Source organism: Bacillus sp. ok061, from assembly GCF_900108285.1.
In the GTDB taxonomy this organism is placed as follows: Bacteria; Bacillota; Bacilli; order Bacillales; family Bacillaceae_G; genus Bacillus_A; species Bacillus_A thuringiensis_S.
Genome location: NZ_FNUW01000003.1, coordinates 173,015 through 288,357 on the forward strand (window position 1 = coordinate 173,015; position 115,343 = coordinate 288,357).

Consider the following 115,343-nt stretch of genomic DNA (forward strand, 5'->3'; position numbering starts at 1 on the left):
CCCAATCTTTTATTTGAATCTTACTAAACTCTTTCCGTTTTTTCCAAACGATAGGCAGCATAATAAGCACGATAATCCATAATCGATACATACTTAATATTGAAGATGGTGCTGAGGACATCTTTACAAAAACTGCTGCGAATGAAATGGCTATAATGGAAATTGCTAATGGTAGTGCGATTGATCTTTCTTGTTTCAAATTCAGTCTCCCCTCTCACCTGTCAAAAATCCCACTTCATTATATCCGTTTTCTTTCACAACTTAAATACTAATTTTTTAGATTCTTCGTACCATTATGGTAAAATAGAAACGAAAGCACCTATTAGTGAATATTTCTTTCTTTTTCACTACAAGCGTCGCTCTTACAATCATTACAGTAAATTTTTATTTAGGGGGATCCACATGAATCAAACAATAGGGAGAATTGAAGAAATTTCATTTTATAGCGCATCACTTCAAGAAGATGTTACACTTCTCGTTTACTTACCGGTAAATTACACACCACTGCACAAACATACAGTTGTAATTGCACAAGATGGTAGAGATTATTTTCAGCTTGGTAAAGCGCACCGTGTACTTGAGCGCCTTCGTGAAACTGAAGAAATTGACCGTACAATTATTGTCGGTATTCCATATAAAAATGTACACGATCGTAAAGAAAAATATTTCCCAAATGAAGTGAAAAACGCTGCTTATATTCGTTTCCTTGCTCATGAACTTGCACCATATATCGATGAAAATTATCCAACTTACCAAATGGGAAAAGGTCGTGTGTTAATTGGTGATTCTCTTGGCGGAACAGTTTCCTTTATGACTGCACTTATGTATCCGCATACATTCGGTAAAGTCGTTATGCAATCACCATTTGTGGATGAGACAGTAATGAACTTAGCAAAAGACTTCAAAGATCCACAAGCATTAGAACTGTATCACGTCATCGGTACAGAAGAAACGGCTGTAAAGCGTACTGATGGACAAGTATCTGATTTCGTAGAACCGAACCGTGAGTTAAATACACTTCTTACAGATAGAAATTTCATTACGCATTACGAGGAGTTTGAAGGTAACCATACTTGGAAATATTGGCAAACTGATTTACCAAAAGCCTTCTCTCATATTCTATCAATGAAATAATAGAGAGCAGTATTCAGAATAATTTGATATAATAGATAAAGAGATTTATTTATCTCAAAATCTAACTAGACTTACAAAGGGAGGAATTGGAACATGAAATTAGGCATTGTAATTTTTCCATCTAAAATGATTCAAGATAAAGCGAACGGATTGCGTAAACGTTATGACCCGCACTACGCATTAGTTCCGCCACATATTACATTGAAAACACCCTTTGAGACGCAAGATGAACAATTAGAATCGATTGTAAACGAGCTACATACAATCGCAGGTAAAACGAACCCTTTCACCCTTCATGTTGGGAAAGTCGGTTCATTCGCACCTGTTAATAACGTCCTTTATTTTAAAGTAGAAAAAACACCTGAACTTACTTTTTTAAATGAAGAAATGCATGGCGGGTTATTCACGCAAGAACGCGAATATGCTTTCGTACCTCACTTAACAATCGGACAAGGCTTATCAGATGCAGAGCATGCTGATGTATTGGGTCGATTACGTATGAAAGATTTCTATTATGAACAACCAATCGATCGTTTCCATCTTCTATATCAATTAGAAAATGGAACATGGACTGTACACGAAACATTTCACCTTGGAAAGGGGAACAACTAATTTGCACGCACAGATTGTACAAACGGACGAACAACTAAGAGATGCATTCTCTGTACGTAAACAAGTGTTTGTAAATGAACAACGTGTCTCTGCTGAAGAAGAGTACGATGAGTTTGAAGAAACTTCAACACACGTTGTTATATATGACAATGATGTTCCAGTTGGTGCTGGACGTTTTCGCATCCTTGATGGTATAGGAAAAATGGAACGCATTTGCGTGCTAGGTTCCCATCGTAAAAAAGGCATCGGAAAAATTGTTATGGATGCGCTTGAAGCGTATGCAAAAGAAAATTCGCTACCAAAATTGAAACTTCATGCTCAAACACATGCTGAAGATTTCTATAAAAAACTTGGATATGTAACGAGTTCTGATGTATTTATGGAAGCAAATATCCCGCACGTCGTAATGATAAAAGAATTGTAATTTGAAAGCAGGAGGTGCCCCCTCCTGTTTTTTACATTGCTATTTTCTTTTTCTTCCGCTAAAGTTAAATGTTGATGCTATAGTTTTGAAGGTGAACATATGACACAAGAAAAATTTTCACAAAAATCGTTAACACACGCTGATATTCCGCGTGCGACATATCATATTCCGAAAACATCTACCCATTTAATTATGGAAGAAGATGTAGATGCGGCTTATTTCCGCGCTCTCGAACAACAAAATGTTTTTTTAAACGAAAAACAATTAGAAGCCGTGCGCACAACAGAAGGTCCGGTTCTTACACTAGCTGGTGCTGGAAGCGGGAAAACATCTGTTTTAACAACTCGCGTTGGTTATTTAGTAAATGTAAAACAAGTTCATCCACGAAATATTTTATTACTTACATTTACACAAAAAGCAGCTGAAGAAATCCGAAGTCGTGTTGCGAAGTTACCAGGTATGAATCATGCAGCAAGTAGCTACGTTGTTGCTGGTACATTCCACTCTGTTTTCTTAAAATTGCTTCGTAGTCAAGGGTATAATCAGCAAATTTTAGCAAATGAAAAACATAAACAAATTATGATAAAGAAAATCTTAAAAGAATTGCGTTTAAAAGACGATTATGATGCGGAAACGATCCTCGCGATGATTTCACTTGAGAAAAACAAATTAAATCGTCCGAAAGATGTAAAGGCGAAAACGCCAGTCGAACAAGAATTTAAAGAAGTATATGAACGTTTTGAAGAGGTAAAACAACGATACAATTATATTGATTTCGATGACATCTTATTGGAAACATATTATATGTTAGAAAATAATGCTCCTTTACTAACTCAATTACAACAACGTTTTCACTACATTGAAGTAGATGAGTTTCAAGATACATCCTATGCACAATATGAAATTGTAAAATTGTTAGCCACGCCAAGAAATAATTTGTTCATCGCAGGTGATGATGATCAAGCAATTTATGGCTGGCGAGGAGCAAGTCACCAAATTATTTTATCTTTTCCAAAAGAATTTGATAACACAACAATCATCGCACTAAATACGAATTATCGATCCAATCCATTTATCGTCGGGCTTGGAAATGAAGTTATAAAATTAAATCAAGAACGTTTTGATAAAGAGCTATACTCCGTTCGTGAGGAAGGTGTACAACCTTTTTATGCAAGACCTGCTACGACTCTTGATGAAGCAAATCAAATTTTACAGCTCATTCAAGAAAAAGTAGATAGCGGTGAACAAAACTATAAAGATTTTTGTTTACTGTATCGCACACATTCTGTAAGTCGTTCGTTACTTGATCAGCTTACCATTCATAAAATCCCGTTTATTAAACACGGGGCAAGCCAATCATTTTATGAGCATTCTTTAATTAAGCCTGTATTAGATCATTTAAGACTCGTGATTGAGCCGTTTCGACTAGAATCACTTTCAAACATATTGCCGACGATGTATATCGGACGTGATGATTGTATTTCATTTATTGAACGTGAACAATGGAAATATGGTGAGGGGCGCTTCCCTTCTCTTCTTCATTTCTTACTATTAAATCCAAGCTTAAAACCTTTTCAAGTAAAAAAGGTAAATGAGCGTATTGATTTTATTAAATTTATAAAAGAATTAGAACCCAAAAAAGCATTAAAAGAAATCATTCATGGTAAAGGAAAATATTTAGAGTACTTACAAAGTAACGATCGTTCTTCCTTTACGATGCATAAAGACATACAAGAAGAAATGTTAGAAGAATTAATGGAGTCTGCAACTCGTTTCACCGATATTCCGGCTTATTTACAATTTATTGACGCGGCGATTCAAGGTCAAAAAGAAATGGAAGCATTAAAAACAATGCCGCAAAAAGATGCCGTTTCACTTATGTCAATTCATAACGCAAAAGGCCTTGAATTTCCATGTGTCTTTTTACTTGGAGCGAGCGATGGGATCCTGCCCCATACTTCCTCTTTAAAAGATGCAAATGATCGCGTTACGGAAACTTCTGAAGCATTAGAAGAAGAACGCCGATTACTTTATGTCGCCATTACACGTGCGAAAGAAGAACTTTACATTTCTTCTCCGCAATTTTTCAGAGGAAAGAAATTAGATATATCTCGCTTTCTATATACTGTCCGAAAAGATTTACCTGAAAAGACATCCACTAAATAAGGATGTCTTTTTTTATAATGCATTATGTACATCCCTCCTATATAAATTCCTTGTTCTTATCATAAGAATTAACGTAATATCAACCATATCCCACTCATATTGTAATAGTGTATGTCAGAACTCACGAGAAGGAGTGAACATAATGAGCTGCAATTGTAATGAAGATCATCAACATGAGTGTGATTTCAACTGTGTATCGAATGTTGTTCGTTTTATACATGAACTACAAGAATGTGCAACGACAACATGTGGATCTGGTTGCGAAGTTCCATTTTTAGGTGCACATAACAATGCATCAGTAGCTAATACACGTCCTTTTATTTTATACACAAAAACTGGAGAACCTTTTGAAGCATTCGCACCATCTTCAAGCCTTACTAGCTGCCGATCTCCAATTTTCCGCGTAGAAAGTATAGATGATGATGACTGTGCTGTATTACGTGTATTAACTGTAGTTTTAGGTGATGGTACCGCTGTACCACCTGGTGACGACCCAATCTGTACGTTTTTAGCTGTACCAAATGCAAGACTAATATCAACCTCGACTTGTATTACTGTTGATTTAAGTTGCTTCTGCGCTATTCAATGCTTACGCGATGTTTCTATATAAAACTAAATACTGATTTAAGCATGGATTGGGTGGCAGAATTATCTGCCACCCAATCCATGCTTAAAGAGTATTATTATGTAAATTTCTTAAAATTGGGAACTTGTCTAGAACATAGAACCTGTCCTTTTCATTAACTGAAAGTAGAAACAGATAAAGGAGTGAAAAACATGTTCTCTTCTGATTGCGAATTTACTAAAATCGATTGCGAGGCAAAGCCAGCTAGTACACTACCTGCCTTTGGTTTTGCTTTCAATGCTTCTGCACCTCAGTTCGCTTCACTATTTACACCACTACTATTACCTAGCGTAAGTCCAAATCCAAATATTACTGTTCCTGTAATCAACGATACAGTAAGTGTCGGAGATGGTATTCGAATTTTACGAGCTGGTATTTATCAAATTAGTTATACATTAACAATTAGTCTTGATAACGTACCTACTGCACCAGAAGCTGGTCGTTTCTTCTTATCATTAAACACGCCAGCTAACATTATTCCTGGATCAGGTACAGCAGTTCGTTCTAACGTTATTGGTACTGGTGAAGTAGACGTATCTAGCGGTGTTATTCTTATTAACTTAAATCCTGGTGACTTAATTCAAATTGTACCAGTTGAGTTGATTGGAACTGTAGATATCCGTGCAGCAGCATTAACAGTTGCTCAAATTAGCTAGTAAAAAGCGGTATTTCTAATACAGAAATACCGCTTTTTATATGTATAATAAAAAACACTCACAGTAGCATGAGTGTTTCATTCTTCATAGTGTTTTATTTTGTTCTTCTTTTTCCCACAATTACATCCCTTTTTCTTCACAAATCCTTGTTGTTGTAATTGTTCTTGATATGCCTGTTGTTGTGCATGGTGCTGTTGCTGTATTTGATACCACTGCTGCAGGTCATATGAATTTTGCCTTAGATTACTGCTCACAGCAAACATCTCCTCTACTGTCAATTCTGTCTATTTACTATATGACCAACTCTTTATTTCCGTTCCCTCATTCTTTTAAACTCCGCTTTTCCTCTTATTATGAAAATATATTATTCTCCCATAAAATATCCTGTAATCGTTTCAATGATTGCTGCTGCACCTGCAATAGCTAATAATGCAAGTAACGGCTCCGCAACGATAGGAATACAATTATATAAAACTAATAAAAAAGCACTAACCCATACACCTGTACACCAATAACAGCTTAATAATTCGCCAATCCACTTTCTTAATCCTTTACCTTTTACTTTTGTAAACGTTGATACACTTCCATCCGGCTCGGTAATCTCTAATTCATCAATAAATGGTCTTCGCAAAAAGGCTGTAATTTTATCATAAACAATTAAACGAGTGAGCCTAAAAGCAGCTAACGCAAAAATAAAAAATAAAAGCCAGCTTGTAAACAGCATAATTCCACCTTCCCTTATCCTCTTTCGCCTATTTAAAAAAAAAGGTCTTGAGATTGTGACCAAATCTCCTCGACTCCAATATCTTATTAATGTAAATACAAACAAGAAGATAAGGAGTGACATTAATGAGTTGTAACGAAAATAAACACCATGGCTCTTCTCATTGTGTAGTTGACGTTGTAAAATTCATCAATGAATTACAAGATTGTTCTACAACAACGTGTGGATCTGGTTGTGAAATCCCATTCTTAGGTGCACACAATACTGCATCAGTAGCAAATACACGCCCTTTTATTTTATACACAAAAACTGGAGAACCTTTTGAAGCATTCGCACCATCTTCAAGCCTTACTAGCTGCCGATCTCCAATTTTCCGTGTGGAAAGTGTAGATGATGATAGCTGTGCTGTACTACGTGTATTAACTGTAGTTTTAGGTGACGGTTCTCCGGTACCACCTGGTGACGATCCAATTTGTACGTTTTTAGCTGTACCAAATGCAAGATTAATATCGACAACTACTTGCATTACTGTTGATTTAAGTTGTTTCTGTGCGATTCAATGCTTACGCGACGTTTCTATCGTTAAGTAAACTAAAAAACTATTGGGGTGGTAGAAGCTTTCTACCACCTTTACATATTTAAAAGCCGGCCATACTAATCGATTGGATATCATCTATAGACAACCTAATATCTCTCATACTATTTTGCGGCATAATAGATACAATGCCATTACGATACGATATGATCGATCCCACATAAGAAACTGTAGCTGTTTTTATTCTGCACCTTACTTTTGGAATGTAATGAGGGCGGTTTAATAAAAAATGAATTTTTTCTTCATTATTCATATCCTTAAATGATTTATTATACGGGACAGTTCTTACTGGCTCTTGCTGTTCTTTCTCTTCTTGTTCTGCGTGTTCTTCTTTTTCCTCTTCTTCTATTTTTTCTTCCACTTGCTGCTCTTCTTGTTGTTCTTGTTCTATTACCTCTTCCACAGCACTGCTTACAATATTTTCTTGTCTATTACTTTGCTCTTTTTGATCTTCATTTTCAAAGTTTGTCAGGATAATCCTTTTTATTTTCGGTGCAGCAAGTTCTAAACTTACTTGAGCAATATATAACAACGGTTTTCCAACTGTTGAACTTTTATTTTTATTCTTCACACTCGTCCCTCCCACTTCCATACGTAGCTGAATAAATTGTGTACTATTATAGTTATATTCATCATGTGGTAAGAACTTTCGTTAAAAATCGTGCTTTCTAAGAACAAATAAAAAGGACAATCTCAGCATTTAGAGATTGTCCTTTAAAAATTAATATTATATTTATCCTAGGATATGATACCCTGAATCAACGTGAATGTTTTCTCCTGTTACACCACGTGCTAAATCACTGAATAGGAATACTGCTGTATCGCCAACTTCTTCTGGAGTTGTTGTACGACGAAGTGGTGCGCGCTCCTCAATTTCTCTTAAGATTGAGTTGAAATCGCCTACACCTTTTGCAGATAACGTACGAATTGGTCCTGCAGAAATAGCGTTGACGCGAATACCATGTTGACCTAAATCGTTCGCTAAATATTTCACGCTCGCTTCTAATGAAGCTTTCGCAACACCCATAACGTTATAATTTTTCACAACGCGCTCGCCGCCAAGGTATGTTAACGTTAAAATATTTCCGCCTTCTGTCATTACTTTCTTCGCTTCTCTTGCTACAGCTGTTAAAGAGAATGCACTAATATTTTGTGCAAGTAAAAATCCATCGCGAGAAGTATCTACAAATTCACCTTTTAAGTCATCGCGATTTGCAAAAGCAATACAATGTGCTACACCGTGAATAGTACCTACTTCTTGTTTAATTGTTTCAAAGCAAGCTGTAAGTTCCTCATCATTTGTTACATCACAAGGTAATACAAGTGATTCTTGTCCTTCTAATGTATCCGCTAATTCACGAACGTTTCTTTCTAAACGTTCTCCTGCATATGTGAAGATTAATTTTGCACCTGCATTATGCAAAGAGCGAGCAATTCCCCACGCAATACTTCTTTGGTTCGCAACGCCCATAACAACAAATGTTTTCCCTTGTAATAGTTCCATGATATATCCTCCCAGAAATACTTATACTTGTTATTAGTACCTGATACTATAATTATAGTACCATAAAACCGCTTAAAGGCAAACAAAAAAGTCATTAACAGAAATTTGTTAATGACTTTTGGTTTCTATAAAAAAGCGCTCTAACCCTTCTTCCCAAGACGGCATTTGTAAAAAACCATTTAATCGTAGCATGTTATGTTGAAAGATAGAATATTTGGGCCTCGCAGCCGCAGCCCCGAATTCTTCCGTTGAAACAGGTAATACATTCACTTTCATATTTGTATACGAAAATATCTTTTGTGCAAATTCAAACCAAGAGCATGAGCCTCTGTTTGATACGTGGTATGTACCGTATAAAGAAGTATGAATGAGCTTATTAATAACTATATTTAAATCCGCCACATACGTAGGAGAGCCAACTTGATCCGCTACAACAGATATTTCATCTCTTTCTTTTCCTAATCGCATCATCGTTTTCACAAAATTATTTCCATATTTACCATATAGCCACGATGTGCGAACGATAAAATATTTATTATGTAACTCTTTGACGAACTGCTCCCCCGCATACTTAGAGGCTCCATATATATTTATCGGCGCTGGACTATGAAATTCATCGTATCCCTCTGGTCTGGCGCCTTGAAATACATAATCAGTACTAATATAAACTAGTTTCGCTCCTACTAATTGTGAAGCGACCGCTACATTTCGAGCTCCGATTGCATTTATTCTATATGCAAGATCCTGTTCTTTCTCCGCATGATCTACTTTCGTATAGGCAGCACAATGAATAATTATATGTGGTTTTATTTCTTGTACCACTTGTTGTATTCGGGATATATTTGTCACATCTAATAGCTTTTTATCAAATGGATATATATCATATTCTTCAGAGTTTAACTCTTCAAATAGTTGCTTTCCTAATTGGCCGTTTGCTCCTGTTATGATAACCCTCTCTTTCATTTAACATGCCCCTTACTGGTCTTTTAGTAGTTTCCACCATTCCTTATTCTTTTCATACCATTTCACCGTCTCTTGTAATCCTTGTTCAAACGTATATTTCGGTTCCCAATCAAATTCATTCTTCATTTTCTCCGCATCAATCGCATAACGACGATCGTGCCCTAAACGATCTGTAACATATTCGATGTCTTTTTTTGTTTTTCCTAAAAGAGTAATAATTTGTTCCACAACTTCTACATTTGTTTTTTCATTATTTCCACCTATATTATATACTTCTCCCACACGTCCCTTATGCAGAACAACGTCAATCGCACTACAATGATCCGTTACATGTAACCAATCTCTTACATTTAAACCATCACCATATAACGGTAGTTTTTTTCCTTCCAGTGCATTCGTAACCATTAACGGAATTAATTTCTCGGGATACTGGTAAGGCCCATAATTGTTAGAACAACGCGTTACTATAACCGGTAATTGATATGTTTTATAGTAAGATAGAGCTATCAGGTCCGCGCTCGCCTTACTTGAAGAATATGGACTATTTGGAGCTAACGGCGTTTTCTCTGTGAATTTCCCTGTTTTCCCTAAAGAGCCATACACTTCATCCGTTGATACTTGCACAAGTTTTATATGCGAATATTTTTTAACTAGTTCTAATAAAGTGACCGTCCCAATTACATTTGTATCATAAAAAGGAATCGGATTTTCAATACTACGGTCCACATGTGATTCAGCTGCAAAATTTACAATCACTTGTACGTCTCGCTCTTTTATAACGTGTTCTAATAGCTCTCCATTTTGAATTTCCCCTTTTACAAAAGAGTAATTCGGGTGATTCTGAAGAGATTTTACGTTATTTAAATTCCCGCTATATGTTAATGCATCGTAATTAATAATTTTATATGTTTCATAACTTTGTAGCATGTAATGAACGAAATTACTTCCAATAAATCCAGCCCCACCTGTTACTAATATATTCATAAACAACGCTCCTACTTAAAAACTATCTTCATATTCCTCTAGTAATGGTAATATCTGATCCTTATCGGACAATATAGGATCGGTTACTGGCCAAGGAATTGCTAAATCTTTATCTTCCCAAAGTAATCCTGAGTCATGCTCTGCGCTATAATATTCATCTACTTTATACATAACGATAGTATGCGGAACAAGCGTGCAAAATCCATGCGCAAACCCTTTTGGCACTAGTAATTGCCGATGGTTATCTGCACTTAAAATATATCCTTTCCATTGTTTAAATGTTGGTGATTTTTTTCGTAAATCAACGATAACATCATAAATTGCCCCTTGCATAACTTGAATGAGTTTCGTTTGTGCTTTCGGTTTTTTTTGAAAGTGTAGTCCCCGAATCGTTCCTGCCTTAGCCGAATAAGATACGTTATCCTGTACAAATGTATACGTTATCCCTAATGTTTCTAGCACCTGCTTATTATAGCTCTCTGAAAAAAAGCCACGCTCGTCTCCAAACAACCTCGGTTCTAACAATTTTGCATCGGTAAAATTTGTTTCTACAACTTTCATATTCTCACCTATTCTCCGTTAAACTGTTTCCCAAAATTAATATCCCGTGCTAACGTATTCGCCTTTTGAAGCGAAGCGTGAGTTCCCGCATCAGTCCACCAGCCGCTCATTTCATTATAAGTAAGTACCCCTCGTTTTAAATACCAATTATTTATATCTGTAATTTCAAGTTCTCCCCGTGCAGAAGGTTTTAATTCTTTAATATAAGAAAAGACTTTCGAATCATACAAATAAATTCCCGTAACAGCATAAGAGCTTTTCGGCTCTTTCGGCTTTTCTTCAATTTCAACTATTTTTCGGTTTTGAATATGTGCTACGCCAAATCTTTCGGGATCTTCTACAGATTGCAATAGTACTTTCGCACCTTCTTTTTGATTTGTAAACTCTTCAACATACGGAAGAATATCATCTGAAAAAATATTATCCCCTAATATAACTACCATACGATCATTCCCGACGAAATCTTCACAAAGCCCTAACGCCTGTGCGATCCCGCCCGCTTTATCTTGTACTCGATACGTAAAGGACACGCCAAATTCATGACCACTCCCTAAAAAGCTAACAACATTCCCCATATGCTCTTTACCTGTAATAATCATAATATCTGTAATATCGCATTGTTTTAGCTTATATACCGCATGATAAATCATCGGATACCGACCAACAGGAAGTAAATGTTTATTCGTTACTTTCGTTATTGGATATAATCTCGATCCAGTACCACCTGCTAAAATAATTCCTTTCACCCTGCATCTCTCCTTTATGATGGAGATAATATATCTTTGTAATGTTCTATAAACACTTTCCGGTACTTCTCATATGTATCCGCATCAAACTCATCCCCGTTGTAATGAATACACCATAAATTTGCTTGATTTGGGATACCGATTAAATAACCAGCCCTTTGAAACTCTAAAGACTGTGACACATCATAAAAGTGAAACCCTTGAAACAAATCTTCTCGCCACGGAATATCATACTGCGTTGCCATGAATAAACCATCAATTGCCTGAACTGATAAAAATGGTTGATTACCATAAAAAACCTGATCTAAATTTAATAATTGATAATTCTGTCTTCTGTATTCAATCACTTTCCCTACTAAATTTTTTCCTTCCCACCATATCCCGTTATTCGGTAAAAACTGAGCCCCAGCGACTCCTATTAAACCAAGCTTTTCATTTTCTTTAAAAAGAGATATAAGTGTAGAAAACATGTCTCGATTAATAAGATATGTATCTTGATGTATATACACTTTGTATTTCGCTGGATATGAAAGGGCTCGGTTGTATGCACTTGCCATACTTTGTGCATCTCGTATCGGAAAAATTTGTACGACATAGCCAGGGGGAACAAAAATGTTTCTTATTTGACTCTCACATTGTTTGAAAAGCTCTTCATTATTTACACAAACAACAACTAATATTGTATGATCTTTCATTTTTGTCCCCCCTTTTATTCTTCCTTATTTACCTCTGACATATAGTGTTCCACAAATATTTCCCGATACTTTTCATAGTTCGTCATATTCACATCAAAATGATAATGGATACACCAAGCATCGCGCTGTACAGGTACACCGACTGTATATCCTGCTTTTTTAAATTCAAATGATTGAGATACATCATAAAAGTCAAATCCGTCAAATAAGTCTTCTCGCCACGGAACATCATATTGTGTCGCCATTAATAAACCGTCAATACATTCTACAGGAATAAATGTTTTTGATTCATGATACGGTTGTTCTAAACTTGCCATATAAAACAAATCATTCATATAACCAATGACCTTTCCTACAATTCCACGCCCTTCGTTCCATACACCAGTCGGAGGAACATATTGCGCTCCAACCATCCCAATCATCCCAAGGTGTTCATGTTCCTCAAATAATTGAAGTAATCCGTATAAAAAAGCCCTATTTATAATAAAAACATCTTGATGTAAATAAACTTTATACTTCGCTGGATGCGAAATGGCTTGATTGTATCCACTCGTCATACTTTTCGCATTTCGAATCGGCATAAATTGGACAATATACCCTGGCGGTACTAACAATTGCAATATATGTCGCACGCAGTTTGCATACAATTTCCGATCATTTATACATGTAACAAATAATATTGTTTTGTCTGCAGCACTCATAATTGTGATTTTTCAGCTTCAATAATATACTGAAATACAACTGTCTCAGCCATGAAGCCACTTCCAAGACGATATTTTTTACAAATTCCATATAACTCCTCAATAAGTGGCTCATACATTTTATGATCAACATATACACGATCTACTTTACTAATAACATATCCTGCTTTTAAAAACATTCTTAGCATTTCATTAAATGTAAAGAAACGAATATGTGTTTTATCTAATAAACCATATTCTGTATACGTCCAATTTCCGGCAAGTAAGGGAGCTAATACTGAAATATGAGCAACGTTTGGTATACTTGCTAAAATCACACCATTTTGCTTTATATATGGCTTAACCTTTTCAATCACAGCCCACGGATCAAATAAATGCTCTAATACATCTCCAAATAGGATGCAATCAAATTGCCCCTCCTCATAAGGAAGATCTATTTTTTCTATATCCCCTAAAATAACATGATCTAGTCTTTCTTTCGCTTTTTCTGCAGCCTCTGGAAATGCCTCGATTCCTGATACACGTGTACCATTTTCTTTAATAGCTGCTCCCAATGCACCGCTCGAGCAACCAATATCAAGAACTTCTTTCCATTCCTTTTTTATATGCTTTAATAAATTCGGATTCGCTGCATTATAATAATGCTCGGATTTTTCTTCATATAAAGAACTTTTTTCGCGATTCATTTCACACACTCCTTATGCAAATTGAATTAGAAATATAAATCTCATATGAATTCTATAAAGTGCAGATTTTGTTCATCCCCCACTGATTATTAGCCCGCAAATAGCTTTATAAAATTTTTTATCTATATTGGTTACGTTACTGATACTCTAATATATAACCAATCTATTAGAGTTAGAATAACGATAAATCATTTCTAAAAAACGAAACCTATTACGCTTTATATGGTTTATCAAAAACTCCCCGAAAATATTTACGGTTATATTCAATTGCAGCATTATTCGGAACATAAGAAGCTGCTAATTCATTGTAATAATACGCTTTATCCTGCTCCCCTAACCTGCTATAACAAATACACATTTGTAAATAGGGTAGCCATGTGTAGCTAGCTGGACTATGAAAAGGACTTTCCGTTGCCATTGGTACTTCCGTTGCAAGTTTAAACCAAAATATCGCTTCATTATATTTTTCTTGTTCCATATATATATATCCTATTCTTGTACAATTCTCTCCTCTAGGGACGTCATACCGAAACGACTTCACACAAGATTCGATTGCCTTCTCCCACATTCCGAGCTTCGCATAGCAATCTCCTAACTTACCACATGCATAAATTTTCTCTTCATACCATCCTTCGTCTTGATTAAGAAATGTTTCATAAAGAAGAACTGCATCATCATATTTTTGGTTATCCATAGATTCATTTGCGTAATAAAACAAATCCCTCGAACTCAATTCTTCCCCTGCAGCTACAGTATTTTGAAAAATTTTCAAATTACGATTTGTTACTTTTTTTTCTTTTTTATGTGTAATAGCAACTTTACTACTAAAAGTCTCACCGGCAATAGCTAAATACTCATGAACCTTTCCAAACCATTGAAATTGTTTTTCACGCTTTACAAGTCGATTTCTTTTTGTACAATATAAAGGTTTCCCATTAGAATCCATCGCAAGATGATAAGGCATCGAAACAGCATCAAATTTAGGATCTAATTCTATTTTTAAGAGTTTCAATGCTTCTTGAGCATCTTCTAATAATACGTCATCTGCATCTAGCCACAATATATACTCTTGCGTCGCTTTTGAAAAAGAAAAATTTCTTGCTGCCGCAAAATCATCAATCCACTGGAAATCATATATGTTAGAAGTGTATTTCTCTACGATTTCTTTCGTTCGATCGACGGAACCTGTATCAACTACTATAATTTCATCCACAATTTTCTCAACTGTCTCTAAACAACGGGCTATTGTCTCCTCCTCATCTCGAACAATCATACATAAACTAATTGTAATTCCTTGCTTGTTCAACATAATCACCCTCTTCCAAATCAATCATATGTTATACATATACTAAACTTTCCATTTTTTTAAATTGTTCAAGTAGTTTAAGATTTCTTTTCAATAATTCAAATGTCCGTGTCATTTTCTTTCGGTTTTGCATCTACTATATAATGAACGCTTTATGGAGGTGAATTTATGTCAAATAATAATTATTCAAATGGATTAAATCCCGATGAATCTTTATCAGCTAGTGCATTTGACCCTAATCTTGTAGGACCAACATTACCACCGATACCACCGTTTACCCTTCCGACTGGACCTACCGGGCCTACGGGGCCGACCGGACCTACTGGGCCGACTGTACCTACGGGGCCTACTGGACCTACTGGACCTACTGGCGGAGGAACTGGAATAACTGGGCCTACTGGGCCTACTGGTGACACGGGGGCTACTGGACCGACTGGGCCGACTGGTGACACTGGAGCTACTGGACCGACTGGGCCGACTGGTGACACGGGGGCTACTGGACCGACTGGGCCGACTGGTAACACGGGGGCTACTGGACTTACGGGGCCTACTGGTGACACTGGGGCTACTGGGGCTACTGGACCGACTGGGCCGACTGGTGACACTGGAGCTACTGGACCGACTGGGCCGACTGGTGACACGGGGGCTACTGGACCGACTGGGCCGACTGGTGACACGGGGGCTACCGGACCGACTGGAGCTACTGGACCTACGGGGGCTACTGGACCGACTGGACCATCCGGATTAGGACTTCCAGCAGGATTATATGCATTTAACTCTGGCGGGATTTCTTTAGATCTAGGAATTAATGATCCAGTACCATTTAATACTGTTGGATCTCAGTTTGGTACAGCAATTTCTCAATTAGATGCTGATACTTTCGTAATTAGTGAAACTGGATTCTATAAAATTACTGTTATCGTATACACTGCAGCAGTAAGTCTATTAGGTGGCCTTACAATTCAAGTGAACGGAGTACCTGTACCAGGTACTGGAACGAGTTTAATTTCAATTGGAGCACCTATCGTTATTCAAGCAATTACGCAAATTACGACAACTCCATCATTGGTTGAAGTAATTGTTACAGGGCTTGGGCTATCATTAGCTCTTGGTACGAGTGCATCCATTATTATTGAAAAAGTTGCTTAATTTTTTACTTAGCAGTAAAACTGATATCAGTTTTACTGCTTTTTCAATTTCAAATTCAATCATGAAACATTCGCTATCTACATAATCATATTGTTGTATGACATTTTGCAGGAGGCACAAATATGGAAAGTAAATCTGCTGTTCAGCTTTATCTCGAATTGCTAAAGAAGACCATTTTATTTGAAATATGGTTAGAATATGAGGCATACTTACCCGCATCTCTACATATTTCAAAAGAACTAGAATTCGAGCCAGTTACAGTCCCCCTCCCTTTATTCATTAAGCAATATGCTGAAAACCATAACTTAAAAATTGTAAAACCAAATGTTTCAAAAAGTGAACGCCATGATGGAATGGATTGGCCAAGAGCAGCACATAGCATGATCGGTCGAGAACGTATGAACCAATTACAAGAGGCAATGGAAACCGTTGTTCGTGAAAATATAGAGGGAGATTTTATTGAAACAGGTGTATGGCGCGGAGGATCGTGCATTTTTATGAATGGTTTTTTACAAGCAAACAACATTACGAATCGTAATGTGTGGGTCGCTGATTCATTTGAAGGTTTGCCAGCACCGAATCTAGAACAATATCCAAAAGATTACGGTGATTATTTGCACACATTCGATTACTTACGCGTCTCTTTAGAACAAGTACAAGAGAATTTCAAAAAATATGATTTACTAAATGATCAAGTGAAATTTTTAAAAGGCTGGTTTAAAGATACTTTACCAACAGCACCAATTGAAAAAATAGCAATTGCACGGCTTGATGGTGATATGTACGAATCCACAATGGATGGTCTCGTGAACTTATATGATAAAGTTTCTAAAGGTGGCTATATAATTATCGATGACTACGGGCTACCGCCATGCGCTGAGGCTGTGACAGACTTTAGAAACCAACGAAATTTAAAAGCCCCTATTACTAAAATTGATGTATTTGGCGTTTATTGGAGAAAAGAATAAAAAAGATTTAATCTATAGGAGATTTCATTTTCACTCATCCTTCTCTCACTTCTAATCCAATTAAGTATTCTTTTTCGGAATCTCCTTACATATAACAATTGTTTTCCTTTGTTCTCTCACTACAAATTGAAAATTTTATTAATAGATTTACTGCATCTTCTCATACAAGAAAGGGGTATACTCATGAGTGAACTTAACAAAGAAATGACTTTACTCCCCCCTCCTGAACTCGTCCAATATGTAGGTGGCGACTTCAAAAAAGTTGGAAAAGAGTTCCTAAAGCATTTTATTCAAATTGGCGCTTTAAAACCAAATGAAAAAGTATTAGATGTAGGCTGCGGCGTCGGTCGAATGGCTGTACCATTATTGAATTACTTAAATGATGATGGAGCGTATTATGGATTTGATTTGTTTAAAGATGGAATTACTTGGTGTCAAAATAACATTTCAACTATGCGTAATAATTTTCACTTTGAACATGTTGACATATACAATCAATTCTATAATCCAGAAGGAAAAGAAGATGCCTCTCAATATCGTTTCCCCTATGAAGACGGGACATTCGATTTTATCTTTTTAACTTCTGTATTTACGCATCTTCTCCCAAAAGAATTAGAACATTACGTATCTGAAATTGTACGTGTATTAAAAAAAGACGGGAGATGTTTCATTACATTCTTTCTTATAAATCCTGAATCGTCCTATTATTTAAATGCAGGACAAAGTACATTAGGTTTTTATCATCGAATCGAAAATTGCTACGTTGTAAATAAAGATATTCCGAATTTCGCAGTTGCTTATCCTGAGACAGATATTTGCAATCTATTGAATAAGTACGGCCTAGAAATAATCAATAAGCCGCATTACGGTTTATGGTGCGGCAGACATGAATATACAAGTTACCAAGATATTGTTCTTACAAAAAAAAGCTTCTGAAAGGAAGTTATGTATGGCGAGTGAAAAGAATCTACCTCTCGTTTCTATCCTTATTCCCACTTATAATCGACCCCATTATTTCAAAATCGCTCTAGAAAGTGCATTGGCACAAACTTATTCAAATATTGAAATCATCATTGGAGATGATAGTACAAATGATGAAACAGCAACTCTAATACATGAACAATACTTACCAAATTATAAAAATATAACATACATTCGAAATATCTCTACTCTAGGACAATTTCAGAATGACCTTATGCTCATAGAAAAATCAAATGGTGAGTATATAAATTTTTTAATGGACGATGACGTGTTTTATAAGCATAAAATACAAAAAATGATGGCCTATTTTGAGCAAGATTCCAATAAAGATCTTGCTCTTGTTACTTCTTATCGAGTACGTATTGATGATTATGGAAATCTAATCGGCGATGCCCATCCAACACAAAAGTTATATAGCGAAGATACCCCATTAAACGGAATATTTTTAGGCGACTGGATGCTAAAGGCCGGCCACAACATTATCGGCGAACCTACAACTACTTTGTTTCGAAAGAACTTGCTCACTGAACCTTTTGGCACCCTTAAAGAGCGACAATATTCTTGTAGTGTTGATATGGCCTCATGGATTTCTTTACTTTCTAAAGGAAATGCAATATACATTTCTGAGCCTTTAAGTCAATTTCGCTACCATGCTGGACAACAAATACACAATAAACTACTTCAAGGTTGCGAAGATTTCACACACCTCGTTATAACAGCAAAAGAATATGGATTTTTACAAAATACTACAGACTATAGAACAGCTCTACTTAGTGCTTACAAATGGTGTAAAAGTTCCTTAAAATACTACCTTCATCAACTAGATATTTTTCCTGACGCACATGTACGTCTTGCCCATTGTTTGGATATAATTATTAAAGAGTTAAACAATTAAACTACTCTGCAAAATCAAAAGTGTATGGACTATATGTGAATCATTCGTATAGTTCATACATTCTTTCTCATACTATAAAGTGAAACTTTAATCAGTGGGGGTTTTCTTCATCCCCCACTGATTATTAGTTGAACCAATCGGGCTTTTACGGGCAGTTGATCCCCCTCCTAACTTCTTCGCTTTCGCTGAATTTTGAGGTGGGGGTCTTACTGCCCATTAATGCGGGATAAAATCCATTACTATAAAGAGCAGTAGAAAGGAATACCTACATTGAAAGATTCAAATTCTCAATATCAAATAGACTACGTATTACTATTTATTTTATTTGCCATTGGGATTGTTAGTTGTTGTGCTATTGCAAGTGCGCAAGCCTCCTTACCGCCATTTTTACAAAACGTCAATTTTGTACTCAAGCAAATCCAATGGTACTTCATTGGATTTATAGCCATTGGTGTTATTATGATTATCGATTTCGATCGTTATCAAAAAATTGCTTGGTATTTGTATAGCTTTGCAATGGTACTACTTATTGGACTAGAACTTCAAGTACCAGGTGCCGTTACAATTAAAGGCGCTACCGCTTGGTACAGGCTCCCAGGCATCGGAAATTTTCAGCCTTCTGAAATTATGAAATTGTTTTTAATTATCGTCATTGGACGAATTATAGCAAATCATAATGAGAAATATTTTTCCCGAACAATGCGTGACGATTTTTTATTACTTGGAAAAATATTTGCGACAAGCTTGCCACCACTACTACTTATTGCAAAAGAACCAGATTTAGGAAACACAATGGTCATTTCAGCGATGCTTGCAGCAATGATACTAGTTTCTGGCATACGATGGCGTTTTATTTTCGGATTAGTTTCAGGTACTTTCGTGGCTGGATCTACATTAATATATATTTTTTTTACTCACACAGATTTCTTTAAAGCACACATTTTAAAAGAATATCAATTAAATCGCTTCTACGGATGGTTGGCACCTTACAAATATGATGCGCAAGGCTATCAATTAAGACAAGCATTCTTAGCGACTGGATCCGGAGAAATGCAAGGAAAGGGGTGGGAAAATGGACAAGTATATTTTCCAGAACCACATACAGATTTTATTTTCACTAATGTCGCTGAACAATTTGGATTTCTAGGCGCAAGTGTCATTATTTCACTTTTTTTCTTACTCATTTTTCGAATGATTCATATCGCTTTAGAAAGTAATGACCCTTTCGGTAGTTACATTTGCGCTGGTACAATCGGAATGTTTACTTTCCAAGTATTCCAAAATATCGGGATGACAATCGGATTACTTCCCATTACAGGGATAACATTACCTCTTATGAGCTACGGAGGAAGTTCACTGCTTACATACATGATTGCGATTGGATTCATTTTAAATATTCGCTCAAGAACGAAAAGCTTTATGTTTAAATGAACAACACAAAAACGCTATATTTTTATCTCTATCCTTTTTTAGATATACTAATGAAAAATACGATGGAGGTTTAAATATGAAATATGACATTATAGGAGATATTCATGGATGCTTCCAAGAGTTTCAAAATTTAACAGAGAAGCTAGGATATAACTGGAGTAGCGGTCTACCGATCCACCCTGAACAACGTAAACTTGCATTCGTTGGTGATATTACAGACCGTGGTCCTCATTCATTACGTATGATCGAAATTGTATGGGAACTTGTCATACATAAAAAAGAAGCTTATTACGCTCCTGGAAATCACTGTAATAAACTATATCGATTTTTCCTTGGACGTAATGTAACAATCGCTCACGGACTTGAAACAACTGTCGCTGAATATGAGGCACTTCCCTCTCATAAGCAAAACATTATAAAAGAAAAGTTTATCACTCTTTATGAACAATCACCACTCTACCACATACTAGATGAAAAAAAAGTAATCGTATGTCACGCTGGGATTCGGCAAGATTACATAGGAAGACGAGATAAAAAAGTACAAACCTTTGTATTATATGGCGATATTACAGGAGAAAAGCATGCCGATGGCTCACCTGTCCGTCGCGATTGGGCGCAAGAATACAAGGGGCAAGCTTGGATTGTATATGGACATACACCAGTAAAAGAACCTCGATTCGTCAATCAGACAGTCAATATTGATACTGGTGCTGTATTTGGTGGCAAATTAACCGGATTACGTTATCCTGAAATGGAGACTATCTCTGTCCCGTCTTCTTTACCTTTTGTCGCTGAGAAGTTCCGTCCAATTTCATAACTACCTTACTTAGCGAGAGATTACCGTATTATTTAGGCAGATCTCATATAAAACTAGGTAAAGTAATTAAAAAAAGATGCAATAAAGTGCATCTTTTTTTAATTACTTTACATATAATGTCGCAGGAGGTGACAGAATGAAGAAAAAATCTTCTAAACAAAAAAGAAAATTTCCCCCTTTATATCTGCCCATGTACGGAATTAACAACTGGTGTAGTATTCGGGCTGCAGCCATAGAAGAACTAGAAGAACAAGAGTCATCAAAAAAAAGCAAAGTAAAACCAACATATGTCTCTTTAGAAAATGCTGTGATGAACCACATAATCGATCGCAGAAAAATAAAGATGCAACAAAAAAATAAACAGCTCTCAAATCAAGATGAACAGGTACTACGTTCTAACCAAACAGAAGAAAAGGCGGAAGAAAATAATTCTGTAGCAATAAATAAAAAAGTGGAACCAGAAATTCCAGCTGCTATTATAAACAAAGTAAAAAAAATAAAAGAAGCATTAGCTTCATCGAATGATATACAAACTGAAAAACCACTCATAATTGAGACACCTACACCTGAAAATACAAAAGTTAAAAGGGGCGGCCGATATGCATATGCGGAGGGGCTTCACTCTCATGCGGAGGGCATGGCAGCACATGCGGAAGGCTTATTAACACACGCAAAAGGTTCTTTCTCTCATGCAGAAGGATCCAACTCAAAAGCAACTGGACATAGTTCGCATAGTGAGGGAAGTGAAACGACAGCAGGCGGTGCTTATTCTCATGCGGAGGGTAAACAGACGACTGCTTTAGGCGAAGCAGCACACGCAGAAGGAACCGCAACTATCGCTAACGGCTCCTCTTCTCATGCGGAAGGTCATCATACATCAACAGCTCATTTTGCAGGTAGCCATATTATGGGGCGCTTCGGCACTGCAGAAGAAGCTTATTCCTGGTTTATTGCAAATGGTGCAAACGACACCGACCATAATATCGGTGCTAAATGGCTTGCCCATAATGGAGAAATGTATATTGAGGGCGCGTCTTACAATGCAAGCGGAACGGATTTTGCACAAATGTTTGAAACAGAAGGTCATAAACCTATTGATGTCGGTTATTTCGTTACATTTAGTAGCGAAGAAAAAATTCGGATAGCTACTTCACACGATTCGTTCATTTTAGGAATATCTAGTGCAACCCCTGCACTTATAGGAAATAGCGGGGCTTTAAGTTGGCAAAAACGCTATAAAACAGACAACTTTGGAAAACGCCAATATGTATGGACGGAATCAGAAGAAATACAACCTCTTTTAAATACAGAATGGGATCCAGCTTGCAAATATGTAGCAAGAAAAGATCGCGCCGAGTGGCTTCCTGTCGGATTAATTGGGCAAATGTTAGTACGTGATGACGGCACTTGCGAAACGCATGGATATTGTCGTCCAAATGACAATGGCATTGCTACAAAAGCCGAAAATGGATTTTTCGTTATAAAGCGTACGGGTGAAAACCAAATTTTAATATTATTCCGCTAAGAAAAAAGGGAACAAAATTCTTTATAATATAAGAATTTTGTTCCCTTTTTAAGCATTCCTAAGTAACGCTTGCATATCGCTTGGAATCTTTATAGTGAAAGACATTTCTTTCTCTAAAATAGGATGATAAAACGTCAAAGATTTACTATGAAGTGCTTGCCGTTTCATTTCATCCCTTCTTCCTCCATATAAGTTATCACCAAGTAATGGATGTCCTATATGAGCCATATGCACACGAATTTGATGCGTTCTTCCTGTCTCAAGCTCCAGCGCTACATGTGTCTTATGATATGTACTACCAATTACTTTAAAATGAGTAACTGCCCTTTGTCCATCCTCACAAACTGTTCGCTCAATAATGCTATCAGATTTCCGACCAATTGGTGCATCAATCATTCCTTCTCGTTCTACCATCTCACCGTGAACAATTGCTTCATACGTTCGTTTCACAGCTTTTTGTTGATGCTGCTTCGATAAAAGATGATGCACGAAACGATTTTTTGCAATAAGCATAAGCCCTGAAGTATCACGATCTAACCGTGTTACAATGTGCACTGTACTTGCAAGATACTGCTTATCATAATGAGATAAAAGCGCATTGGCAACACTCCCTGTCGGATGTTCTCTAGACGGAATCGTTGACATGTTCGCCTCTTTATCAATGATAAGAACCGCATCATCTTCATATACAATACATAAAGGGATATCTTCTGCAATCATCCCTTCACTTCTTTCCTCCACTGGAAAAAAAATACGTAATTCTTCACTAGCGCGCAACCGATGACGAACACTCGCATGTTGACCATTTACTTCAATTGCCCCGCCGTGAAACTTTATATCCGTTAAAGCGGCTTTAGAAATACCTTTCGTTTTCAAGAATTCCCTAACTAAAATCCCCTCTTCAGCCAGCCCTATATCCCATTTCAATGTAAATCTGTTCAAATATATAACCCTTTCTATTTATCTGCAACAAACGAGTCACGAACTCGTTTCCAGAACGGGAACGGGCGGAAACGAACAAATCGTACTTTCTCGTTTGCGACACGATACTGGATTGATTTCACATCTTGATGGACCATCGTTAAATGATCCACTGTAATTTGTAAGTTCATTCCTGCAGCTGGCTTTAACACACATGTATGGTGCTTCGGCAATACGAGTGGCGATCCCACAGTACGAAACACACGATTGTTAATGGACGCCATTTCTGCAATTTGAATCGCTTCAATAGAAGGGTGAATAATTGCTCCGCCAAGCGCTTTATTATACGCAGTACTTCCTGAAGGAGTAGAAATACAAAGACCGTCCCCTCGGAATGTTTCAAAATATTCTCCGCGTATTTCTACTTCTGTTACTAATGTACCTTCTGCACTTTTTACAGTCGCCTCATTCATCGCCAAATACTGTGACTCTTTACTTCCATTCACATAGCGAATAATCACTTCTAAAAGCGGATATTCCACCACTTGGAATGGTGTTTTCGCAATCGCAATTACTAATTTCTCTACTTCTGTCGGTAACCAATCTGCATAGAAACCTAAATGTCCTGTATGTACACCAACAAATGCTGTTTCATCCAATCGATTATAATAACGATGAAACGCATATAAAAGCGTTCCATCTCCCCCAACAGAAATTACAATATCGGGTTCCTTTTCATCCATTGTAAATCCAAAATCTAACAAGTACTCTTTCATCGTGCTTGCCAGTGTATCTGATGATTGATCTCCCTTTGACATAATCGTAAATTTCATCGCCCAACACCCTTTAGTTTATGATTCGGAATCTTTCGTTTCTTGCTTTCTTGAAAAAGCCTTCTGCGCTTCTTGAATCTCAAGACGAATAGAAGACATCTCTTCATCTAATAAAAACGCCGCTTCCGCTGCACGTTGCAAGCGTATTTTAATATCTTCAGGAAAACGTCCACTATATTTATAATTTAAAGAATGCTCAATTGTTGCCCAAAAGTTCATTGCTAGCGTGCGTATTTGGATTTCTACCAATACTTTTTTTTCCCCCTGAATCGTTTGAACAGGGTAACTAATGACAACGTGATAAGAGCGGTAGCCGCTATCTTTCTTTTGCGTGACATAATCACGTTCTTCCACGATTTCAAAGTCATTTCGTTTTCGAAGATACTCTACAACAGGCTTAATCTCATCAACAAATTGACACATCATTCGAAGGCCCGCAATGTCTTGCATATCTTCTCTAAGCCGGTCTAGCGGTACATTTCTCTTCTCCGCTTTATCAATAATACTCGCAACTGATTTCACTCGTCCAGTTACAAACTCAATTGGGGAATGCTCCGTCAACATTGCAAACTGCGTACGCATTCCTTTTAATTTCACTTTCAGCTCTGCCACCGCTTGGTGGTAAGGTGCTAAAAATTCTTCCCAATTTCGATTCATTTCAACCACCACCAAAATCAATCCATTTGCTTATAGAAATACTTTTTCTACAGCAGTTACTAGTTCTTCTCCGTAATTTGCATTACCTTCAATATTTTCAACTAAATATTCTACTTCTTCTTTTAATCCTTCTAATTCCATTTCAATGTCATTCACGCGAATGAACATTACCATATCTTTATTCATCGCTTCATGCATTGCTTCCCAGCATGTGTGCGGAATACTTACATAAATGAAAGATGATTCGTTTTCTAAAATATATAAAAATGATAAATTGTCTGAGTCTACAAGTACGTGATTACGCGCACTTAGCTCCTTTACCTCTATTTCACTATTTTCCGCACAAAAAATAAGCGCATTCTCTCTCGTTTCTACGCTCTTAACTTGAATTTTATTTTGCATGCTCGAACTCCTCCATCTCAACTTCCTGTCTTACTTAACAGTATTATTGTATCATAACATGGACGCAAACAAATAAAACATTGAACCAAATTTATGAAAAAGCGATAATGTGTAAAGAATTATTTTTCAAAAGGAGATTATACAATGACACAAGAAATTGAAATTGAATTCAAAAATATCGTTACAAAAGAAGAATTCGATATATTATGTAAATCGTTTTCCATTGAAGCATTTACGAAACAAGTGAATCACTACTTTGAAACACCTGACTTCTCGTTAAAAGAAACTGGCTCTGCACTTCGTATTCGTCATAAAGGAGAAACTTATACGTTAACGCTGAAACAACCTGCAGAAATCGGCTTATTAGAAACGCATCAAGTCGTAACAGAAGACGAAGCAAAAATGATGATGGAAACAAACACAATCATTCAAGGAGCAGTAGTAAATCAACTACACAAATTACAAATTCCTGTTTCCGCTTTAACATATATGGGTAGTTTAACAACAGAAAGAGCCGAAGCATTATTTAAAGGCGGAACGCTTGTCTTTGATCATAGTTTCTATTACAATCACGATGATTATGAAATTGAATTTGAAGTGCAAGATGAAGAAACAGGAAAAGCTGCATTTATTCATTTATTAACGCAACATAACATACCTGTTCGTCATACAAATAACAAAGTAAAACGCTTTTTCCTTGCCAAACAAAACAAAGCACGCTAAAGTGAAAATTCCACTAGTGAATATGTTTCACTAGTGGATACATCTTACTAAAAAAGTTTACACCCGTAGAATAAGCAAAGAATGTTTGAGAAGGCTGTTTATTTGCCCTCTCGAACATTCCATTGCTACAATAGATATACATTTCATGGAAAAAGGAGTTTATAAAGGATGAGCAAGCAACCGATGACACCATTTGAAGCAATTGGCGGTGAACAATGCATTGCAATATTAGTAGATACATTTTATTCCTATGTCAGTAAACACCCTGACTTATCTCCCATCTTCCCGGAAGATTTAACAGAAACTGCTAGGAAGCAGAAGCAATTTTTAACACAATATTTAGGTGGTCCTAATTTGTACACTGAAGAACATGGTCATCCTATGTTAAGAGCACGCCATCTTCCGTTTGAGATTACTCCAAAACGAGCAGAGGCTTGGCTATCATGTATGGAGCAAGCAATGGATGATACTGGAGTGCATGGTCATATAAGAGAGTTTGTTTTTGAACGTTTAGCATTAACCGCTCAGCATATGGTTAATACTCCAAACGAAACAGGTGAAGTGTAATGGATAAGCAGGAAGCAAAGCATATAAATATGCCATCTCCTTCCGCATGCGAGCATAAGTCTGTAGAAGCATATTTATTTATTGATCCACTTTGTAAAGATTGCTGGGAAATTGAGCCTTTTATTATTAAACTATGGCTTGAATACGGGAAATACTTCTCTATTCGTCATATCGTAACAGGAAAAGTGGATGGAACGAACGCTTCCTCACACAAATGGAATAAACCTGCTAATATTCGATTTGTGTGGGAAAAGACAACAAGTTTACAAGGTTTTTCATGTGATGGAAAGGTACATATGCAAGAAGCATCGTCAACACCATATTTAGTTTCGATGGCAATTAAGGCGGCGGAGTTGCAAGGCCGAAAAGCAGGTTCGAAGTTTTTGCGAAAACTCCAAGAATACATTTTCCTTGAAAATGTATCAAACCCTGACTGCGAACTATTACTTGCATGTGCGAAAGACAGCAATATTGATGTAGAAGAATTTAAAAAAGATCTACATTCTGCTAGTGCAAAAAAAGCTTTCCAATGTGACTTGAAATTCACGAATGAGATGCATATTACAGAAATACCCTCCCTCGTCTTTTTTCATGCGAACTCAGATGAAGAAGGTATTAAAATCTCTGGAAATTATTCCTACGATGTATACGTACAATTATTGAAAGAACTTGTAAAATGTGAAATTGAGCCGGAACCATTACCACCTTTAGAAGCATTACTAGAAGCAACACAATTTATATCTTCAAAAGAAGTAGCATTTATTTATGACTGTCCGCAGCAAGAAATTGAGCGCGAACTTAAAAAATTACAACTGAAACGAAAAGTACAAATGATTGAAGTAAAATGCGAACGTTATTGGAAATGGATAGTAAAAGAAAAAGACCTGGTGTAAACACCAGGTCTTTTTCTTTACGGCTTATAAAAATATTAAAGGGGATGGGAGAAATTTTCACGTTCAAACAAAGGGGTATATGTTTGTATGTGAATTCGTTCACGCTTATTATATTACAAGATTCGACGCCAAATGACAACCCTTTTTGTCGAAATTCACACTTTTGTCACATTCTAAACGTTTTCATTTTTGAATAAGCTATAAAAAAGGGCATTTAGGGGGGTTATTTATGAAAAAATCTTATATTGCTCTTCTCTTTCTAGCTGTCATCGTTTCCTTTTTCTTGTACATACTCTCTCTACTACAAGCTTTTCCTAAAATTATTGCCTTACCTCTTTTATTCGGAATCATCGTTATCACTCTCTCTTATTTCAATCATAAAAAAAGATTCAAAGGGTTTTAATTTCAAAAATCAGCTGTAAAACTATCCTTTCAGTTAGAAAAAACAAAGAAATTCACCTTATTTTTTCGACAAATATCGACATTGAATTTATTCAACAAAAAAGACGAGGATACAATCCCTCGTCTTTTTTCATTACTTTTCTTCAAATAATAATGCTTCTAATTCATTTAATTTCTCTTCAAATACTTGTAGTGCCTCTTTTACTGGTTCAGGAGATGCCATATCTACTCCTGCTTTTTTCAGCACTTCAATTGGATAATCAGAGCTTCCTGCTTTTAAGAACTCGTTAATATAACGTTCTACTGCTGGTTGTCCTTCTTCTAAAATCTGTTTAGATAGAGCTGTCGCTGCACTAAATCCTGTTGCGTATTGATATACGTAATAGTTGTAGTAGAAGTGCGGAATACGAGACCATTCTAAACCAATCTCTTCGTCGATTACTAAAGCGTCACCGAAATATTTCTTATTTAAATCGTAGTAGATTTCCGTTAGCATGTCTGGCGTAACAGCATGTCCTTCTTGTACTTTCTTATGAATAATATGTTCAAACTCTGCAAACATCGTTTGACGGAATACAGTACCACGGAATCCTTCTAAATAATGATTTAATAAATATAGACGCTCTTTCTTATCTTCTGTCGTTTTTAATAAATAATCATTTAGAAGCGCTTCATTACAAGTTGATGCCACTTCTGCTACGAAGATGGAATAATCACCATATACGTGCGGTTGTGTTTTTCTTGTATAGTAACTATGCACCGAATGACCAAACTCATGAGCAAGTGTAAATAAATTATTTACATTATCATGCCAGTTCATTAAAATATACGGATTTGTTCCATATGCACCAGATGAATATGCCCCGCTTCGTTTTCCTTTATTCTCATACACATCTACCCAGCGATTTTCATATGCTTCTTTCAAAATATCAACATATTCATCACCAAGTACGTTTAAAGATTTTAATAAAAGGTCTTGCGCTTCTTCGTATTTCACATTCATTTTCACTTCTGGTACAAGTGGTGTATATAAATCATACATATGAAGCTCATCAAGTCCTAATGCCCGCTTACGAATATCGATGTAACGGTGTAATAAATGTAAGTTGTCATTTACCGTTTCAACAAGTTGATCGTATACTGCTTCCGGAATATTATTATTGCTTAGTGCAGCTTGGCGAGCAGAATCATATTTACGAACACGCGCATTGAAATTATTACGTTTTACTGCTCCGCTTAACGTACTTGCGAATGTATTTTTAAATTTCCCGTACGTTTCATATACAGCTTTAAATGCATCTTCGCGAACACGGCCATCATCACTTTCTAAAAACTGAATGTAACGACCATGTGTAATTTCTATTTCTTCTCCGTCTTCACCTTTAATAGATGGGAATTTTAAATCCGCGTTATTCAACATACCAAATGTATTGCTTGATGAACTCATTACTTCAGATGCTTCCGCTAATAAAGCCTCCTCAGCTTCTGATAATACGTGCGGGCGTTGACGTGTAATTTCTTCTAATGCATGTTCATATACACTTAAGTCTCTATTTTCCTTCAAGAATGTTTGCAGTGTATCTTCTGAAACCGACAAAATTTCAGGTACAATATACGCTGTGCTACTAGATACTTGTGAATATAAATTTGTTGCGCGATCATTTAATGCTTGATATACAGAGTTTGTTGTATCTTGATCGTAACGCATATGAGCATATGTATATAGCTTACCTAATCGCATTGAAATTTCATCTTCATATTGCAATGCCTCAAGTAAATTGTCCGCAGAGTCACCAAGTTTCCCTTTAAATTCAATTAACTTCGGTAATAGCTCTTTAATAGCTTGGAATTCTTTTTCCCATTCTGCATCTGTTTGGAAAATATCTTCTAATCGCCACGTACTTGCTTCTTCAATCTCATTGCGATCTGGTAATGTTTTCGCTTTGTTTTGTTCAGACATTCTTTAAGCCCTCCTTTAATTATCTCTACTTAAGTACAATTCGTTTTTTTCTTATGTAATTCCTTCACAATCAGTCTTTATTATATCCCCTTTTCCTTCTCTCATGTTGTACTTTGCCTCAAATAAAGATAAGGCATACGCTAAACAAGTTTCATCATATTTCATAACTTCCTCCTCTGTTTTTAACATAACGATCCCCCTTATTTTCCGGTACTTATAAGTCTCCACTTTACGTAATACACCTGTATAACATAAGAATGTCATATATTCAGTAACTGCTACTTTCCATATATGCTTTGAAAAGTACGGGAGCATACGCCTTTTCGTATACTTTTTTACATAACTACACACATATTGAAGAGAAATACACTCTCCTACTGCAAGCTCCCCTATACACTTCATATATAGAAAAGCTTGCCATATAAATGGGTTTGTTTGAAAAGCAAATCCAGAAGGGAGTGGAACACCAACCTCAGAAGGAAAACTCGCTGGGGTACATTTAAATTGATATAAGAGGCGTAATAGTGACTTATAATTATAATTCCAAATAGGCAAAGCATTTTTTCGAAAATAGTCCTTTCGTTGCTTCCATTCTCGGTCTAATATTTCTTTTTGGAAAGGAACAGGGGAAAAGAGTAGTTCAAAAGTAGTAGTTTCAGTTGGTAAATATATAGTATGTGAGAAAGAGACGCTTGTAGAAAATGAAGTGAGAAACGCGCATTTCATAAATGATTTTTGTTTGGAACAGAAGAAAATAAGAAATGGTTGAGGATAAGATTGTAAGGAGAAAGCCATAAGTGAGGAGAATTTCATCCAATATGCAGATTGCTTTTTCAATTGATTTCCACCAATGATCCAAATGACCTGTATACCCGCTCGCCAATACAAATAGGTTCGTTTGTACAGCTGCTCTATAGAAAGGTTTGCGCATTGGTATTCAATCGCAATTTTTCTCCCTGCTCTCTCTATAAAAATATCTGGTCGTTGCTGAATCTGGGGCAGATAATGCTCTATATCTACATGAAAGTTTTGACGTTTGAACCATCTATATAACAATTCTTTACCGTGCCTATGATACATAGATTCCGCTTCATAAAAGGCAAGACATGAATCCACTTTTTTATGAGCAAAATGCCAACTTTTTTGTTTCCCTAATTTCATTTGTACTTCCTTTCCACAAGCTACACAAAAGAATCGTTCCTGTTGACGCATACGGCGCAAAAGCTCTTCATTACAATTGTAGAGTAAATGAATTTTTTCTCCGTTTTCTCTTTTAGCTATAAATATCGTAATCACACCCTTTCAGCTCTTTATATTCTACAATTTTCAACAAATTCCTTTTAAAAAAGAGATGTCCCAATTTCGGACATCTCTTTTTATAATAAAGGCGATAATAACCGGTATGTCGATTCAACAATTCGTCTATGAAGACGCCTTTTATGAAAATGATCGACGTGAATTTCACTGGATTCTTCTAAATCGTCTTTAAAATCTTGAACAAGCTTTCGAATGCTATCTGTATCATATAAAAAGGCATTTACTTCAAAATTCAAATGGAAACTTCTCATATCCATATTAGCTGTCCCAATTGAAGCTAAATCAGAATCGACAATGACAACTTTACTATGGAGAAAACCTTTTTCATACTCATATATCTTTACCCCTGCATCTAAAAGCTCTGGGAAGTACGATCTCGATGCGTAAAAGACAGTACGCTTATCAGGCTTACTCGGCATTAACAAACGAACATCAATACCAGCAAGCGCAGCTACCTTTAATGCGGATAAAATATCATCATCCGGAATGAAATACGGCGTTGCAATCCAAATAGATTTCCGAGCAGAAGCGATCATTGCGAAATATAAATGCTTAATCGTTTCCCACTTATTATCGGGGCCGCCTGCAACGAGCTGCACGCCTCCCCAATGATCACCCTCAACTGCTTTTGCTTGTAAATATTCAGGAGCTAGCACAGCCTCTCCAGTCATATAAAACCAATCTTGAAGGAAAATAAGCTGTAAACTTTGAACCGCTTCACCACGTAAATACAAATGCGTGTCTCGCCAAAAGCCAAAATATTTACTTTTCCCTAAATACTCATCACCGATATTTAATCCGCCTACAAACCCTTCGTTCCCATCAATCACAACAATTTTCCTATGATTTCGATAATTAATCTTATCGTTTAAAATCGGAAAGCGCACAGGAAAGAACGGAATCATTTCGACACCTGCATCGTTTAATTCTTCAATATACGATTTTGATAACTTAAAACTTCCAACCGCATCATATAAAAAACGAACAACAACGCCTTCTTTTGATTTTTGTATTAAAATATCTTTAATTTCTGTTCCTAATTTATCATCACGCACAATGTAATATTCCATATGAATATGATGTTTCGCTCGTTTTAATCCATCTAAAATGGCCTGAAACGTTTCATCTCCATTTGTTAATGTCCTCGTTTCAGTTTGAAATGAAATATTTAAAGCGCCTAAGCGATCCGCTAAACGAAATAACAGCTCTTGATGCTTATGATTGCGTAAAATTCTTTCTTCGTAATCATCATGCCCTTTATATTGTAAAAACGCCTGTTCATCAAGTAACGCCTTCTTTTGAAACATTCTTTTTCTCCGAAAATTTTGTCCAAATAATAAATAAGCAAAGAAGCCAAATACCGGAAAAATTCCTAACACAATTAACCATGTAAGTGTTTTAGATGGATGGCGATTTTCTAAGAAAATAACGCAACCAATTAAAAACGCAGATACTGTAAATAAAATACTAATAATACCTAAAATCGAAACATCTTTTATCCCAATCACATCTGAATAAAATGCTACATCAATAAACATACGTAACGAAACAAATAATGCGAACAATAGCAGGATAAAGAAAATCAGCTTTAACGTATTTTTCATCTCTTACCTCCTAACTAAGAAAGCTTTCCTATTCTTCATATAAAAAGCCGATTTCATACTACAGAAATCGGCCTACGTTTTAGCAGGAAAATTATTGCGAATCGTTTCAAGCGCATGCTCTTTCACAATTTGTTTTCCATACTCACTTACACGATGAATTGTTAAAGTTGATTCTTCCCCATATTCTAAAATAATACTTAAAATACGATCGATTTCTTCTTCATCATGTAGCACTTCATCGAATTCCACATATACATAATAGCGGTTCTCAAATGAATACAGCTCATCTTTTATATCTTCAAAGATAAGACGATGACTTAATGAAATGACATCTTCAAAATCATTAAATTTAATTAAAAAGCCAAACGTACCATCTTCATTAAAGTTTGTTCCTGTTTGTTCTTCTACCTCTTCGACTAACTCTTGTTGGAATAATGATTCGATGCCTTCATCTAGAGGAATATCTATAATTTTGTCTACTCCTATCGGTAGTTCTAGCTTTTGTCCGTCCTTTGAAAGCTCTGCTTTCGTGACAAGTACTTCAATCCCTTTATCGACTGCTTGCACTTGAATCCATAACGGCCCATCAATAAAGAAGTCGTCATGATCACGAGCTTCGTCCATCATCTCCCAAAAGAGCTCTTCACTTCGTTCGCGATCATACCAAATTTCTTCACGATTAAATCCTCTATCCTCTATATCAATGTACGTAATAAAAAATTTCATCGTATGATCATTAATTCTTTCAATATCCAAAATACAACTCTCCCTTCCTGCTTAGAATTGTTATGAAGGGATTCCCCACTCATATGACAAATCAATAGATTCTTGTACTCTCATTTTATGATAAGATTCTCCAGAATGGAAATAAAATCGATTTATTTTACAAAAATAGTTATATGCCTATCTTTACTCGATCAACTACATAAATATATTATTATAGCGATTTCTTACTTACAAAAAATTTGGACATACATTTCCACATTCCCCCGTACACTTTAATAAAGTGAAACTTCTATTGGAAGAGATTATTTAACAACAACTTTCTTCATCACATACATACAGTTCGCTTATTAAAACATTATAAATGGAGGCAGACGAATGGACTTAGAGTTTTTAACATCCGTACTAATGATTGTCGGTATCGATGTTGTATTAGGTGGTGACAATGCAATCGTCATCGCACTAGCTAGCCGAAATTTACCTGAATCGAAACGAAATAAAGCTATTTTGATTGGTACTCTTTTAGCAATCGTACTAAGAATTGCCCTTACTATATTAGCTGTCTATTTACTCGACATTCCATTTCTACAACTGATTGGCGGGGTTTTACTTACATTAATTGCAGTCAATTTATTAACTGATAATAACAACGATCTTTCTGCTATTCAAGGAAAAACAACTTTATTCCAAGCTGTGCGGACAATTGTTTTCGCGGATCTCGTTATGGGGTTTGATAATGTTATTGCCATTGCAGGTGCAGCTCACGGGAGATTTTTACTCGTCATAATTGGCTTACTCATTTCTATCCCTATTATTATTTGGGGTAGCAAACTTATTTTAATACTTATGGAACGATTTCCATTCCTCATTTATTGCGGTGCAGCGATTCTTGCTTATACTGCAGGAAAAATGGTTACACATGAAGACAGACTTGCAACCTTTTTTCATAACAACCCAAGTTTCACTGCAAGCATTCCTTATTTGTTCATTTTCACTATTTTATGCATTGGCTTTATTGTACAACAAGTTCGATTACGCAATGTGAAACATTAAAAAAAACCTTCTACTATATAATAGGTAGAAGGTTTTCATATTATTATAATTAATTTACAAGACGTTGTGCTTCACGTAATTGGAACGTTCTTACTGTACGTGGTAAGAAACGGCGAATTTCGTCTTCGTTGTAACCAACTTGAAGGCGTTTCTCGTCAATCATAATTGGACGACGTAAAATCCCTGGATAGTCACGAATCATCTTATATAAATCTTGAAGTGGTAAAGATTCTAAGTTTACATTCAATTCTTGGAAAACTTTCGAACGAGTAGAAATAATCTCATCCGTTCCGCTTTCTGTCATACGTAAAATCTCTTTAATTTCCTCAATTGTTAATGGATCTGAGAAAATATTACGTTCTGTATAGGGAATATGATTTTCCTCTAGCCATAATTTCGCCTTTCTACAAGACGTACAGCTTGGAGAACTATATAATGTTACCATACAAAGCTCACTCTCCTTAAAGAGTACAAATTCTGTACTAAATACAGTTTTAATTTCTAACTTCAGCAATTTTTCGCGATAACTTGTCTTATTGAAAAGTACAAAAATCGCATTTCATGTAAGCAACAACTTATAATAAACAACAATTACTTTTAATAAGTAACTTCTATAATCATTATACAATAGATTTTGCAAGAAATATACAGTAAATTTCCTGCTAGTTGAGAAAACTCTTCCGTGTATTCCACTGCTATGTAACATGATTACACTCAATTTAGCTGTACTTGAACAATAACTTTCAACCCTTTCAATACTCACTTCCTCTAGATTTTTCATATAATATATAGTTATTTATCTATAATCTTCCCTATGAAAAAGAGAACGTTTTCTTACTTTTTCCTGATAAATCAATTAAGAAATGTAAGACTATACAAATGAGAATGGAAAGGAACGTTTGTTCTTATTTTAACAAACATTCTCCCTCCTGTCCACACGATTTCTAAAGTAAATTAATTTTTTTCTGACATTTCTTTCTTTTTTATTTTTTATCTCATACAATAAACATACAGACAGGCAAAGGGGGAGTTTGCAAATGATTGCTTTTTTTATTGATTTTATTACGGTTGCTGCCCTCATCATCGGAATAACAGCATTGATTGGTGTCATTACAAATAGCATCGGGGAAAAGCTCTTTGGCGGAAAAGAAAAAATGAAGTTTGTTAACAAAAGTTTGGATGTACAATCCGGCTGGAATCAAGTTGGCGGAAAAGGCATTTATAAGAAACGCACGTATTAAAAAAAAGCAGGTGGTTAGCCTGCTTTTTTTATTTCCCTACGGATGCCCATTTAAAGCTTAATTCACCGCCATATTTGTGGATATACACATCTTTAATCGTTTCTCTTTCTAATATAGATCTGCCACGTTGGAATACCGGCGCAATTGCTGCATCCTCAAATAAAATTTTCTCTGCTTTTAACAGTTCATCCCAACGTCCTTTTACATCTGAGCCTTCTTGCTTTGCCTTTTTAATAATGTCATCATACTGAGCATTAGAATAAGCCATTTTATTTTGTGAACCATCTGTTATAAACATATCAAGGAATGTGATTGCATCAGGGAAATCAGGTCCCCATCCAGTAAATGAAATATCAAACTGTCCACTATCTTCAAGTTTTAATTTTTGTGCAAATGGTTGCATCTTAATTGTTACTGTTAGACCTGGTAAATTCTTTTCTAATTCTCCCTTTACATACTCACCAATTTTCTTAGATTCTTCATTATCAAAGTTTAAAAATTCTAGTTCTATTTTATCCTTACCTAATTCTTTCTTGCCTGCTTCCCAGAATTTTTTCGCTTCTTTCACATCGACTTTCGAAAGCTTTCCATTTTCTTTTCTGAAATCTTGCTTATCTGGCCCTTTAACAAAATCAGATGGTACTAAACCATAAGCTCCCTTAGAACCGTTGTTTAAAATAACCTCTCCAATACCATCTCGATCGTATGCACTAGAAATAGCCTTACGAATATTTTTGTTAGCTAAAGCCGGATTTTTTTGATTAAAACGCAAGAAGAATACAGTTGGATCATTAATTGTTTTAAAGTCTTTTTGTCCTTTATACTTATCAACTAATTCCGCTGATAAACCAACTCTGTCAATCGCATTCGTATTATACAAATTAACAGCTGCTCCTGTATCTTTTACAACATTAAAGTTAACTTCTTCTAATTTCACTTCTTTTTGATCCCAATAATTTGGATTTTTCTTTAATTGGAAACTTTGTTCATGTTTCCATTCATTTAATACAAATGGACCGTTATACAAAGTTGTATTTGCTTCCAAACCAAATTTTTCTCCCTGTTCTTTCATATACTTCTCATTTAATGGGAAAAATAGTGGATATACCGTTAAATTGAGAAAATATGGAACTGGATTATCCAATTCAACTTCTAATGTATAATCATCTATCGCTTTTACACCTAATTGATCCGGTGATAGCTCTCTTTTATTAATTTTCTCTGCATTTTTCACATCTAGCATAATATATCCTGATTTTGCTGCCGTATCAGGGTTAACAGCTCTTTGCCATGCATATACAAAATCTTTTGCTGTTACAGAATCACCATTCGACCATTTAGCGTCTTCACGCAATTTAAATGTATATTTTTTGCCATCTTCAGATTTCGTATGGGATTTCGCTACCCCTGGAACTAACTTATCTCCTTTCCCAAGTCGATATAGCCCTTCCATTGTATTATTCATAACTTTTGAAGAAGCAGCATCCGAGGCAAGTGTTGTATCCATTGTCGGAATTTCAGACACTTCTGTTAGATTAATAACTTGCTTCGCACCGCTTTTCCCGCTATCCCCTTTTGCGTTTGCTTGCGGTTCATCTTTTTGGTAGCTACATGCCCCTAACATCATGCTCATCGCTACTGTTGATGCTACAAAAACTGGTATCTTTTTTTTCATACTTCCACCCTCCAAAAAAATGTTAGCCCTTTTATTTTCAAACAGAAAGAAATGTATATATGTTCTAATAATTCATATTATACACACAAATATTTTTTTTGTATATTTATATTTCTATTTCATTAAAATTTTCTGTTAAAAAATATATCTTTGTAAACGTTTTATATTGTCTATTTTCCTTACTAAAGTGCCAAAAAAAATTATTTTTTTATTTTTCTAAATTATCAGATAAAAATAAATTTTATATTTTATAATACTTTATGTATAATTATCCCACTCTTTTCAACATAAAATAGCAGGCCCTTCATATTAAAAATATGTAGGCTAAAATGAGTGCAAAGGATAAGAAAGTATGTTACGATACATTTTGCTAAAAATAGATATCGGTAAAGAGGGGACGGACATGACAGCAATTCAAGCAAAAAATGGGCCGACAGAGAAATTAAGTTTATTCTTATTAACATGGCCTATTTTTCTAGAAGTTTTTCTTTTTATGTTGATGGGGATCGCTGATACTTTCATGTTAAGTGCATTATCAGACGATGCTGTATCTGGGGTTGGTGCAGCGAATCAATATCTTCATATTGCGATTTTAGTATTAGAAGTCATCGGGAACGGCGCTGCTATCGTTGTATCTCAATACCTCGGTTCCAAACGCTTTATGGAAGCATCTAAAATATCAGCATTAGCCGTCACATTAAATTTAATAGTTGGGCTCGTTATAAGCGCTGGTTTTCTTTTATTTTCGAAACATATGATGCTCGCAATGAACTTACAAGGCGATGTACTAACGTATGCACAAAACTACTTATCTATCGTCGGAGGGGCTATCTTCCTGCAAGCTATTATTAACTCATTAGCCGCAATTATCCGTGTACACGGTTTTACAAAGCAAGCAATGTTTATTTCACTCGGAATGAATATTATTCATATCGCTGGAAACTACGTACTCATTTTCGGGAAATTTGGTTTTCCTGAGCTCGGTGTACAAGGGGCTGCAATTTCTTCCGCTATCAGTCGATTGATCGCACTTATTGTTTTCTTCTGGTTACTATACCGCGTTATGGAATATCGTGTGAAATTACAATATTACTTCACTTTATCCAAAGAATACATTGGAAAAATTTTAAAAATCGGCATTCCATCTGCATTTGAACAAGTGATGTATCAAGCTTGTCAAATCGTCTTCCTTTATTACGCAACGTACTTAGGAACGGAATCATTAGCTGCTAGACAATACGCTACTAACATTTCCATGTTCACTTATTTATTTGCAATTGCGATTGGTATGGGAACAGCCATTATTATTGGCCGCCTTGTTGGTGGCGGCGAAAAGGATGAAGCATACGAACGTTTGTGGAAAAGTGTAAAATGGGCGATTGGTGTAACTTTATGTATGGTCGCTCTCGTTATTACATTCCGTACACAATTAATGGGACTGTTTACAGATAATCCACACATTATCGGGTTAGGCGCAAGTGTTCTTTTACTAAGTGTACTACTTGAAACGGGACGTACGATGAATATCGTCATCATTAATTCGCTTCGTGCAGCTGGTGATGCAAAATATCCTGTTTTAATCGGTGCATTCTCTATGGTCTTAATGAGTTTACCACTAGGCTACTTTTTCGCCTTTCATTTAGATATGGGGCTCGTTGGTATTTGGCTAGCGATTGCCATCGACGAATGGACGCGTGCGATTATTATGTTCTTCCGCTGGAAAAGTAGGGCGTGGGAACGTTACGCACTAGTTAAACCTGAAGAACAAGAAGAGAGTATTTCTGTTCAAGTTCAGTAATTTTATATAGTAGAAAAAGAGCCCTCCTTCCGCAATGGAAGAATGGCTCTTTTTTTATTGATAGATTTCTTTATATTTCTTATACTCTGCTTCAGAACATAGTACGAAATGTCCTGGACGAATTTCACGCATTGTTGGCACTTCGCTACCGTAATCATGCTGCGATGGATCGTATACGATACGTTTACGATTACGCTCATAATCTGGATCTGGTAGCGGAATTGCTGATAATAGTGATTTCGTATATGGATGAACTGGATTCGCATATAACTCTTCACTTGTTGTCAGTTCTACAATTTGACCACGGTACATTACGCCGATGCGGTCACTAATGTATTTTACCATCGATAAATCATGGGCAATGAATAAGTATGTTAAGCCTTTTTCTTTTTGTAACTTTTTCAGTAAGTTTACAACTTGCGCCTGAATCGATACGTCAAGTGCTGAGATCGGCTCATCGGCAATGATAAATTCTGGTTCTACAGCAAGCGCTCGAGCGATACCGATACGCTGACGTTGTCCACCTGAGAATTCGTGTGGGAAACGGTTTGCGTGCTCTTTATTTAAACCAACTGTGTTTAATAGTTCATGAACACGGTCCATGCGCTCTTTTTTACTTTTCGCTAATCCGTGAATATCAATACCTTCTGCGATAATATCCCCTACTGTCATACGAGGATTTAATGATGCGTATGGATCTTGGAAAATCATTTGCATTTTACGGTTGAATTTCTTCAATTCTGTGCGTGATTTCTTACCATGTACGTTTTCACCATCGAACAATACTTCACCAGCAGTTGCATCATATAAACGAATAATCGTTCTTCCAGTTGTTGATTTACCACAACCTGATTCTCCTACAAGACCAAATGTTTCTCCGCGGTAAATATCAAATGAAATATCATTAACCGCTTTGACAACACCACCACTCACGTCGAAGTGCTGCTTTACATTTTTTACTTCAATTAATTTCTCACGTTGTTTAGTCATGTTGTTCACCTGCTTTCATTTGAAGAATACGTTTTTCAACAACTGCCGGCGGTTTTACTTCTGGAGCTTGCTCGTGAAGTAACCAAGTTGCCGCATAGTGTGTATCACTTACTTTAAATAAAGGTGGGTCCATTTCAAAATCAATTTTCAGTGCCTGTGGGTTACGTGGTGCAAAAGCATCCCCCTTTGGCGGCTTCAATAAATCCGGAGGCGTTCCAGGAATTGCGTATAACTCTTCCTCTGAACCATCTAAACTTGGCATAGATGCGATTAAGCCCCAAGTATATGGATGTTTCGGATTATAGAAAATTTCATCTACAGTTCCAATTTCAACAACTTTACCAGCGTACATAACTGCCACTCGGTCAGCAACGTTTGCTACTACACCTAAGTCATGCGTAATGAAAATAATTGCCGCTTCTGTTTTTTGCTGAATGTCTTTCATAAGTTCTAAAATTTGTGCCTGAATCGTAACGTCTAGCGCTGTTGTCGGCTCATCGGCAATTAATAATTTCGGGTTACAAGCTAACGCCATCGCAATAACTACACGCTGTCTCATACCACCTGAGAATTGGTGAGGATATTGTTTTAAACGAGCTTCTGGATTTGGAATACCTACAAGGTCGATTAATTCTAAAGCAACTTTACGTGCGTCTGCTTTACTCATTCCTTGGTGTTTAATAAGGCCTTCCATAATTTGATTCCCAATTGTCATCGTTGGGTTTAATGATGTCATTGGGTCTTGGAAAATCATTGCGATATCTTTACCACGTACTTGTTGCATTTCTTTTTCTGTTAATTTCGTTAAGTCACGACCTTCAAATACGATTTCACCATTTTTAATGCGTCCAGGAGGATTCGGAATTAATCCCATTAACGCTTTAGAAGTAACTGATTTCCCTGAACCAGATTCTCCTACAATCGCCAATGTTTCTCCTTTTTTCAAATCAAAAGTAACGCCGCGTACAGCTTGTACTTCACCTGCATGTGTATCAAAGGAGACTTGTAAATCTTTTACCTCTAACAATGTTTTCATCTTTGCCTCTCCCCTCTTTTACTTACGCATTTTTGGATCTAACGCATCGCGTAATCCGTCTGCCATTAAGTTAAACGCTAAAATTAATATACTGATGACAACCGCAGGGATGAACATCATATGCGGATACGTTTGAATAGATTTATAACCGTCATTAACAAGAGAACCAAGTGATGCGAATGGTGGCTGAATACCTAAACCGATAAAGCTTAAGAACGCCTCACCAAACACCGCTGTTGGGATTGTAAACATTGTCATTACGATAATTGGTCCCATTACGTTCGGGATTAAGTGTTTTACAATTAATTGTGTATTCGTTGCACCTAATGTACGAGATGCTAATACGTATTCTTGGTTTTTCAATTTCAAGATTTGTCCACGAACGATACGGGACATCCCTATCCAACCTGTAATCGCCATTGCTAATGTAATTGACCATATACCAGATCCCATAATGATTACCATTAAGATAACAATGATTAAGTATGGAATACCATTAATAATCTCCATAATACGTTGCATAATATTATCTACTCTGCCGCCATAAAATGCTGAAATCCCTCCGTATGCAACCCCAATTACTAAGTCAATTGCTGCTGCTAAAAGAGCGATATATAAGGATACACGTGTACCTTCCCATGTTCTTGTCCATAAATCACGACCAAGATCATCTGTACCAAACCAGAAATACTCTTTAATATCACGTTTTTCATATTGATCAACACCATATTGATCTGTACCGTCAAATGGTAACCAATGAACATTTTCAATAACAGGAATTTTCGGCGGCATTTTCGCACGGCCTAAATCTTGCTCTTTATATGAGTGTTTACTTACCATCGGTCCAAAAATTGCTAGTAATATAATAAGGCTTAATAATACGAAACCAAACATCGCACCTTTATGTTGGAACAAACGTCTTCTTACATCTTGCCAAAACGTTAAGCTTGGACGGGCAATGACTTCATTATCCACATTATTTTGATTGGCTTGTTGAAATAAATCTGGAGATAATTTTTGTACATCTTTCATCATTTTTTCCCTCCCGCTAAACGAATTCGAGGATCAATAATTCCATATAAAATATCGACAATGAAAATAACTAAAATGAAGATTGCACTATAGAAAATCGTAGTTCCCATAATAACTGTATAGTCATTCACTGTAATAGATTTAACGAACTGTTCCCCTAGTCCTGGTACAGCATAAATTTGCTCAATAACTAGTGTACCTGTGATTAAACCTGCAACCATTGGTCCTAAAATTGTTACTACTGGAATTAACGCGTTACGAAGTGCGTGTTTGATAATGATAACGCCTTGGCTAATCCCTTTCGCTTTCGCTGTTAAAATGTAATCGGCTTGCATAACTTCAATTAACTCTGCACGAGCGAAACGTGCGATTGTCGCGATAACTGCCATCGATAAAGCAATTGTAGGCATTACTGTAAACTCTGGTCCTTTCCAGAACGCTACTGGGAACCAACCAAGTTTTACCCCTACGAAATATTGTAGTAAAGCGGCGAATACGAATGATGGTACCGACATCCCGAGTACGGAAATAATTGTCGCTCCATAATCGACCCACGTATTGTTACGGAGTGCCGCAACGATTCCTAAAATTAAACCGATAAATGTTCCTAATATAATCGCTTGTAAACCAAGTTGTGCTGATGGTCCAATGCGATCCACAATCATATCTGTTACTGGACGGTTATCATATTGGAATGATACCCCTAAATCACCTTTTGCTAAGTTACCTAAGTAACGTGCATATTGAACTGGTACTGGATCATTTAAACCATATTTTTCAAGAATGATTTCTTTCTGTGCCGGTGATAACTTCTCCTGATTTTTAAGCGGAGAACCCGGAAGTAATTTCATCAAAAAGAAAGTCAGCGTAGTAATTAAAAATAATGTCAAAGCCATGTACACGAAACGTTTTAATACATAACGTCCCATAGTCAAGCACCTCCCCGTTTTTCTCAAAAGCAATAAGATAGTTTAAAATATTCTTACTTTTATTTTTTTAAAATAAGAGCATATGCCCATCATAGGCATATACCCTTGTAAACGATGGAAAAAAAGATTATTTTTGTTCAACAGATGCCCATTTGTAAGTTAATCTACCACCATAGTTGATTGGTATAATATCTTTTACAGCATCTTTTACTATATATGCTGAACCTTTTTGGAAGATTGGAGTGATAACTGCATCCTCTTTAATTAACATCTTCTCTACTTCTAAAAGGTTGTTCCAGCGTGCTTGTAAATCTTTTGTATCTGTTTTAGCTTTTAGAATTAACTCATCATATTTCTGATTAGAATACCCTGTTTTATTTTGAGAACCATTTGTAACAAACATATCTAAATATGAGATTGGATCTGGGAAATCTGGGCCCCAAATACCAAACGCAATATCATATTGCTGAGAATCTTCTAATTTATTTTTTTGTGCAAATGGCTGCTGTTTAATTTTAATTGATAAACCAGGTAAGTTTTTTTCTATCTCACCTTTTAAGAATTCACCAACCTTTTTTGCATCTTCATTATCAAAGTTTAAGAATTCTAGTTCGATTTTATCAGTGCCAAGCTCTTTCTTCGCTGTTTCCCAAAGCTTTTTCGCTTCTTTTGGATTCGTTTCAACTAGCTTTCCATTTTCAGCTCGGAAATCTTTTTTATTCGGACCTTCAACGAAATCTTTTCCAACAAATCCATAAGCTCCAATCGCACCATTATTTAAAATAACTTTCGCAATGTTATCACGATCAAAGGACATTGAAATTGCTTTTCTTAAGTTTTTATTACTTAAGTATTGATTACTTTGATTAAATCGTAGGTAAGCAACCCCTGCTTCTTTTCTTGTGTGGAATTCTGAGCTTTGTCTAAACTTATCAACAAATTCTGAAGTTAGAGCCGCACGATCAATCGAGTTTGTCTCATATAAATTTACATCAGTTGACGTATTTTTTACAATATTAAAGTTAATTTCTTCGATTTTAACCGTTTTATTATCCCAATATGATGGGTTCTTCTTAAACTGGAAGCTTTGCTCATGTTTCCAATCACTCATAACAAATGGCCCATTATATAATGTTGTATTTGCCTCTAACCCAAACTTATCACCTTGTGCTTTTACAAAGTTTTCATTTAGTGGGTAAAATACCGGATAAACTGTTAAATCAACAAAGTAAGGAACGGGATTGTCTAATTCCACTTCTAATGTATAATCATCAATTGCTTTTACACCTAATTGGTCAGCAGGTAATTCTTTTTTATGAATTTTCTCTGCATTTTTAATATCAAACATAATGTACGAATACGTCGCTTTTGTATCTGGATTTACTGCTCTTTTCCATGAATACACAAAGTCTTTTGCTGTTACAGGCTCCCCATTCGACCATTTCGCATCTTTTCTTAATTTAAATATGTATTTCTTCCCATCATCTAACTTTTGAAAATCTTCAGCAACTCCTGGCATTCTCTTTTGATCTTTGCCGGTACGATATAAACCTTCCATCGTATTATTTAATGCTGTAGAAGATGCAGAATCAGATGCTAATGATGCATCCATTGACGGAATTTCAGATAACTCTGTTAAATTAAGAATCTGCTTTCCATTACTACTACTCGTAGCATCTTCTTTCCCTTTTGCTTTTGCGTCATCTTTTTGGTAGCTACACGCGCCAAGCAACATACTTGCAGTTAAAGTCGATGCAAGTAATAACGGTATCTTTTTCTTCATGTTGTGTTGCCCCCCCTAATTGCACTTCCTGTACCCTCACCTGTTAAAAAGTAGAATTGAAAGAATAATCTCCAAGTTTCTACAATTTTCATTATACATATAATATAACAATTGTGAATATAGTTTTTTGTTTTTTTGTTAAAATTTTTAATAAAATGTTTATATTTTTATTTTTTTGTAAAGGGATACGTTAACATTGCTACCATCATCTTGAAATCAGACCTTTAATTGCGTATAATTTTCAAAAAATTAATTCTGGTACATATTATAGCTTTTATAGTATAATAATTCTAGTAATATTTTGACGGAGGGGAACATTTTGAATAAAGTTTTTTTTCATACTTGTATACTAATTTTCATAGCGATCATCGCTTCTAGTATTAGCGCATTCCTCATTTCATCGCAATTTTTGTTGAATTTTGTCAACATCTTGTTTTATATTGCACTGTTTTTTATTCTTACCGGCGGTTTTTTATACATATTTCAAAATGGTTTTTTCAATGTAACCATTTACGCATTCCAAAGAGTATTTGGTACGAACAAAAAGATTGACTCTTTAATTGAAGAAGTCGAGGAACCTACAGATAAGAAAGAACGTATTTATAAAACATATTCATTCAAATGGACATATCCAATTTGTATTACAGGTATCGTTCTTGGGTTGTTCTCGACCCTCATTAGCTTTACTATTTTGATGTAGTTTGCAAACACTATCCCATATGATATAATAATCAGCAAAACATTTTGTTATAAAACTTTAGTTCTTTCATATTAAAAGAGCTCAAGTAACAATAAATAAATTTATATGTATGCGATGATAAAGAAGAGTACATATTGAGGCAATTTCAGAGAGCTTGTGGTCGGTGTGAACAAGTAATTGTACAGTATGGAATGGGCTTTTGAGCACCAAACCGAACCGAAAGTAGTAGGCTTTGGCGTTATATCCAAACGTTATTATGGATTAGAGAGATTTCACAGTAGTGAAATAATTAGGGTGGTACCGCGGTCCATTCGTCCCTATAGTTTTTGGGATGAATGGGCTTTTTTGTTTGCCTTCTCTTCCCCCATCACGCATTCAATTTTAGGAGGAATTACTTATGTCAGTTATCTTTTCTGGTATTCAGCCAAGTGGAACGATTACACTTGGAAACTATTTAGGAGCAATGAAGCAGTTTACAGAGCTTCAAAATGAACACGACTGTTATTTCTGTATTGTAAACCAACATGCGATTACAGTACCTCAAGATCCCGTACAACTTCGTAAAAACATCCGCAGTCTTGCTGCACTTTATGTGGCATGTGGCATTGACCCTGAAAAAGCTACTTTATTTGTACAATCAGAAGTACCAGCACACGCTCAACTAGGTTGGATCATGCAATCTGTTGCTTACGTTGGAGAATTAGAGCGTATGACGCAATATAAAGATAAAGCTTCTGGTAGAGATTCAGTTCCAGCTGGATTACTTACATATCCACCACTAATGGCTGCTGACATTTTACTTTACAACACTGAAATCGTACCGGTTGGTGATGACCAAAAGCAACATATGGAATTAACACGCGACCTAGCAGAGCGTTTCAACAAACGCTTCCGTGAAGTGTTCACAATTCCTGAAATTCGTATTCCAAAAGTAGGAGCTCGCGTTATGTCACTAACAGAACCTACGAAAAAAATGAGTAAATCTGATCCAAATCCAAAATCAATGATCAGTATGCTTGATGAACCAAAAACAATTGAAAAGAAAATTAAGAGTGCCGTAACTGATTCTGAAGGTATCGTGAAATTTGATAAAGAAAACAAACCTGGAATCTCTAACTTATTAACAATCTACTCTTCATTCTCTAGAAAAACAGTTGAAGAAATTGAAGCAATGTACGAAGGAAAAGGATACGGAGACTTCAAAGGCGACCTGGCTCAAGTAGTCGTAGAAGCAATTCGTCCAATCCAAGACAAATATAACGAACTAATCAACTCACCAGAACTAGACGAAATTCTAGACAAAGGTGCAGAAAAAGCAAACCGCGTTGCATTCAAACAACTACGCAAAGTAGAAAACGCAATGGGACTAAGCAGAAAACGTAGGTAACATAAAAAGCGGAGGCGACTGCTTAGCCCTGACGGCTAAAGTTCTTTCCCACAGAAGGTGCTTTTTACCTTCTCGTGGGGAAGGTTCTTAGACGCGAAGGGCTAGGAGCCGGAGCTAGATTACATATAAAGCGGAAGCGGCTCGTTTAGAATGTGAGGGGGATGGAGCTCCTTCCTACGAGGCGTTTTTTGCCTCGTAGGAAGGCGCGAAGCCACCGAACATTCTTGCCGCTGGAGCTGGATTTCTACAAAATTAAAAAACCGCCAATTGGCGGTTTTTTAATTTACCTTTTGCTCATTTTCCATTTCCCATAACTTTTCAAAAAATGGCTGTCCTTTTACGAGACGCTCGCATAATTGTTCATGTTTCTCAGACCAGCCAGCTTTCGCTTCATCATACAGTCTAGCCCAAATATCCTCGAACTCCATATGTTGAACCGTTCCATATGCTGATGGATCCCACTCTGTGTACCAATAGCGAATCTCTGCTGTATTTTTCGTTGTATGTAATTGATCTAACGCCATAAATAATAATTGTTTTAGCTGTCTTTCTTTACGAGTCAAGCCATTCATAATGAAAGGCGATGGTGATAAAATGTGGTGTTCTTTTTCTGTTTCTTCTACTTGGAACTCATATTTTTCTGCTTGTACGTTTTCTACCATCTCATATACCATCTGCTCTTGGCGTGGTATAAGTCTGCTTTTACGAATAGGTACATTGTAACCAATTGTATCAATCGCAATAATTCCTTTTCCATCTGTAACAACAAAGCAATACTCTTGCTGCAAACGTTCATGATTTTTACGAATATAAGCCTTATGATGTACGTCTTCCAACAATTTTTGCGGAAGCTCTAACAATTCGTCCTCGATGTAATGATATAATGTGGCATCTACTTTTAATAATGGCACTTGATCTAATAGCTCAATCGTATCATCTTTCCGCCATTCGTAAAAATGACAAACGTTATACCCATTCTCTTCACCTTCAAACCAATTTACCCATACATCATGTAGATATAACATTCACTACCCCTCACTTCACTACTGTTTGTATCAATCATTATGTTCAATTTTTCTTAACTTTATTCCACCTAAGGAAATATATTCTAATTATTATTTTTCTTCTATTAATACTAAAAAAAAACAGGAAATAGAGCTCCTGTTTTTTATATATGAAATGTATTTGCTTTATTCAATATTTCTTTTGCATCTATAGATAATAAAGAAAGTGTATCTTCTCCTTCCAATGTTACACAATCTTTGACAATATGAAATCCAAGCGCATAGCCAAGCATCTTTGGATAAGAGTGAAATCCATTTAATAAGATGTCGTGCTCCCTTGTTCCTCGTTTTATACTTATTCTTTCATGTACAACATTTTTCCAATAATAAATAGCCTCTTCTTTTGAAAGATACATCGTCCACGGTGCATTGTTTTTTTCTGAATATCTTTCCGTTACCGCTTGCTCAGCTAACCCTTCCATAATCATCGTATCAAGTAATGTATATTCTGTTTCTTTCGTCTCAATTTGATGTAACCTGCATATGTGATGATATTCATGCGCCAATAACACCTTTAATTCTTCCACCGAATTCCGTCCACATACGAATAAGAAAATAACATGACGCATAGATAATCCAGCCCTACCGTTATACTCTTCTTGTACAGTTCGATTATAGGAATCTGATAATAAAATAAAGACAGGGACATCCGGACCTTTCAACCAATTTTTCAATTTATCATACTCCAAGCTCAACTCTTTCCAAATTTCCTTTTCCTCTAATTCTTTAATTTCCTTTTCCCCATGCATGACCGGACGATACATCCCTTTTGAAATTAAAAAGCGATACAACCTTTCTTTTGGCAACGGAATATACTTCGTAAATTTCTCACAAAGTTTTTCTGGCCGTCCATAATATAAATGTAGCCATTCAGCTGTTTCAATAACCCCCATCTTTATCCCTCCTTTTTTCTTATGTATATGCTACAGGAGAAAAAGACGTAAAAATAAATAAGGAGTTTTTTCGTAATATGCTACGAAAAAACTCCTTATTTCATCTATTATTTATACGATTTAAATACTAATACTGCGTTATGACCACCGAATCCTAGTGAGTTACTTAATACTGCATTTACTTCTTGTTGTCTCGCTTGATTCGGTACGTAATCTAAGTCACATTCTGGATCTGGTGTTTCATAGTTAATTGTTGGAGGGATTACTCCGTCTGTAATTGATTTAATTGAGAAGATTGCTTCAACAGCACCAGCTGCTCCTAATAAGTGACCTGTCATTGATTTCGTTGAGCTAATTGCTACTTTGTACGCGTGCTCACCGAACGTTTCTTTAATTGCCATCGTTTCATACTTTTCATTCGCATCCGTACTTGTACCGTGCGCATTAATGTAATCAATATCTTCTGGCTGTAGACCTGCATCTGCTAAAGCTTGACGCATTGCACGCACGCCGCCTTCACCACCAGGAGCCGGCATTGTAATATGGAATGCATCACCAGTTGCACCGTAACCAGCGATTTCCGCATAAATGTGAGCACCACGAGCTAATGCGTGCTCTAATTCTTCAAGAATTAAAATACCTGAACCTTCACCCATTACGAAACCGCTACGGTTTTTATCAAATGGACGGCAAGCCGTTGCTGGGTCTTCATTAAATGTTAATGCTTTCGCTGAGCTAAATCCTGCGAATGCCATACTTGTTAACGGCGCTTCAGCTCCGCCTGTTATCATTGCATCAGCATCACCACGCTGAATTGCTTTAAATGCATCACCAATTGAGTTTGCACCAGATGCACAAGCCGTTACAGAACAAGTGTTAATTCCTTTCGCTCCTGTTGCGATTGATACTTGACCTGCTGCCATATCTGGAATCATCATCGGCACGAAGAATGGACTCACACGGCGCGGACCTTTCTCAGTAAAAATCTTAAATTGTTCTTCGTATGTCTCCATACCGCCAATACCAGATCCAATCCATACACCAATTCGAGGTCCGTTTTCTTCTGTAATTTCAAGCTTTGCATCTGCAACTGCCATTTTCGCTGCTGCTACTGCATATTGTGTAAAGCGATCCATACGGCGCGCTTCTTTTTTATCAATATATTTCTCGACTTCAAAGTCGTTAATTTCTGCTGCTACTTTTGCTGGAAATAGTTCCGGATCAATTCTTGTAAGTCGTCCGATTCCAGATACACCTTTTTTAATGTTTTCCCACGCTGTTTCAACATCTGTACCGATCGGTGTAACAGCTCCTAGTCCTGTAATTACGACCCTCTTTTTTTCCATACAAAATACACTCCTTTTTTTCTCTCAGTCCTTATTTACCCCAACGAAGAGCAACTGCTCCCCATGTTAATCCGCCGCCAAAACCAACAAGTATAATTAAATCACCATCTTGAATACGTCCATTTTGCAATTCCTCTACCATTGCAATTGGAATTGAAGAAGCTGATGTATTACCAAACTTTTCAATTGTCATACTCATTTTTTCTTGTGGTAAATTTAATCTCTCTCTTGCAGATTCCATAATACGAATGTTCGCTTGATGCGGTACTAAGAAATCCACATCCTCTTTCGTAAGACCAGCTTTATCCAGCACGCGAAGACAAGATTCACCAAGTTGACGAACGGCAAATTTAAACACTTCTCTGCCATTCATCATAACATACTCGTCTTGATAAAGATGCTTACCGCCACTTCCGTCTGCTCCTAATTCGAAAGATAGAACGCCTCTTCCTTCTGAAACAGCTCCCATTACGATAGCACCGGCTCCGTCTCCAAATAGTACCGCTGTATTTCGATCATTCCAGTCTACAATTTTAGATAGTTTATCACTACCAACTACTAATACATTTTTATAAGTTCCCGTTTGAATAAATTGCTGCGCTGTAATCATTCCGTACATAAAACCAGCACATGCTGCACCTAAATCCATTGCAGCTGCATGTTTCGCTCCAATCGCTTCTTGAATGACACAAGCTACTGCTGGAAACGCACGATCTGGTGTTACTGTCGCCACCAAAATAAGATCGATATCTTCTCCGCTAACCCCTGCATCTTCAAGTGCTTTTTTAGCAGCCTCTACGGCCATATACGAAGTATCTATTGTATCATCGGCAATGCGTCTTTCGGCAATTCCCGTTCTCGTACGAATCCATTCATCGGATGTATCCATTATCTTCTCTAAATCGTGATTTGTGACTACTTTTTCCGGCACATATCTTCCGATCCCTAAAATGCCCACGTTCACATCGCAGCCCTCCGTTTTATATCAATTATTATGACTTGGTACTAATTTTAAAACATAAATGTATTTTTGTCTAGAATATATTTCAGCTAAAACATAAAGCTAGGCATTATTCACTTTATTGTTTATTAAAAGAAACAGAAACATACCTTTCCTGTTTCTTTTGAAATATAAAAAGGCTCGAACCGCTTCTCTCGACGGTTCGAGCCTCTTTCTCCTCAAAAAGAAAGGGTTTTATTGTTGATCTGCTTTCCCAAGCTCATATGCTTCGTTCATAACTTTCATCAATAACTCTAATACTGGTTGTGCTTTCTCCATATCAAGCGCAATTCCATTATCATCTAAAATGGCCTTTGCTTCTGGTAAATGCTTCATTGCGATTTGTAAAAACTGCATGCTTTTTTCGTTCATATTATACTCTTCCTCTCCATTAAAACTTTCACATACAATAGTGTAACACGCGTGCTATCCTTCGTATAACTCTTTATATTTTTTCATGTGTGCCAGTTGCTTATTTAAACCGTATTCTAACGGAGTATTTCTTTTTATCGAAATTACCTCGATAGCCTCATCTCTTACTTCGTTATTATTTTTATTTACTTTATCATCCGCGCGTAAAAGGTTCATACCTTTTTTCCATAATGATTTTTTACCACTAAGCAAATTGTATATACCGAGATGCTGCTCGTTCATTCCATTTTCCCATAAGTATTCACATACATCTTCCACGTACAGTAGATCACTTCCGTTTTCCTCACTCGCATAATAGCACTCTTTCTCATCCAGTTCTGATAAAATGAGCTGATGATACATCATAAAAGACGGTTGCCACGGTCCATATAATGTAGGAACTCGAAATACACTATATTGTAAATCCCCTTTTTTCAATCCTTCTTCTACTTTCAAAAATATGCGCTTATTTTCCGATTCATCTGTACTACCTACTTCAATAGAAGAAATTAAATTTAACTTCAATTTTTGTTCTTCACACATTCTTATAATTCGCTTTAAATATTGTAATATGACTCTTTCATTCCGAAACCCACATTGCTGATTTGGCTCATATAAGCAAAAGTAAACAGTATCGAATCTCTCTTCCTCTACTAATCTCCATCCATCTTCATCTCTTATCGAATAATACGTAAATAACGCATTTCGCCCAATTAACAATAACTTCTCTTCATTAATTTTGGTCATACTATTGAATTCATCAAAATCAAGACCATACACTTCTACTTCTTCTACGATCATTTTATTCACAAGGTGATAACCTACAAACGTAAGTGCACCTATTATCAGCACGCGTTCCATACCACCAACCCTTTCTCCTTGAAACAAATAGCTCCTCATTTATGTATATGGGAGCTTCACAATTCTTCTTCATATTTTTTAAAGAAATCAGTCGTTTGCCTAACCATTTTATATTTCACATCTTGCAGATGGAACAAGACAGAAGTATCGCATTGATTTAATTGCCTCATTTTCTCATATTTACGCAACTGTTGTTTTCTTCCTCTTTTTTCTTGTGTTGATACGAAAACTTTGACAGGTACACAAGATGGAAGAAGCGTAAATGATTTCTTATTTATTTTTAAATCTAACTCTTCCTCTTTGGCATCATACGCCAAACTTAATTCCTTCACTAATCTTTTGTAAAAAAACTTATGCTCTTTCTCAAATTCCACATATTCTGGTAAATCTAAACACGGATTCAACATAATGACAGAACGAATACATTCAGGGTATTTGTTCATCATTTCAAGTGCTACAAGCGCACCCATACCATCTGCCATTATGTGCATTTTCGCATTTAACGTCTCTTTTCTCAAAACAACATCATATAAACGTTTTGCTAGACGAACAGATTGGTCGTTTCCCCAGTGCCTTCCGTATAAATTAGAAGAAAAGACCGTGTAGCCTTCCTCAATAAGGCCATGTAAAAAATAAGATCTTCCCGCATGCTGTGTCCATAAACTTGTACCATTCTCAATAAAGTAGTTGTAATCACCGAGGAGCATAACCGAAAATCCATTTGGCTTCTCCGGTAAATAAATGACACATGGTTCTTTTTCTAAGTAAAAAAAACGTTCCGTAATACTCATTTTTCCCCCGCCTTATTTTCTAAACATATAAAACCACTCTTTTATAATGTATGAACGGAATGCAAATTTGCGTTGAAAAATCTACAAATATTTTTCTATATTCTTTTTTCAATTGTGTTACAATAAGGACAGATTGAACGAATAGAGGTGTAAAATATGCGTTTCATTTGGGCATTAATTTGGTCGTTCTTACTTGTACATATGATGAGCTATGTAATCGGCTCTATGACTGGCGGTACATACGACTTTAACCAAGCGTCTATTTTCTCAGTTGTTCTTGCTGTATTAGTACTAGCGATTTCAGCTGCAATTCCAAACGAGCCAGTAGAACAACACTAAAAAAAGAGTCCGGATTTTATCCGAACTCTTTTTTATTTTTATTTCACATGAACAACTAATTCGTTATTTTCTACATCGACAACTACGTGACTATTGTCAGTAATTGTTCCTGCAATTAATTCTCGCGCTAATTTCGTTTCCACTTGACGTTGTACGTATCGTTTTAATGGACGAGCTCCATACATCGGATCAAAGCCAGCTTCTACAACGAATTCTTTTGCTGCGTCTGTTAATTCTACTGTAATGTGACGGTCAGCTAAACGCCCTTGTAATTCTTTTACAATTTTATCAACAATACCTTTAATTTCATTCGTTGTAAGAGGTTTAAATAAAATAATTTCATCAACACGGTTTAAAAATTCAGGGCGGAAATGTCCTCTTAATTGCCCCATTACAAGGTCTCTTGATTCCTCTTTAATCGAGCCATCTTCTTCTAATCCATCTAGTAAATGAGCAGATCCAATATTTGAAGTCATAATAATAACTGTGTTTTTAAAGTCCACTGTACGTCCTTGCGAATCTGTAATGCGTCCATCATCTAACATTTGTAATAAAATGTTGAATACTTCTGGATGTGCTTTTTCAATTTCATCTAATAAAATAACGGAATATGGTTTACGTCTTACCGCTTCTGTTAATTGACCGCCTTCTTCATATCCTACATATCCAGGAGGTGCACCAATTAAGCGTGACACTGCGTGTTTCTCCATATACTCAGACATATCAATACGAATCATTTGCTCTTCACTATCGAATAAAGACTGCGCTAACGTTTTTGCAAGTTCTGTTTTACCAACACCCGTAGGGCCTAAGAAAATAAAGGAACCAATCGGGCGGTTCGGATCTTTAATACCAGCGCGAGCACGAAGAACCGCGTCTGATACTAAGCTTACTGCTTCCTCTTGTCCGATGACACGCTCTGATAAGATTTGCTCTAAGCGTAGTAATTTCTCGCGTTCACCTTCAACGAGTTTAGCAACAGGAATACCAGTCCAGCGTGAAACAATATCTGCAATTTCTTCTTCACTTACTTCCTCACGTAATAAACGATTTTCTTGTTTATTATGCGCGCCCATTTCTTCCGCTTCTTTTAACTCTTTTTCAATTGCTGGAATTTTCCCGTGACGAAGTTCGGCCGCTTTATTTAAATCGTAATTACCTTCTGCTTCTTCTAATTCACGGCGCAGACGTTCTAAATGTTCACGTAAGTCACGAACTTTGTGAATGTCTTCTTTTTCTTTCTCCCATTTCGCTCTCATACCACTTGCAACTTCTTTTAAATCTGATAGTTCACGTTGCAACGTTTTAAGACGTTCTTGGCTACCACGATCTGTTTCTTTTCCAAGAGCTGCTTCCTCAATTTCTAACTGCATAATACGACGCGTTACTTCATCTAATTCTGTTGGCATAGAATCAATTTCTGTACGAATTGTTGCGCACGCCTCATCAACAAGGTCAATTGCTTTATCTGGTAAGAATCGATCTGAAATATATCGATCTGATAAAACTGACGCTGCAACAATCGCACGGTCATGAATATTTACACCGTGATAAATTTCAAAACGCTCTTTTAATCCACGTAATATGGAAATCGTATCTTCAACAGTTGGTTCTTCTGCTAATACTTGTTGGAAACGTCTTTCTAGCGCTGGATCTTTCTCAATATATTTACGATATTCATCTAATGTCGTCGCCCCGATACAATGCAGTTCACCACGCGCAAGCATTGGTTTTAGCATATTCCCTGCATCCATCGCACCTTCTGTTTTACCGGCGCCAACGATTGTATGAAGTTCATCAATAAATAATAAAATACGCCCTTCACTCTTTTTAATTTCATTTAATACAGCTTGCAGACGCTCTTCGAACTCACCACGGAATTTCGCACCAGCTACGAGCGCACTCATATCTAACGCGAAAATCGTTCTATCTTTTAGCCCTTCAGGTACATCTTTTTTCACAATACGCTGCGCTAACCCTTCAACGATTGCTGTTTTACCAACACCTGGCTCACCAATTAAAACAGGGTTGTTTTTCGTTTTACGTGAAAGAATGCGAATGACACGTCGAATTTCACTATCCCGGCCAATAACAGGATCAATTTTCCCTGCTCTCACTTCTGCCACTAAATCACGGCCATATTTTTCTAACGCTTCATAAGTTGCTTCTGGATTTTGACTAGTCACTCTTTGATTCCCCCGAACTGTCATTAAAGACTGTAATAAGTTATCTTTCGTAATATGAAATCTTGTAAATAATTGATTGATATCGCCTTTTTCTTCAGAAAAAGCAAGCAATACATGTTCCACTGAAATGTAGTCATCTTGCAATTTCTCTGCTTCTTTTCCTGCTCTTACAAATAGTTGTTGCAGAGCACCTGTTATATATAATTTGCCTACTTCTGCACCGCTTCCCGTTACAGAAGGCTTTTTCTTAATTAAACTTTCGGCGCCTTGCTTTAACGCTTCTATATCGACATTCATTTTTTGAAAAATACGCACTGCTAACCCATCTTGCTCTTCTAATAATGTAAACAAGAGATGAACAGTATCTACTTCTTGATGATGATGAGATACCGCTAAAGATTGGGCACTCATAATCGCCTCTTGTGTTTTTGTTGTCATTTGATTTAAGTCCATCTTTACAGCCCTCCAAACGTTTGACTTTCTTTGACCTTTGATTTAATTATACGCCAACTGACTTTTTTATACAATAAATTCGCCTATGCATTTTCAAACTTATTATTGGAAAAAGAAAAAAGGAGCATTCATTATGCTATTTAAAAAAGTACGATAAATGAAACTACATTATGTAACAACAAAAAAGCCGCAATAAAGATTGCGGCTTCTGTTACGGTTTTCTTTTATATGTCCACTGGCGGTTATGATTCGTGTTATCTGGAAACTTTTCACCGGCAGTTAATTGTACCATTTGCGGATTTTTTACCATACTTCCCGTTTCACCAATTTCTACGTAAATGCCATCATTTGGCGCTTTTTGTCCAGAACGAAACCTGCGATTTTGTCCCATCTTCATTCTCCTTCCATGACGTCTTGCCTCATTAGTATATCCATTTTAAAAGAAAGGTTTTCTGTCATGTTTAGGAAACAAGTACTACATCTCATTCTTGTACATATACATGAATGACACAAGCTTAGGAAGGAATTCCTTTCCTATCTGTAGAAAAAAAGAAACCAACCTACTCTAGGCTAGTTTCAAAGGAGAGTCAAACATATACGAGAAGATTACATGTTCATTATATGCCTCATCATACGAGCAATGTAACCCTTTTCACATTTTGTACATAATGAAAGAAACATTATTTGAACTTTCTAAAAAGATGTTGACTTTTCTTAATTTCCAACGAGAAATAGTAGACACCGTAGTACTTCGCGACGTAAGATGGATATATAGTGAAATCTCCATCTATGGTGGTCTCACCCAGTCTAACCTCTTATTTCTGCATATTAAAAACGGAAATACAGATAGAAACAAAAAAATTATTATAAGAGGTGAAATTATGAACAAACAACATTTAATCGCATTAGACTTAGACGGCACTTTATTAACAGACAACAAAATAATTTCCACTCGAACGAAACATACAATTGCAAAAGCAAAGGAACAAGGACACGTTGTCGTTATTTCAACAGGACGTCCATTCCGCGCTAGTTATGATTACTATAAAGAACTAGGTCTGAATACACCTATCGTAAACTTTAACGGTGCGTACGTGCACCATCCTCTTGATTCAAACTGGGGTATACATCACTCTCCTCTTGAGCTAGCAACAGCGCAAGAAATTGTACGAGCTTGTTTTGATTTCGGCGTAAAAAATATATACGCTGAAGTTATGGATGATGTGTATGTTCGTGAAATTGATGAAGATAAAAAACACATTTTCGAATTCGGTTCTCCTAAGATTTTTACAGGAGACTTATTAAATATTTTAAATGACCATCCAACTTGCTTATTAATTGACGCACATGACGAGCATTCTACTGCAATTCGTCAACATTTAACTGATATGCATGCGGAAGTAATCGACCATAGAAAATGGGGTGCACCTTGGCCGATTATTGAAATTGTAAAAAGCGGATTAAATAAAGCGGTCGGATTACAAAAAATTTCTAGTCATTACAACATTCCACAAGAGCGAATTATCGCTTTCGGTGACGAAGATAATGATTTTGAAATGATTGAATTTGCTGGTCACGGCATCGCAATGGGAAATGCCATCCCTGAATTAAAATCACTCGCAAACCATACTACGTTAACGAACGAAGAAGATGGTATTGCTTTATATTTAGAAGAGGTTCTTGGGTTGTAATCTAAAAATTCCCTACTTATAGTTTCCTACCAAATGCCCATACTATAAGTAGACGCATAAGACATCGCGTCGATTGTTTTCAGCTAAATAAAGGGGGTTTTTCGAATGGGTAAAAAGAACAAATCAAAACGTTTTATCCAACAAGGAGCCGATGCTGTTATGAAGCATGATGCAAGATTCCCGTACAGAGGTACATTAGCTGAGGCAGAAAAGGCAAGAAGTAACTCTTCTTTTGGAGGGGTTTAAATGGGGAACTTACTATTCCAACAAGCTAGAGATGCTGTTGAAAATGCCGTATCTTGTTCAAGCGGTACTGAGCAACAAGATCTCGTATATAGAGCAAAAAATGCTTTGCAATCCGCTTACGCAAACTCTTCAACTGCTGAAAAAGTTCAGCTCCGTGAAATGCAAGAGCAATTGCAAAACATTACGAATGTACATTAAAAAAGAGGACCAACTTTGGTCCTCTTTAATCTTTCCGAAACAATCCGAACACCCCAACTGTTTGCAGTATATTTGTAAATGCACCTGGGTCCACTTGTTTAATAATCCTCTCCAATTCGTATAACTCGTAACGGGTAATAACCATCATTAACATTTCTTTATTTTCATTCGTATAAGCACCTGTTGCTGGTATCGTTGTAATTCCTCTTACTAATCGCGAGTGAATCGCCTTTCTTACGTCCGCCCCATTCTTCGTAACAATTAATGCTGTAATCTTTACATGACGAGTATGAATTGCATCAATAATTCTCGTTGATACATATAAAGTCACTAACGTATATAACGCTTTTTCCCATCCATATACATAGCCAGCAGCGATAATGATAATTGCATTAAAAAAGAAAAAGTATGTACCGACAGGCTTATCTTTTATTTTTGATAAAATCATGGCGATAATATCTAATCCACCTGTAGAAGCACCCCACTTTAAAGCAATCCCTACTCCAATTGCCGAAATAATCCCGCCAAAAATCGCATTTAATATGATATCATTCGAAACCGCTCTAACAGGGATGATTTCTAGAAACAAAGTCATAAATATAACACAAAGAAAACTAAAAAAGGTGAAGGCCTTTCCAACCTTTTTCCACGCTAAAATAACGACAGGAATATTAAATAAGCTAAACAATACTCCCGTAGATATGTGAATCGATAAAAAATCACCTAATATTTGTGATAATAATTGAGACAATCCAGCAAAGCCGCTCGCATACACTTTCGCTGGCGTTAAAAATAAATTCATCCCAATCGCGTTTAATAAACCTGCGATGATTACAACGATTAACTTCTTTATAAGTTCAGTATAATTCAACTTCAAATCCATTTGGAGTCCACCTTTACCCTTCATAAATGCACCGCTATACATAGTCTTTACGAAAAAGGAAATGATAAACGTACAACGTTTAGAAATGGAGTTGATACATATGCCACATACGAGTGATAACGACAAAAAAGCACGCGATAATAATGCAAAACGCACACAAAAAAATGAGCAAGAGCAAAAAAATATTCAGCAAGGTAAACGTGCATACTCTAAAAAGACCGATCACCTTTGATTCCATCGTACATCAACAATTATGTTGATGTACTTTTTTACATTTTAAAGGAAAAAAACATTAAAAATTCACTTCATGTTCACTTCTATATTCTACAATAGCGATAACATATTCGGATGAGGTGTTGGCATGAGAGGGAAACATATTTTCATTATTACTGCACTAATAAGTATATTGATGCTATCTGCTTGCGGACAAAAAAACGGCTCAGCTACAGTCGCCACAGCAACAGACTCGACCATTACAAAGGATAACTTCGAAAAACAATTGAAAGATCGTTACGGAAAAGACATGCTATACGAAATGATGGCACAAGACGTCATCACAAAAAAATATAAAGTATCTGATGAAGAGGTAAATAAAGAAGTAGAAAAAGTAAAAAAACAATATGGAGATCAATTCAAAAAAGTATTAGAAAATAATGGTTTAAAAGATGAAGAGGATTTTAAAAATCAAATTAAGTTCAAACTTGCTATGAATGAAGCAATTAAGAAAAGCATTACAGAGAAAGACGTAAAAGACCACTATAAGCCAGAAATTAAAGCGAGTCACATTTTAGTAAGTGACGAAAATGAAGCGAAAGAAATAAAGAGTAAACTAGATGCTGGTGCTTCATTTGAAGAATTAGCAAAACAAGAATCACAAGATCTACTATCAAAAGATAAAGGCGGAGACCTTGGATACTTCAATTCAGGTACAATGGCTCCTGAATTCGAAACGGCTGCCTACAAACTAAATGTTGGACAAATTAGCAACCCCGTAAAATCATCAAACGGTTATCACGTTATTAAATTAACTGATAAAAAAGATTTAAAACCTTACGATGAGGTAAAAAACTCTATTCGCAAAAACTTAGAGGAAGAACGTACTGCTGATCCTGTATTCAGCAAAAAATTGTTACAAGAGGAATTAAAAAAGGCAAATATTAAAATAAATGATAGTGATTTGAAAGATACATTTACTCTTGTTTCTCCGCAAGGAAATTAAAAAAGCACAACCTTATTTTTTTAGATAAGGTTGTGCTTTTTAATCTTTTATCTTATTTCTTAAAGTAAGTCCAACCTTCTTCTTGGTAAACCTTTTCTTCTTTCATCAACTTACCAAGTGCACGCTTAAATGCAGCTTTACTCATGTTAAAGCGTTCTTTAATATCTTCTGGATGGCTCTTATCCCAAAACGGCATTGCTCCGCCTCGTTCTTCCATATATGCATAAATTACTGCAGCATCATCTTCCATTCCTTCTTCTTTACGAGGAAGAAGTGAAATGTTAATTGTACCGTCATCTTTTACGTCAATAATACGGCCCGTTACACGCTCACCGATGCGGACTTGTTCTTTTCTTTCTGTATGGTGTAGGAAAGCACGGAAATGCTCATCCGTTAGTATGAATGAACCAACTTGAAGTGAACGATATACACGTCCGTTTACGTTTTTATTACGCATAGATGGCGTTGCATCTACGATAATTTCTTGCATATCACTGTCTCTCGCTGGAAGAGCAATTAAACGATCACGATTCGTTAATTTTAACGTACAATATAATTCGTCGCCTACTTCTGGCCATACTGGCATATAAATCGGGAACTCATCAGCTGGAATTAATATATCTTTTGATACACCAATATCAACAAACACACCTAAACTAGGAATGACTTCTACAACCTTTACCCAGTTCCAATCATAAGTTGTAATAATTGGCTCCTTCATTGTTGCTGAAATACGATTTTGGTGATCAAGGTATAAGAATACATCAATCGTATCGCCTTCTGCAATTTCTCCAGCTACTTCGTTTTTATGTAGGAAGATTTCTTCTTCTTCATTCCCAACCATATATCCGATTTCCGTTTCGCGTAAAACAGTTACCTGTTCAATCGATCCTATTTGCAAATACATATTTTTAATTCCCTTCTATATATATAAAATTATCTTTTTTATCATTCCAAACAAAAGTTAATTATAACATGATTTTCCCTGTATTTGTCCAACTGCCCAAAATTCACTATAATAAAATGTGGTTCCATGAATATAAGTACGAAAACACTTAAGTCTAGACTCGTTTTCAGCTATACTTTAGTATGTACAGTACATAACAAGATTAGAAATTTATTTGGAGGTGCTAACTATGGCAAAAGATAGTTCTTTTGACATCGTTTCGAAAGTAGAATTACCTGAAGTAACAAACGCAATTAATATCGCATTAAAGGAAATCCAAAACCGATATGACTTTAAAGGAAGTAAAAGTGATATTAAATTAGAAAAAGAAGTACTAGTTTTAACTTCTGATGACGAGTTCAAATTAGACCAAGTAAAAGATGTTTTAATTTCTAAACTTGTAAAACGTAACGTTCCAATTAAGAACTTAGATTACGGAAAAGTTGAAGCTGCAACTGGCAACACTGTTCGTCAACGCGCAACACTTCAACAAGGTATCGATAAAGATAATGCTAAAAAAATTAACAACATCATTAAAGAAATGAAATTAAAAGTAAAAACACAGGTACAAGATGATCAAGTACGTGTTACGGCGAAAAGCCGCGATGACTTACAAGCAGTAATTGCAGCTGTTCGTAGCGCTGATTTACCAATCGACGTACAGTTCATTAACTACCGCTAAAAAGAAAACTCCTCTTAATTAGAGGAGTTTTCTTTTTAGTTTTGTAGAGACAATATTACAAGAACAAACCATAGAAAAAAGGCATCTGCGATGAAAATTGCTAAGTGAACAGAGTCTAACCATACGAATACTTCACAAGTGAATGCATGATTAAACTAGGCCTTATTGTAGAATTTGTTTTATACATGTATTTAGCAGACCTTATTGAAAATAAGAAAAAGACACCTCAAGACGTTTCCCCCTTCGATTTGAATTACTTTTCTTAGTAATTACATCCTAGGCCAAAGTCATCTTAAAAATCGCTGTAACTCATAATTCCTCTCCCCGCCAAAACGTAACAATTTATGAGTATAAGAATATTTCCCAACCTTTAATGTAATGTAAAATTAATAAGGATCTTAAAAAATGTTAATTAAAAAAGAGTTAGAAGTGGTTTTTTGAAGAAATTAATATTATGGTTTTTATTGGCCACATTCTCCCTAAATACTGTAGGATGTTCTAATAATACGAATACACTAACGGATAAGTCTAACTGTATCAACAAAGCTTGGTACAAAAAAACTATGTCATGTAATCATTTAAAAAACATTAAATAGTTAATGATAAAAGTCATAAGAAAAGACACATCAAAGCGCCTTCCTCCGACTTGAACCATCTTAATTTTAATCATATTTGGATGGAGTTAAAAAGAAGCATAAATTGTTAATAAAGATGCAGACTTCAAAATAAAAAAGTACGTTAAGGAAACTCTTATATTAAACACTAATATTCTAGAAGCAAGTTTATAAGTGTAAAACCTACAGGGATTTCCCCTGTAGGTTTTATTATATTTCAAGTGATTTCCAAATGAATTATGAGTGGCTTTTTTCAGTTTGGTTTTCAAAATATTTTTCTTTAACCATTTTTATCAGATTTTCTTTTTCTGTTAGTTCAAATATAAATAATGCTTTTTTCATGTTATTTGCAATATCTTCTTCATTCTGTTGTTTAAATCTTAATAAATTCCATCCTTTTAAATAGTACAGTTCACCTAATAAGTATAAAGTATTTAGATTAATAGCTAATTTGATGCCCTTATCAATGTATTTTACCGCTTCTTCATATTGATAGGTCATACCTAAACATTTCGCTAAATTAAAAATGATTTTTAATTTAATCGCTTTATCTCTCGGAAAATCTAACTTATTAAAATTAGTTAAACATCTTCCTAATATAGTAATACTTTTATCATATTCTTTATTTTCCGCATAAAATATAGACATTGTCTGCATAATATCTATTTCTCTTTCTGATAAAAAATCAACATTGGTTAAAGTTAGTTTTAATGCATTATTTAAAAGTTTTAAAGCAGTTTTTATGGATCTGTTCACCTCAAATACAGCAATTGCTTCATGCCATAGGAGAAATTGTTTATCTTCTTTTGCCTGGAAATTTTTTTCATCTTTCTCTTTTTTCACTATTTCATAAAGTTCTTTATATTGTTTTTGCTTTAAGCAATCTTTTATTACACATTTTACATTTTCTACATATTTAAATTTCTTGTTTTGAGTTAATGCAAATATATTATTCGGGTCAATACCAAGTCTTTCTGATAATTGATATAACAATATACTAGATGGATAAATCATACCTTTTTCTATTTTGCTAATTTGACTTTGCGAACATATTCCATGACATAATTCGGATTGTGATATATTTTTTTTAATTCTAAGCTCTTTAATGGTAATACCCAAATCGTAAAATTCCATTTTCCCACCTACTATTTAGCACTATATTAGTATAAGAGTATTCTCTAACTTTTAATGTAATGTAAAATTAATATAGTTGCAATTATCGTTCGTTTCAAAGATCTTTCTCTATCCGTATTGACACAAAAACAGGCTAGGAAGAAGACTTTCTCCCTAACCTAGAACCCCCTCTCATTAGAGAAGTTTTCATTTTCGTATCGTTTCTCTTAAGAAATTTCATATCAACAGAATAAACACTATTGCCCCACCGAACAAACTTACAAATACAATAAGAAGACATGAACATAGAACGAGCACCTTCTCATCTACGTTTCCTTTTAACTGCAATTAAAAACGCAATAAATAATACATTCACACCAATGATTAAGGAGATAAATAACCAATTCACACCTGTTTCTCCGTTAACTTTATACACGTTTGATTCTTCACGCTTTAAAACGAGATAAAATCCCCCATTTTCCTCTCTTATAATTTCATCCTCTAACAATCCTCTTAACTCTTGTTTTTCACCAATCGCACTTGCAGGTAAGGAGACTTTTTGTGTTTCTTTCGTATTATTAATTGCTACTAAAGTTACTTCATTTTTATATTTTCGTTTTAGTATGCTCATCCCGCTCTTATCATACAATAGCTCAAACGTACCGCGTCGTAAAGACGGTCTCGCCTGTCTAAGTTCACCTAGTTTTGTTATGTGCTGCATAAATTTTTCGTCTGACTTAAAATCCATTAATCGTCTATTATCGGGTACACTTCCTCCATCTAATGCAATTTCAGTTCCGTAATAAAAATTCGGAATTCCAGGTGATGTTAACAGATATGTAAGCGCCAGTTTTAAACGTGATGGCGGATAATACATATTTTCTTTTGCAATACGCGCATATCTTTTTGTTTCTTGATCATCTAAAAACGTAACAAATTCCCCTTCTTTTTTACTCACATCGTATAACGATTTCACCGATACATCCGCTTTGGAAAACGATTCTACTATTTTTTCGTTGTATTCGCTATCCTCCTTTGTCATAATACGAAAATCTTTCTTTATCACTTGCATATCTTTTTGCGCGTTATCCCAAAAGGAACGCGGCTTTTTTTCACTATGTATAACATAACTTCCGTCTAAATCAACTTCTTTTATCCACCATTTCATTGCGTCAATTACCTGTTGTTCGTTTTCTCCAAGCGGAAATTGAAATACAACTTTCATTCCTTTTGCCTGAGCTTCTTTTACAAGTTCTTTCACATCATTTTCTGTCCCGAAATGTTCATTTACCTTTTTAAAATTTCGCACGTCTAATCCATCGTACTTTCCACTTTCAAAAAGTGGCGAAAGCATAACGGTAGTAAAACCCATTTCTTTTATGTAATCCAACCTTTTTATAATTCCTCTTATATCCCCGCCTTGATACCCTTCTAAATTACCAACTTCTAACTGTTTGTCATTTTTCGGTTCTCCATTATTGAAGCGATCAATCATAATGGAGTATATAACTTCATCTCGCCACTCTCTTTTTTCGTCTGCAAAAGTATGTATTGGTACAAACAAAACAACAGCTAAGCAAAAACAAATGAATAGTTTCCTAGTCCGTATTTTTCCCACACGCATCCCCCAAGCTTTTTAATTGTAAGAATATTATACCAATTATCCGAATGAAACGCATATGTCGATTTTAATCCTCACAAAATAATTCATGTTAGATTTCCTGACATCATGTATATAATTTTCTGAATTTTTAGTTGATTTTTAGTTTAATTTCGAATATGATATGAAACATAACAAATAGATGTTATTTTTTCTAACATTATAGGAGGAGAGCTCATGAATATGGGAGATACAGTTTTTATGTTTGTGACGACAGTAATGGTCATGTTGATGACACCAGGATTGGCACTTTTTTATGGAGGTATGGTTCGCAGCAAAAATGTACTCAGTACAACGATGCATAGTTATAGCGCAATGGCTATCGTTTCGATTCAATGGATTGTTATCGGCTATTCTTTATCATTCGGACCAGATTGGCACGGGATTATCGGTACACTTGATTGGTTCGGTCTAAACGGAGTTACCTACGCACCAAATCCAGACTACTCATCTACTATTCCTCACAATTTATTCATGATGTTTCAACTCATGTTCGCCATTTTAACTCCAGCTTTAATTTCAGGTGCATTCGCTGAAAGAATGCGATTTTCTGCCTTTCTTATTTTTATCCTTCTATGGACAACGATCGTTTACAATCCTGTCGCTCATTGGGTATGGGGCGTCGGCGGGTGGCTAAGGGAACTTGGCGCACTAGACTTCGCTGGCGGAAACGTCGTTCACATCACTTCCGGAGTTGCTGGTCTTGTATTAGCTATTTTCCTTGGAAAACGAAAAAACATAAATGGTTCTTCTCCTCATCATTTGCCATTTACAATGTTAGGCGCAGGCTTATTATGGTTTGGCTGGTTCGGTTTTAACGTCGGCAGCGCATTATCCTTAAACGACGTAGCTTTAACTGCATTTATTAATACAAATATAGCCGCTGCTGCCTCCGCTCTAACTTGGATGCTTTCTGAATGGTTCTTCCAATCAAAACCGACTGCGATGGGAGCTGCTTGCGGAGTTGTTTCTGGTCTAGTCGCTATTACACCAGCTTGCGGGTTCGTTACACCTTTCTCCGCTCTTCTTATCGGAGCAATTGGTGGTATATTATGCTTTGGCGCCGTTTTCTTCTTAAAAACAAAATTCGGGTATGACGATACACTTGATGCCTTTGGATGCCACGGTATCGGAGGAACTTGGGGCGGTATTGCAACAGGACTATTTGCAACTACTACCGTAAACGGGGATGGTGCGAACGGATTGTTTTACGGAAATGCGGCTTTACTGTTTAAACAACTTATAGCGATCGGTGCAACATATGCATTCACGATCATCATGACGTATGCCATTATTAAAGTTATTAACTTCTTCCTCCCTGTTCGAGTAGATGAGCACGAGGAACACATGGGACTTGATATTTCGATGCATGGCGAGAAGGCTTATGAACATGCAGAGCGAGCAAACTAAAAAAGAGATGCAATCTATTAGTAATAGATTGCATCCCTTTTTTTGCGCACGGGGCAACATACCCCGCCTAGTATAAATGTAAATATATCAACGATTTTTCAAATATATCGATTGTTTCTTTCAATATATCAACGGTTCGACACAACATATCGATTTACAAACAAATTCCGACATAATTTACACGCAAAATACCCCACATAAATTTATACAAAAAAGACGACCGAAACCCGGTCGTCTTTTCCTATTTATTTCGGAGCATTTCCTACATATTGCGTAATATCAACATTTAACGCCTGCGCTAAACGCATACCGTATTCTTGATCTGCACGGAAGAAGTTACAAACAGCTAGTAATTTCGTGCGTTCATTTACGTCTTTTAGATCATTTGTTAAGTTTGCAATTAAGTTATCTTGCTCTTCTTTAGAGAATGAACGGTAACGCTCACCTGCTTGTTTAAAGTCATTTGGTTTCTCGATTTTTTCACGAGATACATAGCCTTCTACTTTCATAGTTGAATCGCGGTAAGCTTTGTCTTCAACTGGATTCTCCGCATGACGGCTCGGTTCGTAGTTGATTGTAGATGGGTTTTGATTCATTTGCATCGCACCATCACGTTGTTGGTTATGAACAGCTGCGTACGGGCAGTTTACAGGAATTTGCAAGTAATTTGCACCAAGACGATAACGCTGTGTATCTGGGTAAGAGAATAAACGACCTTGTAATAATTTATCTTCCGATGGTTCAATACCATTTACAGTTGCACTTGGAGAGAATGCTACTTGTTCTACTTCTGCAAAGAAGTTTTTCGGATTACGATTTAACGTCATTGTCCCTACTTCAATTAACGGGAAGCGATCTTCTGGCCATACTTTCGTTGGATCTAGTGGATCAAAGTCTAAAGAATCCATTTCATCAAGTTGCATAACTTGTACGTGTAAATCCCATTTCGGATGATTTCCTTTTTCGATTGCGTCGAACAAGTCACGAGTTGCATGATTGAAGTCTTTCCCTTGTACTTCTTGCACTTCTTTCGCATTTAAGTTACGTACACCTTGCTGCGGTTTCCAGTGGTATTTAATATAAACAATTTTACCTTCTTCATTAATCCATTTAAATGAATGGACGCCGAAACCTTCCATTTCACGATAGCTTGCTGGTGTACCATAATCAGAAAATACCCATGTCATCATATGTGTAGACTCTGGAGTTAACGTCATGAAATCCCAATAACGATCTGGCGTTTGAATATTTGTATCCGGTGCTGGTTTTAAAGAATGAACCATGTCAGGGAATTTAATTGCATCACGAATGAAGAAAACTGGTAAATGATTACCTACGATATCGTAGTTTCCTTCTTCTGTATAAAATTTAACTGCGAAACCGCGTGGGTCACGAGCTGTTTCCGGAGAACCTTGACCATGAATAACCGTTGAAAAACGAACAAATACAGGTGTTTCAGTTCCTTCATTTTGTAAAAATGCTGCTTTCGTATATGGCTTCATGCTATTTTTCGTTACGAATACACCGTGAGCACCTGCACCACGTGCATGCACAACACGCTCCGGAATACGTTCACGATCAAAGTGTGCAAGTTTTTCTACTAAATGATAGTCTTCTAATAATACTGGTCCACGACGACCAGCTGTACGAGAATTTTGGTTGTCTCCAACTGGAGCACCTTGGTTTGTTGTTAAGCGATTATTTGGATTCATCTAGGGGGATCCTCCTCTTTCTTTCGTAGTAATTATTATTTATTTAAAATTATTATAAACTAATTATTATTTAAAACTAAATCTTTGTCAACTATTTCCTTCACTTTTTTTGAAACAATTTCAGCCAAACAGTCGATAAATGCAGATTGTGCATTCGGCATATTTGGTCTAAAATATTTGGCATTTAATTCATCAGTTACAACTTTACATTCATAATCGTTGTCATATAAAACTTCTAAATGCTCCGCTACAAAGCCAATTGGGCAATATATGAAAGATTCGTACCCATGGTCTTCATATAAATCTTTCGTTAAATCTTGCACATCTGGACCAATCCATGGATCAAGAGTATTCCCAGCACTTTGCCAACCAATTGTATAGTTTTGAATATTTGCAGCTTCTGCAATTAAATCTGCCGTATACTTTAGTTGTTCTACATATGGGTCTCCTGCTGCAATAATTTTTTCTGGCAAACTATGCGCCGAAAAAATTACGACTGTTTTCTCTTTATCTTCAATCTTTGTAAATGTTTCTTTTATTTGCTCTGCCCAATACGAAATAAACTTCGGTTCATCGTACCATTGTTCAATTGGTTCAATAACAGGACCACCGATTTCTTTTGAAAGACGAATAGCACGGTCATTATACGCTTTAATGCTAAATGTAGAATAGTGCGGTGCTAATACGATACTAATCGCCTGCTCAATTCCATCTCGCTTCATTTCCTCTACAGCCTCTTCTATAAATGGCGCAGTATGTTTTAAACCTAAGTAACAAGTAAATTCATACTCTGTAAATATGTTATTCATTGAATCTGTTAATTTATGCGCCTGCTCTTTCGTAATTTTTGCAAGCGGCGAAATTCCACCAATCGCTTTATAGCGCCCAATTAAATCTTCAAGCGCTTCTTCTGACGGCTTACGCCCGTGACGGATATGTGTATAATATGCCTCTACATCATCTAATGATTCTGGTGTTCCATACGCCATTACGAGTAAACCTATTTTTTTCTTTGTCATCTATATAACACCTCAATTTTATAAATGAGAATCCTTTTCAGAACGTTTGTTTCCAATTATAACAAGCAATAATAAGTACGTCAAAATAATAATTCTAATTAAGTATTATTTATAAGGTGTTTTTGAATTTTATATGACAATTTCTTTAATAAAAAGCGACTTACATAATTGCAAGCCGCTTTTCCCTTATTCTTTAATATTTACCCCATATTCTTTAAACCAAACGTGAATTTGTGCTAAATGAGCTAAAAGCTGTGGCCCAGTCATCAATTGACCAAACCATGGTGTTTGAAATGCACTGCCACCAGACTGAATTAATCCGTTCAACTGCTCTTTATCAAACAATTCGTGTAAAATTGAACCTTTATCTGTTAATAGATTTTGAAGCCATACCGTTACTGCCTTTGTATAGTGTGGATTGTGCGTTTTCGGATAAGGACTCTTCTTCCTATATAAGATGTCATGTGGGAGTACATCTTCTAACGCTTTACGTAATAGACCTTTTTCGCGGTTTTTATACATTTTCATTTCCCAAGGAATATTCCACGCATATTCGACAAGACGATGATCTGCAAACGGAACACGTACTTCTAAGCTTGCCCCCATACTCATGCGGTCTTTTCTGTCTAATAATGTTGTCATAAACCATACCATATTTAAATAAAATAATTGGCGTCTTTTTGCTTCTAGCGGACTTTCTCCCTCTAAAATAGGAACTTCTTGAATGGATTCTTCATAACGCTGCTGTACATATTGTTGTAAATTTAATTTATTTCTCCATTCTCTCTTTAGCAATTGTTCACGCGCTTCTGTAGAGCGCATCCACGGAAACGCACTCGATTGTAAATCATCTTCTCTATAAAACCACGGATAACCACCAAATATTTCGTCTGCACATTCCCCAGATAAACCAACGACAAAATCTTGTTTAATTTCACGGCAAAACCATAGTAATGACGAATCGATATCTGCCATACCAGGCAAATCACGAACGAGTACGGCTTCTGTTAAATACTGCGCTAATTGTTCATTTGAAATGACGCAACGATGGTGGATTGTTTGAAACGTCTCCGTCATCAAATGAATAAATGGTGCATCTGAATTTGGCTGGAACGCATTCGCTTTAAAGTATTTGTCATTATCTTCATAATCAACAGAGTATGTGTGTAATTGTCCTTTTCCTGACCTTACATATTCTTTTGCAGCAATTGCTGTTATAGCGCTCGAATCTACACCCCCTGATAGAAAAGTACATAGTGGTACATCAGAAACGAGCTGCCTTGTAATCGCATCTTGTAATAAAAAGCGTGTTTTTTCTACTGTTTCTTCAAAGGAGTCTTCATGTTTTTTGCTTTCCACATTCCAATATCTCCATATGCATAAACCGTTCTTTGAAAATGTCATCGCATGACCTGGACGTAATTCTTTTATACCAGCATAAATACCGTGGCCAGGCGTTCTTGACGGTCCGAGTCCGAATATTTCTGATAATCCTTCTAACGTTACTTCCGCCTTCACATCTGGATGCGACAATATCGCTTTTAACTCCGAACCAAATAATAAGCGTCCACTATCATATTTATAAAAAAGTGGCTTTACACCTAATCGATCTCGCGCAATAAATACTTGTTCTTTCTGTTCGTCCCATACTGCAAACGCATATATACCGTTTAAATGATCGACACATTCTTCTTTCCATTCAATATAAGAAGCTAATAATACTTCTGTATCAGAATGACCTTTGAACGTATATCCTCTTCTTAATAATTCCTTTCGAATGTCTTCTGTGTTATAAAGTTCACCGTTATAGCAAATAGCGTAATTCGTTTCATCTTTTAAACAAGTCATCGGTTGTTTACCACCCTCAGGATCAACAACGATTAAACGTTTATGCCCAAATGCGACATTGCCTTTAATCCAAACTTTATTATCATCCGGACCACGTTTGGCTAACGTCTCAGCCATCTTCGTAACGACATCTCTTTCTCCTTCTAATGAGCGTTTATAATCCACCCATCCTGTAATCCCGCACATATAAATCATCCTTCCATCTTATTTCTTTTCTTGAACGTGCAGTAATCCCCACCCTAAGAGTGCGGATCAAAAAATGAAAAACTTGACGATAACCTACTATCCACATATGGAATAGCATTCTCACTCAGTAAAACGTGTTTTATTGTATGCCCACCTATGTCTATATGTGTCTAGTTATAAAGAATGCACGAACTGTCTATAACAGGAATAACTACTTTTCATAAAGGAGAAATCGTGTATGATACAACGTAAACATATTTTATATAACCAGCCCCGTGCTCATACAGTCGGTAATGTAGAATATATAAACAATGAATGGGTATTCTTTGATGATGAAAATGATGAAGCGTTTTTATTAGAAGATATTGCCGAAGATGGGTTTGAAATTTTATATAATAACAATTGGCTACCAGCCCGTTTCTATGAACAAGATGTATTGCAAATCGCCAACGAGCAACACCATTTGCAAAATGGTGAAATGATACGTATTCGAAAAAAGTTACTTCTTAGTTATAATGAATGGCTCGAGGAATTACCTGACTCCGTCTTCACATTATTAACTGAATCATTGCAATCACTTCACTACTCTTTATATGATTGCATGTATTGTCATAATTATTTATCTTTCTTACCGAAAGAGGAGTCACGCGAAGGAGTAAATATTCTTTTGTTTGATAACGAAGAGATGATCTGTACACTGCAGCATCATTTCGTTCGTCACACTACTTCAAATAAAAATATGTTCCGTTTTACGAAAGTAAATGGAGAAGAGTTGCATATCGATGCGACATAAAGTGAAACTTTAATCAGTGGGGCAACCCCCACTGATTATTAACCTTCACCAATCGGGTGTTTACGAGCAGTTGATCTCCCACCTAACTTCTTTGCTTAAGCTGAATTTTGAGGTGGGAGTTTTACTGCCCGTTAATACGGGATAACGTAAAAAACCACCTTATCTCCCAAGTCTTTGAGGATTATAAGGTGGTTTTATTTTTATTTGAATACGTACCAGCCAAGTGGCAATTTCAGTCCTAAGTATAATACTGCTACTAGCGCAACAATAAATAAGCCCCAAACCGCCCCTGTTGGTTTGTTTTTGCTCATTTTCACAAGAACCATTTCCATTCCACCGATAACTAAAATACCAGCTAACATTTTTAAGCCATACCACATGTGCATGCTACCTGTTGCGGTCTTCACAATACTCATGTACAACATGAAGCCTGTCACAATAATGATGATATACATTAGGCGAAGCCCCATATGTACACCTTTACCTTTTCTTCCTGCTGAATAAAGTGAATACGCAACGAAGAATAAAATTAAACCTAACGCCCATGCTGTAATATGCATATGTACCATCGTATCCCTTACCTCCTCTTTTCACACTTTTTCACTCTATATGATAACATGTTCATTTATTTTCAGGAAATGTTTCGCTTTTTTACATTTAAATGATATAATATTTAGAGTATTTACAAACTTCTTGTAATAACAAAAGGGGGAACAATCATGATTCAAACTAAGGATATTATCGAACTTACAGACACATACGGAGCAAATAACTATCACCCACTTCCAATCGTTATTTCTAAAGCAGAAGGTGTTTGGGTAGAAGATCCTGAAGGAAACCGCTATATGGACTTATTAAGTGCATATTCTGCAGTAAACCAAGGTCATCGTCACCCGAAAATTATTAACGCTTTAATTGACCAAGCTAATCGTGTTACGTTAACTTCTCGTGCTTTCCATAGCGATCAATTAGGTCCTTGGTACGAAAAAGTTGCGAAACTAACTAATAAAGAAATGGTACTTCCAATGAATACAGGTGCTGAAGCTGTTGAAACTGCAATTAAAACAGTTCGTCGCTGGGCTTATGATGTGAAGAAAGTAGAAGCAAACCGTGCTGAAATCATCGTTTGTGAAGATAACTTCCACGGACGTACAATGGGTTCTGTTTCTATGTCTTCAAATGAAGAGTACAAGCGTGGATTCGGCCCAATGCTTCCTGGCATCGTTGTGATTCCTTACGGTGATTTAGAAGCATTAAAAGCCGCAATTACACCAAACACAGCTGCATTCATTTTAGAGCCAATTCAAGGTGAAGCAGGAATTAATATCCCACCAGCTGGTTACTTAAAAGAAGCTCTTGAAGTATGTAAAAAAGAAAACGTTTTATTCGTAGCAGATGAAATCCAAACAGGCTTAGGCCGTACTGGTAAAGTATTCGCTTGTGACTGGGACGATGTAACTCCTGACATGTACATACTTGGTAAAGCACTTGGTGGCGGTGTGTTCCCGATCTCTTGCGTTGCAGCAAATCGCGACATTTTAGGCGTATTTGAGCCAGGTTCTCACGGTTCTACATTCGGTGGTAATCCACTTGCATGCGCTGTGTCTATCGCAGCTCTTGAAGTGTTAGAAGAAGAAAAATTAACAGAGCGCTCTCTTCAATTAGGAGAAAAATTAGTTGGGCAATTAAAAGAAATTGATAACCCAATGATCACTGAAGTTCGCGGTAAAGGTTTATTCATCGGTATCGAATTAAACGAACCAGCTCGCCCTTACTGTGAACAACTAAAAGCAGCTGGTCTACTATGTAAAGAAACACACGAAAACGTAATTCGTATCGCACCACCTCTAGTAATCTCTGAAGAAGATTTAGAGTGGGCATTCCAAAAAATTAAAGCTGTATTATCGTAATAATAGAGAGGTTGTCCGACATCTTGGGACAACCTCTTTCTTTTTATATTCAATTATATTAAGATGAAATTGTAATTTTCTGTATTTTAAAATCGTAAAAGAGGTGCAATATGCTATTAAGATATGGTAAACAGATTAACTATTTAGCTACATCTTTTATTTTAGTTACATTCTTTGGCTTCCTACTTTCCACAACATGGCTTACTCACTACTCAACTCCTATTACATTCACACTACTGAAAGCATCATTTTGGATTGCTGTTATTCTTACTATCATTGGTTTTGGACGAGAAAAAAGTGCACTTACGGTTATACTATTTGGCATTTGTACACTTGCATTCATTGGCCTTTACACTTTTTCCGTTATCGATTACCTCTATAATCCAAGGCCATAAAAAAAAGCTATCTTTTAACAAGATAGCTCTTTTCTTTATTTCACTACATTTCGCAAAGCACCAATTCCTTCTACTGTAATGACCACTTCATCACCAGCATGTAAAAACTTCGGTGGTGTAAAACCTTTTCCGACACCAGCCGGGGTTCCTGTTGCGATAATATCACCTGGTTCTAAAGTCATTCCTTTGCTTATCGTTGAAATAATTTCTTCTATCGAAAAAATCATTTTATTTGTGTTGGAAGTTTGCCTTACTTCTCCATTTACTACCGTTTCAATGTGTAATGCATTCGGCGCATTAACCACCGATTTATGAATTAAATACGGTCCCATCGGGCAAAATGTATCGAAGCTTTTCCCAAGGAAAAACTGTTTATGTTTTCTTTGAATGTCTCGAGCTGTTACATCATTTATAATCGTATAACCAAAAACATGCTCAAGCGCTTTTTCTTTTTTAATTTGCTTTCCTCGCTTACCTATAATGACAGCTAGTTCTCCTTCGTAATCTAGTTCGTCCGTTGCATGAGGGTGACCATTAATTTGCTCATTTATGCCAATAACTGTTGTTGGTGCTTTCGTAAAGATCATTATATTTTCTGGAATAGACTCTACTCCGCCCATTTCTACCGCATGCTCACGATAGTTTTTTCCAACGCACAAAATATTCTTTCTTGGCCTTGGAATCGGTGCTAATATTTTCACCTCTGTTAACGGATAATACGCCGCTTCCCCGTTTTCTTTTGCCCAATTTACAATTTCACATACTTTCTCAAAGCACTCAGTCCCTCTTTCAATACACTCTAACATTGTAATAGGGATTGTAACCTTTTCCCCTTTTTGTCTTTGCGCTTCTCTTAAGTGTAATACCTTTTCTTCTTCTTCATCCACAATACCTACAAATACCTTTTCTTCTTTCTTCGCCGTTACAAAACGCAATATTTCCACTCTCCATCCTAAAACTCATACCCTTTAATTGTATTCGCATCCGCAAGAAAAAAACCTTCTCATGCACGCTAATTTTTACAATATTCTTCTCACATCCTATTCGTTACCCCTTTACATTTGGCATAAAATGTAGAATTTTTACTTTTTTTAGCGAAGGTATTTCTTTCTTATGGAGTTTTTGTATAATATGTACTACATATATACTAAAAATTTCATTTAGAGATGGAGCCGATTTCAATGTTTGAGCAAGCGATTGAAAAAAAACGTGAAAAAATGATTTATTTTGCTGAACGCTATGGAATGACTTCTCAAAAAACAGTGGATTGTAGCCAAGAACTGGACAGGCTCTTAAATGTAATTTGGCATGTACATACGGATTTTCACCCAAATCAAACACTCAACACACACACGCAATAATGTGTGTGTTTCTTTTATTTCAAAAAAACACACATTTTATCGGAAACGCCCATACAATAGTAGAAAAGAAAATTTTACAAACGAAGGGTGTTTTGTATGCCAGCTATGGTCGGACATATTCGTATCGTCAATATTGGATCAAGTGGTATTTTTCATATTGGAGATGTATTTGCGATTAGGCCTATTAGTTACTCACGTGCTTTCGCCGGGGCCGGCTCTTTTAATGTTGGAGATAATGTTTCTGTCTACAATTATCAAAGTGCAACGACTGTTAATGATTCAGATGTCGTTGATCAAGCGATAATTGGTTCAACTTAAAGGGGGCGATTGTATTGAATTTTTACGTAAACCAAAGCATCATCATTAACAGCATTAAAATTGATAGCATTACAACCTCTTCTGTATTCCAAATTGGCACTGCCGGAAGTATTAAAGCCCTATCTAAATTTTCAAATACGGGCGGATTTACGGAGCCGCTTCGCCCATTACAGGCAAGCGGACAAATTATTTCTATCAAACCATCAACTAGTTCTTCTTAAGACATCCTTGTCATAAATATATAGCAGGAATATTTTTACCCTCCCTATTGAAAAGGAGGTTTCACAAATGAATCAAGATATATATACTTACTTACACCAACTTCAACAAGCTCTTCAAACACAACAAGCAGCCATCCTCAATTTAGAAGATCAAGTGCGCCAACTCCAAGAAGAGCTTAACGAATTAAAAAATCGCCCCTCCTCTTCTGTAGGAAAAGTGGAATACAAATTCGATCAATTAAAAGTCGAAAATTTAAATGGCACTTTAAATATTGGCTTAAACCCATTTTCAGCAAAAGGACAACAAATTGAAGATTTTCAAGTGGATACAGAAACATTGAAGGTAAATCCTGAAACCGAAACAAACCCAGACTTTTATCAAGGTATCCTCCAAGAAATGCATCGATACTTAGATGAAGAAGCATATAATCGTATTCTCCATTTTGAACAAGAAGAGAGAACACCGCTTGATGAAATGTATCGACAAATGATGGTGGATGACATAAAAAAACAGATGGAGCATCGACTCCCTTATTATTTATCACAAGTTCAATCATACGAAGGTATTTCAACAGATCCAGATTATTTACGAGATATCATTATTCAGGCAATGAAACAAGATATTGACAAAGCCTTTCTCTCATTTATTCAGCACATACCGGGAAATTTCCGAAAGGAGTAAGTATGTATGAACCTTAACGTTGTAAACCGTGAGTTAAAAGTCGGACAGATTAAAATGAACGGTGTATCGTCGTCCGCACTCTTTTTAATTGGAGATGCAAATCTCCTCATTCTATCTTCTATTCTCGATACACCATTTGAAACAGTTACAGAGGGGCCATTTGTACCATTAGTAACAGATGTCCCTCCTACTCCAGGTTAAGGAGACTGAAAAATTATGTTACATCATGTGTCTATTGTCCAAAATGTTTCTATTATTTCTTTAGGGATTGCTGCCGTATTTCAAGTTGGAGATGCCAATCAAATGGAATTAAAAAGTAGAGCTCTTGCCGTCCACCGTGAAATTCCTTGTTATATAAAGGGAGAAGGTCGCTTCGATGCTTTTGAAATCTTTACAGATGAACACATTACAATTCCAAAACGAACGACAGATGTAAAATTAAATATTATAAATGAATGCCCTTTTATTCAAGTTAATAACGTTGAATTGCGGACACTTTTAAATTCTGGTTGCTTTCAAATTGGAAATGTTGATTATGGTTTTAATAACTCTCGTATTATGCAAATCCGCCAATATATTACGGATGAACCTTCCGCACAATAATTCATATAGTAAGTAAAAAGCTTAGTAAAGTAGGTGGATGGTATGCCTTCGGTTGTAGGAAATCTCGTCGTTCAAAATAGTAACGGCTCTTTCAACTTAGGAGATTTTTATAACGTATCTCCGAAAGAAAACACGAAAGCTTATAACGGATCTGGAGCTTCCAATGTTGGATTTGTCGTAAATACGTTTAACGGTGTTAGTGCAACAAATACGTTTGATTCTGATGTGGCGGATCAAGATCAGATTGGAACAGCGTAAAAAAAGTAGGAGATATTCTCCTACTTTTTTCTTTTATCTAATTCAAAATTATTAAAATGAAATTTTAATAATTAAGAGCTTTACTGTCCACAAATAGCAGTATAAACAGGTAAGTAGTAAAGAGGCACTATTTCATTTTATTTAAATGATAACCCTCTCTCCTCCAAAGCCTTTCTAAGCTTCGGCAAAGACGCAGGTCCCATACCATGCAGTTTTAAAATTTCTTTTTCACTATATTTTGAGAGTTCTTCTACAGTTTGAATTCCATGGTGTTCTAATGCCCTTCTTGCTGGCGCTGAAAGAAGAGAGAGAAAACCTTCTTTTGGCTTTTTCTCTTTCTCACATGTTGGGCAAGTTGGACAATCACTACTTTTATAGTACTCGTGTCCCTGTTCACAAGTTCTTAACGTTTTTTCCGTTACCATTTTCAAGCCCCTCTATTCCTCAATATTTACAACGTGATTCCCATCAAAGAAGTATAAACATTTCTCTTTCACAGGATGTTGTAAGCTTTTCTCCAGTGCTTTTGCATATAACGAAAGCTGTACTTTATATCGATCTTCTAAAATTGGTTTTGCTTGTTCGAATCCGCCTGGGAATTTCCCTTCAATCGTATCTGTTTTGAAGTCGATTAACGTAATGCCGTCTTCCTCTTCAATCATGCAGTCGATAACCCCTTGGACAAGAATCGTTTCTTCACTCTTCCCTTGCCAATCTTGATATGCTTCTTCTGCTGCAAGCATCATCGTAAATGGCACTTCACGCTCAACACTTTTCGCCGCTAGTACCCTTTTACCTAAATCACTGTCAAAGAATGAAATTACTTTTTCAATCGCTATTTCTTCCGCCTGCTCGAATGTTAATAATTCCTTATTTACCATTCCAGCAATTTGCTCTTGAAGAACTTCAACCGTAATCGGCTTCTTCAAATCAACATGCTGCATAACGGCATGGACTGCTGTTCCACGCTCTGCGTACGTTAACCCTTTTTTCTCCATAAAACGCGGACGTGTTTTAATTGGCGCACGTAGTTTTTTAATAAAGGCATTATCGCTACCTTCTTCAGATTGATAATTTCTCTTTATTTCTGTAACAGATTGCTTCGCACGATAAGATGTTGCATCCTCATATCCGTACTTCCACATTAATCTGTCGTACACTTCTTCTTTCCGTTCACTTTGCAGGGGAACAGCCTTTTTCTCACGAAGCGCTTCTAACAATTCTTGTTTCTCTTCTTGAACTGGCTCTGGTGCAAGTAGCGTGTTACCTTCCACAACTTCTACTTTCCAGCTCGTGTCATACCCGTAAATTTCATCTGGAATACTTCCTTGTCCTAATTCAAGAAGCATTTCACTATCACGGTGTCTATATAATGAAGGTGCAATCCAGTCTAAATAACAAGACGCTCCGGCACGTATGTGATCTGGTAATAACCATTCACTATGTTCCCTCGCATCAAGCCATTTTTCCATTTCCTTATTTGCATCCTTAACTGTTCCGATTAAAATTAACTTCTCTTTCGCACGCGTCAACGCTACGTATAGTACGCGCATTTCTTCCGCAATTAATTCCATTTTCATTTTACGCTTAATCGCAAGCTGTGATAATGTCGTGTATTTAATTCGTTTACGCGGATCGATAAATTGCGAACCGAAACCGAAATCTTTATGGAGTAAGAAACGTTTCATTAAGTCTTGTGTATTAAAACGACGGCCGAGTCCAGCTACAAATACAACTGGGAACTCTAGCCCTTTACTTTTATGGATCGTCATGATGCGAACAACGTCTTCTTGTTCACCGAGAGCCCTCGCCGTACCCATATCATCACCGCGTTCTAAAATACGTTCAATAAAACGTAAGAACCGGAATAACCCTCTAAATGATGTTGCTTCATATTGTCTTGCACGGTCATATAGTACGCGTAAGTTTGCCTGCCTTTGCTTTCCAGCTGGTAAACCGCCAACGAAGTCGTAATAGCCTGTCTCGCCGTACACTTTCCAAATTAAATCAGAAAGTGATTGTTGACGTGCAAATTCACGCCATCCTTGCAGTAAGTTATAAAACCACTCTAGTTTTTCATGAAGTTCTTGTTCCTCTTCAAGCGGTGCACCTTTTAAGAATGAGCTCATTACTTCATAAAACAAGCCTTTCTTTCCGTGAGCACGAAGCGTCGCAAGGTCTTCATCGTTTAATCCAACGATTGGGGAACGAAGTACAGCTGCAAGCGGGATATCTTGCATCGGATTATCAATAACGCGGAATACGTTCATCATAATATTTACTTCCGTTGCTTCAAAATAACCAGTCGCAAGGTCAGCATATACCGGAATTCCTTGCAATTTTAACTCTTCCATAATTTGCGGCGCCCACGGCATGGAGCGAAGTAAAATAACAAAGTCGCGGTATTGTACAGGACGCATACTATCCGTTTTACGGTCATACACTTCATAACCGGAATCAACCATCGCTTTAATGCGCTGCGCCATAAGGCGAGCTTCAAGCTGTGCTTTTTCGACTTCTGCACCTTCTTCACCGTCTATTACTTCTTCTTCCGTTTGCTCAATACATAGTAATTCTGCCGCTACATCTTCACCTTCTGGATAGGTAGCGCCTAGTTTTAATTCAGCGTCAGCATCGTAGTCAATCTCTCCAACTTCTTCGCCCATAATTTGTTTGAAAATGAAGTTCGTACCTGCTAGCACTTCATGACGACTACGGAAGTTTTTCGCCAAATCAATCTTCATTCCGCCGCCCAATCCTTCTTGTGTGAAGCGTTTATACTTTCCTAGAAACAGGCCTGGTTCTGCTAATCGGAAACGATAAATTGACTGCTTTACGTCACCAACCATGAACAAGTTTCCTTCACTCTCAGAATCTTTCGTTACGAATTTAATAATGGATTCCTGTACAAAGTTCGTATCTTGATATTCATCGACTAACACTTCAGCAAATTTATTACGATATTGAAGCGCTACTGCTGACGGATTCATTTCACCATTTTCACTTTGTTCACTTAAAATTTGTAAACAGAAATGCTCTAAATCTGTGAAATCGACCATTCCTTTATCTCGCTTCATCGCTTGGAAACGCTCTGTAAATACTTTTACAAGTTGAACAAGCTTTTCTAATACTGGGTGCATATCTTGAAAATCTCGTAAGAAACTTTCAGGTTTGCGGCTAAATAACTCTTCTTGTAATTTCTTTACTTCATCTTTCGCTTTATTACGAAGAGAGTCTACTTGTTTTACAACATCTTCATTGTAATCACTTTTCTTAATACGCTTTAACGTTTGCCACGATACGTTTTGCATCGCTTCATACACGCTTGTCCACGACTCACGAGCAGCTGATGATAACGTTCCAAGTAAAGCTACATCTGCTTGCAGGGTTTCAACGCGAGGCGCTGGACCGTCAGGAAGCATTGCGAGTTCAGTTGCCTTACGAATATGCTGTTCCGCTGTTTCAAGCTGGAATTTCACATCTTCTAATAAATAAGAAGCATATACTAAATCTTCAATTGTCTTTCCTTCTACGTCATATGCTTCTACTAATTTATCAAGCCATTTTTCCGGATTTGGATGCGCTCTTGACTCTGTATGAAGCGCTAAAATCATACGTTGTAAGTCATCATCACTACGGTCACTCGTATAACGATCAACAAGTTCAAAGAAGATTGTATTATCTTCGATTCCGTACTCTTCTTCTAATATGTCATCTAGCACTTCTTCTTTTAACAATTCATTTTCTGTTTGATTCGCAATACGGAAACGAGGATCAACATCCAGCATGTAGTAATATCCTCTAATTACTTGTAAACAGAATGAGTGAATTGTTGAAATGGAAGCTTTATTTAATAGGCTCAGTTGCTTTCTTACATGCTGAGAGCCTGGTTCATCAATTAATACCTTTTCTAACGCTTCCCCGATTCGATTTTTCATCTCTTGCGCTGCTGCATTCGTAAATGTTACAACGAGCAGGCGGTCGACATCGACTGGATTCTCTTCATTAATAATCTTTTTAATAATACGTTCAACTAATACTGCTGTTTTACCTGATCCAGCTGCAGCCGCAACTAAAATATCACGTCCGTTCGCTACAACAGCTTTCCACTGGTCATCTGTCCATTGACTACCTTCTGGTTTTTTAGGCCAATTTTCTATCATTCTCCGCCAACCTCCTCTCTTATTTTCTCCATCGCTTCACTATCTTTCATATCTTTTAACGTACGGAATTGATTATCTTCAAGTGACTCATCAAATTGACAAACAGATTTGAAGTTACAGAACGTACATGCTGCTTTATTTCCCATTTTATAAGGAGCAATATCGATAACACCTTCTGTAATATCTTTTCCGATATTTTCAAACGTATGGTGTACATATTTTTGCAGTACGTTAAACTCTTGCTCACTTGCAATACTTGAACGCGCACTAAAGCTACCGTCTTTTTTCAGGCCAGCAGAAATAATATCCGAGCTTCCTGTTGAAAGTTTGTTATCCATTAAACGAACAACGTCAGCATCTCCTAATACGAGTCCTTTCATTTTAAATTTCTTTAAAATTTCTTTTTCAATTTCAGCTTCAGATGCGTCACCTTTCATCTCAACGATTGGGTTATGAATATGGAAATACAATACACCAGCTGGTGATGCTGCGTGGCCTTTTTTCATCCACGTCTGTGCATTCGAAGTAACAACATCTAAATACGTTAACATTTGAAGTGCTAATCCGTAATACACTTCCGTTAAATCTAACGCTTTTGAACTTGATTTATAATCAATAATACGTAAGAACGTCCCGTTCTCATCTTCTGCCTTATCAACACGGTCAATACGGCCGACTACTTCCATCTTTACACCATTTGGTAATGAAAATTCCATCGGCGGAAGCGATCCTGTACCACCCATACCGAACGGCACTTCTAAATCAACTGGTACGAATCCGCTTGACTTCGCATGTTCACGAAGAATGATTGACGTACGGAAAATGATTTGTTGTAGTTTTTGTTTTAAATAGAAATGACGGTTTGAACTTAATAAAATTTGTCGTTGTAATAACGGTGCGATTTCTTCTATTACTAAAACAGAAAGATGCTCACACTCTTTTATGGATAAATCCGCCCAAGTACGGTTTTCACGCAATAACTTGTCCGCAATTTTCTTTAATGCCGCATGGAATAATTCGCCGATGTCTGGCGCATCAAGCTTGAAAATATCACGCTCTCTAAGCGATAAACCGTGCTGCGCAAAATGAGCGTATGCACAACGATTAAATAGTTCCATACGAGAGACGCTTCCTTTAATTATATCTCCGTATAAATCTCTACTTACTGCTGCACTTAGTTTCTTCGCACGATTTCGATAGAATAAACTTGATAAGACGCGGCTACTTTTTTGTTTCCATTCATCTGAAGTTACGTAGAAATTATATACGTCCCACCAAAAGTCTAAATTCCCTTCAAATCCGTATCGCTTCCACGTTTGTAGTTGCTGCATAACGTAAGATAACGTTACTTCTGGCGTTGCTACGTATGAAATTTGTTCTGAACGTGATAAATCATTTACGTCATTCGTAATAAATGAATCTTTCACATTAGGGAACATTCTTTTTATTTTCTTAATAAAGCTAGACGCAAGTAACGTCTTTCCTTCTTCATCCGCAAGCGGGCATGAAATGTATAACTTCTCAGATGCTCTCGTTACCATTTGATACATAACGAACTGTTCTTCTAACAAAGTTTGTCTCGTCGTTGGCGCTAATTCAATCCCTGCCGCACCAAGAACTTCTCTTTCCTCATCAGAAAGCATCCCTTCATCCATAGGTGCTGCTGGAATGACACCCTCATTTACACCTATAATAAACGTTGCTTTCACGTCAGATAACCTGGAGTGATCAATATTAGCAATTAACACTTGGTCTAATGACGGCGGAATGTTAGCAAATTGAAGTGCCTCAAGACCTGTCGACATAACGTCCGTAAACATAGAAAGAGACATTTTCTCTTCACCAAGCATCTCTACAAACGTATCAAGAAGGCTCATTACTTCTTCCCATACTTGTTCATGATCTGTCGCAAATAAGAAGTCTCCACTTTCTTCTGCACGTATACGTAATTCTTCTAGTTTCTTCGGAACATCCAGCTCTTCTAAAAATAAGTAAACTGCTTCACACATTTGCATAACTGTTCCTGCACGCTTTAACCTTTTTTGCATGCGAATAACAGGTGTTCTTACAACGTCACGTAGCCTATTTATTTTCTCTTCCATTTCACGTTCACTGTCTGTAATCATCCCGTTCGTATCATCAAGAGAACGATAACGCCGATACATCCATGGATCTTCAGCAGTCCATCTCTTTCCTTGTACACCGTACGCTAAACAGTAATTTTCAAATTCATCCATTTCTTCACGCATCGCTTCTTTTCTTACGTCTAATGGATATAAAAGCTCTGTTTTCACGCAACGGAACACCGCATCATAACGCCAATTCCCACTAATAATCTCGAGTGCAGAACGAATACATTCTACTAATGGGTGGTGTGACATCGGGCGCTTTTCATCGATGAAGTGCGGGATATTATAATCTGTAAATAACGTTCGCATCACATCGTAATAACTTTCCCCATTACGAAGAAGCACTGCAATATCTCGGTAACGATATTTTTCATCCGCAACAAGTTTACGAATTTCACGAGCAACACCTTCTACCTCCGCTCGTAAATTCGCAGCTGTACTAATCGTTACACTCGCTTCACCGTTAAATTTTTCATTCGGACGCGCTTCATAATGAGCTTCTAAATGCGCTAATGCTGGAGAATGAAAACGCGGCTGTTCCATAAGTGGGATTGTTTTTTCAATTTCTATTTTCTCTTCACGTGCTACTTGCTTTATTTTTTCATACGTTAACGTCGTTTCATAAAATAAATCGAGTTCATTTACTGGCTGCGCTAACGTTTTTTCATCTATCGTTAACGTGATCGTAACTTTCGCTCCGCAAATCATAAGCTGTCTTACGATCTCTAACTCTTGCGGGGAGAATGAATGAAATCCATCTATATAAATTTCCGCACCATTTACATATTCAGACTGCGGAAGCTTTTCCACTAGCAATTGCAGGTAGTCTTCTGAATCTAAGTATCTTCCAATTAAAGCACGTTCAAAATCATCGTATAATAGCTGTAAATCATACACTTTATTCGCTAGTAACTTTTGTTCGGCACTGCTACTATGCGCATCTAATTGTTGCCACATTTCATATACGTTAGATGGCGTTACATTGTAACGTTTAAACTCCGCGATCATACTGCCAAGATGTTCAAAGAAACCGTTTTGCTCCGCTGCTTTTTGGAACACCGATAATCCATCTTTACGAGACTCTACAATTTTACGGAGTAACATATGTACACCAGCTTCATCAATATGAAGACGACTCGCTCCACCAACTTCTTGCAGTACCTTCCACGCTAATCGTGAAAAGCTAAAAACTTGTGCCCGAATAGACCCCCTTACATCCTCACTTCCAATTAACGCCTGCTGCGTCTGGAATGTCATCTGTTCTGGCACAAGATATAATATTGTTTTCCCTCTCGGGCGCTGTTTTAACTCTTCTTGCACTTCGCGTAAACAAAGTGTACTTTTTCCACTTCCCGCTCTACCAATCACAAATCGAAGTGACATGTAACCCCACCTTTCACTTACATAACGAACGTTAGTTTGCTACTATAATTGTATTATAGTACACGAAAAAAGACAAACTGAGTTGTTTGTCTTTTCTATACTTCTATCTATTATATCAACCTTTTGAAAAATTCGTTTGCACCTCTTGAATTGGCCAATATCGCAAATCAACTTTACCGACGACTGTATCAGCTTTTACAAAGCCAAAGTGTCTACTATCCCAGCTCCCGAGCCGGTTATCACCTACTACAAAAATAAACCCGGGTGGCACCAGCTTTTCTTTCGTTAACTCTTCTAATTTAAAGTCGCCTGTTAGTTGCCTTCCATTTATCTCTTTCTTATACTTCTCTAGATACGGCTCATCAATAAATTGTCCATTTATATATAACTTATCATGCTTATATTCAATATGATCTCCAGGTAAACCGATAATTCGCTTTACATAGTCCTCTTTTTTATTCGCATGAAACACCACAACGTCAAATCTGTTCAAGTCCCCAACTTGATAACTCACCTTATTTACAACGAGCATATTACCATCTTGCAATGTCGGCATCATTGACTTCCCCTCTACAACATACGTTGAGAAGAAAAACGTTCGAAAAAATACAGCTAATAATACACCAATTAAAATTGTTCGTATCCACTCTATGCCTTCTTTTTTCAAAGTTTTCTTCATCTGCTTCTCCCCTTATCCTTTAATACTGAAGCTTTCCTTTACAAAGAAGACTATTCTTAATGTAGTTCTAACTTTACTTCAATTTTCTTACCGACATACCATAAAATAAAAATACCAATCGCTACAATGACTGATTTCACCGGATTATGAATAAATGACATTAAATCATGACCGATATACGTTAAAATAAAAATCATCACAAGTTTTCCGAATGCTAGCGCTAGCCCAAACTGTTTTACACTAATTCGTGATAAACCAGCGACAACATTTATTAGCGCTGACGGTGTAAACGGAAAACAAAATATAACAAAAATCGGTGCGAATCCTTTCCTTTCAATCCACCCCATTGCTTTTCTTACTCTCTCATGCTTATTTACAAACGAAAAGAAACGACTGCGACCAAAATGGCGGATGATGAAAAAGACAAGTAATGCACCCATTACTGATCCAAGCCATGAATAAAGAAAACCGAGCCAAAAGCCAAATGCAACAGCATTCGCCAGTACAAATACGATAAGCGGTAATGCTGGAATCAACGCCTCTATCATCGGTAAACCAATACCAAGAAGTGGTCCGAACGCTTTATAACTCTCAACAATATGATCCATATTTTCTGGTGAAAAATACTCTTTGATTGTCTGAAAATCCATTCTACACTTTACCCCTTTACTCTAAATACTATCCCTACTGTATCATTGCTTATATGAAAGAGGAAATGGTAGATACGACATATGGAGATGTATTTATTAAAGTTTCCATATCTTTCATAAGAATTCCTTCATTATTTAGCTATGATAATCTATCAATATTCGACAGAAAATGTCGTTCGTTTTGTTATTTAGGTGGTTTTCCGATATTTTTATCGGTAAATGAAATTACAACTCGGTTTTTCTAGTACATCTATTTATCTATAAATACTGATAAAGAGAAACTTTAATCACCCCTCACCAATCCGGCTTTTACAGGCTGCAGGGCCCCACCTAACTTCTTTGCTTTCGCTGAATTTTGATGTGTGCGTCTTACGGCCCGGTAAATAGCGGGATAAACAAAAAAAGAATGGGGATTCCCCCATCCTTTCACACTTCGCCTTCCTTCACAAAATACACTCTCTCATAAGCAGGTCTTAATGTTGATTCCTCTTTTTTATCAATCTCTTTAAAACAAGGGCTCCCTTGTTTTTTCCTACGATCTTCATATTCAGTACGCAATTTCGCTGTACGATTTTGTTGATTTTCAAAACTAGTTTTTGATATTTCTAATTTTACAGCAAAGCCATTTATAAACCTAATAATAAGATTTCCATCTTTTAATTCTTTATTACCTTCAATATAAAAGTGAGACAACCAAGCGCACTCTTTTCTAGAGTAAGAATAGGTAGGGAAAAAATAAAGTTGATCTGTAGGACTAATCGCAATCGGTGCTTTATGTGTAATATGAGTTAATTCTTTCGTTCCTTCTTTTCTGCCTAAGAAACTAGAACCATGCTTTCGGCAACTTCTTTCTATAATATCTAGTGGTTTTTGAAATACGAAAAAAGAATCATTCATTTCAACGACTCGCGTAACAATTTTCTTTTCACTTAGAATAACAGGAAGTAAGGCCATCGTATTTTTCGTTACAACATAATTTTCGACATAGCGTTCCACTTTACTTTCCATACTCTATTATCTCCTTTTTTCCATTTATATTAGCAGCTGCATATATAATTTTAGCACCTATGAAAAGAAAACGGATTGCAAATTCCACTATTTTACATTAATTTATTATTTATCAAACATTCTTCAAATTTTAAAATAAATATATAACAATAATAAGATGGCATTGTGCACAAAAAAGCATTTATACTACTATAAATATTTGAAATCACTTCCTCATTTCACATCATTACAACAATTAACTTTGTTATAATTAAAATGTAAATCCAATATATGGAGGGCCACTATGGAAGAAAAAGAGATCCAACCATCGATTCAAATGAAAAATAGCAGCGTCATTATCGTGAAAAACTCAGCTAGTATTATATTCGGTTTATTTTTCATTCTGCTATTCTTTGCCAAACCGTTTCGTAAATCAAAATGTCCAGAATGTAAAAAACGTGAGAAGAAAAAATCAGGACAAGAACAATAAAAGGCCTTCCTTTTTGGAAAGCCTTTTTACATTTGTAGTATCATTTTATTTATTCTTCTTCACCCTTAAAAAAACAACTATATTTTCTTCCAAGGTTCTCTACATCTTTTTTGATTTGTAATATGATCCTTATATAAAACATGAGAAAGAGTATTTGTACTTGTTACCCGCTTTTAATTTTTACTAAAAAATTAAAATTTGTACATCTTTTTCCATCACTAACAATTCGTTAATTAATTAACTTTGTAATATAAGTTTTGTATATAATTTCATTCAAAAACACAATATATATAAGTAGCCATTTATAATTACATTTCTTTTTATCAAATTCCAAAAAGGAGCTGTATACTATGGATAAAGAAAATCTATTAAGTCAGCAGGTTAATAGCATCCCCTCAGATGCTCTGAATACCCCTAGTAAGGAACAAGAACAACTGTTAGAAACATCATCTCAAAACGTACAAACTTCCAACAACAATGCTAACAAAAAAGATGTTACTAAAGGTCTATCTGGAAAAGATTTCCCTATCTCAATAGAGAATACAAATTTATAGTTATTTACTATCATACGCAGCAAATGCTCTTGCTGAACTAATTCTTCTACAGAAACTAATACGCATTCCGGGTGATTTTTCACCAGTTTTAACATAAAAAAAGAGATTTAGATATAAAAACAGGCTCTGGAAAAAATTTCTCCACAACCTAAAAAAAAGGATGGCATTAGCCATCCTTTTTTCCATCATCAACTATAAAATTATAGTTTGATTACGTTTTTAGCTTGAGGTCCACGGTTACCTTCTTCGATTTCGAAGCTAACTTTTTGGCCTTCTTCTAGAGATTTGAAACCTTCAGTTTCGATTGCAGAGAAATGTACGAATACGTCGTTTTCGCCTGGAACTTCGATGAAACCGAAGCCTTTTTCGTTGTTAAACCATTTTACTTGTCCTGTTACTGCCATGATTATTTCCTCCTAAGAAAATACAAATTTTAATTTTTTTAGTCTTCCTGTCTAAAAAAAGAATCCACACATTATCAAATACGAAACATAAACTAGTTCTCACATACTTTTTCTCGTTCGTTTTCAGCACTTGATAACATATGGATTGCTTAATTTAACTATTCAACTGACATCATCATAGCACATTAAAATAAAATGTACAATCTTTTTCTAAAATGGAATTTCTAATTTTTAGTATTTCTTATAAAATATAATTATCTCTATTCCAAATAAGGAGGAATTTATGAACAACAAAATTCCTAGAAAAACATTAGCAAGAATCGAAGAGGATATTGAAAATAATAATCTTGGAAAAGCAAGAGACAGATTGCACGGCCTCATCTTTACATACCCAAATGAATTACATCTTCGAAAACAACTCGGAGATATTTATTATACATTACAATATCCAGAAATGGCTGGACGTTACTGGTATCTAGAGGCGCATAAAACAGATATTATGCATGAATCATGTTTATTATTCGAAAAATCAATGGGAAATAATCCGCATCATATTGCACGTGCTTTAAAGTTTAAAGGCGATTCTAACCATATAAAAGGTTTGTATAAAGATCAACCTTTATCTTCAGTGCAGAAGAAAGTAGCAGAGGAGTTAATTTATGAGTATAAAGAAACATGGCAAGATAAGCTAGTTCCTTTTGGCTGTCTAGCATTCCTTGCTTGCCTTCTCTTTTCTGCCATTGTTGGTCTATTCACTATTTGGAATTGGATTTTTTAATTATAGGGGGAATTTTCACATGGCAAACTACGATAACGAAGAAAAGCTAAAAGGCGGAAACGTTTCGAACGTATATCGTTCTGAAAATACTGTTCGTCGAGAGTTAAAGCCAGATAGCGCAAAGATCCATAAGCTATTACAACACTTAGAAAACAAAGGATTTCATTATGCTCCAAAGTTTTTAGGTGTAGATGAAAAAGATAGAGAGATTTTATCCTTTATTGAAGGAGAAGCTGGGAATTATCCTTTAAAAGAATATATGCGATCTAATGATGTATTAAAAGAAATCGCAAAGATGCTCCGCCTTTACCATGATGCTGTAAGTGATTTTCCGTTATTAGATGATTGGAAACCGATGGATCACACGCCAAATAACATTGAGGTTTTATGCCACAATGATTTTGCCATATATAACATTATTTTTAATAATGAGAAGCCAGTAGGGATTATTGATTTCGATGTTGCTGCTCCTGGTCCAAGACTATGGGATATCGCTTATACACTTTATACTTGTGTGCCTTTAAGTAGAGTGTATTATACAGAATCTGGTGAAGCCATTCATTATGAATCATCGCAACATGCAGATCGTATTAAAGAGAGAGTGAAATTATTCGTTCAGTCCTATGGTAAAAATATGGATGAAGATTACTTAGGAATAGTGTTGCTTCGATTAGAAGGGTTATGTACATATATGAAACGAAAAGCGCAAGAAGGCGACTTGAATTTCCAAAGAATGATTGATGAAGGACATCTAGAGCATTATGAGAAAGATATGAAATTTATTCGTAATCATAGGGCTGAGTGGAGTTGATTTAGTAATAAAGAAAAGTTAGTATCGTTTTTTGCCGATAAATCGATATCTCTTTTCGAATCGTTCACAAAATAACAAGGGGCACCCTTCAAACAGGTGCCCCTTCCTTTTATTTCGTAAACTGTGCTTCTTCTGTAGATCCTTTTAACGCTGTCGTTGATGAAGTTCCGCCTGTAATCACTTGTGCAACTTCATCAAAGTAACCTGTTCCTACTTCGCGTTGATGACGTGTTGCAGAGTAGCCGTGTTTTTCAGCTGCAAATTCAGCTTGTTGTAGTTCAGAGTATGCTGCCATGCCGCGCTCTTTATAGCCACGTGCTAGTTCAAACATACCGTAATTTAATGAATGGAATCCAGCAAGTGTTACGAATTGGAACTTATAACCGTAAGATGCGATTTCCTTTTGGAAGCTCGCAATTGTTTTTTCATCTAGTTTTTGTTTCCAGTTGAATGAAGGTGAACAGTTATATGCAAGTAACTTTCCTGGATGCTCCTTATGAATTGCGTCCGCAAATCGTTTTGCATCTTCTAAATTTGGTTCCGACGTTTCACACCAAACGAGGTCTGCATACGGTGCATACGCTAAACCGCGCGCAATTGCTTGATCAAGACCTGCATTCGTACGGTAAAATCCTTCTGGTGTTCTTTCTCCTGTAATAAATGCTTTATCAACAGGATCGATATCGCTCGTAATTAAATCAGCTGCATCTGCATCTGTTCTTGCAACGATAATTGTCGGCACTCCCATTACATCTGCTGCAAGACGTGCAGAAATTAAATTACGTACCGCTGTTTGCGTTGGTAGTAGTACTTTTCCACCTAAATGGCCACATTTTTTCTCTGAAGATAATTGATCTTCAAAATGCACACCTGATGCACCTGCTTCAATCATACCTTTCATCAGTTCGAATACGTTTAATTGTCCACCAAATCCAGCTTCTGCATCTGCTACAATCGGTACGAAATAGTCTGTATCATCGCTTCCTTCCATATGTTGAATTTGATCCGCACGTTGAAGTGTTTGATTAATTCGTTTCACTACAGCAGGTACGCTGTTCGCTGGATATAAACTTTGGTCTGGATACATATGTCCAGAAAGGTTTGCATCAGCTGCCACTTGCCAACCACTTAAGTAAATCGCTTTTAACCCAGCTTTTACTTGTTGCATCGCTTGGTTTCCTGTTAATGCGCCAAGTGCGTTAATATAGTCTTCTGTATGAAGCGATGTCCAAAGCTTCTCAGCACCGCGGCGCGCTAATGTATGTTCAATATCAATTGATCCGCGCAGGCGAATTACATCTTCTGCCGAATATGGACGTGTGATCCCTTTCCAACGCTCATCTAATTCCCAGCTTTCTTGTAATTTCTCGATTCTTTCGTTTTTCATTTGTTCCATCCCCTTTTCATTTTTTATAAAATTTCATAACCCGGTAATGTTAAAAATGGTACGAATTCATCATTTCGAACGAGATTTGTAAACAACGTTGTCGCCTCTTGGAATCTCCCTTTCTTAAAGGCTTCCTTACCAATCTCTCTTTCTATTTTTGCTAATTCTTCTTCTTTTAGCTCTTCCATTAATTCAAGCGTAATATTACGACCATCATTTAGTTTTCCACCTTCATGACGAATCCATTGCCATACTTGTGCTCTTGAAATTTCAGCAGTTGCCGCATCTTCCATTAAGTTATAAATGGGTGCTGCTCCCCGTCCGCTTAACCAAGATGCAATATATTGAATACCTACGCTAATATTCATGCGAAGGCCCTCTTCTGTAATCGTTCCCACCGGTACATCTAGTAAATCGTTTTCTGTTACACATATTTCTTCACGTTTTCTAAAAATTTGATTCGGTGTTTTCATAATGTGATTAAATACTTCCATTGCAACCGGTACAAGTCCAGGGTGGGCAACCCAAGTCCCGTCATGACCGTCTAAAGCTTCGCGCTCCTTATCAGCACGCACTTTTTCAAAAGCTGCTTCATTTGCTTCTGGATTATTTTTAATCGGAATTTGTGCCGCCATTCCTCCAATTGCTGGTGCATTACGGCGGTGACACGTTTGAATTACTTTCAAAGAATACGAACGCATAAATGGCGCTGTCATCGTGACTTGTGCTCTATCTGGTAGTAAGAATTTATTATGATTACGGAAACTCTTTAAAAAGCTAAAAATATAATCCCATCTTCCACAGTTTAAGCCAGCAGAATGATCTTTTAGCTCATACAAAATTTCATCCATTTCAAACGAAGCGTGAATCGTTTCCAGTAACACAGTTGCTTTAATCGTTCCATTTGGAATGCCGATATATTTTTGAGCAAATACGAATACATCATTCCATAATCTCGCTTCTAAATAACTTTCCATTTTCGGTAAGTAAAAGTATGGGCCGCTCCCTTTTGCTAAAAGAGCTTTCGCATTATGGAAAAAGTACAAGCCGAAATCTACTAAGCTACCCGACATATTTTTCCCATCAACTTGCATATGCTTTTCCTCTAAATGCCATCCTCTTGGACGTACAATGAGTACAGCTGTTTTCTCATTTAATCTATATTCTTTCCCTTTATCATTTTCATATGATATCGTTCCTTTTACTGCATCACGTAAATTTATTTGGCCTTCCACTGCATTTTCCCAAGTTGGTGAATTCGAATCTTCAAAATCCGCCATAAAAAGATGCGCTCCTGAATTTAAAGCGTTAATGACCATCTTTCTATCTACCGGTCCAGTAATCTCTACGCGGCGATCCTCTAAGTCTTTTGGCAGCTTGGCAATTGTCCAATCCGCTTCACGTATGTGTTTTGTTTCTTCTAGAAACTTCGGAAACTCCCCTGCATCAATTCTCTTTTGTTTTTCTACACGTTTTTGTAAAAGTTCTATGCGGCGCTCATTAAAATTCTCATGTAGTTCCTTCAAAAAACTAAGCACCTCAGGTGTCAATATTTCATTGTACGCTGGTAACATTTCTCCCACGAGTGTAACCCGTGAAGTTTGCGTCGACATATTAGCATCCCCTTCTTAAACTGTTTTATAACAGATTTGATTTCATGTTTTATATTATATAACAAATCTTCAGAAAAGGAAGTTTTTTTTGAAAATTCATTTCGCTTTTTTCAAAACGCCATGCTTTCGCGCTTTATTTCATACAAAAAAGGTCGCTGTTATACAACAACGACCTTTTTTGTATTATTTTTAAATTTCACTTTGACTAGTTAAACTTTATTACTGCCCTTGTTCCATATCATGCAATATTGCTCTATGTAAAAACTGTGCGTATTGTTCTCTCGTTACCTTCATAGTCGGACCGAATTTACCTTCTCCGATTCCCATTGTAATACCATTTGTTTGTACTGCACTAATTGCATTCGTTGCCCATGAATTTGCTGAAACATCATTAAAGTTATGAGATCCCTTTGCCTGTAAGTCAAAAGCATTCGTAAGAACTTGTGCCATTTCCGCACGCGTTAACGTCGCCTTCGGTCTAAAGTTTCCATTCTCGTCTCCCTGGAAAATTCCCATTTCCGTTAAAGCCAATATCTCCTCGATAAAGCTTGTTGAATTTTCATCGATATCTCCATATGGGTTTTCATATTCATCTTGTTCTTCCATATCAAACACACGGTAAATTAAAGCTGCAACTTGCTCACGTGTTACATTATCCCCAAAACCGAATATTCCATCGCCATATCCCAAAATAATTTCTTGTTCCGCTAATTCATGAATCGCCTCATATGCCCAATGTCCTTTTGGTACATCTTTAAATACAATTGTATTTGTTTTTTGCAACGGTGCACTTTCCGCTTTTACATTGTTACTCTCTGCTGAGAATAACACCCCACCCATAATTGTTAATGCTGTAGCTGTTTTTAATAATTTTTTGCTCATTACATTTCCTCCCCAATATGTATATGTTTTTTCAAATATACATAACAAATAGTATAGTAACAATATATTTTCCGACACATTTCGTGACAGTTTTGTGAATCATATTACACATCATGTCTTTTTTATGGGGTTGATTATAAAGCTTATGTATAACATTAAAAATACACAAAAACGAATAATAATTCTTTGTTAAACAAACAAAAAAAGCACAAATATTTCTATTTGTGCTTTCATATTTCACTCTATCTCCAATCCTCTTTCAAATGATAATTAATAATCGCATTATTAATAAATTGAGCATATTGTTCTCTAGGTACAGGGCGATTTAATTCATACATGCCATTCCCAGTTCCTCTTACAACATTATTAGATTGTAGCGCACTAATTGCATCTTCTGCCCAGTGGCCTTTTGGAATATCTTTAAATGTATGTTTTTGTTTCGTTTCAAAAGTAAATGCTCGTTTTAAAATGGCAGCCATTTCCGCTCTAGAGACTGGTGCTTTCGGCCTAAAGTTCCCTTGCCCATCCCCTGTAAAAACACCACGTTTTGTTAACGCCAAAATTTCCTTTTTAAAAGTTGTTGTACTATCAGAAATATCTTTATACGGATTCGCTACTGATCCTTCTTCTTTCATTTCAAGTGTTCTGTAAATAATACCAGCTACTTGTTCACGTGTTGTAAGATCACCAACACCATACTTCCCGTTTCCATACCCTAATATAATTTTATGATATGCTAAATCCATAATAGCGTCATATGCCCAAAACCCGTATGGAACATCTTCAAACACAATCATTTGTGGATACTCTTCCGCTTTTACAGACGTCACACTTGTCCCTGCAAATATACCTCCTGCCATTGTCGCAATCATCATTACACCCAATATTTTTTTCTTCATCGTCCTCTCTCCCTATTTCATTCAAATAAAATGAACCTCATTGTTTCAGGAGTACTATTTTTTGGTGAATGTAAGATAAAATGCAAATCTTCTAGAAGAAATATTTCCACTACCTTTCTGCTTTATGCCTCCTTCTTTCTTTTTCAAAAAGGAAGTTGTCACATCTAAGGTGTTATATACTAAAACATTCTACAATCTCTTTATAAACTCCTTTTCACTTTACAACTTCCCTTTATTGGCGCGCGTAAAGGAGATGCCTAATGGAGGTTACTATATTCATGATTTATATTTCAGAGGTAGCATTCCTCTCCACTGATAACTCACCTTCTCTTCCCTTGCGAAAAGTTAGCGCCATCCCTACAAATATAAGGATAATCCCTACTACTTGCATACTAGTCAGTCTAAATCCGGTAAAGACAGTATCTAATAATATTGCAACAACAGGATCTAAAAACACTAATACAGAAATAATTCTCGTCGATAAATCTCTTAAACTGTCAAAAAATAAGTAATATACAAATCTAGTATGTATAGATCATCACCTTGAAAATGCCCGAAATCTAAGAATAGTAGTAATAAAAAAAGCATCCTTTTTTCTTAAAAGAGGATGCTTTTTTATATTTATTAACACTCAAATATGCTACTACTTTTGAAGAGTAAATTGGGCAACTATTTGTTTTAATTTTCCTGCTGCGTTATGCATATGTTCAATTGAAACCGAAATCTCTTGAACAGATTTTTCTTGCTGTTGAATAGACTCTTTTACCCTATCAGTTCGGTCAGATGATCTTTGGGAAATTTGAGCCATGTCTTCTGCAGAAGCCGAGATTTCCTCACTACTCGCTGCAATTTCATCTGTAGACATAGATACCGTTTGAATTTGCTCAGATACTTGCTGTACTTTTTCTGTAATTGTTCCAAATACTTTTTCTGTATGCATTACTACTTGTGTACCTGCCTGTACCTCATTATCTACTTTCCCCATCATATGTACCGTATGGTTCGTTGTTCCCATAACTTGAGTAATAAGATTCTCAATTTGTTTTGCAGAATCACTAGATTGTTCTGCTAATTTCCGCACTTCATCTGCAACAATTGCAAATCCTCTACCACTTTCTCCAGCACGTGCAGCCTCAATTGCGGCGTTTAATGCTAATAAGTTAATCTGAGAGGTAATACCTTGCATAACATCAATGATTTTAACAATTTCTTCTGATTGTTCTTTCATAGTCTCTACTTGTTTCACACCGCTATGTACCGAATTTTGGATTGTATCCATCTGTTGAATCATTTGTTTCATTAATTTATTACCATTCTCTGCATCTAATGCTGATTGAGCAGACAATTCATTTACAGAGGACGATGTATTGACTATACTCTGCATTCCTTGTGTCAACTCTTCCATCGCACCCGCAGTTTGTTCCATTGCTTGCATTTGACTCTCTGCACCATTTGCAACTTCTTCAATATCCATAGTGATTTTCTTCGCTGCACTACTAGATACTTCTGATGCAGATGCTACTCCGTCTGCATGTTGGAATAAAAGCTGAATATTATTCTCTACTTCTTGCATATTTGTTCTTAGCCCTGCAATCATCTCGTTAAAATTACTTACCAATACACCTAATTCATCCTTAGCATTATAATCACCATGTACAGTTAAATCTCCTTCTTTCGCTCTTTCCATCATACGACTAACCGTTTGTAACGGAGCAACTATAAGCCTACTAATAATATAACTTACTATACATATAACGATTGTAGTAACTACTACAAGAATGATAAAGGTAATAACGGATCGATCAATCATTTTTTGAGAATCTTTAAACACTTGATCAGCTAAGTTTGAAACATACGATTCTAGATCCACTGCATAACCAGCTAACTCTATTCCCTTCGGTTTTAATTCCTTCTGAAATTCATTTACCATTTGTGGCTCATTTGTTGCCTTCGCCTTTTCAAATAATTTTTTATATGTATCTTTATAACTTGGCAAAGATTTCTTCATCTTCTGAAACAGTTCATCCTCTTGCTTACTTAAATTAAAACCATCATCATATTCTTTTAATAAAGAATCATATTTTTTAAGATCCTTTTCAATATTATCAATTATTCCCTCTTTATTTGCCACTTCATTTTGTGATACCGTAATTAATTCTAATAAATTATATTCTAGTGAATTTTGTGTGCGAAGCATTCCTTCTAATAAAATTGCAGAATATTGATAATCATCTACTACAACCTCTGTATCGTGCTTAATCTTATTAATAGAATTAATTGCTACACTGCTCATAATTATCATACCTAAAACTGCTAATGAAATAAGCGATAATAATTTATATTTCACTTTTAAATTTTGTAAAAAATACATTTTTCCACCTTTATTCCTTTATATATAGATTTTTAGAATTTTATAGCTTATTATTTACAAAATCTCAATAAAAAGCAATGATAAATATTCCCAATATCAAACTTATATCTCTATAAAAAAAGAAGTAGCTATCATGCTACTCCTTTTTGCTTTGTTTCTCATATTGTTCAAACGTATGAATTCTTTCAAAAATTGGTGGGTGCGTGTATAAGAAAAACTTCACTAACGCAGGCGGATTTACTTGGCTTAGACTTGTTTTTGATAAATATTGAAAAGTTTTCACACCAGATTTCCCGTCCTTCGTCATATTTAAAGCATATTGATCTGCCGCTCTTTCTTCTATACGTGAAACATAGTTTGTTGCTGGTTGTGCTGCAAAAGAGAGTACAGAAGAAATTAAGAAAAATAAAGGTAAAATGGAGGAACATGCCACTTTTGAAATTTGCAATGTATCTCCCCATTTGCGAATACACATATTTATAATACGACTAATTAAAAACATACCTATAAACGATAGCAACACATAACTTGCAACGCCAAAGTATATATGCTTCATAACATAATGTCCCATTTCATGAGCCATGATAAATAATATCTCTTTATCTTTTAACTGCTTAAGCGTTGTATCCCACATTACAATACGGGCGTTAGGACCAATTCCTGTTACGTAAGCATTTAATGCATTCGTTTTTTCTGACATATTTACTTCATATACGTGTTTAGCAGGAATGTCAGCTTTGTCTGCTATCGCTAAAATTTTCGTTTCTAATTCTTTATTTTTCAGCGTTGAGAAGTCGTTATAAAGCGGATCAATAACGACAGGCTGTATGAATGTTAAAAAGATTGTAAATGGAACAGAGAGCGCCCACCCTGCTAGCCACCATCTCTTCGGAAATTTACGGATAAGCCATAATAGAACGGTAACTACGATTAACATAGTCGCATAACTTTCCCAAAAACCGATAACATGATCTTTTATCCAGCTTTGTGTACTTTGTGTTGAAATGCCGTAATCAACGGATACTTTCCGGCCAATCCATTGCATCGGTAAGGCAAGCACTGTTGTCAGTAATGATAAATAAAAGAAATAAATCGCAACTTGCAAGACACTTATTTTAGTCGTTTCCTTCGACCATTTCTCAAACTTTCTTGAAATACCTAGCACAAGTACAAATAATAAAATAATCCATTCAAGAGGCGTCGCTAAAAAGTATAGTAAATTTTTCACACGCGAATAATCTTGGCTTAGCGTAAGCTCTCTAGCACTCATAAACGTTTCTGGATCTGCACTTGTTCCTTTATACATGTCCGGAATAAGTTCATGATTCCATCCAAATAAATACCAATATATAAGTAACGCAAATCCAACGTACAAAAAAAGCGACCAACCAATAACCTTCCTCACGCTATTCCCTCCTCTATGCTGCCTGTCTATTATTATTGTAAGTTCGTACACGCTAAATTAGAACAAGCTTATTATGTGAATTGCTCTGGATCTTTTTATTTACATAAAAAAACTCTTCTACATAAGAAGAGTTTTACCTATCTTTAAACACTTTCTTCGGTTCATAATCCGGAAGCACTTACAAACCAACGCCTTTTACATATCATATATACTCATAGTCTTGAAAAAAGAGCGTCGTTATAATAAAGTGAAACTTTAATCAGTGGGGGTCTTACTGCCCGGCAAATAGCGGGATAATCGTAAAAAATCCGATTAAAACTAGTACGTACCCTACTTGCTTTTTAGATAACATAAAGAGCCTCTTTAAGGAAGTACATCTATTAATAAACTAAAATCTTGTAAAGAGAAAGAACTATATTTCATAATACCCTGTACAGCTAAAAGTAAAACAAGACCGATCACACACATATAGTTAACGCTTTCTTCATTCTTTTTTTCAGTAACCACTCCACCACTTATACATAAAATCCCTAGCAAATGGAGCGCTAAATACATGAAAAAATAAGCTTCCTCCCAGCGCAAAATAACATTCACTGTCGTTATTAACACTAGACTAAGCAAAATCAAATAAAAAAACTTATTTGATGATATCGTTTCATTCATATAATTTTATACATCCCTTTCAAATTTCGAATTAATGATGTTTCAAAGCTATAAAGTAAATGATTGTTTTCATACCATAAAACAAAAGGAAAGCCACCATTACTTTCTCGAATACTTTATGAATCCACATATACTTCTCTTCATTCTTTCTGAAGATGCGCTTCATCATTTCTTCTACAATTAGACCAAATATTAGTAAAACCCCGAACACAATAAGAAGAGAAATAATATTTTCTTTTAAATGAGTACTAGAAAATACGTAATACTCTGGAAACACAATCGTATCTACTACAGGTTGAAGCCAATGACAAACACTTCTATCACACATATCTGTAATAGACGTAGAATCTATAATGTCTTTTAATATTTTTTCAACCGTCTTCTTCATCTTATTTACTCCCGACTACATCTGAAAAGCTCTTTTTCTGCTCTGCATATATAACTGGCACTTCTTTACTCCAATATTTGCGATTAACAAATAAAAAGATAAGTACTAAGTTTAATCCTGTTATAAAAATAATAAATCCAGGAAAGAATGTCGTATAATTTGAGAAATCGGCAAAACTCATAATTTTTTCTCTACTTATTAGAAAAGACGCACCTATTACAAATGCATTGTTTAACATATGTATTGCAATTGGCATGAGTAAACTTTTCGTACGAATATATACGATTGACAATACGATGCTGAATATGGCTGCACCGAGGAAATCAACATGTAACAACGCAAACAATATTGCTACAACGATGGTCGCTATGCTCGTTCCCCATTTTGTTGCAAAACGTTGAAGTAAAAATCCGCGAAAAACAAATTCCCCGATAATTGGTGCGATGAATACGACCCTAATGACTTGAGATACATATCCCCCAGTACTATCTACAATTGGTTCATGCAGGGCGTTCATAATAAAGTCCGGTGTAATCCATGCAAAACTATACATATACAAAATAAGATACCCGTAACTAAACATGCATAACATAACGGTAATGTATAAAACTTGTACCAAGTTAAATGTTTCATTTTTATTAACAAATAATGAAAATGAAATGTGGTGCTTTTTATACTCATAAGAAATCCATACCATCGGAAGGATATAGAATATAAGGATATTTATAAAAGAAGAATTTTGTATATGAAATATACTTGTTAGCAAATCGCCACTACTTCTCGCTATTAAAATTAATAGTGCAAATACAATTAAAAAATATCTAGCTCGCATCACTTGAAACGGGTTCACACTCATCTCCTCCCCTATGTTACTTTTATCATATCATTTGATTCTTAATTTTTTGCGAAAGAAAACCTTAAAATTTCCTTAAAAATTCCATAAGTTACAAAATGATGATATGATATTCGAGAAAATTAGGAGGGATATTTATGTACCAAGCAAATATTTTACTCGTTGATGATGAAACAGCAATTTTACAATTACTAACTACCATTCTTGAAAAAGAAGGCTTTTCTCATATTACAACTGCAACATCAGCTGAAATAGCTTTATCTCTAACTAAGCAAAACCATTACGATTTAATTATTTTAGATGTAATGCTTCCTGGACAATCTGGTTTTGATATTTGTCCAATCATTCGCCAACAAACAGATTGTCCAATTTTCTTCCTCTCAGCAAAAGCATCTGATTTAGATAAAATATCCGGATTTTCATACGGTGCAGATGATTATATTACGAAACCATTTAATCCATTAGAAGTAGTAGCACGTATGAAAGCACAGCTTCGGAGACATATGAAACAAACCGTACCACACGAACAAAAATCACACTCAATTTCATTTGGAAGATTTGAAATTGATCAGCACTCTGCAGAACTGACAGTGGATGGTCACATTGTCGAATGTTCCGCTCAACTCTTTCAACTACTACTCTTCTTTTGCGAGAATCCAAACTACGTATTTTCGAAAGAGGAAATATACGAAAAAGTTTGGGGAGCACCTGCCTATAATGGCGATGACAACACTGTTATGGTCCACATTCGAAAACTACGTGAAAAAATTGAACACGATCCAAGTAAACCAGAATATATAAAAACTGTTCGCGGCCTTGGTTATAAGTTCGTTACAAAGTAGGGTGACGATATGAATTTTAATAAACGACTTATTATTCAATTTATCATGCAACACGTTTTTGTTTTAGTTACATTACTTATCGCTGTAGTTGCTGCTTTTACTTATTTAATTTTTCTTCTTACTAGTACTTTATACGAACCTAATATTCCAGATTCTGATAGTTTTACAATTTCAAGATACATCTCTTCAGAAAATGGGCATATTTCATTACAATCTGAAGTGCAAGATTTAATAAAGGAGAAAAATGATTGGCTCCAAGTTGTAGATGAAAACGGAAAAATCCTCTACCACTTTAATACACCAAATGATGTTCCGAATGCTTATACGAAGACATCTTTAGTCGCATATATACAACATCATATCGAAAGTAATTATAAATTTACATATTGGGAAATTGAATTAGAAGAAAAGAAAGTACTTGTTATTTATGGTGGTATGTTAAAAAGCAATGCTTTACTGACAGCAATTCAAAAGGAGCATTCCTCTTTAACGATGGATTCGTTCACATTAACAGATCAAGAAAAACAGTTACTGTCTAAAGAAAAAGCAGCAATTCAAATATTTAATCAAAATGGCGAAGAGGTTTTTTCCTATACAACCGGAAAGAAAAAAATATTTTCAGCAATACAAATCGCACTTAATGAAAAAGAACCTTGGAATCATAAAGAAAACACGTCTAGCTTTTACGATGCAAATAGTGGCAACCTTCTCGTTGTAACTGCAAAAAATGAGCACTACTATCCAGATGACGAAATTGAAGATGTATTTACTAAGAAGTTTCTCATCGGATGCGGATTAATCCTTCTTATCGTATTTGTTTATTTAGTCATTCTTTCTATTTGGTATGGTAATAAATTCGGGAAACCGCTATTACATGCGATGCGCTGGCTTAAAAATATCGCTGGTGGAAAGTATGAAGAACCTATTAGTAAAAAAGGAAAGCCTGTCAGGTTCCGGCGATCTGGTAAAGAAAAATGGTCATTCCGTTTGTTTAGAGATGTGACAAGTTCACTAGAACACCTTTCTACTACACTCAAGAAAAATGATGCGATGAGGCAAGTACTTCAGCAAACACGAGAAGAATGGATTACCGGTCTAACGCATGATTTAAAAACACCACTTAGCTCTATATATGGCTACGCATTATTACTAGAATCGAATCAATACAACTGGACCGATCGTGATATTCAACAATTTGGTAGTGTTATGAAAGAGAAATCTCAATATATGACTACATTAATTGATGATTTAAGCTTAACGTATCAATTAAAAAATAATAGCCTTCCTGCACAGCACGTAAACGTTGAAATCAATCAGTTCGTCCAAAAAGTATTATTGCAATTTATTAACAATCCAACACTTCAAAATCAAAATATTGAATTCGTACCGAGCTCAAATAAAATTCAATATTTCATTGAAGAAAAATGGTTCCAGCGTATTATCGAAAACTTACTAGTAAATGCTGTAAAACATAATAACGAAACAACTACTGTCATCGTAAAATTATCACAAAACGCTAATTCCTTTACACTCTCCATTTCAGATGACGGAAAAGGAATGGATGAAAAAACGAAAGAACTTCTATTTGAACGATATTACCGCGGAACAAACACAGAAGAAAGCAACATCGGAACTGGACTTGGCCTAGCCATTACAAAACAGCTCGTTCATGCTCATAACGGGACAATTTCCGTTGATAGTGCACTCGGAAAAGGAACGACGATTATTCTTGTGTTTCCGTTTCGTTCGTAGGAAAGACGCTATGTGGCGTCTTTTTTTCTTTTCTGGGAGAATTTTACGGTAATTGAAATTATGTGAATCGTTTTTTCGAGGTGTTTTAGCGGTATATGAAATTATATCGGCGCAACTCGAATTATATCAGCGATTTTCTAGATGTATCGACTTACCGACAAAAACCGACAATACTAACCTACTTCCTCTACTACTATACAAATTAAAAATAACCCTTCATAACTCACTATGAAAGGTCACTCCGTATTTCAGCTATTTCCCTACTAACACAAACACATTCTCATCAGGTGCTTCCATTACTGCAACATGTCCTGATTCTGTTGGAAATGGTTCGCGAATCCATTTTACATCTTTATTATCTTTTAAACTTTCATAAGTTTGTTGCACATCTTCTACTAATACTTCGACTTCCGTAAAATTAATATCCGGATGATTGCTTATTACTAACTCCGAACTTTTCTCATCTGGAAACTTCAATCCTATTAACGTCCAAATAACCCCTTCTTCTAGTTCTCTTTCTATCATCCAGTTTTGCTTCATTCCCATTTCTTTATAAAAAGAAACTGATCTTTCTATATCCTTCGTATGTATAGATACACATTCTAGTTTTTTGAACATTTTCCTATTTCCCCTTTATGAAAAAGCGAACCATCTCCCAATGATTCGCTCTTACCCTATTATTTTTTCTTCACCGGTATCCAAAGCTCTACTTGTGCAAACTCACTCTTATCTTCGTGGCAACGCTCATCGTATAATTCAAACTCTGTAACGCCGCAATGTTCATAGCCTGAATGCGGGAACCATTCTGAGAATACTGCATTCCACGTTTGGTGAATAGACGATACCATTTCTTCATGAGGAACTTTCGGCGTTGTAAATACTGCATATGTTGCTGCCGGGAAAGTACGCTTCGCAATTTCATTTGGTACATTTTCAAAGTCTGTAACTTCCATTCCGATAATGTAAGTGAAGTCCCCTGTTTCTAAATTAAAATCAGTACATAATCCAAGCTCTACCCATTGGCTCGTATCTTTACGATTCGGAATTGTTGTCCCAAGATCTTTTTGTAAATATTTTTGCCAAAATGCTGGAATGTCTTGATGGTTTTTCCCTTCTTTACTTGTCGTCTTCAATTCATAACCCGCCACTAAAAATTCTGGTTTATTTACAATACGATATTCCATTTGTATGCCCCCTAAATACGGATTTAATTTTCTTTGCTTTACATTCACTCGGTAATACATCGGTGTTTCGATTTCTTGTTTTCGATATTCACTCGGTGTCATTTGAAATAATTTTTTAAAGGCTCTCGTGAACGTTTCGTGAGATTGAAAGCCATGTTCAAACGCGATATCAATAACTTTTTCATCCGTATGAGAAAGTTGATAAGCTGCCCGGGCTAACCTCCTCTTTCGAACATACTCCATTACTGTATCACCTACTAATGCCTGAAATACACGATGAAAATGCGACTCAGAAAAACCTGCAATGCGAGCTAAATTACGCAGCGTTTGTTTTTCCATTACATCTTCCTCAATATAATCAATTGACCTTTGAATTTGTGTTTCATAGCTTTCCATCTCTGTTCACCCGCCTTATATGTATTATGATAAAAGAGAACGCAATCCAATTCTTGACGTTTTTTACTATAATTCCATAAAAAATTGTAACTTTTTTATATGTATTTCGTTGTTATGTATGAAGGGAGGGAAATGTAGTGAAACGCAAACAATCATTAGAAGAAATTTACTCAGAGCATATGCAAGATTTATCCCACTTTAATGTGCAGTAAGACCCCCACCTCAAAATGCAGCGAAAGCAAAGAATTTAGGTGGGGGATCAACTGCCCATAAAAGTCCGATTGGTTCAACTAATAATCAGTGGGGGATGAAGAACCCCCCACTGATTAAAGTTTCACTTTATTTCGCTATCTTCTCTCCCTAACCGGAGATTCCCACTATGCGGAAGATCTCATGCAAGAAACCTTTTACCGAATGCTCGTCCATATTGATTATTATAAAGGCGAAGAAATTAGGCCGTGGTTATTTACAATAGCCTACAACACCTTTATCGATTGGTATCGAAAAGAAAAGAAAAGAAATATAAAACAACAGCACTTGCAGAATTCCATTTACCAAACGTACCAAGTACAAAACATGCATATTTCGTAAAACATGAGATTGCTAGTTGGTTAGACAGTTTATCTTCTCTTCCCCTTGAAAGACGAAATATGTTACTACTACGAGATTACTACGGATTCTCCTATAAGGAAATAGCAGAAATGACTGGTCTCTCATTAGCGAAAGTAAAAATTGAATTACACAAGGGACGAAAAGAAACGAAAAGCATAAAGGAGTGATAGGGATGGGTTGTACAGAGTTTAAAAAACTATGGGAGAAGTACGAAAACGGAACGCTCACGCATGATGAACAGGAAGAGTTAGAAAGTCATATTGAGACATGTGAAGAATGTGAAGCTTACTTAGATGAGCTGTTAACAAAGACAGAACCAATTAAGAAAAAGTTACCTCCAAAAGATCTTAAAATTCCTTTTTGGAGAATTAAGTGGAAACATCGTTTACAAACGTTTGGTTTTATATTATCAATTTGCATCGTTATCTATATAATCGGCGGGGTATTATCAGCCTTTTATTTTCAAGCTAATAATGATAAAAGGCTAAAAGAAATTAGAGAGGTTCCTTCTCTTGCACTTGAAGCAACTATCCCAAATAGCCGCGTTATGGGAGGCGGAACAAGTGTAGAAGCTTTTTTCCGTACGAATAGCCAATTTGATTTAGTAAGAACCGTCGGTAAAAAAGAAATGCCCCTCGGTACAATAGAAACAAAAAGCTTCTTATCATCTGTAGATATCACGAAGCAAACTTGGATGAATCCGTTCTATCAACCAAAACTCTTCTTTGTTCATCCAAAAACAGAGCAGGGTGATTATTTAAAGGATTCATCAAAAAAAGTATGGGATACACTTGCAAAAGTACATGATGGAACCGTTGCAGAAGTAGCAATTTCTTTTGATAAAGCTTACACTTTAAAAGAATTAGAACCGCTTTTATATAGCATATTCGAGGCACAAGAACTCCCTCCAACTCCTGTATGGTACGCTTTAGATACAGGACAAGAAAGAAAAAATGTAGATGACTATATCCTACATGGCGGAGAAGCTATAGGATTTCCAGAACATGTAAGATTCCTAGATAGTGACACAGAGACGCCCGAAGATACAGTTATTGAAATGATACGTATTCTTTCTACACATACAGAAACGGTAAGTAAAATAGCTATAATTCCTGAGAAAGAACTAAAATTAGATAAGCGCTATCAGTATGTAAAAGATAACGGTGTTAAAGTATACGGCATTGTCATTACTGGTCCGTCGAAAGAGTTATTAAAATTACAAAACTCACCGCACGTTCGTTATGCGACTCTTGGAGATATTGAGGTTTGGAATTGGTTTGATTATTAATGAGAAAAAGTAGAGCATCTAGGAGTGATGCTCTACTTTTTCATTTCCTCTCCACAAACTTCCAAACTAACATTGTTGCACATAAATAGGAGATTCCCATTACTAAAAAGCTATAGCTTGCCCCTCTGTACCAATTCGATGATTCATTTAAAATGATTCCCATAATTGCTATACCGACTAATGCACCAATTTGACGATTTACATTTAAAGTTGCCCCAGCCATATTCCCATTTTCACGACCGGCAGATTTCATCACAATTGTAGTCATGGCAGGCACTGCTATACCGATCCCAAGATTAACAATACTGTATACGAATGCAATTCCTATATAACTCACATTATTTACTATAAACATTAATAATAAAGACCCTATACTAGCTATAAATAAAGCTATAAATAATAGCAATTTTGAACCAAACTTAGTCACCATTATTGCAAATAATACATTTCCAATAACAAATACGCTCATCATCGGCAATAGTTGTAATCCTGCTACAAACGGGCTTGCTTCGTATGCCTTTTGTAAAAAGAGTCCAAACATAAATATGCCGCCAAATAAAGCAAAGTTTAATAGAAATCCAACTATATTTGCTGAGGAAAACGTCTCGTTCTGGAACAACACTCTTGGTACAACCGAGTTTTTTGATTTTCGTTCTGCATAAACAAAGAGAACAGCAGTCAATACAGTCCCCACTACCCCTCCTAAAATTTGAAGCGAGGACCATCCATAACTTGGACCTTCAATTAGAGTAAACGCCAACAATGTTATTGTAGTTATACCGATTAAATGATTTAATACGTTTATTTTCTCCTTTTTCGGTAAAACGTTTGGAATAATTACAAAGGCCATCAAAATACCGATAACCCCAATTGGAAGGTTTATAATAAAAATGCTTCGCCAGCCAAATGTATTTACTAAAAGACCACCAATAAAAGGACCTGTACCAGAGGCAAAAGAGACAATTGCCGACCATATCCCAAACATTTTAGCTCTCTTCTTTTCATCTGGAAATGATACTACTAATAAACTAAGTGAACTTGGCATAAATAAAGCCGCTCCAACACCTTGAAGTACTCGGCCGATAATGAGGGTGTTCCCATTTGTGGCAATCGCACATAAAAGAGATGCGAATACAAAAATAATTAAACTAACCATATACATATTTTTTGCTCCATATTGATTAGCCAATGCCCCTCCAGCGAGTAATAATGCCCCAAAAGATAAAATATATCCGTCAACAATCCATGCCGAACTATATAATGTCAGTCCTAATGTTTCTTGAATATTCACCACTGCAACATTTACTACCGTTACGTCTAATGTTGCCATAATAAAACCCATTGCCAAAGTTATTAAAATGACGATACCTGATTTCTCTTTTGTTTGAACATCTAAATTTCTACTAGCCACTCCATTCACTTGCTAACTCCCCTCTCAAAAATTAGTAATTTACCTATATATTCCTTTAGAACTATAATAAAGAAAGTACTTTAATTATAAAAGTACTGATTTTTTATATAGTACCTATACTTTTATATAGTAAGGAGTGTTTATATGGAAAATACAAATGCAGAAATTTTATTAAAATGCCCTATTGAAAAAACAATGTCTGTAATAGGTGGTAAGTGGACTTTCTTAATTTTAAGAGATTTGTTCTATGGTCCTAAACGTTTTGCTGAGCTTGAAAGACGTCTAAGTGGCATTAGCCCACGCACACTCTCTCTTCGTTTAAAAGAACTTGAACAAGAAAATATTATAAAGAGAACAATCTATTCAACTATGCCACCTCACGTGGAATATTCACTTACAAAAAAAGGGGAAACACTCCGTCCTATTTTTGACGCGATGAAGGACTGGGGAAATGAGTGGAAAATATTAGATGAATAAAAAGAAGGTATCATCTTATGTGATGATACCTTCTTTCTGTTAATCCGAAATCACTTTCACATACATCCCTCTCACCGCTTTTTCATAAGCAATCTCGCTCATCTGTCTTATTTTTTCCGACACAGCAGACGATGGAACACCTTCACGAAATAATGGAGGATCAATGAGACGGACTTTATTTTTCTGATACAAATCATAATTGTTTCTATCTTCTTTTACGTTTACATTCGGATGAACTTTGCTTAATAAAGCATGTACTTCTGGATCATTACATTGCTGCAATTTCGAAATAAGCTCATCATCTTCAAGAAGAAAATCATCTGCATGAATAACCCTTTTATGAAGAGCTACCTTTAACGTTTTCGCTAACATATCATTTCCGTAAATATTCATTGGTTTCATAAAGAAATCGATTACTTCTTTGTAATACGTTTCTGTAAACCATTCCGCTATTTCGATATTTTGAAGAACCATTTTCCCCTCTACTTCGATGAGATCCTCTAAAAAACTATGAACTTCTTCTAAAGAAATATACCCATATGTATACATATCTCGTAACGTATAATCCACTCGATCTGCACATAATTCGGGCGCTGACCTTTCCAGTAAAGTCCACTTCGAATCATCTAATAAAATATCTTCATAGTTATAACCATGCTTCGCAAGGATTGCTGGAATTTCTGAATTTTTCACAACAGAGCTAAATATCTCTTCATGGTAACTTTCATCTTCATTATCAAAAACGTAATCAATTACGTGTGAAAAAGCAGTATGCGATACGTCATGCAGTAAACCAGCGATCTGTTCTTCTACTGAACCACCTAGTTTTTTCACTAATAACATAACACCAACTGAATGATCAAAGCGCGTTACATTCCAGTTCTCATTTAGTAAGTAGCTTGCGCCATTTTGATGAATACCTTTTAGTCTTTGCAAAGGATTGCTTAAAATTAATTCTTCTACTACTCGATCCACTTTAAACTCACCGTAAATAACATCTGATATAACCACTTATAATCCCCCTTCATTTCAGCAGCGTCTTCTAATCGTACCTTTTTTATAAAATTGACATCAATATAAATATTAAGTTTAAATATATTGATATTATATTATAAGTATTGTATATTATACATGTCTGCTATTTCTTTTAATTCATTTATTTTTATTGAGTGCTCCTTATGTGGAGCCTTTTTTTTATTGAAAAAATAGAGAGCAATTCGCTCTCTATTTTATACACCTATTCAAATGTAACTTCTACCTGCACAATCTCCGACCTACTTCCAAGTCTAAGCGGTGGTCCCCAAAATCCAAATCCAGAAGAAACAATTGCGTGGAACGCGCCTTTTTGTGCGTATCCCCAGTCTAGCTCGTACATTCTTCTCGTTACAATATGATTGGGCGCCATTTGTCCGCGGTGTGTATGACCGGATAATAATAAATCTACACCTGCCGCTGCTGCTTGTTTCAACTCAAATGGCTGGTGATCCATTGCGATAACAGGCATCGATTTATCTACCGTACTCATTAATTGTTCAAAGCTTTGACGATCTCGCTCTGTTTTATCTCTTCTTCCAACGAGATAAAAGTCATCTTCAATTGTAATTACTTCATCTAAAAGAATACGAATATCAATCTTATCCATCTCTTGTAAAAACTCTGGAACCGCTCTACCGTAGTATTCATGGTTCCCTAAAACACCATATACGCCTAATGGTGCTTTCATTTGTTTCATGATTGGTCCCATATTCTTTTGAATGAACACACCTGGATGATCATCGATAATATCACCTGGCAGTAAAATAATATCAGGTTCCATCTCATTTACATGACGAACAAGTCTTTTTAAATGCGAAACGCCAGACAGTTTACCGAAATGCATATCAGAAGCCATCGCAATGCGTAAACTTTTACGCCCCTCTACCTTTTTCGGTATGTGCACCTCGTACTTTCTTACTACCGGACTATACGCATTAAATACTCCATACGCAAAGATAAAGATAAATGCAGCTATCACAGCCGCCCCTGTCCAAATAATTGCCGCTTCTTTCTCTACTGAAAACTGTAAAAGAAAGACCATAATATTAGCTAATGGCAACAGCATAAGCGCATATTGTATGACCGCAAACCAAATCGAACCTATCGTTCGCAGAAATGGTAAAAACTTAAACACTTGCACGAGAATGTACGCATATGAAATAAATGCAACTATAAAAGCATAATATCCCCAAGATTCCCAGCCAAATACCGCATGAAGCCAAACCCATCCGTTCCAGCCGATGTAAAACATAAGTAGTGTGTATATAATTAATATGGTAAATATATTGAGATAACGAAGATTCTTCACAGCCAGCCTCCTTATTGCTTTCTTCTATTATAACTTGTTATGCACTTATAGCGTAAATATTAAGCACTTCGCTCATCATAGTAAAAACCTATAGTTGTTAGACTTGTATCTAACAACTATAGGCACCATTTATATCAACATTGTTTTTACAAATGCTCTTTATAAAAACTTGTTAATTTTTCAACTGCAATTCTTACTGGTTCTGGTTGGTCGTATAAATCGTAATGACTCGCACCTTCCACAACAAGTAAATCCTTTTTCTCTGAAGCTGCTTTCTCATAAAGCTCATGACCATCTTTATAAGAACCAAATGCACCTTGCTTACTGCCGACAATAATTTGCAGCGGCTGCGTTAATAACGTATCTGCTAAATGGAACGCATCAAAACCGATTACCGATCCCATACTCGTAAAGTTTAACTTATTTGGCGAGTTCAAACTTTGCCCTCGCGGCGTTGTGTAATACTCAACTGCTTCTACAATATCTATATCGGTCATACCCGCTGCTACTAACTCTTCCTGATTTTTAGGAATCCAATTTGTAATCATTTCCTCTGCTCCGCGTGCTTCAGCAGTACGTTGTTTACCAATTGCCTCTAACACACCAATCGGGTTAGACTCACGATTTAAACGACCGATATTTGCACCAACAACTGTACCAACCGCTTTAATGCGGCGCTCTGTCATCGCAGCATTTACCGCATAACCACCGCCTGCACAAACACCTAACACACCGATACGTTCTTCATCTATATAAGGAAGAGTAGTTAAATAATCTACTGCTGAGCGAATATCCTCAACTCGCGCAGCTGGCTCTTCAATATATCTCGGTGTACCTTCACTTTCACCTTGATATGACGCATCAAACGCAAGCGTGACATATCCTTGTTCCGCTAACTTCTCGGCATACAATCCTGCTGTTTGATCTTTACAGCTACTACCTGGATGCACACAAACAATCGCTGGATTTTGTTTCTTTTCCTCAGCACCTTCAGGAATGTTCAAAACACCTGCAACTTGTAAACCTCTTGCATAAAATCTTATATTTTCCTTCGTAACTGCCATATATAAAACCACCCTTATCTTATTATTAATTTTACACTTGTGAGAGTTATTACTCACGTGTATATTTATAATAAAATGAGTAGAACCTTGTTTCAATGACCACATTTACGCATTTGGGTGATAATACACACATAAAGAAATATGTGTATCAACAACGGAGGAACACGATATGGAGAAAATCGATAGAAGAATTATAAAATCACAAAACGCCATTCAATCGGCATTTATAGAAATGTTAATTACAGATGGATTTGATGAAATTACAGTTAAAAACATTACCGAAAAAGCAAACATCGGAAGAAAAACGTTTTACTTACACTATCTAGATAAGTACAATTTATTAGATAAAATTGTGGACGATCATTTAGACCAATTAAAAGAAATATGCTACGAGAAGCAAAACAAAGAATTTATAGAAGGAACAATCATATGGTTTGAATACTTCAAAGAACACAAACCATTTTTTGCGGCACTATTTAGAAGTAACAGCACCTTATCATTTCAAAAAAAATTACTAACTTTCATCATGGGTGAAATAGAGAAAAAATTAAATACAGACACATCAGTAAATAAAAACATCGATAAACATATCGTCTTAAAATTTTTAGGAACAGCTGTAATGGGCATTTTAGAGTCTTACATGTTGGATGAAATTGATAGTGATGTTGCGTTTATTGCGACGCAAGTTGGAGAGTTGATTAGGAGGAATATATAAAATGAAACTTTAATCAGTGGGGATTTATTCATCCCCCACCTAACTTCTTTGCTTTCGCTGCATTTTGAGGTGGGGGTCTTACTGCCCAGCAAATAGCGGGATAAAATAAAACCGCATCAATTTCCTTAATAAGGATTGATAAAATGCTATTATCGTTATCCTTCAAAACTCATCTATGCAATTATGCATAACCATCCATTCCGTTTTATTTTCATGTTACGATATAAATGTAATACGACATATATCGACAAAGATAAAAGGAAGTGATTGTATGAAACGTTCTAAAACATACTTAAAATATTTAGCATTATCCGCTGTTTTTGCTAGTAGTGCTATAACTCTTTCAACACCTGCTGCTTATGCTCAAACAACATCACAAGTTGTAACAGATATCGGGCAAAATGCAAAAACACATACGAGCTATAATACATTTAATAATGATCAAGCTGATAATATGACAATGTCTTTAAAGGTAACTTTTATCGATGACCCTAGCGCTGATAAACAGATTGCCGTTATTAATACAACTGGTAGTTTTCTAAAAGCAAATCCTACTATAAGTGATGCACCTATTGATAACTACCCAATCCCTGGCGCTAGTGCAACATTACGTTATCCTTCACAATATGATGTTGCATTTAACCTTCAAGATAACAGCGCTCGTTTCTTTAACGTAGCGCCTACAAATGCTGTAGAAGAAACGACTGTAACATCTAGCGTATCTTATCAACTTGGTGGCTCTGTTAAAGCTTCTGTAACGCCTAATGGCCCTAGCGGTGAAGCTGGTGCAACTGGTCAAGTCACTTGGTCTGACTCTGTAAGCTATAAACAAACTAGTTATAAAACAAATTTAATTGACCAAACAAACAAAAACGTAAAGTGGAACGTATTCTTTAACGGATATAACAATCAAAACTGGGGTATTTACACACGTGACTCCTATCATTCTTTATATGGAAACCAACTGTTTATGTACTCTCGCA

At 36.1% G+C, this 115,343-nt stretch carries 120 protein-coding genes, 2 pseudogenes and 1 other annotated feature (2 of these 123 running past the window's edge); of the genes and pseudogenes, 52 read left to right on the forward strand and 70 right to left on the reverse strand.

What is annotated here, in order from left to right:
• On the reverse strand, positions 1–199 hold the 5' end (the start) of the coding sequence (locus C4S65_RS05915) for a DMT family transporter (protein ID WP_000808256.1). The gene continues 713 nt to the left of window position 1, outside the view; the window shows 199 of its 912 coding nt (coding positions 1–199); it begins with the start codon at positions 197–199; the stop codon falls past the left edge of the window.
• Positions 200–402: 203 nt separating this feature from the next.
• Between C4S65_RS05915 and C4S65_RS05920 the strand changes: the two genes are divergently transcribed.
• The 6 genes from C4S65_RS05920 to exsF all read left to right on the forward strand — a co-directional run bounded on the left by C4S65_RS05920 (position 403) and on the right by exsF (position 5,617).
• Complete coding sequence (locus C4S65_RS05920; protein WP_098838633.1) at positions 403–1,134, forward strand: alpha/beta hydrolase-fold protein; 732 nt, start codon at positions 403–405, stop codon at positions 1,132–1,134.
• Positions 1,135–1,227: 93 nt separating this feature from the next.
• On the forward strand, positions 1,228–1,746 hold the full coding sequence (locus C4S65_RS05925; RefSeq protein WP_000765871.1) for a YjcG family protein: 519 nt from the start codon (positions 1,228–1,230) through the stop codon (positions 1,744–1,746).
• 1 nt (position 1,747) lies between these two features.
• The gene (locus C4S65_RS05930) at positions 1,748–2,170 is read left to right on the forward strand and encodes a GNAT family N-acetyltransferase (RefSeq protein ID WP_000543294.1); all 423 of its coding nucleotides are present in this window, start codon (positions 1,748–1,750) and stop codon (positions 2,168–2,170) included.
• A gap of 99 nt (positions 2,171–2,269) precedes the next feature.
• On the forward strand, positions 2,270–4,336 hold the full coding sequence (locus tag C4S65_RS05935) for an ATP-dependent helicase (RefSeq protein ID WP_098838632.1): 2,067 nt from the start codon (positions 2,270–2,272) through the stop codon (positions 4,334–4,336).
• Positions 4,337–4,478: 142 nt separating this feature from the next.
• Complete coding sequence (gene cotY / locus C4S65_RS05940; RefSeq protein ID WP_001277719.1) at positions 4,479–4,946, forward strand: spore coat protein CotY; 468 nt, start codon at positions 4,479–4,481, stop codon at positions 4,944–4,946.
• A 167-nt stretch (positions 4,947–5,113) separates the two neighbouring features.
• Entirely contained in the window at positions 5,114–5,617 is a 504-nt protein-coding gene (exsF, locus tag C4S65_RS05945; protein WP_000492942.1) for an exosporium protein ExsF, read from the forward strand.
• Between the two features lie 77 nt (positions 5,618–5,694).
• Here exsF and C4S65_RS05950 read toward each other — a convergent pair whose 3' ends face one another.
• Both C4S65_RS05950 and C4S65_RS05955 read right to left on the reverse strand, forming a co-directional pair.
• Complete coding sequence (locus C4S65_RS05950) at positions 5,695–5,880, reverse strand: hypothetical protein (RefSeq protein WP_003306531.1); 186 nt, start codon at positions 5,878–5,880, stop codon at positions 5,695–5,697.
• A gap of 101 nt (positions 5,881–5,981) precedes the next feature.
• On the reverse strand, positions 5,982–6,341 hold the full coding sequence (locus C4S65_RS05955) for a DUF1360 domain-containing protein (RefSeq protein ID WP_000899659.1): 360 nt from the start codon (positions 6,339–6,341) through the stop codon (positions 5,982–5,984).
• 125 nt (positions 6,342–6,466) lie between these two features.
• On the opposite strand from C4S65_RS05955, the gene exsY reads away from it, so the two are divergent.
• Entirely contained in the window at positions 6,467–6,931 is a 465-nt protein-coding gene (gene exsY / locus C4S65_RS05960) for an exosporium assembly protein ExsY (RefSeq protein ID WP_001277742.1), read from the forward strand.
• Between the two features lie 48 nt (positions 6,932–6,979).
• Here the strand turns inward: exsY and C4S65_RS05965 are convergent, their stop codons facing one another.
• The 10 genes from C4S65_RS05965 to C4S65_RS06010 form a co-directional block, all read right to left on the reverse strand.
• Positions 6,980–7,528 (reverse strand): spore coat CotO family protein, encoded by a 549-nt coding sequence (locus C4S65_RS05965; protein WP_003306532.1) that lies wholly within the window; start codon positions 7,526–7,528, stop codon positions 6,980–6,982.
• 141 nt (positions 7,529–7,669) lie between these two features.
• Positions 7,670–8,440 (reverse strand): enoyl-ACP reductase FabI, encoded by a 771-nt coding sequence (gene fabI / locus C4S65_RS05970; protein ID WP_000421885.1) that lies wholly within the window; start codon positions 8,438–8,440, stop codon positions 7,670–7,672.
• A 108-nt stretch (positions 8,441–8,548) separates the two neighbouring features.
• Positions 8,549–9,403 (reverse strand): dTDP-4-dehydrorhamnose reductase, encoded by an 855-nt coding sequence (gene rfbD / locus C4S65_RS05975; RefSeq protein ID WP_000664662.1) that lies wholly within the window; start codon positions 9,401–9,403, stop codon positions 8,549–8,551.
• A gap of 12 nt (positions 9,404–9,415) precedes the next feature.
• Positions 9,416–10,387 carry a dTDP-glucose 4,6-dehydratase gene (gene rfbB / locus C4S65_RS05980; RefSeq protein WP_001024180.1) on the reverse strand — a complete coding sequence of 324 codons (972 nt, stop codon included), beginning with the start codon at positions 10,385–10,387 and terminating at the stop codon, positions 9,416–9,418.
• 15 nt (positions 10,388–10,402) lie between these two features.
• Positions 10,403–10,948, reverse strand: a complete 546-nt coding sequence (rfbC, locus tag C4S65_RS05985) for a dTDP-4-dehydrorhamnose 3,5-epimerase (RefSeq protein ID WP_000869419.1) — start codon at positions 10,946–10,948, stop codon at positions 10,403–10,405.
• A gap of 8 nt (positions 10,949–10,956) precedes the next feature.
• Positions 10,957–11,694 (reverse strand): sugar phosphate nucleotidyltransferase, encoded by a 738-nt coding sequence (locus C4S65_RS05990; protein ID WP_000676169.1) that lies wholly within the window; start codon positions 11,692–11,694, stop codon positions 10,957–10,959.
• A 14-nt stretch (positions 11,695–11,708) separates the two neighbouring features.
• On the reverse strand, positions 11,709–12,389 hold the full coding sequence (locus C4S65_RS05995) for a glycosyltransferase family protein (RefSeq protein ID WP_000651523.1): 681 nt from the start codon (positions 12,387–12,389) through the stop codon (positions 11,709–11,711).
• Positions 12,390–12,403: 14 nt separating this feature from the next.
• Complete coding sequence (locus C4S65_RS06000; protein ID WP_001271181.1) at positions 12,404–13,090, reverse strand: glycosyltransferase family protein; 687 nt, start codon at positions 13,088–13,090, stop codon at positions 12,404–12,406.
• Positions 13,087–13,776 carry a class I SAM-dependent methyltransferase gene (locus tag C4S65_RS06005; RefSeq protein ID WP_061666490.1) on the reverse strand — a complete coding sequence of 230 codons (690 nt, stop codon included), beginning with the start codon at positions 13,774–13,776 and terminating at the stop codon, positions 13,087–13,089. The genes C4S65_RS06000 and C4S65_RS06005 overlap by 4 nt, the downstream gene beginning before the upstream one ends.
• A gap of 211 nt (positions 13,777–13,987) precedes the next feature.
• Positions 13,988–15,085, reverse strand: a complete 1,098-nt coding sequence (locus tag C4S65_RS06010; protein ID WP_000932911.1) for a glycosyltransferase family 2 protein — start codon at positions 15,083–15,085, stop codon at positions 13,988–13,990.
• 165 nt (positions 15,086–15,250) lie between these two features.
• Between C4S65_RS06010 and C4S65_RS06015 the strand changes: the two genes are divergently transcribed.
• The 7 genes from C4S65_RS06015 (at position 15,251) to C4S65_RS06050 (ending at position 22,848) form a co-directional block, all read left to right on the forward strand.
• Complete coding sequence (locus tag C4S65_RS06015) at positions 15,251–16,231, forward strand: exosporium leader peptide-containing protein (RefSeq protein ID WP_103945166.1); 981 nt, start codon at positions 15,251–15,253, stop codon at positions 16,229–16,231.
• A gap of 122 nt (positions 16,232–16,353) precedes the next feature.
• The gene (locus C4S65_RS06020; RefSeq protein ID WP_000444386.1) at positions 16,354–17,199 is read left to right on the forward strand and encodes a TylF/MycF family methyltransferase; all 846 of its coding nucleotides are present in this window, start codon (positions 16,354–16,356) and stop codon (positions 17,197–17,199) included.
• A 183-nt stretch (positions 17,200–17,382) separates the two neighbouring features.
• Positions 17,383–18,135 carry a class I SAM-dependent methyltransferase gene (locus C4S65_RS06025; RefSeq protein ID WP_001292838.1) on the forward strand — a complete coding sequence of 251 codons (753 nt, stop codon included), beginning with the start codon at positions 17,383–17,385 and terminating at the stop codon, positions 18,133–18,135.
• Positions 18,136–18,148: 13 nt separating this feature from the next.
• Positions 18,149–19,075, forward strand: coding sequence for a glycosyltransferase family 2 protein (locus C4S65_RS06030; RefSeq protein WP_000135608.1), 927 nt, complete (start codon positions 18,149–18,151; stop codon positions 19,073–19,075).
• Between the two features lie 270 nt (positions 19,076–19,345).
• Positions 19,346–20,506: an FtsW/RodA/SpoVE family cell cycle protein gene (locus tag C4S65_RS06040; protein WP_000655326.1), complete on the forward strand. Its 1,161-nt coding sequence runs from the start codon at positions 19,346–19,348 to the stop codon at positions 20,504–20,506.
• A gap of 76 nt (positions 20,507–20,582) precedes the next feature.
• Positions 20,583–21,323: a bis(5'-nucleosyl)-tetraphosphatase PrpE gene (gene prpE / locus C4S65_RS06045; protein ID WP_000872690.1), complete on the forward strand. Its 741-nt coding sequence runs from the start codon at positions 20,583–20,585 to the stop codon at positions 21,321–21,323.
• Between the two features lie 136 nt (positions 21,324–21,459).
• The gene (locus tag C4S65_RS06050) at positions 21,460–22,848 is read left to right on the forward strand and encodes a peptidase G2 autoproteolytic cleavage domain-containing protein (RefSeq protein WP_098535931.1); all 1,389 of its coding nucleotides are present in this window, start codon (positions 21,460–21,462) and stop codon (positions 22,846–22,848) included.
• A gap of 48 nt (positions 22,849–22,896) precedes the next feature.
• Here C4S65_RS06050 and C4S65_RS06055 read toward each other — a convergent pair whose 3' ends face one another.
• The 4 genes from C4S65_RS06055 to C4S65_RS06070 are packed head-to-tail and all read right to left on the reverse strand — an operon-like array spanning position 22,897 to position 25,661.
• A complete protein-coding gene (locus C4S65_RS06055) occupies positions 22,897–23,790 on the reverse strand; it encodes an RluA family pseudouridine synthase (protein WP_086405982.1) in 894 nt (297 codons plus the stop codon).
• 14 nt (positions 23,791–23,804) lie between these two features.
• Complete coding sequence (locus tag C4S65_RS06060) at positions 23,805–24,602, reverse strand: NAD kinase (RefSeq protein ID WP_000673196.1); 798 nt, start codon at positions 24,600–24,602, stop codon at positions 23,805–23,807.
• A gap of 18 nt (positions 24,603–24,620) precedes the next feature.
• Positions 24,621–25,259: a GTP pyrophosphokinase family protein gene (locus C4S65_RS06065; protein ID WP_001081480.1), complete on the reverse strand. Its 639-nt coding sequence runs from the start codon at positions 25,257–25,259 to the stop codon at positions 24,621–24,623.
• A 30-nt stretch (positions 25,260–25,289) separates the two neighbouring features.
• Positions 25,290–25,661 (reverse strand): hypothetical protein, encoded by a 372-nt coding sequence (locus C4S65_RS06070; RefSeq protein ID WP_001180015.1) that lies wholly within the window; start codon positions 25,659–25,661, stop codon positions 25,290–25,292.
• Between the two features lie 144 nt (positions 25,662–25,805).
• On the opposite strand from C4S65_RS06070, the gene C4S65_RS06075 reads away from it, so the two are divergent.
• The 4 genes from C4S65_RS06075 to C4S65_RS34290 all read left to right on the forward strand — a co-directional run bounded on the left by C4S65_RS06075 (position 25,806) and on the right by C4S65_RS34290 (position 28,247).
• On the forward strand, positions 25,806–26,384 hold the full coding sequence (locus C4S65_RS06075) for a CYTH domain-containing protein (RefSeq protein ID WP_000191113.1): 579 nt from the start codon (positions 25,806–25,808) through the stop codon (positions 26,382–26,384).
• A 168-nt stretch (positions 26,385–26,552) separates the two neighbouring features.
• On the forward strand, positions 26,553–26,951 hold the full coding sequence (locus C4S65_RS06080) for a hypothetical protein (protein ID WP_000043386.1): 399 nt from the start codon (positions 26,553–26,555) through the stop codon (positions 26,949–26,951).
• Complete coding sequence (locus C4S65_RS06085; RefSeq protein ID WP_000360649.1) at positions 26,951–27,844, forward strand: ClpXP adapter SpxH family protein; 894 nt, start codon at positions 26,951–26,953, stop codon at positions 27,842–27,844. Before C4S65_RS06080 ends, C4S65_RS06085 begins: the two co-directional genes overlap by 1 nt.
• A 229-nt stretch (positions 27,845–28,073) precedes the next feature.
• Positions 28,074–28,247, forward strand: a complete 174-nt coding sequence (locus tag C4S65_RS34290) for a hypothetical protein (protein WP_000750354.1) — start codon at positions 28,074–28,076, stop codon at positions 28,245–28,247.
• 132 nt (positions 28,248–28,379) lie between these two features.
• Here the strand turns inward: C4S65_RS34290 and pepF are convergent, their stop codons facing one another.
• The 4 genes from pepF to mecA all read right to left on the reverse strand — a co-directional run bounded on the left by pepF (position 28,380) and on the right by mecA (position 33,883).
• On the reverse strand, positions 28,380–30,206 hold the full coding sequence (gene pepF, locus C4S65_RS06095) for an oligoendopeptidase F (protein WP_000003355.1): 1,827 nt from the start codon (positions 30,204–30,206) through the stop codon (positions 28,380–28,382).
• A 51-nt stretch (positions 30,207–30,257) separates the two neighbouring features.
• On the reverse strand, positions 30,258–31,502 hold the full coding sequence (locus tag C4S65_RS06100; RefSeq protein WP_000628325.1) for a competence protein CoiA family protein: 1,245 nt from the start codon (positions 31,500–31,502) through the stop codon (positions 30,258–30,260).
• A gap of 80 nt (positions 31,503–31,582) precedes the next feature.
• Positions 31,583–33,127: a cardiolipin synthase gene (locus tag C4S65_RS06105; protein WP_086405981.1), complete on the reverse strand. Its 1,545-nt coding sequence runs from the start codon at positions 33,125–33,127 to the stop codon at positions 31,583–31,585.
• 72 nt (positions 33,128–33,199) lie between these two features.
• Positions 33,200–33,883, reverse strand: coding sequence for an adaptor protein MecA (mecA, locus tag C4S65_RS06110; protein ID WP_000350716.1), 684 nt, complete (start codon positions 33,881–33,883; stop codon positions 33,200–33,202).
• A gap of 345 nt (positions 33,884–34,228) precedes the next feature.
• Between mecA and C4S65_RS06115 the strand changes: the two genes are divergently transcribed.
• Complete coding sequence (locus C4S65_RS06115; protein ID WP_000362600.1) at positions 34,229–34,903, forward strand: TerC family protein; 675 nt, start codon at positions 34,229–34,231, stop codon at positions 34,901–34,903.
• A gap of 49 nt (positions 34,904–34,952) precedes the next feature.
• On the opposite strand, the gene spx is transcribed toward C4S65_RS06115, so the two are convergent.
• Both spx and C4S65_RS35095 read right to left on the reverse strand, forming a co-directional pair.
• A complete protein-coding gene (gene spx / locus C4S65_RS06120; protein ID WP_000258267.1) occupies positions 34,953–35,348 on the reverse strand; it encodes a transcriptional regulator Spx in 396 nt (131 codons plus the stop codon).
• 465 nt (positions 35,349–35,813) lie between these two features.
• Positions 35,814–36,014: a dithiol-disulfide isomerase gene (locus tag C4S65_RS35095; RefSeq protein WP_085960139.1), complete on the reverse strand. Its 201-nt coding sequence runs from the start codon at positions 36,012–36,014 to the stop codon at positions 35,814–35,816.
• On the opposite strand from C4S65_RS35095, the gene C4S65_RS06135 reads away from it, so the two are divergent.
• On the forward strand, positions 35,941–36,144 hold the full coding sequence (locus C4S65_RS06135; RefSeq protein WP_000559971.1) for a hypothetical protein: 204 nt from the start codon (positions 35,941–35,943) through the stop codon (positions 36,142–36,144). The genes C4S65_RS35095 and C4S65_RS06135 overlap by 74 nt on opposite strands.
• A 28-nt stretch (positions 36,145–36,172) precedes the next feature.
• On the opposite strand, the gene C4S65_RS06140 is transcribed toward C4S65_RS06135, so the two are convergent.
• The gene (locus C4S65_RS06140) at positions 36,173–37,819 is read right to left on the reverse strand and encodes a peptide ABC transporter substrate-binding protein (RefSeq protein ID WP_000727247.1); all 1,647 of its coding nucleotides are present in this window, start codon (positions 37,817–37,819) and stop codon (positions 36,173–36,175) included.
• 352 nt (positions 37,820–38,171) lie between these two features.
• Between C4S65_RS06140 and C4S65_RS06145 the strand changes: the two genes are divergently transcribed.
• Positions 38,172–39,617 (forward strand): MATE family efflux transporter, encoded by a 1,446-nt coding sequence (locus C4S65_RS06145; protein WP_003306543.1) that lies wholly within the window; start codon positions 38,172–38,174, stop codon positions 39,615–39,617.
• A gap of 54 nt (positions 39,618–39,671) precedes the next feature.
• Here C4S65_RS06145 and C4S65_RS06150 read toward each other — a convergent pair whose 3' ends face one another.
• From C4S65_RS06150 to C4S65_RS06170, 5 genes are all read right to left on the reverse strand, one after another.
• Complete coding sequence (locus tag C4S65_RS06150; RefSeq protein ID WP_000166354.1) at positions 39,672–40,607, reverse strand: ATP-binding cassette domain-containing protein; 936 nt, start codon at positions 40,605–40,607, stop codon at positions 39,672–39,674.
• The gene (locus C4S65_RS06155) at positions 40,600–41,643 is read right to left on the reverse strand and encodes an ABC transporter ATP-binding protein (protein ID WP_000854346.1); all 1,044 of its coding nucleotides are present in this window, start codon (positions 41,641–41,643) and stop codon (positions 40,600–40,602) included. Before C4S65_RS06155 ends, C4S65_RS06150 begins: the two co-directional genes overlap by 8 nt.
• A gap of 18 nt (positions 41,644–41,661) precedes the next feature.
• Complete coding sequence (gene opp3C / locus C4S65_RS06160; RefSeq protein WP_000974098.1) at positions 41,662–42,678, reverse strand: oligopeptide ABC transporter permease; 1,017 nt, start codon at positions 42,676–42,678, stop codon at positions 41,662–41,664.
• Positions 42,675–43,604 (reverse strand): oligopeptide ABC transporter permease, encoded by a 930-nt coding sequence (gene opp3b / locus C4S65_RS06165; protein ID WP_000534165.1) that lies wholly within the window; start codon positions 43,602–43,604, stop codon positions 42,675–42,677. The genes opp3C and opp3b overlap by 4 nt, the downstream gene beginning before the upstream one ends.
• A gap of 127 nt (positions 43,605–43,731) precedes the next feature.
• On the reverse strand, positions 43,732–45,387 hold the full coding sequence (locus C4S65_RS06170) for a peptide ABC transporter substrate-binding protein (protein ID WP_000727204.1): 1,656 nt from the start codon (positions 45,385–45,387) through the stop codon (positions 43,732–43,734).
• Positions 45,388–45,706: 319 nt separating this feature from the next.
• Between C4S65_RS06170 and C4S65_RS06180 the strand changes: the two genes are divergently transcribed.
• Both C4S65_RS06180 and trpS read left to right on the forward strand, forming a co-directional pair.
• A complete protein-coding gene (locus C4S65_RS06180; RefSeq protein ID WP_061666482.1) occupies positions 45,707–46,087 on the forward strand; it encodes a DUF3899 domain-containing protein in 381 nt (126 codons plus the stop codon).
• A 105-nt stretch (positions 46,088–46,192) separates the two neighbouring features.
• Positions 46,193–46,409: a binding site (T-box leader), on the forward strand.
• Between the two features lie 75 nt (positions 46,410–46,484).
• Positions 46,485–47,474 carry a tryptophan--tRNA ligase gene (trpS, locus tag C4S65_RS06185; protein ID WP_000110995.1) on the forward strand — a complete coding sequence of 330 codons (990 nt, stop codon included), beginning with the start codon at positions 46,485–46,487 and terminating at the stop codon, positions 47,472–47,474.
• 278 nt (positions 47,475–47,752) lie between these two features.
• Here trpS and C4S65_RS06190 read toward each other — a convergent pair whose 3' ends face one another.
• The 7 genes from C4S65_RS06190 to C4S65_RS06220 form a co-directional block, all read right to left on the reverse strand.
• Positions 47,753–48,499 carry a YjbA family protein gene (locus C4S65_RS06190; RefSeq protein WP_000966118.1) on the reverse strand — a complete coding sequence of 249 codons (747 nt, stop codon included), beginning with the start codon at positions 48,497–48,499 and terminating at the stop codon, positions 47,753–47,755.
• Positions 48,500–48,642: 143 nt separating this feature from the next.
• Positions 48,643–49,431 (reverse strand): DUF2268 domain-containing putative Zn-dependent protease, encoded by a 789-nt coding sequence (locus tag C4S65_RS06195; protein ID WP_000538198.1) that lies wholly within the window; start codon positions 49,429–49,431, stop codon positions 48,643–48,645.
• A 107-nt stretch (positions 49,432–49,538) separates the two neighbouring features.
• The gene (fabF, locus tag C4S65_RS06200; protein ID WP_000412645.1) at positions 49,539–50,777 is read right to left on the reverse strand and encodes a beta-ketoacyl-ACP synthase II; all 1,239 of its coding nucleotides are present in this window, start codon (positions 50,775–50,777) and stop codon (positions 49,539–49,541) included.
• A 31-nt stretch (positions 50,778–50,808) separates the two neighbouring features.
• Positions 50,809–51,741, reverse strand: coding sequence for a beta-ketoacyl-ACP synthase III (gene fabH, locus C4S65_RS06205; RefSeq protein ID WP_001100531.1), 933 nt, complete (start codon positions 51,739–51,741; stop codon positions 50,809–50,811).
• Positions 51,742–51,972: 231 nt separating this feature from the next.
• Positions 51,973–52,149 carry a ComZ family protein gene (locus C4S65_RS06210; RefSeq protein WP_001003335.1) on the reverse strand — a complete coding sequence of 59 codons (177 nt, stop codon included), beginning with the start codon at positions 52,147–52,149 and terminating at the stop codon, positions 51,973–51,975.
• A gap of 54 nt (positions 52,150–52,203) precedes the next feature.
• On the reverse strand, positions 52,204–53,076 hold the full coding sequence (locus tag C4S65_RS06215; RefSeq protein WP_103945167.1) for an NAD(P)-dependent oxidoreductase: 873 nt from the start codon (positions 53,074–53,076) through the stop codon (positions 52,204–52,206).
• 29 nt (positions 53,077–53,105) lie between these two features.
• A complete protein-coding gene (locus tag C4S65_RS06220) occupies positions 53,106–53,840 on the reverse strand; it encodes a hypothetical protein (RefSeq protein WP_000028706.1) in 735 nt (244 codons plus the stop codon).
• Positions 53,841–53,996: 156 nt separating this feature from the next.
• Between C4S65_RS06220 and C4S65_RS06225 the strand changes: the two genes are divergently transcribed.
• On the forward strand, positions 53,997–54,179 hold the full coding sequence (locus tag C4S65_RS06225; protein WP_001211116.1) for a YjzD family protein: 183 nt from the start codon (positions 53,997–53,999) through the stop codon (positions 54,177–54,179).
• Positions 54,180–54,217: 38 nt separating this feature from the next.
• Here the strand turns inward: C4S65_RS06225 and clpB are convergent, their stop codons facing one another.
• Positions 54,218–56,818, reverse strand: a complete 2,601-nt coding sequence (gene clpB / locus C4S65_RS06230; protein WP_000365378.1) for an ATP-dependent chaperone ClpB — start codon at positions 56,816–56,818, stop codon at positions 54,218–54,220.
• A 211-nt stretch (positions 56,819–57,029) separates the two neighbouring features.
• Positions 57,030–57,209, reverse strand: a complete 180-nt coding sequence (locus C4S65_RS06235) for a YjzC family protein (RefSeq protein ID WP_000531422.1) — start codon at positions 57,207–57,209, stop codon at positions 57,030–57,032.
• Between the two features lie 490 nt (positions 57,210–57,699).
• Here C4S65_RS06235 and C4S65_RS06245 point away from each other — a divergent pair, with 490 nt between their 5' ends.
• The 3 genes from C4S65_RS06245 (at position 57,700) to C4S65_RS06255 (ending at position 58,953) form a co-directional block, all read left to right on the forward strand.
• Positions 57,700–58,509 (forward strand): Cof-type HAD-IIB family hydrolase, encoded by an 810-nt coding sequence (locus C4S65_RS06245; RefSeq protein ID WP_001041241.1) that lies wholly within the window; start codon positions 57,700–57,702, stop codon positions 58,507–58,509.
• 105 nt (positions 58,510–58,614) lie between these two features.
• Positions 58,615–58,755 carry a hypothetical protein gene (locus tag C4S65_RS06250; protein ID WP_000516816.1) on the forward strand — a complete coding sequence of 47 codons (141 nt, stop codon included), beginning with the start codon at positions 58,615–58,617 and terminating at the stop codon, positions 58,753–58,755.
• Positions 58,756–58,953: a DUF3813 domain-containing protein gene (locus tag C4S65_RS06255; RefSeq protein ID WP_000527408.1), complete on the forward strand. Its 198-nt coding sequence runs from the start codon at positions 58,756–58,758 to the stop codon at positions 58,951–58,953.
• A gap of 25 nt (positions 58,954–58,978) precedes the next feature.
• Here the strand turns inward: C4S65_RS06255 and C4S65_RS06260 are convergent, their stop codons facing one another.
• A complete protein-coding gene (locus tag C4S65_RS06260) occupies positions 58,979–59,836 on the reverse strand; it encodes a YitT family protein (protein ID WP_000364431.1) in 858 nt (285 codons plus the stop codon).
• 100 nt (positions 59,837–59,936) lie between these two features.
• On the opposite strand from C4S65_RS06260, the gene C4S65_RS06265 reads away from it, so the two are divergent.
• On the forward strand, positions 59,937–60,068 hold the full coding sequence (locus tag C4S65_RS06265; protein WP_001120851.1) for a DUF3941 domain-containing protein: 132 nt from the start codon (positions 59,937–59,939) through the stop codon (positions 60,066–60,068).
• Between the two features lie 129 nt (positions 60,069–60,197).
• Positions 60,198–61,055 carry a peptidylprolyl isomerase PrsA gene (gene prsA, locus C4S65_RS06270; protein WP_001214216.1) on the forward strand — a complete coding sequence of 286 codons (858 nt, stop codon included), beginning with the start codon at positions 60,198–60,200 and terminating at the stop codon, positions 61,053–61,055.
• A 52-nt stretch (positions 61,056–61,107) separates the two neighbouring features.
• On the opposite strand, the gene C4S65_RS06275 is transcribed toward prsA, so the two are convergent.
• Positions 61,108–61,962 carry a S1-like domain-containing RNA-binding protein gene (locus C4S65_RS06275; RefSeq protein WP_000281256.1) on the reverse strand — a complete coding sequence of 285 codons (855 nt, stop codon included), beginning with the start codon at positions 61,960–61,962 and terminating at the stop codon, positions 61,108–61,110.
• A 229-nt stretch (positions 61,963–62,191) separates the two neighbouring features.
• Between C4S65_RS06275 and C4S65_RS06280 the strand changes: the two genes are divergently transcribed.
• On the forward strand, positions 62,192–62,683 hold the full coding sequence (locus C4S65_RS06280) for a YajQ family cyclic di-GMP-binding protein (protein ID WP_001040146.1): 492 nt from the start codon (positions 62,192–62,194) through the stop codon (positions 62,681–62,683).
• 851 nt (positions 62,684–63,534) lie between these two features.
• Here the strand turns inward: C4S65_RS06280 and C4S65_RS06290 are convergent.
• Positions 63,535–64,431, reverse strand: coding sequence for a helix-turn-helix domain-containing protein (locus C4S65_RS06290; RefSeq protein ID WP_061666478.1), 897 nt, complete (start codon positions 64,429–64,431; stop codon positions 63,535–63,537).
• A 301-nt stretch (positions 64,432–64,732) separates the two neighbouring features.
• A complete protein-coding gene (locus C4S65_RS06295; RefSeq protein WP_097960520.1) occupies positions 64,733–66,034 on the reverse strand; it encodes an alpha-amylase family glycosyl hydrolase in 1,302 nt (433 codons plus the stop codon).
• A gap of 213 nt (positions 66,035–66,247) precedes the next feature.
• On the opposite strand from C4S65_RS06295, the gene C4S65_RS06300 reads away from it, so the two are divergent.
• On the forward strand, positions 66,248–67,480 hold the full coding sequence (locus C4S65_RS06300; protein ID WP_098838274.1) for an ammonium transporter: 1,233 nt from the start codon (positions 66,248–66,250) through the stop codon (positions 67,478–67,480).
• A gap of 245 nt (positions 67,481–67,725) precedes the next feature.
• Here C4S65_RS06300 and katB read toward each other — a convergent pair whose 3' ends face one another.
• The 3 genes from katB to asnB all read right to left on the reverse strand — a co-directional run bounded on the left by katB (position 67,726) and on the right by asnB (position 72,245).
• Complete coding sequence (katB, locus tag C4S65_RS06305) at positions 67,726–69,192, reverse strand: catalase KatB (protein WP_001069164.1); 1,467 nt, start codon at positions 69,190–69,192, stop codon at positions 67,726–67,728.
• A 59-nt stretch (positions 69,193–69,251) separates the two neighbouring features.
• Positions 69,252–70,211: a ferrochelatase gene (hemH, locus tag C4S65_RS06310; RefSeq protein WP_097888850.1), complete on the reverse strand. Its 960-nt coding sequence runs from the start codon at positions 70,209–70,211 to the stop codon at positions 69,252–69,254.
• Positions 70,212–70,397: 186 nt separating this feature from the next.
• Positions 70,398–72,245 carry an asparagine synthase (glutamine-hydrolyzing) gene (asnB, locus tag C4S65_RS06315; RefSeq protein WP_097960522.1) on the reverse strand — a complete coding sequence of 616 codons (1,848 nt, stop codon included), beginning with the start codon at positions 72,243–72,245 and terminating at the stop codon, positions 70,398–70,400.
• A gap of 238 nt (positions 72,246–72,483) precedes the next feature.
• Between asnB and C4S65_RS06320 the strand changes: the two genes are divergently transcribed.
• Positions 72,484–73,038: a DUF2777 domain-containing protein gene (locus C4S65_RS06320; RefSeq protein ID WP_000616044.1), complete on the forward strand. Its 555-nt coding sequence runs from the start codon at positions 72,484–72,486 to the stop codon at positions 73,036–73,038.
• Between the two features lie 200 nt (positions 73,039–73,238).
• Here C4S65_RS06320 and C4S65_RS06330 read toward each other — a convergent pair whose 3' ends face one another.
• Positions 73,239–73,607: a YisL family protein gene (locus tag C4S65_RS06330; protein WP_000233495.1), complete on the reverse strand. Its 369-nt coding sequence runs from the start codon at positions 73,605–73,607 to the stop codon at positions 73,239–73,241.
• Between the two features lie 150 nt (positions 73,608–73,757).
• Between C4S65_RS06330 and rocD the strand changes: the two genes are divergently transcribed.
• Complete coding sequence (gene rocD / locus C4S65_RS06335; RefSeq protein ID WP_000616660.1) at positions 73,758–74,948, forward strand: ornithine aminotransferase; 1,191 nt, start codon at positions 73,758–73,760, stop codon at positions 74,946–74,948.
• 110 nt (positions 74,949–75,058) lie between these two features.
• Complete coding sequence (locus tag C4S65_RS06340) at positions 75,059–75,343, forward strand: hypothetical protein (protein ID WP_000926871.1); 285 nt, start codon at positions 75,059–75,061, stop codon at positions 75,341–75,343.
• Positions 75,344–75,378: 35 nt separating this feature from the next.
• On the opposite strand, the gene C4S65_RS06345 is transcribed toward C4S65_RS06340, so the two are convergent.
• Positions 75,379–76,278 carry a fumarylacetoacetate hydrolase family protein gene (locus C4S65_RS06345; RefSeq protein ID WP_001213077.1) on the reverse strand — a complete coding sequence of 300 codons (900 nt, stop codon included), beginning with the start codon at positions 76,276–76,278 and terminating at the stop codon, positions 75,379–75,381.
• 246 nt (positions 76,279–76,524) lie between these two features.
• Between C4S65_RS06345 and C4S65_RS06350 the strand changes: the two genes are divergently transcribed.
• The 7 genes from C4S65_RS06350 to gerPF all read left to right on the forward strand — a co-directional run bounded on the left by C4S65_RS06350 (position 76,525) and on the right by gerPF (position 78,786).
• A complete protein-coding gene (locus tag C4S65_RS06350; protein WP_000462847.1) occupies positions 76,525–76,704 on the forward strand; it encodes an aspartyl-phosphate phosphatase Spo0E family protein in 180 nt (59 codons plus the stop codon).
• A 96-nt stretch (positions 76,705–76,800) separates the two neighbouring features.
• Positions 76,801–77,022, forward strand: a complete 222-nt coding sequence (gene gerPA / locus C4S65_RS06355; protein WP_001111188.1) for a spore germination protein GerPA — start codon at positions 76,801–76,803, stop codon at positions 77,020–77,022.
• A gap of 14 nt (positions 77,023–77,036) precedes the next feature.
• Positions 77,037–77,243 (forward strand): spore germination protein GerPB, encoded by a 207-nt coding sequence (gene gerPB, locus C4S65_RS06360; RefSeq protein WP_001012510.1) that lies wholly within the window; start codon positions 77,037–77,039, stop codon positions 77,241–77,243.
• Between the two features lie 67 nt (positions 77,244–77,310).
• Positions 77,311–77,925 carry a spore germination protein GerPC gene (gerPC, locus tag C4S65_RS06365; RefSeq protein ID WP_001070761.1) on the forward strand — a complete coding sequence of 205 codons (615 nt, stop codon included), beginning with the start codon at positions 77,311–77,313 and terminating at the stop codon, positions 77,923–77,925.
• Between the two features lie 6 nt (positions 77,926–77,931).
• Positions 77,932–78,126 carry a spore germination protein GerPD gene (gerPD, locus tag C4S65_RS06370; protein ID WP_001052807.1) on the forward strand — a complete coding sequence of 65 codons (195 nt, stop codon included), beginning with the start codon at positions 77,932–77,934 and terminating at the stop codon, positions 78,124–78,126.
• A 15-nt stretch (positions 78,127–78,141) separates the two neighbouring features.
• Positions 78,142–78,528, forward strand: a complete 387-nt coding sequence (locus C4S65_RS06375; RefSeq protein ID WP_000902320.1) for a spore germination protein GerPE — start codon at positions 78,142–78,144, stop codon at positions 78,526–78,528.
• Between the two features lie 42 nt (positions 78,529–78,570).
• Entirely contained in the window at positions 78,571–78,786 is a 216-nt protein-coding gene (gene gerPF, locus C4S65_RS06380) for a spore germination protein GerPF (RefSeq protein WP_001141566.1), read from the forward strand.
• 137 nt (positions 78,787–78,923) lie between these two features.
• Here gerPF and C4S65_RS06385 read toward each other — a convergent pair whose 3' ends face one another.
• The 6 genes from C4S65_RS06385 to C4S65_RS06410 all read right to left on the reverse strand — a co-directional run bounded on the left by C4S65_RS06385 (position 78,924) and on the right by C4S65_RS06410 (position 88,798).
• Positions 78,924–79,211: an RNA polymerase alpha subunit C-terminal domain-containing protein gene (locus C4S65_RS06385; protein WP_000255722.1), complete on the reverse strand. Its 288-nt coding sequence runs from the start codon at positions 79,209–79,211 to the stop codon at positions 78,924–78,926.
• 12 nt (positions 79,212–79,223) lie between these two features.
• Positions 79,224–82,949 (reverse strand): helicase-exonuclease AddAB subunit AddA, encoded by a 3,726-nt coding sequence (addA, locus tag C4S65_RS06390; RefSeq protein ID WP_086405974.1) that lies wholly within the window; start codon positions 82,947–82,949, stop codon positions 79,224–79,226.
• Complete coding sequence (gene addB, locus C4S65_RS06395; protein ID WP_097960523.1) at positions 82,946–86,461, reverse strand: helicase-exonuclease AddAB subunit AddB; 3,516 nt, start codon at positions 86,459–86,461, stop codon at positions 82,946–82,948. The genes addA and addB overlap by 4 nt, the downstream gene beginning before the upstream one ends.
• Positions 86,462–86,576: 115 nt before the next feature.
• A complete protein-coding gene (gene lepB, locus C4S65_RS06400; protein ID WP_000751896.1) occupies positions 86,577–87,140 on the reverse strand; it encodes a signal peptidase I in 564 nt (187 codons plus the stop codon).
• Positions 87,141–87,196: 56 nt separating this feature from the next.
• Entirely contained in the window at positions 87,197–87,790 is a 594-nt protein-coding gene (locus C4S65_RS06405) for a TVP38/TMEM64 family protein (protein WP_000347517.1), read from the reverse strand.
• Positions 87,791–88,216: 426 nt separating this feature from the next.
• A complete protein-coding gene (locus C4S65_RS06410) occupies positions 88,217–88,798 on the reverse strand; it encodes a competence protein ComK (RefSeq protein ID WP_000444446.1) in 582 nt (193 codons plus the stop codon).
• Between the two features lie 283 nt (positions 88,799–89,081).
• On the opposite strand from C4S65_RS06410, the gene C4S65_RS06415 reads away from it, so the two are divergent.
• Together C4S65_RS06415 and C4S65_RS06420 are read left to right on the forward strand one after the other, a co-directional pair.
• A complete protein-coding gene (locus C4S65_RS06415) occupies positions 89,082–89,267 on the forward strand; it encodes a hypothetical protein (RefSeq protein ID WP_000391373.1) in 186 nt (61 codons plus the stop codon).
• Between the two features lie 350 nt (positions 89,268–89,617).
• Complete coding sequence (locus tag C4S65_RS06420) at positions 89,618–89,821, forward strand: hypothetical protein (RefSeq protein WP_061666462.1); 204 nt, start codon at positions 89,618–89,620, stop codon at positions 89,819–89,821.
• 200 nt (positions 89,822–90,021) lie between these two features.
• On the opposite strand, the gene cspA is transcribed toward C4S65_RS06420, so the two are convergent.
• On the reverse strand, positions 90,022–90,225 hold the full coding sequence (cspA, locus tag C4S65_RS06430) for an RNA chaperone/antiterminator CspA (protein WP_000301522.1): 204 nt from the start codon (positions 90,223–90,225) through the stop codon (positions 90,022–90,024).
• 283 nt (positions 90,226–90,508) lie between these two features.
• Between cspA and C4S65_RS06435 the strand changes: the two genes are divergently transcribed.
• Positions 90,509–91,003 (forward strand): DUF6584 family protein, encoded by a 495-nt coding sequence (locus C4S65_RS06435; RefSeq protein WP_086405971.1) that lies wholly within the window; start codon positions 90,509–90,511, stop codon positions 91,001–91,003.
• A 19-nt stretch (positions 91,004–91,022) separates the two neighbouring features.
• Entirely contained in the window at positions 91,023–91,814 is a 792-nt protein-coding gene (locus C4S65_RS06440) for a phosphotransferase (protein ID WP_061666457.1), read from the forward strand.
• A 109-nt stretch (positions 91,815–91,923) separates the two neighbouring features.
• Here the strand turns inward: C4S65_RS06440 and aceA are convergent, their stop codons facing one another.
• The 10 genes and pseudogenes from aceA to C4S65_RS06495 all read right to left on the reverse strand — a co-directional run bounded on the left by aceA (position 91,924) and on the right by C4S65_RS06495 (position 102,272).
• Positions 91,924–93,201: an isocitrate lyase gene (gene aceA, locus C4S65_RS06445; protein WP_000787346.1), complete on the reverse strand. Its 1,278-nt coding sequence runs from the start codon at positions 93,199–93,201 to the stop codon at positions 91,924–91,926.
• 23 nt (positions 93,202–93,224) lie between these two features.
• A complete protein-coding gene (aceB, locus tag C4S65_RS06450; RefSeq protein WP_086405970.1) occupies positions 93,225–94,814 on the reverse strand; it encodes a malate synthase A in 1,590 nt (529 codons plus the stop codon).
• Between the two features lie 219 nt (positions 94,815–95,033).
• Entirely contained in the window at positions 95,034–95,696 is a 663-nt protein-coding gene (locus C4S65_RS06455) for an S-layer homology domain-containing protein (RefSeq protein ID WP_061666451.1), read from the reverse strand.
• Positions 95,697–95,938: 242 nt separating this feature from the next.
• Entirely contained in the window at positions 95,939–96,595 is a 657-nt protein-coding gene (locus C4S65_RS06460; protein WP_140337697.1) for an S-layer homology domain-containing protein, read from the reverse strand.
• 283 nt (positions 96,596–96,878) lie between these two features.
• Positions 96,879–97,180 (reverse strand): annotated as a pseudogene (locus C4S65_RS06465) (DMT family transporter); the annotation flags it as partial.
• Between the two features lie 58 nt (positions 97,181–97,238).
• A complete protein-coding gene (locus C4S65_RS06470) occupies positions 97,239–98,966 on the reverse strand; it encodes a methyl-accepting chemotaxis protein (RefSeq protein ID WP_086405969.1) in 1,728 nt (575 codons plus the stop codon).
• A 136-nt stretch (positions 98,967–99,102) separates the two neighbouring features.
• A complete protein-coding gene (locus C4S65_RS06475; protein WP_061666446.1) occupies positions 99,103–100,371 on the reverse strand; it encodes a M48 family metallopeptidase in 1,269 nt (422 codons plus the stop codon).
• A gap of 363 nt (positions 100,372–100,734) precedes the next feature.
• Positions 100,735–101,034: a DUF2101 family protein gene (locus tag C4S65_RS06485; RefSeq protein WP_001006050.1), complete on the reverse strand. Its 300-nt coding sequence runs from the start codon at positions 101,032–101,034 to the stop codon at positions 100,735–100,737.
• Between the two features lie 31 nt (positions 101,035–101,065).
• On the reverse strand, positions 101,066–101,422 hold the full coding sequence (locus C4S65_RS06490; RefSeq protein WP_086405967.1) for a hypothetical protein: 357 nt from the start codon (positions 101,420–101,422) through the stop codon (positions 101,066–101,068).
• 1 nt (position 101,423) lies between these two features.
• Positions 101,424–102,272: a type II CAAX endopeptidase family protein gene (locus C4S65_RS06495; protein ID WP_140348259.1), complete on the reverse strand. Its 849-nt coding sequence runs from the start codon at positions 102,270–102,272 to the stop codon at positions 101,424–101,426.
• 140 nt (positions 102,273–102,412) lie between these two features.
• Here C4S65_RS06495 and C4S65_RS06500 point away from each other — a divergent pair, with 140 nt between their 5' ends.
• Positions 102,413–103,117, forward strand: coding sequence for a response regulator transcription factor (locus tag C4S65_RS06500; RefSeq protein ID WP_086405965.1), 705 nt, complete (start codon positions 102,413–102,415; stop codon positions 103,115–103,117).
• A 9-nt stretch (positions 103,118–103,126) separates the two neighbouring features.
• Positions 103,127–104,869, forward strand: a complete 1,743-nt coding sequence (locus C4S65_RS06505; RefSeq protein ID WP_097888841.1) for a HAMP domain-containing sensor histidine kinase — start codon at positions 103,127–103,129, stop codon at positions 104,867–104,869.
• A 252-nt stretch (positions 104,870–105,121) separates the two neighbouring features.
• On the opposite strand, the gene C4S65_RS06510 is transcribed toward C4S65_RS06505, so the two are convergent.
• Positions 105,122–105,487 carry a VOC family protein gene (locus C4S65_RS06510; RefSeq protein WP_000473644.1) on the reverse strand — a complete coding sequence of 122 codons (366 nt, stop codon included), beginning with the start codon at positions 105,485–105,487 and terminating at the stop codon, positions 105,122–105,124.
• 59 nt (positions 105,488–105,546) lie between these two features.
• Complete coding sequence (locus C4S65_RS06515) at positions 105,547–106,449, reverse strand: AraC family transcriptional regulator (RefSeq protein ID WP_098838272.1); 903 nt, start codon at positions 106,447–106,449, stop codon at positions 105,547–105,549.
• Positions 106,450–106,788: 339 nt separating this feature from the next.
• Between C4S65_RS06515 and C4S65_RS06530 the strand changes: the two are divergent.
• Positions 106,789–107,228, forward strand: a pseudogene (locus tag C4S65_RS06530) (RNA polymerase sigma factor); the annotation flags it as partial.
• Between the two features lie 5 nt (positions 107,229–107,233).
• On the forward strand, positions 107,234–108,349 hold the full coding sequence (locus C4S65_RS06535; RefSeq protein WP_098291950.1) for an anti-sigma factor: 1,116 nt from the start codon (positions 107,234–107,236) through the stop codon (positions 108,347–108,349).
• 40 nt (positions 108,350–108,389) lie between these two features.
• Here the strand turns inward: C4S65_RS06535 and C4S65_RS06540 are convergent, their stop codons facing one another.
• Positions 108,390–109,769 (reverse strand): MFS transporter, encoded by a 1,380-nt coding sequence (locus C4S65_RS06540; protein ID WP_098323782.1) that lies wholly within the window; start codon positions 109,767–109,769, stop codon positions 108,390–108,392.
• A 135-nt stretch (positions 109,770–109,904) separates the two neighbouring features.
• Here C4S65_RS06540 and C4S65_RS06545 point away from each other — a divergent pair, with 135 nt between their 5' ends.
• On the forward strand, positions 109,905–110,237 hold the full coding sequence (locus C4S65_RS06545) for a helix-turn-helix domain-containing protein (protein ID WP_097888838.1): 333 nt from the start codon (positions 109,905–109,907) through the stop codon (positions 110,235–110,237).
• 39 nt (positions 110,238–110,276) lie between these two features.
• Here the strand turns inward: C4S65_RS06545 and C4S65_RS06550 are convergent, their stop codons facing one another.
• From C4S65_RS06550 to C4S65_RS06560, 3 genes are all read right to left on the reverse strand, one after another.
• On the reverse strand, positions 110,277–111,248 hold the full coding sequence (locus C4S65_RS06550) for an HD domain-containing protein (protein WP_097888837.1): 972 nt from the start codon (positions 111,246–111,248) through the stop codon (positions 110,277–110,279).
• A 226-nt stretch (positions 111,249–111,474) separates the two neighbouring features.
• Positions 111,475–112,581 (reverse strand): metallophosphoesterase, encoded by a 1,107-nt coding sequence (locus C4S65_RS06555; protein ID WP_000793735.1) that lies wholly within the window; start codon positions 112,579–112,581, stop codon positions 111,475–111,477.
• A 146-nt stretch (positions 112,582–112,727) separates the two neighbouring features.
• Positions 112,728–113,645, reverse strand: a complete 918-nt coding sequence (locus C4S65_RS06560; RefSeq protein WP_103945169.1) for an alpha/beta hydrolase — start codon at positions 113,643–113,645, stop codon at positions 112,728–112,730.
• A gap of 169 nt (positions 113,646–113,814) precedes the next feature.
• Here C4S65_RS06560 and C4S65_RS06565 point away from each other — a divergent pair, with 169 nt between their 5' ends.
• Together C4S65_RS06565 and cytK2 are read left to right on the forward strand one after the other, a co-directional pair.
• The gene (locus tag C4S65_RS06565; RefSeq protein ID WP_098317878.1) at positions 113,815–114,360 is read left to right on the forward strand and encodes a TetR/AcrR family transcriptional regulator C-terminal domain-containing protein; all 546 of its coding nucleotides are present in this window, start codon (positions 113,815–113,817) and stop codon (positions 114,358–114,360) included.
• Between the two features lie 271 nt (positions 114,361–114,631).
• Positions 114,632–115,343, forward strand: partial view of a beta-channel forming cytolysin CytK2 gene (gene cytK2, locus C4S65_RS06570; RefSeq protein ID WP_000830636.1) — the 5' portion only. Its footprint extends 299 nt past the window's final position; 712 of the gene's 1,011 nt are visible here — the first part of the coding sequence; it begins with the start codon at positions 114,632–114,634; its stop codon lies beyond the right edge, outside the window.

Bases quoted from the DNA above. Each gene is read 5' to 3' on its own strand.
- C4S65_RS05920 (WP_098838633.1), top strand. From the start codon at position 403: ATGAATCAAACAATAGGGAGAATTGAAGAAATTTCATTTTATAGCGCA.
- C4S65_RS05925 (WP_000765871.1), top strand. From the start codon at position 1,228: ATGAAATTAGGCATTGTAATTTTTCCATCTAAAATGATTCAAGATAAA.
- C4S65_RS05935 (WP_098838632.1), top strand. From the start codon at position 2,270: ATGACACAAGAAAAATTTTCACAAAAATCGTTAACACACGCTGATATT.
- cotY (WP_001277719.1), top strand. From the start codon at position 4,479: ATGAGCTGCAATTGTAATGAAGATCATCAACATGAGTGTGATTTCAAC.
- exsF (WP_000492942.1), top strand. From the start codon at position 5,114: ATGTTCTCTTCTGATTGCGAATTTACTAAAATCGATTGCGAGGCAAAG.
- C4S65_RS05950 (WP_003306531.1), bottom strand. From the start codon at position 5,880: ATGTTTGCTGTGAGCAGTAATCTAAGGCAAAATTCATATGACCTGCAG.
- C4S65_RS05955 (WP_000899659.1), bottom strand. From the start codon at position 6,341: ATGCTGTTTACAAGCTGGCTTTTATTTTTTATTTTTGCGTTAGCTGCT.
- exsY (WP_001277742.1), top strand. From the start codon at position 6,467: ATGAGTTGTAACGAAAATAAACACCATGGCTCTTCTCATTGTGTAGTT.
- C4S65_RS05965 (WP_003306532.1), bottom strand. From the start codon at position 7,528: ATGGAAGTGGGAGGGACGAGTGTGAAGAATAAAAATAAAAGTTCAACA.
- fabI (WP_000421885.1), bottom strand. From the start codon at position 8,440: ATGGAACTATTACAAGGGAAAACATTTGTTGTTATGGGCGTTGCGAAC.
- rfbD (WP_000664662.1), bottom strand. From the start codon at position 9,403: ATGAAAGAGAGGGTTATCATAACAGGAGCAAACGGCCAATTAGGAAAG.
- rfbB (WP_001024180.1), bottom strand. From the start codon at position 10,387: ATGAATATATTAGTAACAGGTGGGGCTGGATTTATTGGAAGTAATTTC.
- rfbC (WP_000869419.1), bottom strand. From the start codon at position 10,948: ATGAAAGTTGTAGAAACAAATTTTACCGATGCAAAATTGTTAGAACCG.
- C4S65_RS05995 (WP_000651523.1), bottom strand. From the start codon at position 12,389: ATGAAAGATCATACAATATTAGTTGTTGTTTGTGTAAATAATGAAGAG.
- C4S65_RS06000 (WP_001271181.1), bottom strand. From the start codon at position 13,090: ATGAGTGCTGCAGACAAAACAATATTATTTGTTACATGTATAAATGAT.
- C4S65_RS06005 (WP_061666490.1), bottom strand. From the start codon at position 13,776: ATGAATCGCGAAAAAAGTTCTTTATATGAAGAAAAATCCGAGCATTAT.
- C4S65_RS06010 (WP_000932911.1), bottom strand. From the start codon at position 15,085: ATGTTGAACAAGCAAGGAATTACAATTAGTTTATGTATGATTGTTCGA.
- C4S65_RS06015 (WP_103945166.1), top strand. From the start codon at position 15,251: ATGTCAAATAATAATTATTCAAATGGATTAAATCCCGATGAATCTTTA.
- C4S65_RS06020 (WP_000444386.1), top strand. From the start codon at position 16,354: ATGGAAAGTAAATCTGCTGTTCAGCTTTATCTCGAATTGCTAAAGAAG.
- C4S65_RS06025 (WP_001292838.1), top strand. From the start codon at position 17,383: ATGAGTGAACTTAACAAAGAAATGACTTTACTCCCCCCTCCTGAACTC.
- C4S65_RS06030 (WP_000135608.1), top strand. From the start codon at position 18,149: ATGGCGAGTGAAAAGAATCTACCTCTCGTTTCTATCCTTATTCCCACT.
- prpE (WP_000872690.1), top strand. From the start codon at position 20,583: ATGAAATATGACATTATAGGAGATATTCATGGATGCTTCCAAGAGTTT.
- C4S65_RS06050 (WP_098535931.1), top strand. From the start codon at position 21,460: ATGAAGAAAAAATCTTCTAAACAAAAAAGAAAATTTCCCCCTTTATAT.
- C4S65_RS06060 (WP_000673196.1), bottom strand. From the start codon at position 24,602: ATGAAATTTACGATTATGTCAAAGGGAGATCAATCATCAGATACACTG.
- C4S65_RS06065 (WP_001081480.1), bottom strand. From the start codon at position 25,259: ATGAATCGAAATTGGGAAGAATTTTTAGCACCTTACCACCAAGCGGTG.
- C4S65_RS06070 (WP_001180015.1), bottom strand. From the start codon at position 25,661: ATGCAAAATAAAATTCAAGTTAAGAGCGTAGAAACGAGAGAGAATGCG.
- C4S65_RS06075 (WP_000191113.1), top strand. From the start codon at position 25,806: ATGACACAAGAAATTGAAATTGAATTCAAAAATATCGTTACAAAAGAA.
- C4S65_RS06080 (WP_000043386.1), top strand. From the start codon at position 26,553: ATGAGCAAGCAACCGATGACACCATTTGAAGCAATTGGCGGTGAACAA.
- C4S65_RS06085 (WP_000360649.1), top strand. From the start codon at position 26,951: ATGGATAAGCAGGAAGCAAAGCATATAAATATGCCATCTCCTTCCGCA.
- C4S65_RS34290 (WP_000750354.1), top strand. From the start codon at position 28,074: ATGAAAAAATCTTATATTGCTCTTCTCTTTCTAGCTGTCATCGTTTCC.
- pepF (WP_000003355.1), bottom strand. From the start codon at position 30,206: ATGTCTGAACAAAACAAAGCGAAAACATTACCAGATCGCAATGAGATT.
- C4S65_RS06105 (WP_086405981.1), bottom strand. From the start codon at position 33,127: ATGAAAAATACGTTAAAGCTGATTTTCTTTATCCTGCTATTGTTCGCA.
- C4S65_RS06115 (WP_000362600.1), top strand. From the start codon at position 34,229: ATGGACTTAGAGTTTTTAACATCCGTACTAATGATTGTCGGTATCGAT.
- spx (WP_000258267.1), bottom strand. From the start codon at position 35,348: ATGGTAACATTATATAGTTCTCCAAGCTGTACGTCTTGTAGAAAGGCG.
- C4S65_RS06135 (WP_000559971.1), top strand. From the start codon at position 35,941: ATGATTGCTTTTTTTATTGATTTTATTACGGTTGCTGCCCTCATCATC.
- C4S65_RS35095 (WP_085960139.1), bottom strand. From the start codon at position 36,014: ATGACACCAATCAATGCTGTTATTCCGATGATGAGGGCAGCAACCGTA.
- C4S65_RS06140 (WP_000727247.1), bottom strand. From the start codon at position 37,819: ATGAAAAAAAAGATACCAGTTTTTGTAGCATCAACAGTAGCGATGAGC.
- C4S65_RS06145 (WP_003306543.1), top strand. From the start codon at position 38,172: ATGTTACGATACATTTTGCTAAAAATAGATATCGGTAAAGAGGGGACG.
- C4S65_RS06150 (WP_000166354.1), bottom strand. From the start codon at position 40,607: ATGACTAAACAACGTGAGAAATTAATTGAAGTAAAAAATGTAAAGCAG.
- C4S65_RS06155 (WP_000854346.1), bottom strand. From the start codon at position 41,643: ATGAAAACATTGTTAGAGGTAAAAGATTTACAAGTCTCCTTTGATACA.
- opp3C (WP_000974098.1), bottom strand. From the start codon at position 42,678: ATGATGAAAGATGTACAAAAATTATCTCCAGATTTATTTCAACAAGCC.
- opp3b (WP_000534165.1), bottom strand. From the start codon at position 43,604: ATGGGACGTTATGTATTAAAACGTTTCGTGTACATGGCTTTGACATTA.
- C4S65_RS06170 (WP_000727204.1), bottom strand. From the start codon at position 45,387: ATGAAGAAAAAGATACCGTTATTACTTGCATCGACTTTAACTGCAAGT.
- trpS (WP_000110995.1), top strand. From the start codon at position 46,485: ATGTCAGTTATCTTTTCTGGTATTCAGCCAAGTGGAACGATTACACTT.
- C4S65_RS06190 (WP_000966118.1), bottom strand. From the start codon at position 48,499: ATGTTATATCTACATGATGTATGGGTAAATTGGTTTGAAGGTGAAGAG.
- C4S65_RS06195 (WP_000538198.1), bottom strand. From the start codon at position 49,431: ATGGGGGTTATTGAAACAGCTGAATGGCTACATTTATATTATGGACGG.
- fabF (WP_000412645.1), bottom strand. From the start codon at position 50,777: ATGGAAAAAAAGAGGGTCGTAATTACAGGACTAGGAGCTGTTACACCG.
- C4S65_RS06210 (WP_001003335.1), bottom strand. From the start codon at position 52,149: ATGAACGAAAAAAGCATGCAGTTTTTACAAATCGCAATGAAGCATTTA.
- C4S65_RS06220 (WP_000028706.1), bottom strand. From the start codon at position 53,840: ATGAGTATTACGGAACGTTTTTTTTACTTAGAAAAAGAACCATGTGTC.
- C4S65_RS06225 (WP_001211116.1), top strand. From the start codon at position 53,997: ATGCGTTTCATTTGGGCATTAATTTGGTCGTTCTTACTTGTACATATG.
- clpB (WP_000365378.1), bottom strand. From the start codon at position 56,818: ATGGACTTAAATCAAATGACAACAAAAACACAAGAGGCGATTATGAGT.
- C4S65_RS06235 (WP_000531422.1), bottom strand. From the start codon at position 57,209: ATGGGACAAAATCGCAGGTTTCGTTCTGGACAAAAAGCGCCAAATGAT.
- C4S65_RS06245 (WP_001041241.1), top strand. From the start codon at position 57,700: ATGAACAAACAACATTTAATCGCATTAGACTTAGACGGCACTTTATTA.
- C4S65_RS06250 (WP_000516816.1), top strand. From the start codon at position 58,615: ATGGGTAAAAAGAACAAATCAAAACGTTTTATCCAACAAGGAGCCGAT.
- C4S65_RS06255 (WP_000527408.1), top strand. From the start codon at position 58,756: ATGGGGAACTTACTATTCCAACAAGCTAGAGATGCTGTTGAAAATGCC.
- C4S65_RS06260 (WP_000364431.1), bottom strand. From the start codon at position 59,836: ATGGATTTGAAGTTGAATTATACTGAACTTATAAAGAAGTTAATCGTT.
- C4S65_RS06265 (WP_001120851.1), top strand. From the start codon at position 59,937: ATGCCACATACGAGTGATAACGACAAAAAAGCACGCGATAATAATGCA.
- prsA (WP_001214216.1), top strand. From the start codon at position 60,198: ATGAGAGGGAAACATATTTTCATTATTACTGCACTAATAAGTATATTG.
- C4S65_RS06275 (WP_000281256.1), bottom strand. From the start codon at position 61,962: ATGTATTTGCAAATAGGATCGATTGAACAGGTAACTGTTTTACGCGAA.
- C4S65_RS06280 (WP_001040146.1), top strand. From the start codon at position 62,192: ATGGCAAAAGATAGTTCTTTTGACATCGTTTCGAAAGTAGAATTACCT.
- C4S65_RS06290 (WP_061666478.1), bottom strand. From the start codon at position 64,431: ATGGAATTTTACGATTTGGGTATTACCATTAAAGAGCTTAGAATTAAA.
- C4S65_RS06295 (WP_097960520.1), bottom strand. From the start codon at position 66,034: ATGCGTGTGGGAAAAATACGGACTAGGAAACTATTCATTTGTTTTTGC.
- C4S65_RS06300 (WP_098838274.1), top strand. From the start codon at position 66,248: ATGAATATGGGAGATACAGTTTTTATGTTTGTGACGACAGTAATGGTC.
- katB (WP_001069164.1), bottom strand. From the start codon at position 69,192: ATGAATCCAAATAATCGCTTAACAACAAACCAAGGTGCTCCAGTTGGA.
- hemH (WP_097888850.1), bottom strand. From the start codon at position 70,211: ATGACAAAGAAAAAAATAGGTTTACTCGTAATGGCGTATGGAACACCA.
- asnB (WP_097960522.1), bottom strand. From the start codon at position 72,245: ATGTGCGGGATTACAGGATGGGTGGATTATAAACGCTCATTAGAAGGA.
- C4S65_RS06320 (WP_000616044.1), top strand. From the start codon at position 72,484: ATGATACAACGTAAACATATTTTATATAACCAGCCCCGTGCTCATACA.
- C4S65_RS06330 (WP_000233495.1), bottom strand. From the start codon at position 73,607: ATGGTACATATGCATATTACAGCATGGGCGTTAGGTTTAATTTTATTC.
- rocD (WP_000616660.1), top strand. From the start codon at position 73,758: ATGATTCAAACTAAGGATATTATCGAACTTACAGACACATACGGAGCA.
- C4S65_RS06340 (WP_000926871.1), top strand. From the start codon at position 75,059: ATGCTATTAAGATATGGTAAACAGATTAACTATTTAGCTACATCTTTT.
- C4S65_RS06350 (WP_000462847.1), top strand. From the start codon at position 76,525: ATGTTTGAGCAAGCGATTGAAAAAAAACGTGAAAAAATGATTTATTTT.
- gerPA (WP_001111188.1), top strand. From the start codon at position 76,801: ATGCCAGCTATGGTCGGACATATTCGTATCGTCAATATTGGATCAAGT.
- gerPC (WP_001070761.1), top strand. From the start codon at position 77,311: ATGAATCAAGATATATATACTTACTTACACCAACTTCAACAAGCTCTT.
- gerPD (WP_001052807.1), top strand. From the start codon at position 77,932: ATGAACCTTAACGTTGTAAACCGTGAGTTAAAAGTCGGACAGATTAAA.
- C4S65_RS06375 (WP_000902320.1), top strand. From the start codon at position 78,142: ATGTTACATCATGTGTCTATTGTCCAAAATGTTTCTATTATTTCTTTA.
- gerPF (WP_001141566.1), top strand. From the start codon at position 78,571: ATGCCTTCGGTTGTAGGAAATCTCGTCGTTCAAAATAGTAACGGCTCT.
- C4S65_RS06385 (WP_000255722.1), bottom strand. From the start codon at position 79,211: ATGGTAACGGAAAAAACGTTAAGAACTTGTGAACAGGGACACGAGTAC.
- addA (WP_086405974.1), bottom strand. From the start codon at position 82,949: ATGATAGAAAATTGGCCTAAAAAACCAGAAGGTAGTCAATGGACAGAT.
- addB (WP_097960523.1), bottom strand. From the start codon at position 86,461: ATGTCACTTCGATTTGTGATTGGTAGAGCGGGAAGTGGAAAAAGTACA.
- lepB (WP_000751896.1), bottom strand. From the start codon at position 87,140: ATGAAGAAAACTTTGAAAAAAGAAGGCATAGAGTGGATACGAACAATT.
- C4S65_RS06405 (WP_000347517.1), bottom strand. From the start codon at position 87,790: ATGGATTTTCAGACAATCAAAGAGTATTTTTCACCAGAAAATATGGAT.
- C4S65_RS06410 (WP_000444446.1), bottom strand. From the start codon at position 88,798: ATGGAAAGTAAAGTGGAACGCTATGTCGAAAATTATGTTGTAACGAAA.
- C4S65_RS06415 (WP_000391373.1), top strand. From the start codon at position 89,082: ATGGAAGAAAAAGAGATCCAACCATCGATTCAAATGAAAAATAGCAGC.
- C4S65_RS06420 (WP_061666462.1), top strand. From the start codon at position 89,618: ATGGATAAAGAAAATCTATTAAGTCAGCAGGTTAATAGCATCCCCTCA.
- cspA (WP_000301522.1), bottom strand. From the start codon at position 90,225: ATGGCAGTAACAGGACAAGTAAAATGGTTTAACAACGAAAAAGGCTTC.
- C4S65_RS06435 (WP_086405971.1), top strand. From the start codon at position 90,509: ATGAACAACAAAATTCCTAGAAAAACATTAGCAAGAATCGAAGAGGAT.
- C4S65_RS06440 (WP_061666457.1), top strand. From the start codon at position 91,023: ATGGCAAACTACGATAACGAAGAAAAGCTAAAAGGCGGAAACGTTTCG.
- aceA (WP_000787346.1), bottom strand. From the start codon at position 93,201: ATGAAAAACGAAAGAATCGAGAAATTACAAGAAAGCTGGGAATTAGAT.
- aceB (WP_086405970.1), bottom strand. From the start codon at position 94,814: ATGTCGACGCAAACTTCACGGGTTACACTCGTGGGAGAAATGTTACCA.
- C4S65_RS06455 (WP_061666451.1), bottom strand. From the start codon at position 95,696: ATGAGCAAAAAATTATTAAAAACAGCTACAGCATTAACAATTATGGGT.
- C4S65_RS06460 (WP_140337697.1), bottom strand. From the start codon at position 96,595: ATGAAGAAAAAAATATTGGGTGTAATGATGATTGCGACAATGGCAGGA.
- C4S65_RS06470 (WP_086405969.1), bottom strand. From the start codon at position 98,966: ATGTATTTTTTACAAAATTTAAAAGTGAAATATAAATTATTATCGCTT.
- C4S65_RS06485 (WP_001006050.1), bottom strand. From the start codon at position 101,034: ATGAATGAAACGATATCATCAAATAAGTTTTTTTATTTGATTTTGCTT.
- C4S65_RS06490 (WP_086405967.1), bottom strand. From the start codon at position 101,422: ATGAAGAAGACGGTTGAAAAAATATTAAAAGACATTATAGATTCTACG.
- C4S65_RS06500 (WP_086405965.1), top strand. From the start codon at position 102,413: ATGTACCAAGCAAATATTTTACTCGTTGATGATGAAACAGCAATTTTA.
- C4S65_RS06505 (WP_097888841.1), top strand. From the start codon at position 103,127: ATGAATTTTAATAAACGACTTATTATTCAATTTATCATGCAACACGTT.
- C4S65_RS06510 (WP_000473644.1), bottom strand. From the start codon at position 105,487: ATGTTCAAAAAACTAGAATGTGTATCTATACATACGAAGGATATAGAA.
- C4S65_RS06515 (WP_098838272.1), bottom strand. From the start codon at position 106,449: ATGGAAAGCTATGAAACACAAATTCAAAGGTCAATTGATTATATTGAG.
- C4S65_RS06535 (WP_098291950.1), top strand. From the start codon at position 107,234: ATGGGTTGTACAGAGTTTAAAAAACTATGGGAGAAGTACGAAAACGGA.
- C4S65_RS06545 (WP_097888838.1), top strand. From the start codon at position 109,905: ATGGAAAATACAAATGCAGAAATTTTATTAAAATGCCCTATTGAAAAA.
- C4S65_RS06560 (WP_103945169.1), bottom strand. From the start codon at position 113,645: ATGGCAGTTACGAAGGAAAATATAAGATTTTATGCAAGAGGTTTACAA.
- C4S65_RS06565 (WP_098317878.1), top strand. From the start codon at position 113,815: ATGGAGAAAATCGATAGAAGAATTATAAAATCACAAAACGCCATTCAA.